The sequence below is a fragment of the Legionella stuttgartensis genome (genome assembly GCF_977063405.2).
In genome coordinates, this window is record NZ_CDRUHA020000111.1 from 115,344 (window position 1) to 230,686 (window position 115,343).

Sequence of the window (115,343 nt, forward strand, 5' to 3'; positions counted from 1 at the left end):
CGTATTTGGCGATAGCCTTTCTGACGGTAAAAACATGGGTGAAAAGTTTTCTTTTCTGGGATCCTTAGTAAATGGCCTCTGGAAAAAAACATTAACATTAGATAAGTCCCCCAAAGAGCGTTTTACCAATGGTTATACTTGGGCAGATGTGCTACGAGCGACCCTCATTAGCAAGTTTATTAATGAGGACAAAATAAAGAAAGACACTGAACATCGCTTTGGAAAATATAACCTGAATAATGCAGATATCAGTGATGATATTCTTAATCAATCACCCTATCAGAGAAAGAGATACACTTCCGATGAGGTTCAGGCTGAATTAAATGAAGTGGAACGTAAAAAACATACAGAAGATAGGGAAGAAGCTCATCTATTCGCAGCAAAACGAGATAACACTCCAGAAATCACAGAAAAACCAAGGTTTGCACTTGATAATGCTGACTTAGCTGATGCCGCAATCACCCGTCGATACAAAAAAAATGGCCAACCTCCTCTGCAAGAAAAGCGAAGCTCAAAAGCGTCTCTTCGAGAGTCTTCTGATGATATTTCAGACAAATTAATATCGGACCCTCGTTATAGACAATATGTGCAAGAATATTATTCTCTCGATAATGGTCGAACTGCACAATATAATGGCCGAAATTTCTTTGCAAACTACAGCCAAGGCGGTGCAACGTCTTATAATTACAAATGGAGCTTTGATTTTCTTTCCTTTTTTTCCCCGCTTACAGCGATAAAACTTTTTTTCACCCGCTTACTTGTATCCAATTTATCGGAGCAGGTAAAACAATTCTTAGAAGATAATGAGAAACAGGAAATTACTGATGGGCAAAAAGAAAAAACCCTTATTACCGTATTTTCAGGGGCAAATGATTTAATTACGGCTAATTCGGATCTAACGGAAGAAGCAGCTGAACGTGCTGCTCAAAGTAATATTGAGAATATTGAGAAATTAATTAAACAAGGTTATACCAATTTTGTTTTATGTAATTTACCTGATTTATCATTAACTCCGCGTTTTCAGAAAAAAACACCTACTGAGCGTGAGCATGCGAGCAAAATATCGAAGCATTTTAATACGCAACTAAAAGAAAAGTATGAGGCGCTACAAAAAGAGCATCCTGAATGTTCCATAGATCTTTTTAATATTAATGAAGTCTTTGGTACTGTTTATGAGGATGTCCGTCAAAACGGTGAAAATTCAAAATACCATGAATATTTTGATCAAACGAAACTAACAGAGCCGTATATAGATTCACCAGAATATAAATTGAACCCCAATGGAACTTCTCCTGGGGCAAAGCACATGTTCTGGGATGATGTTCATCCCACTGCGACAATGCATGCTTTATTGATGTCCGAATATTACAAGAGTAAGGAAGGTTTGGGTAAATATAAACTCTCAGCACCTCGTGAACAAACCGCAGCCCAATTATGCAAACAATTTAACCAAAAATATCATGAAAAATTGGATCATGGCTGGTTTAGCTTCTTGAATTCCAATGCGAGACTTCGCATTGATTATAAAAACCCAGAAAAAGCGCTTATCACTATATTACGCTATGCCCTTGATGAGCAAAATGAAGACGCAGATTTCGTTCGAGAAGCCATGAGCGATTTAGGGTGGTGGGTAAATGATGAGCCCAACATGTGCATCCCAGCCCTATCGGATGCTATGTGGATTGTAGATCCTAAATATGCGCGTGAATTAGAAAAACAGTTAGATCCTCATCTGGCTAAACTTGATTCATCTGGAGTGATGCTCAGTGCAATGAAGACTCAAGAAGTGGAAGAGCAGTTAAACCCTCAGCTCGCTAAACGTGATTCTTCTGGAGTAAAACCCCGCGCATTACAGGCTCCTGAAGATGATAAAAAACCTCAACCGAGAAGACTACCCCCTGAACTGACTTTTACTCCAGACGTAAAAGAACGATTGAAAAAGCTGCAAGATCGATGGGATAAGGAGAAAGAGGTTGCTCAATCAAAACAAGAGTCTTTAACAATTCCCACTCTTTAAGAAATAACAACCTAACTGGAAGTGCTCACTAGGATACGTCATGCCAGATAGTGTACGTCATCCCGATTATACGTCTGTCCCGTAACGTAGTACGGGATCTCCAACAGCGGGTACAGATATAATACTTAAGCTCAGGAGATCCTTCGTCCTAAACTCCACTGGATAACGTGAGCAAAATGTAGCCCGGGTGGAGCTAAGCGAAACACGGGTTCCGGAAAATCTGCACCCGGCTACAAACTAAGAATATTTTAACCTGTTAACTTATCCTTATTCATATTGAGCTCGGTCGGTTGATTTTTTGAAAATAATTGTTGGGTAACATAACAAAAACCCTCACGACCGTCTTTAGAAAACCCTGCAACAGCATGTGATGATGGATCATTAGCCTTCAACGTATTGATCAATTTTAAACTCAATTTGGGTAAACCTATATTCAGCATACACAGATCATTATCTAAAGGTTTTATTGAAACAAATTGTGACATTTTTACTTTATTGCCAAGCGGATCAAGCCAACCTGCTACAGCGGCACTGGTTGCATCTTTTTCCTTAAGATTTGCAGAGTAAAATCCATTATCATCATTTAAACGACAGAACGTTGTACTGATCTCATGAGTGTCTTTTTGATCGTTGTTTAATACTAATTTTCCAAACCAGGCTTTATTCCCAGTAACAAACTGCTCTTTATCATCGATCCGTAAGTGTCCATTAAGCTGACTTGTCTGCAGCACTTGAAATCTTACTCCCGGACGCAACATCAAGGATTCATTCACATTATTCACTTGCTTTAACATATCTACTTTGAAATTAAAACCTTTTTTATCTCCTGCTTTAACCCCAAAGATCCAGCTGTCATTAATGGGATTGTAACTAATAAAGGAATAACCAACATGCCAATCAAGTGGCGTTGATTGTTCTATTTTTTCTTTATCTTCATAAAAAAATACCAGTTGATTTGTTTGTCCATCGATTAAAGCTGCTTTGGTATGAAACTCTGAACCCTGTCGCTGCATTTCAAAAAAATAGCCGTATTTATCCCCACTTTCATTTTTTACCATACCAGAAAAAGTCCAACTACCTGTTGTTGGATCGAGAGATTGTACAAGTTGCGGCACAGGTTCAATTTCAGTCGCAAATAATCCTGTACTTACATGGAACATGATTAAAAATAAAAAACAGCGAATCCAAGCAAACATAATCAGTAATAACCTTTTAACTGTTGATGTAACCACAATGCGTCCCAAAATGCATCATCCAATACAGCCTCTACGGGTAAATAATGCATGTTATCCGAGCTGAATGCTCGACACTTCACTGCATCTTTTTCCGTCATAATAATAAGTGCTTTCGAATAATTCAAATCATCTGGCTTAAACTGATAATGATCAGGATAAGAACAGGTATCGAATTCTATCCCTAATTGCAACAAAGTGGAATAAAAACGTTGGGGATTACCAATTGCAGCAATCGCTTCCCATTTTTCATTTAATTTCTGTGGTTCGATTTCTTCATCTGTACTCAATTTTTTAATTTTTCCAGGCCTTAATACCATTGGATATGCATTAGACCGCTTTTGAAATACTACCGTGGATTGTTTCGTCGATGAGGTATCCGAATCCTTATGCCACTTACCTTCATTCACCACAATAAAATCAACCTGTTCTAAGCGTGCAGCAGATTCTCTTAATGGGCCTGCTGGCAAACAAAGACCATTACCTAATCCTCGCGTACCATCAATAACAGCAATTTCAATAGCTCGTCCCATACGGTAATGTTGTAATCCATCATCACTAATAATGATTTGGCTTTGATGTTTTTCTAAAAGATAGCGAACAGCTTCTGTTCGTTTAGGTGCAATCACCACTGGGCATTGGGTTTTTTGTGCCAACAATAAAGGCTCATCACCAACTTTTAGAGCCGAATCATTAACATGCACTTCATAGGGAAAATGTTTCGTTGCTGCGCCATAACCACGACTAACGATCCCCACCCGCAATCCTTTCTGTTGTATTCTCTTGGTCAACTCAATAACTAAAGGAGTCTTACCCACTCCTCCAACCGATATATTACCAACAACAATCAGAGGAACGGGACAGCTTACTTGACTAAAACGCTCCAAAAAATAGCGCCTAGCTGAAACTACAGCGGAATACCCCCACGACAATGGACGTAACAGCCATTGGAGTGGGTGATTCTCTCCATACCATAATTTATCAAGGAAAGCATACATCAGGCTACAACATCCTCACGAATCACATCGATGTGCTGCATCCCTTGAAGTTGTGCATAATATCCTTGCAAATCAAGTAGCTCCTGATGATTACCTTGTTCTACAATACGTCCATGTTGCATTACTATAATTTTATCTGCATGTTTAATCGTCGATAATCGATGCGCAATGACGAGAGTAGTACGATTTTTCATCACTTCATCCAAAGCGATTTGAATGTAGCGCTCTGACTCACTATCCAAAGCAGATGTTGCTTCATCAAGAATCAAAATCGGTGCATCTTTTAAAATAGCACGCGCGATCGCTATCCTTTGTCGCTGACCACCAGAGAGTAAGACACCATTCTCGCCGATACGCGTATCATAACCTTCTGGAAAACGACTAATAAATTCGTCAGCGAAAGCCATTTTGGCAGCTTGAATAATTTCTTGACGGCTTACATCTGAACGACCATAAGCTATGTTATTTGCTAAAGTGTCATTAAATAATGTCACATTTTGACTCACTAAAGCCATTTGCTCACGCAAACTAGGCAAGCTTATTTGATTAATCGGTGTATTATCCAGAGTAATAACACCTTGAGTCACTTCGTAAAAACGAGGTAATAAACTGGCGATTGTTGTTTTACCGCTTCCAGAATGACCTACCAATGCAACCGTTTTACCTGCTTCAACAGTAAAACTTACATCATGTAATATTTGTTCTCCTTGTCTATAAGCATAAGATACATGCTTAAATTCAAGAGCCCCCTGTGCTCTTCGCGACAAAACTATACCTTGTTCTTGTTCAATAGGAAGATCCAGCATAGTGAATACACTTTCTGCACCTGCTAAACCTTTTTGTATTACAGCATTCAATGTGGTTAGAGTTTTCATCGGTTTAATTAACTGTATCATTGCAGCAATAATTGCTAAAAAAGAACCTGCGGAAATAATAACTACGGTAGAGAGTTGAATTGCAGCTGCAATGATTGCTGCGATACCTATCGCAATGACAATTTGCACCCCAGACACATTAAGTGCTTTACTTGCAGCGACTTTCATATCGTTTTGGCGTGAATGCTCTATGGCTTTACAAAATTTTCCAGACTCATAAGTAGCCCCTCCGAAGATACGCACTACTTTATAGCCCTCAATTGCTTCACTGGCAATTTCAGTAACCTCTCCCATGGTTTTTTGTACTTTATGACTTATTCGTCGCACACGTTTATTCGTGTAATTCACAATAATGCCTACAAAGGGAATAGTTAACAAAAACATGAGGGATAATTGCCAGCAAATGACCATCATGACAGTGAGAAAACCTATAATTAAACAAATATTTTGAACTATATCTGTTAAAGCATCTGCGCTAACCTGCGCTACTTGTTCCACGTCATAGAGAATTTTGGAAAGCATTTGTCCTGAAGTTGCTTCGTCATAGAAATCGGCAGGTAAATGAAGAATATGATTAAAAACTTTTTCTCTTAATACTTTAACTACTGAACGGGCAACCCAAGTCATACAGTAACTACCCAATGAACTAACAAGCCCTCTCAAAGTAATCCCTATTAAAACGATGTAAGGAATTTTCTTAATAAAATCCATATCGACATTAATAAAGCTTTTATCGAAAAAAGGCCGCATCATGTATGTAAAACCAGCGTCAATCAGGGAATACAAAATGTTGGCAAATATACCTAATGCCAGTATGGGCCAAAACGGTTTCACATAAGCTAGTAAACGTTTATATAAAATACTGGTTTTAACAGTAAGTTTCTTTTTCATAACTCAAGTAACTCAATCGAAACATGGGTTATTGTAACTGTTATTACAGGGAAGTGCTAATATTCCTTAAAATACAAAAATGTTACCTAAGTTAAGCGGTACCGAATCCCGATTATAAATGAGTTATTTCTATCCGAAATTCTACGAAGTTGGACTCGTGCTTCACAATTGAATGCAATGTAAATGTCATTCCAAGGTCATTTTGATACGTGTATAAGCACAATGGAAACCTATCTTTTGCACGTTACAATCAGAAACACTCCCCGGCTCGGTAGTAACCGTTGCCCAAGACACCCCTTGTTGTCTTGCACGATTCAATCGAGCGATAAGTAATTTCTTTTGTAAGCCTTTCTCTCGATAATCTGGCAAAGTGCTCGTCACCCCTAAATCACAAAAATCCCCATGAATAGCTATAGTAGCGCCAGCTACAATTACCTCTTTATCATAAACAGCATAAGCACTGACCCCTTTGGATTGAGCATAACGAGAAAATTGATCTGCAGCTTCAGGAGCATCAAAACCCAAAGCAACCTTTTGGGCCCATTCATTCAGTTCATGAGGTTCTATTTCTTTAATACTTAAAGGATCGGCAACACAGTCTAGAGGCTGATATATTTTTAAATCCAATATTGAGACATTGTTCAATTCACTGATGCAATAACCACGCTGGCTTAAAAATACAGTTAGTTCATTTCCCACAAAAGGACATAATTCAATATCTACACGAGTATGGTTTAATGCTTTATAAAAATGTTCTATACGCTCTATTTCAGCTCGAAAATGCATACGCTTTGTAGCAAATCCCCACCCTACTACTTGTGACAAATAAGAGTCTGTCCCTGAAAAACAAGCAGCACCCCCGTTAAGTTCCAATATTGTTCCTTCCGGGTACTGTTTGGTTACTTCTATATGGGTTTGCTTGATACAAGACTCCATTTGCCTTGCTAGATCTTTAGTAATAAATTTCATCTAAAAATTATCCTCAGCGCATCGTGGTAAAGACGAAGGAGTTCATATTTCACGTTATTACTGCTTCATTTTAAATCTTTCGCTAACTCATATACCAAACCAGGCCCTTGGTAAATCAGTCCTGTATACACCTGGATTAATGAAGCACCAGCATCCAATTTAGCCTGGGCACTGGCACAATTGTCGATGCCTCCTACTCCGATCAAACTAACATCATTACCCACATATTGTTTGAGCAAACGCAAACACTGAGTAGACAGCTCCCATAAAGGTTTACCACTTAGCCCCCCAGTTTCCTCTGCATCAGATAAATGGGTTACTCCTGTACGAGAACACGTAGTATTCGTGGCAATAATTCCTTCAATACCGTACTGTAAAATGACATCAGTCATCTGTTTTAATGTTTCTGAGTCCTCATCTGGGGATACTTTAACTACTAAAGGCACATGACGTTGAAATTTATCGGACAATTTAATTTGTTCAGCCTGAATTTGAGACAATAAATTGGCAAAATATTCTTTTTGCTGCAACTGCCGCAAATCGGGAGTATTCGGTGATGAAATATTGATAGTCACATAGGAGGCATACTCGTATACCTTACCCAAACAATGAATGTAGTCACTTGCAGCATCATCCAGCGAGGTATCTTTATTTTTGCCAATATTGATACCCAAGACTCCTTTATAACGTGCTTTTTTTACATGCCTCACCAGTGCATCAACACCCTGATTATTAAATCCCATACGATTAATAATCGCATGGGCCTCTGGCAAACGAAATAATCGTGGCTGAGGATTACCGATTTGTGGTCTTGGGGTTATCGTACCTACTTCAATAAAGGAAAAACCTAATTTAGCCAATGCGTCTAAATGCTCGCCGTTTTTATCCAATCCGGCCGCCAGACCAACCACATGTGGAAATTGTAGCCCCAGGACTTCAACAGGTTTATGCTTTATCTTTTTAAAACAAAACTTGGGTATATAATGTAAAGCAGACAAACTAAAAGTATGTGCACTTTCAGGATCCATACTAAAAAGTACAGGACGTAACATCGAATACATAAAAAAACCTTGTGGCCAGGGTGAAGCGAAGCGAAACCCGGGTTGGGTTAATTCTGAACTCCTGGGTTTCGCTTCGCTTCACCCAGGCTGCATTTCATCAAATATCACATTTTTGTGCCCAAACTCGCAGCATGGCGCTTTCAGACTTATGCAAATGATAATCAACTTCTCTAATTTCTACACCATAACCCTCTTTTTGCAGTTCCAATAATACAGGACCTAAAAACTCAGAAGTTTTTCCTTCCATATCGTTTAAGGGAAATATTCGTACTTCTTTAGCTACTCTCGCTAACTCACGAATTACATTTAAATGGAACTCAACAGTCTGATCTTCTAAATCTGCAAATAGGTAATTCGTACTTAATGCAAAATCAAAAGAGAAATCGGGGTATGGCAAATGATAATCTGCCGCACCATAATATCGTCCCTCAACCTTACCTTGCTCGTAATCAGCAAAAAATTTTTTCATTCCATTTCGTCGATGCTCGAGCAGCTGTTCTAAACTTCCGAAACGACTGAAGTCGAATTGGTCTTGGTGATTACGTACTTCATCTGCCATTTGTGCAAAAATCATAACCGCCTTGGAGGATAAGGTATCTTTATCCAAAACAAATAAGGGATCACAACTCACAGCTTGATGCGCTTCTTGAAATTGTTGAGCGTTTACTGCACTGGGACCACATCCATATTCCAATATCTTTGAATTCATATCCTCTTGAGACAAATCAAACATCTCACGATACTCATCAACAGTATGTCCCCAGAGTACTAATTTACGCATGAATGACTCTCCTAAATAGATAAAACTAAACGCTTAAACTTGGTTGTAACTACCTTAGAAAGCTCAGTAGTTTTTCCATTGGCCTAAGATTAGGCGATTTTTCAAATCAGGTAAAGGAGCATTTAAAAAACACTTCTTACTCTATAAACTGGATAATAAAATAAATAATTACTTAATCCCTACCCTTTAACTTAAATAAAGCCGTTCAATCATTTAAAAGCTCATTTCATCAAGGGTCAGTTGAATTGGTTTATCAAATCATATCTTTAACTTGTTTAATAGGAAAAAAGATCTGAGAAATTCTATTTGCATCTTCAACTTGATTGGGTATAGTCTAACACATTTATAAAAATCAACAGACTACTTACTCTGCATTAAGATACGCCAAATTTTTTGCGTTCGTTAAATCTTGTATAGTTAAGCAGTTACAACAACAGGAAGTCAGCTATGTACACAGGACCGAACTATCAACTCGGTGAAACTTATGACATGTTGCGCGACAGTGTCTACCAATTTGCTCGTGCTGAAATTGCTCCACTTGCTGCTCAAATTGACGAAAACAATACTTTTCCCAATCATTTATGGCGAAAATTAGGTGACATGGGATTATTAGGAATTACTGCCAGTGAAGAATATGGTGGTGCCAATATGGGATATCTTGCACATGTCATCGCAATGGAAGAAATTTCTAGGGCATCTGCCTCCATAGGCCTGAGTTACGGTGCCCACTCTAATTTATGCGTTAACCAAATCAATTTAAATGGTAATCATTCGCAAAAACAAAAATATCTGCCTAAACTTATTAGTGGAGAATATGTTGGTGCTCTGGCTATGAGTGAATCCAACTCAGGTTCCGATGTAGTCAGTATGCAATTACATGCTCGTCCAGCAGGCGATAGATATATTCTCAACGGCACCAAAATGTGGATCACCAATGGGCCTGACGCCGATGTTCTGGTTGTTTATGCCAAAACAGACAAGCAGGCTGCGAGCAAAGGAATCACTGCCTTTCTGATTGAAAAAGGAATGCCTGGATTTAAAACAGCTCAAAAACTCGACAAGCTAGGAATGCGCGGCTCAAATACCTGTGAATTGGTATTTGAACAATGTGAAGTCCCTGCGGAACAAGTTTTGGGTGAAGTGAATCAAGGTGTTAAAGTATTAATGAGTGGACTTGATTATGAGCGCACTATTTTGGCCGCAGGCCCAGTAGGGATCATGCAGGCCTGCATGGATGTTGTTTTACCTTATGTACATGAACGCAAACAATTTGAACAACCAATAGGTGAATTTCAATTCATCCAAGGAAAATTAGCAGATATGTACACCGACCTAGGCGCCTCAAGAGCATATTTATATGCAATTGCTCGTGCTTGTGATCAAGGTAATGTTAGTCGCAAAGATGCTGCAAGCGTGATTTTATATACGGCTGAAAAAGCAACGCAAATGGCATTACAAGCAATTCAAATCCTTGGTGGTAATGGATATATCAATGAGTATCCTACAGGACGTCTACTGCGTGATGCAAAATTGTATGAAATAGGGGCTGGTACTTCTGAAATCAGAAGAATGCTTATTGGACGAGAACTTTTTAAAGAAACAGCATAAGGAAGAATGAAAATGGAACAGAATGACATAGTAATCGTTGCAGCAAGAAGAACGCCTATGGGGGCCATGTTAGGCAATTTATCAGGTCTTTCAGCTCCAGAGTTGGGAGCAATTGCACATGTGGCAGCCCTATCTCAAGCAGGAATTAGCCCAGCTGAAATAGATGAAGTAATTAGTGGTTGTGTTTTACAAGCTGGAATTGGTCAAGCTCCCGCACGGCAAGCTGCAATTAAAGCTGGATTACCAAATTCCTCAGGAGCAACCACAATTAACAAAATGTGTGGCTCAGGAATGAAAGCAGTAATGCTCGCTCATGACTTAATCCGCGCAGGCACTGCAAATATTATTCTTGCAAGTGGTATGGAAAGTATGAGTAATGCGCCTTATCTCTTGAGTAAAGCACGTTCAGGATACAGATTAGGACATGGTGAATTAAAAGATCACATGTTCCTCGATGGATTAGAAGATGCCTATGATAGAGGAAAATTAATGGGTGTTTTTGCAGAAGCAACTGCCAGTCATTTTAATTTTAGCAGAGAGCAACAAGATGAATTTGCTACTCGCTCTATGAGTAAAGCGTTGCAGGCAATAGAAAGTGGTGCCTTTAAGGAAGAGATCGTTCCCGTAACTATTAATACTCGTAAGGGTGACATTACAGTATCTGTAGATGAAGGTCCTGATGCGACAAAAATGTCTAAGATACCTCAATTAAAACCTGCTTTTAAATCAGATGGAACCGTTACTGCAGCCAATTCAAGCTCCATTTCTGATGGTGCAGCAAGTCTAATTTTAATGAGTGCTGGACAAGCAGAAAAGCGCGGGATCAAACCCATTGCCCGCATCGTTGCGCATGCCAGCCATTCACAAGCACCTGAGTGGTTTACCACAGCTCCTGTAGATGCGATCCGCAAAGTGATGAATAAAGCGTCCTGGAAACAAAATGATGTAGATCTTTATGAAATAAATGAAGCATTTGCAGTGGTAACAATGGCAGCTATGACACAACTTGAATTAAACCCAGAACAAGTTAATATTCATGGCGGAGCTTGTGCCCTGGGCCACCCTATCGGTGCATCCGGCGCACGTATTTTAGTAACGCTAATCCACGCATTAAAGCATCAAGGAAAAAAACGTGGTGTCGCTTCATTATGTATTGGTGGTGGTGAAGCAACTGCAATGGCAATTGAATTAATTTAAAACGAAACATCCCCTATCTCTCTATGGGATGGGGGATCTTTAATAAAAAGGATGTTCATGCTACGACACAGTCTTATCTATCTGTTAATGAGTATTTTAGTAGTGCTATTCGCTAAATATGCTCACCTCATTATTGTCTATATTGATGTATTCTTTACTTATATTAATTTGAAATTAACCCCTATATTCAGCCAAACGGGCTGGGGACTGGTGATTCGCAAAATTCTCGTTCTTGTTCTATTGCCTCTAATAATTACCGCCATTCCTGCGCTTGCTTATAGGCTTATAAAAGGTGGGGATATGCCTCACTTTATTGCGATTACCTGGATTATTTGGACAATTATCGTTTTAAGCGATATTTTGGTACGATGAGGATAGGCATGGCAAAGTTAATCAGTCAAATCAATACAAGCAGTCAAGAATTCAAAGCAAATCAAGCGGCCATGCAAGCCTTAGTAGATGAGTTACACAATCGAATTCAACACATCGCTTTAGGCGGTGACGAAAAAGCACGAGCTCGCCATTTAAAACATGGTAAATTATTACCAAGAGAACGGTTACAACAACTACTTGATCCGGGAAGTCCTTTTCTTGAGCTTTCCCAGCTTGCAGCGTATCAAGTTTATGATGATGTGGTTCCCGCTGCAGGAATTATCACAGGAGTTGGCTGGGTTTCAGGCATTGAATGTGTCATTGTGGTCAATGATGCCACGGTAAAGGGCGGCACTTATTATCCATTAACAGTAAAAAAACACTTAAGAGCCCAAGAGATTGCTCTCGCAAATCATCTACCCTGCATTTACCTGGTTGATTCAGGAGGAGCTTACCTTCCCCATCAGGATGAAGTATTTCCTGATCGTGATCATTTTGGACGGATATTTTTCAATCAGGCACAAATGTCTGCGCAAAATATTCCCCAAATTGCAGTAGTAATGGGTTCTTGTACTGCGGGAGGTGCGTATGTCCCTGCTATGGCTGATGAATCGATTATGGTGAAAAATCAAGCTACGATTTTTCTGGGCGGACCACCTCTTGTCAAAGCAGCGACAGGCGAAGTTATCAGTGCTGAAGAGTTAGGTGGTGCAGAAGTCCATTGCAGGCACTCAGGCGTAGCAGATCACTATGCGGAACATGATGCTCATGCGCTTCATCTGGCACGCGTTGCTATTAGTCATTTAAACCGTAAAAAACCACAACAATTGAAGCGTATTGAAACGGTAGAACCACTTTATGACAGTAAGGAGCTTAACGGCATCATACCTACTGATCCTAGAAAACCTTTTGATATTCGTGAAATTATTGCTCGAATTATTGATGGTTCCGAGTTTGATGAATTTAAAGCGCTTTTTGGTACAACCTTAGTTTGCGGCTTCGCACATTTATATGGTTATCCTATAGGAATAATTGCGAATAACGGTATTTTATTTAGTGAAAGTGCATTGAAAGGAACTCACTTTATAGAGCTTTGTTGCCAACGTAACATTCCTTTACTCTTTCTACAAAACATTACTGGTTTTATGGTTGGCTCTAAATATGAAGCCTCGGGTATTGCAAAACATGGTGCCAAAATGGTGACTGCAGTGGCCAATGCCAATGTTCCAAAATTTACTGTAATCGTTGGCGGTAGCTTTGGAGCGGGCAATTATGCCATGTGTGGACGCGCTTATAATCCTAATTTTATGTGGTCTTGGCCTAACTCACGTATTTCAGTAATGGGTGGAGAACAAGCTGCTAATGTTTTAGCTCAAGTGAATCGCGACAAATTGGCAAAACTAGGGAGCGATTGGCCTCTAGCAGAGGAAGAGCGTTTTAAAGAAAAATTGCGTTCTCAATATGAGATGCAAGGAAATCCTTATTATGCCAGTGCCCGATTGTGGGATGATGGAGTCATTGCGCCACAAGATACACGCAAAGTATTAGGTTTAGGTTTATCAGCAGCATTAAATAATCCTATCGAGCCAACACGCTTTGGCGTATTTCGCATGTAAGGAGCATACTCGTGAGCGACTTGTTGTACGAAATTCATGAACGCTTATGTTTACTCACTCTAAATCGTGTGAGTAAACATAATGCTTTTGATAATCAACTTTTAAGTGAAATGCAACATCAACTTGATGCAGCAATTGTCAATTCTAACGTCCGAGTCATAGTCCTTAAAGCAAATGGAAAACATTTTTCTGCAGGCGCTGATTTAGGCTGGATGCAAAACATGGCACATTATAATGAAGAAGAAAATCTAAAAGACGCCATGGTACTTGGTAATCTAATGTACACTTTAAATCAAAGCCCTAAACCCACTTTAGCCATGGTCCATGGCTCAGCTTTTGGTGGTGGTGCGGGACTTGCTGCAGCATGTGACATTACTATTGCATCTCAATCAGCACGTTTTTGTTTTTCAGAAGTGAAATTGGGCCTTATACCCGCAGTGATTAGTCCTTATGTAGTTCAAGCCATTGGTGAGCGCAGCGCTAAAGCCTTGTTCATGAGCGCTGAAATTTTTGATGCAACTAAAGCCTTGTCCTTACAGTTAGTACAACATTGTGTTCCTGAGGAAAATTTGTTGGAATTCACGCTTAATTATGCAAAACAAATCAGCAATAATGCGCCTGAAGCAGTTAAAGCATCCAAACAGCTAGCAAGTTACGTATCAAATAAAAAAATAAATGAAGAACTTGTTTATTACACAGCTTCTTTAATTGCTCAAAAAAGAGTATCTACTGAGGGACAACAAGGGCTTAATGCTTTTTTAAAGAAAGAAACACCCAATTGGAGCTAGACATCTTGAGTCCTTGGTAGTTTAGTAGTGTAGCCTAGATGCAGCACCCAGGCTACAAAGCGTTCAAACTACGTTAGATAATGAATGAAAGCTTATGAAAGTTAAATTAATGAGGCACTAATGTTTAATAAAATTCTTATTGCCAACCGCGGTGAAATTGCGTGCAGAATCATCAAAACTGCACGTTCTATGGGCATCCACTCAGTGGCTATTTATTCCTCGGTTGATAAAGACAGTTTGCATGTACGCACTGCCGACAGTGCATATTTTGTGGGTGACGCGCCTGCTAAAGACAGCTATCTCAATATCGCAAATATTATTCATGTTGCCAAGGAATCTGGTGCACAAGCCATTCATCCTGGTTATGGATTTTTATCTGAAAATCCTGAGTTTGCTAAAGCATGTAAGGAAGCGGGTATTATTTTTATTGGCCCTTCTGTTGAGGCAATGGAAGCAATGGCATCCAAACAATTAGCCAAACAATTACTTGAACGAACTCAAGTCCCTTTAACCCCGGGCTATCATGGCAGCGAACAGGCTGAAGACAAATTGCTGGTTGAAGCAAAAAAAATAGGGTTTCCTGTCTTAATTAAAGCAGCAAATGGGGGTGGCGGTAAAGGAATGCGGGCTGTTCACCACGAATCAGAGTTCAGTGCTGCTTTAGCTGGAGCAAAACGAGAGTCCATGGCAAGTTTTGCCGATGACACCATGATTTTAGAAAAACTGGTACTTAATCCTCGACATGTTGAATTACAAATCATGGCCGACAATCATGGCAATGTAGTTCATATATTCGAGCGTGATTGCTCCATTCAACGTCGACACCAAAAAATTATTGAAGAAGCCCCTGCACCCAATTTGTCTGCATCATTACGTAAAAAACTTGCTGAGGCGGCTTGTGAAGTAGCGCGTTCTATTAAATACAGTGGCGCAGGTACGGTTGAATTTTTAGTAGATAGTTCAGAACAATTCTATTTTATGGAAATGAATACCCGCTTACAGGTAGAACATCCAGTAACTGAAATGATTACTGGGCTTGATTTGGTCGCCTGGCAATTAAAAATTGCTGCGAATGAACCCTTGCCTTTGTCACAAGATAAAATTCAAGCACAGGGTCATGCAATAGAATGCCGCATCTATGCCGAAGACCCTCATCACGATTTCATTCCCTCAATAGGACAAATCCACTTTTTACAAGAATCATCAGGCGATGGCATACGCATTGATACTGGAGTACAAATCTCCTCACAAATTACCATGTATTATGACCCAATGATCGCCAAGCTTATTGTGTGGGGAGCTGATCGTGATGAAGCATTATCCAGATTAGTACAGGCTCTATCTCAGTATTTTATTGGTGGAGTAAAAACGAACATTCCGTTTTTACAAGCTATTTGCCAACACCCCAAATTCAAACAGGCAGAACTTAGTACTGATTTTTTAACTAAAGAAGAAATAAAACTCCCAATACCCGACATAGAAACTGCCCTACTCATGGCTGTTAGCTTTGATTATTTGCACAATGTGAATTCGTTACAAGATCCCTTACTGCAAGAAGTCTTTTCTTGGCAATCTCAACTATCAAGTCATTGGATATGGCGCTATAAAGATAAGGGTGAGTTGATTGAAACTTTTATCACTCCAATCAATAAAAATCAGTTTAAAGTGCACTTCAAAACACAAGAGCATCTAATCCAGGCGCATTTAGTGGGCAATAAACTTCGTATTGAAACTGGAATTCAAAATATTCACGCTACAATTGAAAATAAAAAACAATCTCTAACCTTGTATACGAGTCAAGGGCAAATTACTATTGAACGGTTTAATTGGGAAACACTAGGGGCGCAAACTACTGCTCATAAAGGGCAGCTTACTGCACCCATGCCAGCTACTGTAGTCGCCATTTTAAAAAATATTGGTGAAAAAGTGAAAGCTGGTGAACGCTTGATTGTATTAGAAGCAATGAAAATGGAACATACTATTCATGCCCCCACTGATGGCATTTTACTGGATATATTCTATGCTGTAGGAGCTCAAGTGAATGAAGGAGAGGAATTACTGTCATTAAGTGAAGCAGATTCTTAAATTCGGTTTGATCATTAGTATCAAGCTGGCAGAAGCCAAAGTAACCCGGGTTCGCGTGTCATTACAGTTCCTCCGCCAGCACGTATGACCACCTTGGGAATATTAAAAGAGATAATTATGGACTATCCGCAAAATGTAACCATTATAGAAGTAGGCCCTCGAGATGGGTTGCAAAATGAATCTTCTTTTGTGTCGAGCAAACACAAAATTGAATTAATCAATTTGTTAAGTGAATCCGGCCTACAATATATCGAAGTGACCAGTTTTGTCTCTGCAAAGGCAATTCCACAGTTGGCGGACCACAATGAAGTATTCCGTGCTGTAAACAAAATTCCATCTCTGCACTATTCGGCGCTGGTTCCTAATGAACAGGGAATGCTCAAAGCACTAGAAGCAGGGGTTAAAGAAATTGCAGTATTTACCGCAGCAAGCGAACAATTTAATCAACGAAACATTAATTGTTCGATCGAAGAGAGTATTGCTCGTTTTAAACCCGTCCTCGCTTTAGCCAAGGAAAATCACATCAGAGTCCGAGGCTATATTTCCTGTGTTCTTGGTTGTCCTTATGAAGGAAGTGTAGCTCCCGAAAAAGTAGTTGAGGTAACTCAACGATTGTTAGACTTGGATGTGGATGAAATCTCATTCGGAGATACAATTGGTGTCGGAACGCCACATCAAACCCATCTCTTGCTCGAACAAGTGCTAAAACTAATACCACAGCACCAATTAGCAATGCATTTTCATGACACTTATGGGCAAGCTATAGCTAATATTTATACTTCTTTACAACATGGGGTCCACCGCTTTGATAGCTCCGTTGCTGGGCTAGGCGGTTGTCCTTATGCTCGCGGAGCAAGCGGCAATGTAGCCACGGAAGACGTTCTATACTTAATGCATGGTTTAGGAATTAACACTGGGGTGGATATATTTAAAATTGTTGCTGCTGGCGACATGATCTGTAAGATTTTAGGACGTAAAAATCAATCTAAGGTCGCAAATGCAATGTTAGCAAATCCCTGTACTTAATACATTATCCAAGTTACCACTCACTTCGCTCAGGCAAGCTAAATTATGTAAAGTTTGGTTGGTATGAGGTGAAAGAATTAACATACAATCGTTTCGATAATTAAGAGAGAATGAAACATGAATGAAGCCGTATGGAAGCCCAAGCACCCTAAAGACACTAGGATGTGGCAATTTATGGAATTCGCAGCCAAAAAAAACGCCCAGATTTTTGAAAATTATCACGATATGCATACCTGGTCCACGAAACACCCAGACTCATTTTGGCCAACACTTTGCGATTTTTTTCATGTTCAGTTTGATACGGCACCCTACCAGATCTTGAATCATAATAAGAATGATCAGATGTTGAATTCGCATTGGTTCGCTGGAGCTCAATTTAATTTTGCTGAAAAACTTTTATCACGTAATGAGAAACATCCAGCTTTAATTAGTCTTAATGAAGATAACTACAAACAAGAGATTAGCTTTGAGCAACTCAATACACTGGTTGCACAATGCGCAGCAGGTTTGAAAGCGGTTGGAGTTACAGTAGGTGATAGAGTAGCTGCTTTAATGCCCAATACTTCGCAGACAATTATTGCGATGCTTGCTACTACCTCATTAGGAGCAATCTGGTCTTCTTGCTCACCTGATTTTGGTGCACAAGCTGCAATTGATCGATTGGGTCAAATTGAGCCTAAGATATTATTTATTTGTGATGGACATCAATATCAAGGTAAAAAACACAGTGGGATGGAAAAAATCAAACAACTAAACGATGCCATTCCTTCACTCAAGCAAATCGTCATTTGCCCCAATATAAATGAACCTATAGATATTTCTGCGTTGCCCAAGGCACAATATTGGAATGATTTTCTTCGTCCAGCAAGTCGTTGTGAATTTGTTTCTTTACCTTTCGAACATCCAGTTTATATTATGTTCTCATCAGGAACGACGGGGAAACCTAAATGTATTATCCATGGAGCAGGCGGAACCTTATTGCAGCACATCAAAGAATTAGGGTTGCATACTGATTTGCGCCCTAACGACAACCTATGCTTTTATACTACTTGCGGCTGGATGATGTGGAACTGGACCGTATCTGCACTGGCCTTAGGGACAACGCTCACATTATATGAAGGCTCGCCAACCTACCCAGAAAATAATCGTTTATTTAAGCTCATTGCTGAAGAGCAAGTGACTGTTTTTGGTACCAGCGCCAAATTCATCTCTTCTGTAGAAAAAGCAGGAGTAAAACCCAAAGATGAATTTAACTTAAGCCATTTGCGCTGTATCCTCTCAACAGGATCACCGCTTCTACCCAAAAACTATGATTACGTTTATGAGCAAATTAAAAATGATGTACAGCTTTGTTCTATTTCAGGTGGCACAGATATCGTTTCTTGCTTTGCCTTAGGTAATCCAATACTCCCAATCTACAGAGGTGAATTACAATGTTTGGGGCTCGGTATGGCTGTTGAAGTTTATAATGAGCAAGGTCAGACTGTTCGAGAAGAGCGAGGGGAATTAGTTTGTACCGCACCCTTTCCATCCATGCCTGTGGGTTTTTGGAATGATCCTGACAGAACAGCTTACCAACGTGCTTACTTTGAGCGTTTTCCTGGAATATGGGCTCATGGTGATTTTGCAGAAATTACAGCTCATAATGGATTGATTATTTATGGACGATCCGATGCTGTTTTAAATCCTGGCGGAGTGCGTATTGGTACTGCTGAAATTTACCGACAAGTAGAAAAAATTGATGAAGTTATAGATAGCATTGTGATTGGTCAAGATTGGCAAGATGATGTACGTGTTGTTCTATTTGTTAAATTACGGGACAATGTGGAACTCACAGAAGAATTAATGAGTAAAATTCGTTTAACGATTCGTCAGAATGCTTCACCAAGGCACGTACCAGCAAAAATATTGCAAGTAGCAGATATCCCACGCACGATTAGCGGCAAAATTGTTGAAATAGCTGTGAGACAAGTTGTTCATGGTTTACCTGTGAATAATTTACAATCTCTGGCAAATCCGCAAGCCCTAGATTATTTTAAAAATCGCGAAGAACTACAAAAATAAAAGGTATTTTGGATGCGCTATAGCCTGGGTGCAACGCAGTGGAACCCAGGCTATTTGAATCACTTAAAATAATTCCCTAAGTCACATTAAAATCAGGAGCTCTACGTTGTTTATGCTCACAATTTGTGTATAATACCGCAATGGCGTCGATTTGAAGTTCAGCTTGCGGACGCTCAAAAAAGAGTTCTTTTTTGAAAATACGGCTAAAGCGGATATGTTTGCATCCCTCTAAGTCTTCCGCCCGCAGCATAATCTCAGGTTATAATAAATGATTGAATTAAGTGGATTATCCAAATCCTTTTCGGGTAAACCTGTCCTGCGAGACATTAATCTATTTATCCAAGAAGGTGAAATTTTCGGAATCATTGGTAAAAGTGGTGCAGGAAAATCAACCCTATTAAGATGTATTAATCTTCTAGAGCGACCAGATGAAGGTCATGTCATCCTCGATGGCCAAGATTTGACAAGTCTTTCGAGAAAGAGTTTAGCTTTAGCTCGCCACAAAATGGCCATGATTTTTCAACAATTCAATTTACTTAACTCCAAAAACGTTTATGACAATATTGCGCTTCCTATGCGCATTCAGGGCATAGACGAAGAATCCATTCGTAATAAAATTGAAGAACTACTACCAGTTGTCGAGTTAACCGATAAAAAAATGGCCTATCCCGCCCAGCTGAGTGGCGGTCAAAAGCAAAGGGTTGCTATTGCCCGTGCATTAAGTTGCTCACCCAAAATTCTGCTTTGTGACGAAGCGACCTCAGCATTGGATCCAGAAACAACAGACTCCATTTTAGCATTACTTAAAAAAATTAATGCGCTTTATGGCATCACTATAGTGCTCATTACCCATGAAATGGATGTAGTGAAACGTATTTGTAACCGTTTAGCAGTGATGGTGGATGGCGAACTGGCTGAAACTACTGCCCTAGCGAATGTATTTAATAACAAAGACAGCTTAGCACGAAGTATGCTTTACGCCCAGTTGAGTCCACAATTGCCAGAGTGTCTCACCAAAAGACTCGCAGACTATGTGACCGAGAAACCCTTACTGCGCCTATTTTTCCAAGGGGAAGAAGCAACAGTACCTTTTATTAGTCGAACAAGTCGTGAGTTAAATTTAGATATTAACATCTTACTCGCCAATATAGATCGTTATGATACAGTAACCTGTGGCGTTTTAGTTGTAGAATTAACTGCACATCAATTTTTACTGGAAGCATTCATCGAACGCTGTGAACAAGCCAAATTAACTGTGGAGGTTTTAGGTTATGTCCTTCCCAATGGCATATGATTTATTCATTGCAACAACTGAAACATTATATATGGTATCAATCAGTACCTTATTTGCTGTAGTACTCGGCTTACCTTTAGGAACCTGGCTCTACTCATCCAATCATATTAAGCCAATGCCTAAGGTGCATAAAGCATTATCAGGCCTGATTAATATGGCGCGATCTATACCATTTATTATTTTGTTGGTAGCGATCATTCCATTCACTCGCCTCATAGTAGGTACATCAATCGGAATCAATGCGGCAATAGTACCTCTTACTCTCGGTGCAACACCCTTTTTTGCAAGACTTGTAGATAATGTTTATCGAAGTTTACCCTCAGGTCTTATCGAAACAGGTTATGCAATGGGTGCAAACACCAGACAGATTATTTTGCATATATTGTTGCCAGAGGCCAAACCTGCATTAATACATGCCATTACTGTGACCGCCATTACTTTAGTTAATTATTCAGCAATGGCAGGAACCGTCGGCGCTGGAGGTTTAGGTACTTTAGCCATTAACTACGGTTATCAACGTTTTGATGCTGGAGTCATGCTCTCTACAGTAATCATTTTGATTATAATGGTCCAACTGACTCAAATGGTTGGAGATTATCTAGCGAAGCGTTTTTTACATAATTGATCTAAATCACTTTTTTGGAGTTTTTAAATGCGGATTTTAGCTTATTGCGTTTTATTATTAAGTCTTGTTGCATGCAACAAACCTTCACCCAATTCATTGGTAATAGGAACCATTGCCGGGCCCGAAACTGAACTGGTTGAAACAGCACAAGAAGTGGCAAAAAATAAGTATGGCTTAAATATAAAAATTGTAACGTTCAATGATTACAATTTACCTAATGAAGCATTACAAGACGGTAGCCTAGATGCTAACGTCTACCAACATCTGCCTTATCTTAATGCAGCAGTTAAAGCTCATGGCTATACCCTCGAAGCGATAGGTAGAACTTTTGTTTATCCAATGGGAATTTATTCTAAAAAATATAAAACATTAAGCCAATTGCCAGAGAAAGCGATCATCGCCCTACCAAATGATCCAAGCAATGAAATGCGAGCCTTACAATTATTGGAAAAAGCACAGCTAATTACATTGAAAACGACTCAGAATGCTGGCTTAAAAGATATCGCAACAAATCCACACAATCTGCAGTTCAAAGAGATGGATGCAGCACAATTACCTAGAGTTTTACCTGATGTAGACGCAGCGGTTATTAATACCACTTTTGCCTTACCTGCGGGTTTGAATCCCTCTCATGATGCTTTATTTAGTGAGGACAAGGATTCACCTTATGCCAATATAATTGTTATTCGCAATGACTCGCCCAAAAAAGCACAATTGGAGCTTTTTGTTAAAGCATTAAACTCCGAGGAAGTTAAAGAAAAAGCTAAAACTTTATTTGGAGATTCAGCGATTCCTGCTTGGTAGAATTGCTTGGTTCCATGCAGCGAAGTCCGAAAGTCTAGAAAAAATAACTCAGACCCTCGGATTTCGCGGCGCTAGACGCAGCGATGAATCTGTCGGTTTTAGCTTAAGTTTAGCATTCAAAAACCTTGACAGACCTTAATTCTATCTTAATGAAAAAGTGTTATACTTTATAAGAACTAAAGCTCTTGAGGTACACTATGCCTTCACACAGACAAGCATTTTTTAACTTGCTCAACTCTCAACATAGGAAAGTTCAGTTCACACCTGAAAAACTTGAAGAAATTTTTCAAAAGTATCGAGATGACATCCACTTAACTCAAGATCTTTCTTTTGGCTCACACGCGTTCGAGGGGCATGCCAATAAGCGAGTCAAAGATCACAAAGGTTTTAAGCTACAAATCGGCCCAGAAGAAGGAGATACGCTTGAGAAGGCACTCAAAGGAAGTGACCCCGCGGAGAAAAATGAAGTTAGAGAGGGGCTGGATAAGGCCTTTGCTCCTGAAAAGTTTTATGCACCTGCTCAAGAAAAGTATCAAGAATCAATTGAAGCATTTAAAAAACGGGTCAGTCAAGTTCCAGGATATTCTATTGAAGTGCTTCGAGGAGAACTTGAACGAATCACCAAGGATGCCAAAGACGCAATAAAGGCCCAACAGAAAATGGAACTTCAAAAACTCAAAGATACTTTTGATGAAACGAAGAATCGTGGGTTTATGGATAAATTCACAACCGCTTTAGGTAAAGACGCTGACGAAGCAGAAAAATTAAAAACTGATTTAATAACAGAATTAGAACAATCTCATGCGCAACAACTTACTGAATTTGATAATGTTACTAAAGAAAACCTAACAACACTCGATAAAGCGTCTGCCCTTGAACAAAAACAGGTACTCTTTTCTGGACAACTGGAGAGCTGGGCCAACCAACTGAGCCCAAAGCAAAGAGATCAGATGTTGCAAGAAATGGAGATGGCAAGGGAAGAAAATCGCAAACGCCGAAATTTAACTGCGCCAGAACAGATTACAACGGCTGAAATCGATGTTGATAAAAAAACAATTTCTACCATAAATCCAGAGGACTTAAATTTCATCATTTCCTTATCAGGAGCTAAGATAAAGCACAATAAGGGGAAAGATAATGAACCAGGTACTTGGAGTGTACAAATGTCACCCCGAATACTTTCTCCTTTTTACTATTTAAGTCGCCAAGAAAATCCTAAGGTAGATATGTTAACTATGGCTCAGGCAGTACGAGCATCAGGATTTGACTCAATTACCCTAAAAATTAACTTTGATGATCCGAAAACTCAAAAACAAAGAGCCAGACAAGCCTATGAAGCAGCGCTTGAAAGTGGTTTTGCTCCAGGCCCATTACCTGGAGAAGAATCAAAAGGTGACAAAGCATTAAAAGGTATTGTACTTAAAGATGGATCGGGAAATGAAATTGATCCAAAAACGCTCTACACACCCAGTGAATTACAAATACTTCATGAACATGCGCAAGCACGACGTGAAAAACTTTCGAAGTTACTCGATAGTGCTCCTAAAACTCCTGTGCCCGAAGAAACTGCAAAAAATTTTCGCTCTGAAATAAGCAAGGGTAGAAACGAAATAAGGTTAGCAAAAGGGAAAGAAGCAATTAAAGAAGATGAAGAATTAGCACACGAACAGAACGTACAAAGTATTCTGAATACTCCTTAAAAATCAACCTGGTCTTTCAGATGGCCAAAAATGAAAGTCCAGGTATACATCTTTCCAATGTTCGCAAATGATGCTCAAAAAATTCCACTGTCCCTTCACTACAATTTCTGTTATTTTAGTAAGTTCACTACGGGTTAAGCTAAGGAGATGGCTATGAATACTCGTGAATTTGATGAAGAGGTAAACGATACAGAGGAATTTAGTGTCGATACGATCCTGGCTCCTGAAGCAAGTCCTTCAACAAAATTAGAACGAAGAAGACGAATAGAGGATTTGTTTGAAGAAAAACGCCTCCGAGAAGAACTTGCGGAATTCGGTTAGATTTTCTTAGCCCTTGTAACCTGCTTAGTCGAATGGCGAACCAGAGAGTCAGGGCTATTCTCCCGGGTTTCGCTGCGCTTCCCTCAGGGTACAATTAATCATTTATTTTAGAAAAATAGATATCAAACCGAACAGTTTTTCCCTCAACTGTAGCATTTGCAGGTAATAATGGTTTTATTTTTTGTGGCCATTTTACAACCACCTTCTGTTTCGTACGCGTTATTGCCAATTGAATTAACTCCAGTGCATCCTTATCTGCGCCGATTATTTGCTGTAATGCTTGCATTTCCTTTTTTACCAATGCGGATTTACTACGTTCTGGATGCATGGGATCAATATAAATAACGTCGGGGTAAGCGTCAGTTGTTAATGAACTTAAATAGGAATAAGCATTTCCAGACTGAAGCATCAAACGCAGTTGCTGTCTATCCGACTCCGTTTGGCGTAATAAAGCATCCGATAATAAGGATGCCATAACAGGATGACGTTCAAGCATTAATACTTCCGCACCAAAACTGGCTAAAATAGCAGCATCACGCCCCCACCCAGCAGTTGCATCAATAATTTTAAGTCCAGGAGATGGCTTGCAGGCACGGACTAACCCTTGCTTTTTTCCCTCTGATTTCCTTTTGCTCCAAAATTCAGCACTGAATTCAGCAAAAATAGGAGAAAATCCCGGCATTTTTAATGAAAGTTTATCTTCAGTGACAAAAAGGCAAGAACTGGCGTTTTTGTCTAAAACAAAATTCAATTCGTCTGCAAGCGCCGTTGCTTTGTCGTATAAGTTTTCATGCTCATAACCTACTACTGAAATATTCATCATATTTGCTAACCGTAAGAATTATTTCAATTGCATCTTGATACAACCTATCAACCATTCATCTCCCTCGCTACAAATGGAACCTAATGAAGTTACGTTTCAATGTGTACCTACGCGCAGGGTTTCAATTTAGAGATGGATTCCCGCCTACGCGGGAATGACACAATTCTAGACTAAGGACAATGGTCCAAAATCACATTCAAGATAACGGATTACCCCATCTGCAACAAGGAGATATCAGCAACTCCTTGCAATAAATCCTGCAAACGTGCTAAAAGTGCCAAACGATTAGCTTTTATTGCCTGATCCTCAACCATTACCATAACTTTATCAAAGAAAAGATCTACTGGTTCTTTAAGACTAGCCAGTAACTTCAACAAGGGGCCATAATCGGCAGAACGATATAAAGGCTCTACTGCTCGTGCAACCTGATTAATGTGTATAAATAAAAACTTCTCTGGCTCTTCTGTAAAAAGTTGTTCATTCACCGCCAATAAAGTTTTTCTTCCTGCTTGCGAAAGCAAGTTGTTCACACGTTTACACGCAGCAGAAAGAGAAGCTGCTTCAGGCAGTTTTACAAATAATTGCAAAGCACTTAATCGTTTGTCCAGATCATACAGCCAATCATCCTGACGCGCTCTAACAGCATGCACTAAATCAACACTTAATCCCTGACCTTGATAATGAGATTGTAAACGCTCGAGAATGAACGATTTCAATTCATCCGATAAATTAGGTTCAACAGATATTTGAGTTCCGTAATGAATTATGGCTTGCTCAATCAGTGTGGTTAAGTTGAGTTGTGCTGATGTTGCAATGAGTAATCGGACAACAGCTAAAGCATGACGGCGTAATTTGAATGGATCTTTTACTCCAGAAGGTTTTTGCCCTATGGCAAAAATACCAACTAAAGTATCGATTCTATCTGCTAGTGATAAAGTCAAACCCAAATCAGACTCAGGTAAGCTGTCCGCAGCGAAACGAGGCATATATTGTTCATTTAAAGCCTGAGCAACACCTTGATCTTCACCATCGTTTAGTGCGTAATAATATCCCATTAGTCCCTGCAATTCAGGAAACTCGCCGACCATTCCGGTCAGCAAATCACATTTGCTCAACTGTGCTGCTCGTTGTGCCTGATGTAAACTTAAATGTAAAGCAGGGCTTAAATAAGCCATGAGTGCTTCAATTCGTAATGCTTTATCCTTTAAACTGCCTAATTTTGCTTGGAACACAACGTGCTCGGTACCCGCTATATGCTGACTTAAAGGTAATTTTTTATCTTGCCTAAAAAAGAATGCTGCGTCGCTTAAACGCGCTCGCATCACTTTTTCATTTCCTAAAATAACTTGTTTGGGATTGGTACTAGCAATATTGGACACTGTAATAAAATGAGGTAATAACTTTCCTTGTTTATCCTTTAAAGCAAAACATTTTTGATGTGATTGCATTGATGCAATTAATGATTCAGCAGGCACTTCAAGAAATTCTTTTTCAAAATTAGCCATCAGTGCCTGAGGCCACTCAACAATTGAAGTAACTTCATCCAGCAAATCCTCAGGCATAATCGCTGTAGCCTGAATGGATGCAGCCAACTCCTCCACTTGCTTTTTAATTATTTGCTTTCTAGTAGCAAAATCAGCAAGAACAAAGGCTTCCTTCATTTGTAATTCATAGCTTTTTGCGGAGTTAATTACAACAGGTTGGGGATGATGAAAACGATGTCCCCTACTGTCGCGACCACTTTTAATTCCTAAAACACTATGTTCTATTACCTTATCCCCATAAAGCATTACTGCCCAATGCACAGGCCGAGCAAATTCCTCATCTCCTGCTCCCCAACGCATAGGTTTAGCGATGGGCAAAGCAGCCAGAGATTGATTTATTAAGACAGGCAACAAATCTTCGGTTTTATTACCCTGGCTAAGTGTTTCGAAAACAATCCAATCCCCTTTTTCTGTTTCAATCTGAGAAAGTTGTTCTACTTCAACACCACATGATTTGGCAAAACCCAGTAAGGCCTGGGTAGGTTTTCCTTCTTTGTCATACGCAGCGGCCACTGCAGGACCACGTCGGGTCACGCTTTGGCTTTTTTGTTCGTCTTGCAAATCAAAGATCACAATCGAGATACGTCGTGGTGTAGCAAAACGCTTTACTTGCCCATAACCCAATTGTGCCTTATTCAATGCAGCCAATAACTGATTAGCAAATTCATCAGCGAGAGGCCATACCGAACCAGAAGGTAACTCTTCGCAACCTAATTCAAAAATAAAATCATTGACCATCACACACCTTTTGGTTAAGCATAGGAAAGCCTAAAGCTTCGCGTGCTTGATAATAAGCTTGCGCTACGGCTCTTGATAAATGTCTTACGCGTAAGATATAACGCTGCCTTTCAGTAACGGATATTGCTTTGCGTGCATCGAGTAAGTTAAATGAGTGCGATGCTTTAATTACCATTTCATAAGCAGGAAGTGGTAATTGTAACTCAATCAACTTTTGTGCCTCACTTTCATAATAATCAAACTGTTTAAATAACTCTTCTACATTCGCATGTTCAAAATTATACGCCGACATCTCCACTTCATTTTGATGGAACACGTTACCATAAGTTATGATGCCATTCGCTGTATTACTCCAAGGTAGATCGAATAAGTTATCCACCCCCAATATATACATAGCCAAACGTTCCAACCCGTAAGTCAGCTCACCCGTTACCGGTTTACACGCTAAACCACCTGCTTGTTGGAAATAAGTAAATTGGGATACTTCCATGCCATTTTGCCAAACCTCCCAACCGAGACCCCACGCACCTAAAGTAGGCGATTCCCAATTGTCTTCAACAAAACGAATATCATCCGCCAAAGGATCCACTCCTAGGGCACGTAACGAATCCAAATATTTATCTTGTATATCTAAAGGAGAAGGCTTGAGTACCACCTGAAATTGATAATAATGCTGCACTCGATTTGGGTTATCTCCATAACGACCATCAGTAGGTCTTCGAGAAGGCTGTACATACGCAGCTGACCAAGGCTCAGGGCCTATTGCACGTAAGAACGTTGCTGGATGAAAAGTACCTGCGCCAACCTCCATATCAAAAGGTTGCAATATAACACAGCCTTGAGCAGCCCAATATTGCTGCAAAGTAAGAATAATATCCTGAAATGTAGATGGTTTTGTCATGAAAATCTCAATGTAGCCTAGGTGAAGCGAAGCAGACCCTGGAAATTTGTACCCTGCAAAACCCGGACTCCGCTTCGCTTCACCCGGGTTACTTTTGTACTTAACTGCGATGGCTTATGAATTACCTGCTGCTTTTTTGATTAACTCTTGCAACGACTCTTCACTTGCAGCGCCAGGAATAAATGAAGGTTCAGAACCCGCTTTAAACTGACCATTTGGAGTAGAAGCAACTATAAATGCAGGAGTTCCCATTAGGTGTAACTTTTCTGCTAATTCACGGTTTGCATCCAAAGCAGCTGTGACTTCTTTGCTTTGCATATCAGTCTTTAACTTCTTCATATCCAAACCTAAAGACTTAGCAGTAGCCATAACGATTTGGTCGTTTAAACGCTTATCAATGGAAATCAATGCATTGTGCATTTCTTTATATTTACCTTGCATGCCAGCAGCTAAAGCAGCTCTAGATGCCAATTCAGAGCTCTTGCCAAAAATTGGGAACTCTTTATAAATAACTCGCAAATCACTGTCTTTCTTAACCAAACTATTAATAATTGGTGACATTTTTTTGCAATGAATGCATTGGTAATCAAAAAACTCTACAATAGTCACATTCCCCTTTGGATTACCTACAACTGAAATTTTACCTTGGAACAATTGGTCTGTATTTTCTTTAATTGCAGATTGAGCTTGTTGTTGCATACTTTGCTGCTGTTTCTGTTGCAATGCTTGAGAAGCCTCTAAAAGTACTTCTGGATTAGTAACTAAATAGTCATGTATTACTTTTTCAATTTCTTTTTTTTGGGTATCAGACATAGGAGTTGTATTATTGGTATCTGCTGCCATAATTGCAGGTGATACTAAAGATGCGGCCAGCGCTCCTACTGTTAATAAATTTGTAAATTTCACACAGTTCCCCTTATTTAATAGTTTACATAATACCAACAACTTTCCAACCGGCACCCTAGCATCCGCTTGAAGAAAATTCAATAGGGCCTGTTTACAATTCTACTATCTCAAGGCCAAAGGACCTAATTTTATACGCGTTTCGGTGCTCTAAAATCAATGCCATTTGAGTGCAGCCAAGAGGACCCTAGGAATATTAGTATTACTCACATCTCAACAGCTAAATTAGCATAAGCTAAAACAAGCCATTTCACACCATGTTCATTAAACTTTACCTGAACACGAGTATGCGCCCCACTACCCTCAACTGCTAATACTATGCCTTGACCAAATTTTGCATGGGTTACACTTTGTCCTAAAGACAACCCTGAGGTTTCTGGCACCACGGAAGGTTTATTTCGCGTAATAACTGGTGCTTGAAATTTCGCCTTGACACGAATCTCATCAAGTAATTCCTGGGGTAACTCCCTTAAAAATCGTGAAGGCCGATGATACTCTTCTCGACCATATTGTCGTCGTATTTCAGCATACGACAAAACCAGTTTGCGCATAGCACGCGTCATCCCCACATAACATAACCGACGCTCTTCCTCCAAACGTCCAGGCTCCTCCAAAGACTGTTTTCCAGGAAACACACCTTCTTCCATTCCTACTAAAAATACCATGGGAAACTCAAGGCCTTTAGCAGCGTGTAAAGTCATCAAATGAACATAACGCTCGTGCTCTTCTGCCTGCATTTCTCCGGCCTCTAAAGAGGCATGTGCTAGGAATGCATTCACTAGAGGAATTTCTTCTTCGTCTTCTTGTTCATAACGAAATTGTTTTGCCGCATTGATTAATTCTTGTAAGTTATCAAGACGAGACTCCGATTTATCGCCTTTGATTTTGCTGAAATGAGCATATAATCCACTCTGCTGAATAACTATAGATAACTGCTCGTCTAACTCCATTGCTGCGGTATTTTGCTGCAATTGTTCGATTAGTTCGATGAATTTCGCCAGAGAAGAACCTGCCCGTTGAGCCATTTCACCTGATTGCAATAAGGTTTTGGCCGCGTGCCATAAAGAACTTTGCTCCGATTTGGCATAATGACGCAGATCATCAAGCGTTTTTTCACCAATACCTCGAGTTGGAAAATTAACGATACGCTCAAAAGCATTATCATCATCAGGATTCACTAATAAACGCAAATAAGCTAAAGCATCTTTTACTTCTGCGCGATCAAAGAAGCGTAATCCACCATAAATACGATAAGCAATTCCAGCACGTAATAATGCTTCCTCTAAAACCCTTGATTGAGCATTCGAACGATATAAAATAGCAATTTCATCAGCACTTACGCCTTGATTTATTTCCATCATAATTCGTTCACAAACAAAGCGTGCTTCTTCCAGCTCATTAAAAGCACTGTAGACTATAATTTTTTCTCCAGTTGCACCATCCGTCCACAAGTCTTTCCCCATTCGTGAGTTATTATGGGTAATTAAAGCATTGGCAGCATCAAGTATTGTAGCTGTGGAACGATAATTTTGTTCCAAACGAATAATCTGTGTGTTTTTAAAGTCTTGAGAAAACTGCTGAATATTTTCTACTTTAGCGCCACGCCAACCATAAATTGATTGATCATCATCGCCAACCGCCAAGACAGCAGCATGTTCCCCAGCAAGAAGACGTACCCATGCATATTGAATTGTATTGGTATCTTGGAACTCATCCACCAATATCGCTTGAAAACGTTGACGGTAGTGATTAAGAATTTCTGGGTTATCGCGTAACAATTCATGAGTCCGCAATAACAATTCCGCAAAATCAATTACTCCTGCAGTCTGGCAGGCTTGTTCATATGCATTATAAATATTGAGTAATGTTTTACCAGGCCCATAAGGCAAAGTATGGACGTGCTGGGGTCGTAGCCCTTCATCTTTGCGTCCATTAATGAAAGTCTGAGCCTGTTTCACTGGCCATTGTTCTGAGTCAAGATTTAATGAAGCAATCACTCGTTTGATCAAGCGTGCTTGATCTTCAGAGTCTAAAATATGGAATAGTTCAGGCAAATGTGCTTCTTGATAATGACGACGAAGCAAGCGATGACACAACCCATGAAAAGTTCCTACCCATAATCCCAATACAGGGGTACTCAACATATTATTTAAGCGCGTTCTCATTTCGCCAGCTGCTTTATTGGTAAACGTTACGGCTAAAATTCCATGTGGTGAAATATGCTTCTCCTCAATAAGCCATGCAATACGACTAACCAAAACCTTTGTCTTCCCACTCCCTGCCCCAGCAAGGACCAGCGTATTACCCAGCGGAGAAGTAACTGCTTCGCGTTGTCGCTCATTCAGTCCTTTAAGAATTGCAGCAAGAGTCATAAATAAATTCCAGGAAAAAATCGATGGTGTATTCTATTAATAGATCCCACTATCCCGCAAGGAAAAGAAAATAGAAGCTATACTAATTATAATTATAATCTTGTTTTTTTACGCCAACATGAATACGTATTGCTTTCAAACGCTTCCCGGCGCAAAATAGCGCAATATGGCAAAACAAAACTTCCCAAAGGACTAAAATGCACTCACTCTATCCGTCAATTAAACCTTATGCGCAACATGAATTAAAAGTCAGTGCACTACATACGCTTTATATTGAAGAAACAGGCAATCCTGATGGATTGCCCGTTATTGTATTACATCCAGGCCCCGGTGCTTCTTCTGGAGATGGTTATCATAGACGGTTTTTTGATCCACAACATTATCGAATCGTACTGTTTGATCAACGTGGCTGTGGGCGTTCTACTCCTCATCTGGAAGTTCGTGAAAATACGACCAATTTGTTATTAGATGACATCGATGCCATTAGAGACTTCTTAGGGTTATCCGAATTTGTATTGTCTGGAGGTGGCTGGGGCTCTTTACTTGCCTTACTCTATGCCCAAAAATTTCCACAACAAATTAAGGCACTACAACTGCATCAAGTTTTTTTGGGAAGACAGCATGATTTTGATTGGTTTTATAAGCGCGGTGCCAACCTAGTTTATCCTGATTACTGGCAAGAGTTTATTAGTACTGTCCCTGAAAACATGCTGGACAAAATCCCTCAATATTATGCCAATTGTTTACAAGGTCCTAATGAACTGGCACGAATGAGTGCGGCAAAGTCATGGGCATTATGGGAGGCTCGTTGTAGTAGCTTACATCCTCATTTATATGTCATTGATCAATTTAGCGATCCTCATTTTGCCCTCGCTCTTGCGACATTAGAATCCCATTACATCAACAATCATTTTTTCATTGAAGAAAATCAGGTAATGGACAATGTTCATAAAATTAGACATATCCCAACATACATTGTACACGGCCGCTTTGATTTAATTTCTCCTCTGGCAGGAGCCTTTGAACTGCATCAAGCAATCCCGGCATCCAATTTAAGAATAGTTCGCGATGCAGGGCATTCGGATAGAGAGTCAGGCATTATTGACGCCCTAATTTATGCGAGTAAAGAAATTTCCAAACAAGGGCTTGATGCATGCTGATAGTCATTCAAAGAGTAACACACGCTCGTGTAGATATTGATGGTGAAACCGTTGGAAGAATAGATCAAGGACTTCTGATACTCTGTGGTTTTGAACCTGATGATACAGAACACAATATCAATAAAATGTTAGATAAATGCCTTAATTATCGTATTTTTGATGACAATCAAGGCAAAATGAATTTGAGCCTTAAAGATGTTCAAGGTGGTTTATTATTAGTTCCACAATTTACATTAATGGCCGAAACCCAAAAAGGATTGCGCCCCAGTTTTTCCAATGCAGCACCACCAGAGCTTGGACGATTGCTTTTTGATAATCTCTTGACGCGCGCTGCGCAGTTATTTCCCCATACACAGAGCGGATGTTTTGGTGCCAACATGCAAGTGCACTTATGTAATGATGGACCTGTGACTTTTTTGTTAAAGTTCTAGAATCTATTGACCACTTATCTCAAGTCTTCTACGTCCCGCGCTTTATGCGCGGGATCTAAACCACCTTGTTCAATAAATTATTTATCGTTCTAATCAAGATCGAAACTAGTCCATCTATATTGTGGTCTTACTTTATATTCGCTTCCACTGTGCTAACCCAGGCCACAAAAATATATCTTAATCAAAACGTCAACGACTGCACGAGTCACTATGATTGTTTGCAAGTACATCAAACTCGTGTAACATCGTTTACTAAGTCAAATAATTAAAAAAATCATGCGATTAATTTCAATAGTCATTAGTTTTACCGGTGCTCTCGCTTTAACTGGATGTGCTTGCAAGGGAACTAACCCCGCCGATCCTTTTGAACCTTTTAACCGCAAAGTATATAAGTTTAATTCTGCCTTAGACAATGCAATTTTGAGGCCCACCGCAAAGGCATATCGGGCCGTTTTACCGGCTCCTGTTCGAAAAAGTATAAATAACTTTTACAACAACTTGGATCTTATTCCATCCGTAGGAAATGATCTTCTGCAGGCTGAGGGAAAATGGGCAATTCGAGACTCTTGGCGCTTCATTATAAACTCTTCTTTAGGTGTGGGTGGTTTATTTGACGTAGCTAAAACCTTTGGCTTACCCCCTCATTCAAATGATTTGGGTCTTACTTTAGCGAAATGGGGCGATAAAAACTCCCCATTCCTAATGCTACCCCTATTGGGTCCAAGTACTCTTCGAGACGGAGCAGGATGGTTATTCCAATTTGCGCTATACAGCCCCTATGTTTACATTAATGAAGATGCAGTAGTCTACAGTTTATTAGCGCTCCGTACTGTGGATTTACGCTCACAACTGCTCGATACTGATCAAATAATGGATGAAGCTTTGGATAAATATGCCTTTATGAGAGATGCGTATTTACAATATCGTAACCATTTAATTACAGGTACTCATCCAGATACAGGTTCTCTGTATGTTGATGATAAAAAAGCAGATCAGGAAGCAGCAGCAGAAACTGGTAGTGATTATGTAGATGAATAATGTAGTTCTGTAATACTTTGTAGCCTGGGTGAAGAATGGCGAAACCCAGGTTTCTGTATTTGAATAAATTTCTTAGCCCCGAATTTTGCTAGGCTTCATCCTGGTTACTTTTATAGAGTTTAATTATTAGGCAAGACATATCTTCTCAAGGCTTCGTAAAAAATCACCAGCGATATCAAGTTTTGTTTCTGCTTCTATTTCTCGTAAACAGGTTGGGCTTGTAACATTAATTTCTGTTAAATAATCACCAATCACATCAATACCAACAAAATACAAACCCTTGGCTTTAAGCGTAGGCCCCACTTGTTCACATATCCACCTGTCTCTAGTTGTAATAGGTACTACCTCTCCTCGTGCACCTGCAGCTAAGTTACCGCGCAAATCTCCTTGTGCAGGAATACGTGCCAATGCATAAGGAACAGGTTCGCCATTGATTAATAAAATGCGTTTATCGCCAGAGTGCTTTATTTCAGGAATATATCGTTGAGCAATAATCGTTTGTGTTTGATTTTTAGTTAGGACTTCTAAAATAACTGCTAAATTATTTCCTTGCTCCTCAACATGGAATACAGAATTACCTCCCATTCCTTCCAATGGTTTAAAAATAACTTGTTTGTGCTCCTCCCAAAATGATTTCAACCGTTTCATATTTCGTGAAACAAGTGTGGTTGGACAGCACTGAGGAAAATTTAAAGTAAAAAACTTCTCATTTGCATCACGTAAGCTTTGGGGGTTGTTGGCTACAAGAACTCCTTCGCGTTCAGCCAGTTCCAGATAATAGGTCGTATAAATATATTCTGTATTAAAAGGAGGATCTTTGCGCATCAAAATGATATCAAATTCACCTAAAGGCGTTTCATATGAATCATTAATCGTTACCCAATCTTTGCTACTCACATCCCCGATACTTAAATCATAAACGTATGCAAAAGCCCGTCCTTCCTTACAAAATAAATCTTCTTGAGTAAAAACAACACAAGACCAACCCATTTCTTGAGCTTTCTTGATCATAGCTAGAGAGGTGTCTTTATAAGGCTTTAATTGATTTAGAGGATCCAACAACACAGCAAGTTTCATCATTCACCTCCAATCGCTGCAATTTCCCTTGCTGCAGCAAGTGCTGCTAAGCGGGCAATAACCCCATACACATAAAAGCGATTCGATTCATCCACCTCAGTTAAATCATCGCAAGGCATATTACACGCTTGGGCAAAAGCTAAAGGTTCAAAATGCATTCCCGGTGCATTCAGATTTTCATCAATACCACGTTCTTGATGAACTCGGTAAAATCCACCCACCACAAATTGGCCAATCATATAGACTACAGGTTCAGCAACAGAACCGTTTGGCATGGTTTCAAAAGTATATACACCCTCTTGAATAATAACTCTATCCACTTTGCGACCACCTTTACTGGTCGACATTCGAGTACGTTGTTTTCTATTTAATTTACGTACCTCTTCTGCCTCATGCACCATCATAACACTCATGCCATAAGTACCATTATCTGCTTTAATTACAACAAATGGTTTCTCTTTTATTCCGTAAGTTGCATATTTATCATTCATTAAAGTGAGAATTTTATCTACTTCGATGGCTAACCTGTCTACCCCTTCCTGAGCCATGAAATCCAGTCCTTCTAGAGCACTAAAATAAGGATTGATTAACCAGGAATCCATCCCTACCAATTCGGAAAACTCCATCGCGACCTCGTCATAAAAATTAAAATGACTAGATTTCAACCGCGAAGACCAACCTAATTGTGCTGTAGGTCTTATCTTTTGTTTTATTCCTTGTAAAATTTCAGGGATCCCCTGAGACAAATCATTATTCAACATAAGAAAACATGGATTAAAGTTAGCCAGGCCAACACGATCGCCCTCGCGCTGTATAGGCTCTAAGAGTAGCGATTCACCCCCATCAAGAATCATTTCAGTGGGTTCTTTAATCTCTGGGTCCAAACTACCAATACGAACTACAAAGCCCGCTTTGATAAAAATTGTTCTTAATACATTAAGACTTTTTAAATAAAACATATTGCGTGTATGACTTTCTGGAACCAATAAGATGCGTGTGCAATCTGGGATATAATCAACTAAAACAGACTGTGTTGCCTGAATACACAGGGGTAAGAATTCGGGATTCAAATTGTTAAACCCCGCTGGAAATAGATTAGTATCTACCGGCGCCAGTTTGAATCCTGCATGGCGTAGGTCAACCGATGAAGTTAAAGGAGGAGGAGTTTCTTTCCATTGATGTCTAAACCACGCTTCAATTGCTGCTATCTGATTTAAAACAATTTTTTCAACATGAAACAATGGTCCAGAATGAGCGGTGGTTAAATGAGGGACGGGGATTTCATGTGCATTCATGCTTTCTCTCTTTCTATTTTTTTCGATGATGTTACCGGGGTTATCACAGAAATAAAAGATCTTATTGATTTTCTGTTATTATATTGCAAGTTCGATTTTTATGCCTGACATAATCCGTTAATTTCATGATATTACTAAAAAATGATTTTGTTTGGTTTAAAAGTCCAACTAACATTGATTCACAACTAAAGGAACCTTATTCATGATCAATGAGCTAATACAACAATTTTCCACTCAAATACAAACCTTTTTATATATTATGATGATCATTAATGGTATTTTACATTTAATTTTTGCTGGTGCTGTAGCCCACGATGCGGGCAATATGAATCAAACCGGACAAAAACCAGTCTTGGTTTCTGCTGCTACCTGGGCATTTGCTACATTAATAGGCGGTGTGTTCACAGCAACGATTTATTGGTTACTCCACCACTCCACCTTTACAAGACCGACAATAAGAGAGATTCGTTATGACCAACCCTAATATTAAAACAATTGATGTACATCAACTAAAAACAAGGATGGATCATGATCCCAATCTTTGTTTAATTGATGTTAGGGAATTGGCAGAATGGCAAGAATTCCATATTGCCAGAGCGATCCATATCCCTAAAGATCGCATTACATCCTCTTTTGCAGTTCAATTCCCCAATAAAAATCAACCCATCTATTTACACTGCAAAGGTGGAGTCCGATCTTTATTTGCTGCTCAATCCTTAATGGATTTAGGATATCAAGAAGTTTATTCAGTTGATGGTGGTATTATCGATTGGGCTATGTCAGGTTACCCCATAGAACAACAGAAGGAACTATCAGAGCCGCTGTAATTTCTAAATCCTATTCACAACATGATGCAGCAAAGGAGTTCCTACGATTTTTGACCGGGTCCTACTTCGCTGCACTGATTACTGTTTATAAACAATGCCTATTAAAGGCTGTTATTGGTAAAAAGAGTATAGACAATCGGCTCCATAGTATCTTGGTTGTTAGGAGACTCTGGTGCAGGAGGAATCGCTTTGTCTGAAAAGAGTCTTGCACGATTTTTTATATCAGATTCTTTTAGCAACTGTTGTTCCCTAGTCAGATCAATCTCTTTTGTTCTGAAATTCGCTACTTTTTTAAGTAAATCTTGCAGCACATCTTCTACCTTATAATCCCTGATTTTTGTTTTTGAAAAAGCCTGTTGACTCGGGCTTAGATAACCTTTTCTGGGATCAGAGTCTACATATACATGTGAATGCATAAAATTACTCAAAGCATCATACATATCAAGCAAATCTTTAGAATCCGGAAAATTGTCCAAAGTAAGATTGAGTGAAGTAGTTAATGCATTAAATAAAGTACTGTTTTCGGGAGATAAAAAATATGGAGTTACAGTTCCTTGATAACTTTTAAAAATTTGATCACGAATATAGTATGCCGCGGCATTAAGTACAATTTTTTTGTCTTCATCGTCATTGTCGGATTGTTCAAGACAGTTTAGGATTGCATTTAAATATTTACACTGAATCGCTCGTTCAGGATGACTAATGGAAAGAATCTTTAATGACTTTGGAATGTTTTTTTCATCCAACTTATGGCTTTTTAATTCAGTTGCAATACTCTCCGTAATGTATTTTGCTAATTTATCATATTTGACATACTGAAAACCCATTTCTGTTCTCCTTAAACTCCATGAATCGGGATTAGTAAAATTTACTCCAAGGCGAAGTTTAAACTAATTCAGAAAGCCAGTCATGCATTTTCCTTTTACTCCTTAATTAATTTTTAATCTTTAAAAGTCAATAACATAGAGCAAACGATTTCGAGCATATACTCATGAAAAAAACTCTTTTCACCGCCTTATCCTCTAAGGCAAACAGGAGCTTAAAAAAGTGAAATGTACCTTTTTGATTGCTTTTTTCCGCCCTGTTGATTAATTTACCTCTTTTAGTCCGCATCAGGAGAAGTTATGAAAAAATACCTCTGCGCCATTTTTCTTTTTCTAAATTGTCTCAACACCTATGCACAAATCAATCAACCCAAATTGGTTGTTCAACTGGTAATCGATCAATTACGTGGTGATTTAATTGTTCAACATCAGCAACAATTTGGTAATGGAGGATTTAATTATTTGCTAAGTCATGCCATAGATTATCATAATACGCATCACCCACATGCTAATACTACTACTTGTGCAGGACATGCTACTGTTTCAACAGGAAGTTTTCCATCCTTACACGGCATTGTTAATAATGAATGGTATGACCGAAAATCACAGCAGATGATCTATTGCATGGAGGATTTAAAAACTAATATACTGAGCACACCTCATACGCGTATTGTTATTCCAGGGCGCTCTCCGAAAAACTTGTATGCCTCAACGTCAAGCGATGAAGTCATACTCTCCCATAAAGGACGTGCCTTTGGTGTCTCTTTAAAAGATCGTTCAGCGATAGCCCTCGCTGGTCATGCGGGCAAGGCGTTTTGGTTTGATACAACTAATGGTGGTTTTATTACCAGTACTTACTACTATTCCCAATACCCTCACTGGGTTAAAAATTGGAATAAAAATTATCTTCCTAAAGATTACGATTGGCATCTGAGTCGTGCTAAAACTGAATATCAAAATGCTAATTCTCCTATTTTCCATCATGAGGATGAACTTTTTGGTCAAACCTTTCCACATCATATAACTCAATCCCCAAGTCCTGAATACTTTAAATCTCTGTCCCGATCCCCTAAGGCAGACCAATTAACCGCAGATTTTGCAGAGCAACTTTTAACTGAAGAACGATTAGGACAATCATCTGGAAAAACGGATTATTTAGGAATTAGCTTCTCTGCTGTCGATGCAATCGGTCACCAATTTGGCCCCAATAGCCTTGAATCAGAAGATAATTTATTAGAATTAGATAAAACTTTGGCGCATCTTTTTGCTGTTATTGACAAACAAGTAGGCCTCAACAATACACTCATAGTGCTTACTGCAGATCATGGTGTAAATGATGGTCCAACTTATCTAAAAGCACATCATATGCATGAAATTCATCCCATTGATATACCAAAAATGGAGCACTACATTCATAACGTATTAAAAAAACAATATGCGCTTCCAGAAGAAACACTCATGTCGATTACCCCGCCTTATATCTATCTTAATCATAAGGTAATAAATCAGCATAAAATTAAACTAAATGAAGTGAAACGTTATCTTGCACGCGCTTTAACGCTGCAACCTGGAGTTTTCAAAGCCTATGCATTACCAATTACAGATATTGAAAACGATTGGCTTAGCGCTAAAGTTAATAAAATGTATTTCCCAGATCGGTCCGGAGATCTTTACCTCATTCAACCTCCAAATCAATCCTATGGTACTAAAGGTAACGATCGTGTTGCTCATGGTAGTCCTTGGCAATATGACAGTTATGTTCCATTACTGTTTGTTCATCCTGATTTTAAAGCGCAACGCATATTTCGTCCGACTTACACCACGGACATTGCAGCTACTTTATCCGCAATACTTATGATAAAAAATCCATCTGGAACTGTCGGAAATCCCTTGCTGGAAGTGGTGTCTGCTTTTAATTAAACAGATAGCCCTGGGTTCTGCAGCGCACCCAGGGTTATCTTTTATCAGCTAAACTTATATTATAGAATTTGTGTGTTTTATCGCTCTAAAAAAAAGCATTATAACAAGCAAACCCTAATTAAAGATTGAATTTAACACAAAAAACCTTTAGTATTTGCACGAAATTTCTAACGATATCATCATGAACAAACAAGCGATAATTATTGGGATTTCAGGCCCTTCTGCATCAGGTAAAAGTCTTTTAGCGAATACAATCGTTAATGAGCTTGGCTCGGAACAAGTAGTAGTTATTTCTGAAGACGCCTACTATAAAGATAATGGTCATTTGCCTTTCCCTGAAAGAGAAAAAATAAACTATGATCACCCTGATTCTTTTGATCATGCGTTGCTTTGCGAACATTTACGACAATTAAGAGATGGTCGACCAGTTGAAATTCCAATCTATTCCCACTCCAAGCACATGCGCTTGCCTGAAACCAGAACGGTGGGACAACATGCCATTATTATCCTTGAAGGTATTTTACTCTTTAGCGATAAAGAATTACGCGAAATAATGGATATTCGAATTTTTATGTCCACTCCGCTCGATGTGTGTTTAACCCGACGCTTAAAAAGAGATGTGGTTGAACGGCATAGAACCTTTGAATCGGTAGTACATCAATATGAAACAACAGTACGTCCCATGTACTTGCAGTTTATAGAACCATCTAGTCGCTATGCAGACATTATTATTCCTCGCGGAGGAGAAAACAGGATTGCTATTGAAATGATTCAGGCTAAGATGCGTGAATTATTAGCTTTGCATACTAATTAATGTGAGTTCGATATGAAAAAATAAGTTTATTTTTCATATCGAACTTAATTATTTAAAACTAGAACCCTTATAAATGCTAGCATTTTACGGGATAACATTCGTTTAGCGATAAAAGACATAAAATGGCCTTTTATATCGAACTCATGTTAATTAATTGAGGAGAGAATGGTGGGATTTTTAGCGGGTAAAAAAGCACTTATTATTGGTCTAGCGAGCAATAGATCTATAGCTTATGGTATTGCTAAAGCATTTCATGAGCAGGGAGCTGAATTAGCTTTTACTTATCAAAATGATCGTTTACAAGATCGTGTCGAAAAAATGGCGGCTGAATTCAATTCATCTCTTACCTTTCCTTGTGATGTTGCTCATGATGAGGAAATCCAAGCTCTTTTTTCAAATCTTCGCAAACATTGGGACCACTTAGATATCCTTATTCATTCAGTAGCTTATGCTCCAGCCGATCAAATTAGTGGAGATTTTGTAGAGTCTTGTACACGTGAAGGCTTTAGAATTGCTCATGATATCAGTGCCTATAGTCTGATAGGACTCGCTCAAGCTGCTTTACCTATGATGGAAGGTACGGAAGGCTCTCTGTTGACCTTAAGTTACTATGGCGCTGAAAAAGCGGTACCTAACTATAATGTTATGGGTGTTGCTAAGGCAAGTCTTGAAGCTTCCGTCCGTTATTTAGCCTCAAGTTTAGGTTCTAAAGGGATCCGAATTAATGCTATATCAGCAGGACCAATCAAAACACTTGCTGCGGCTGGAATTAAAGATTTCCGTAAAATTCAAAATGCCTATGCTAATATTACCCCGCTCCATAGAAACGTTACGATTGAAGAAGTTGGGAATACTGCTGCATTTTTGTGCTCTAATTTAGCCTCAGGGATTACTGGCGAAGTAGTTCACGTTGATGCAGGTTATCATGCAGTATCTAGCATGAGTGATCTCAGCTAAGTTTTTTGACCCTCTCCTATAATCAGGAGAGGTTTCTACGAAATAAGTTTTATTCTTAAAAAACTCCAACTTTGGCTCGAACAACGAGTCAAAGTTTAAACTTACCCAATTGTCTGCACTTACATCCGCTCCACAACAGTTGCAGTATTTATGATGCATTCACAACCACGTCATCCGGAGGAGTTTAAGATGAGGGATTCTCCTGATTTTACTCATACTCATCACGTTATTGGATGCCCTCTCCTCTGCTATTGTAACTGGGTGAACGCGAATTAAAGGAACCCCGGATACCGCTTCACTTCATCCAGGTTACAACTAATTAACATCATTGTACGTTGATAACTATGAGTAACTTATAATTTTTAACTAGTTCATATTTATAAGCTATTCTTTATACACGTACCCTAAAAAAATTCATCATGCATCATCAAATCGTCAGACCGATTCTATTTATTTGGACTTTCACTATGATGAGCTCTATAGCCGTAGGAGCTTCTTTTTCTTTAGACAATATGGTTAAGGTCACTCCGGAAAATGATACCCAGTGCGTACAGTACTACCTGTATAACGGCGTACTTTATTGTAATTCGTCAACTGATTCTGATCCCATAGATCCTCAAATAAAGAACTATGAAAGATTAAAGATTGCATTCGATGAACGTCCATGGCAAATGGCTTGGGGTAATAAAAATTCAATTGGCACAACAATCGAATACGTTCCTGCAGGAGACGATATTAATCATTGGCATGAATTAGTTACAAGCCAGTATTTTCCTGTATCGGAGAAAAATATATCATTAAAACAATTCGCCAATACTCTCATAGACAATCTAAAAGCTTTAGGTTATCAACCCATCATCAAATTCCATGAAGATACAGAAAACCGGGTGATATTTGAAACAAGAATAGAAGCACCTGAAAATCAAATTCAAGATGAGTTGGAAATGTTGATTAAAGACAGTACCGGCATATATCTTTTGCACTATGTCATTAAGAAAGGAGATATGGGAGAAGAAAATAGACAAAAATGGCTAAACAATTTAAAAAATAGTGTGAAATTAGAGGCGACAGGTCTTAAGAACAATGTGCATGATTAGCGAGGTTTGGGAGCATTCTCAAGCTCTTCGGTTTCTGTAGGCGTATCAACTGGATCTAAAGGATTTCGCTGATTCATCAGTTGTGCAGGGAGATGTGTAGCACCCACTCGAGTATTAGTTAGAACATCCATTTCACGTCGCGTGTCGTTTGGATCAAAATTAATTTTCTCAATCTCATCTAATTCTTTTTTAGTATCGATTGGATCATAATTCATTTTATCGTTATTCAATTCTTTATCGTGCTTCATTTTAAGCTCATGCCATTTAGAATTTTTCATAATATGCTCAAATAAACTATTTAAATATATTATAGCATGATGCCAATCCCAAGGGATTTAGAAGGGAGAAATTGATTACTCAATTTCCCCTGTATTTTTATATACTGCATCTAAGGCCTTTAATGACTCCAGTAATGGTTTCATTTTATCCAAGGGCCAACTGTTAGGACCATCACTCAATGCTTTATCTGGATTTGGGTGCGTTTCCATAAATAATCCAGAAATACCTGCAGCTACTGCAGCGCGAGCCAGAACAGGAACAAACTCACGTTGTCCTCCAGAAACCCCATTATTTCCGCCAGGCAATTGCACCGAATGTGTTGCATCATAAACAACAGGACAACCCGTTTCACGCATAATGGCTAAAGAACGCATGTCAGAAACCAAATTATTATATCCGAAACTTACACCACGCTCACATGCCATAATCTGCTCATTACCACATGCCTTTGCTTTATCAATCACATGCTTCATTTCCCAGGGAGCTAAAAATTGTCCTTTTTTGATATTAACAGGCTTATTCATCGACGCTACTTTCTGGATAAAATTAGTCTGTCTGCATAAAAACGCTGGGGTTTGTAATACATCCACCACGCTCGATACTTCTAACAAAGGAGTATCCTCATGGACATCAGTTAAAACAGGAACACCCACCTGAGTTTTTACTTTTTCTAAAATGGATAATCCCTTTTCAAAACCAGGGCCTCTGTAGCTGGATATAGAAGAACGGTTTGCTTTATCAAACGAAGATTTATAGATAAAAGGAATCTGCAATTGCTTGCATATTTCCTTTAAATAACCTGCAGTTTCCAAAGCCAGTTCTTCACTTTCAATGACGCACGGTCCAGCAATTAAAAATAAAGGCTTATCTAAACCTACTTCAAATCCACATAATTTCATTCTTAATTTTTTCCTTGATGTTTTTTACGAGCAGCAAGTACGAATTGTTTAAACAGTGGATGACTTGCTCTTGGAGTCGATGTAAATTCTGGATGAAATTGGCATGCCAAAAACCAGGGATGATCGGATAATTCTATCATTTCTACTAAAGAATTATCTGCAGAACGTCCGGAGATAATCAACCCATGTTCAACCAGGCTTTCTACATATTTATTATTTACTTCATAACGATGGCGATGACGTTCTATTATTTGTGGCTTTTCATAGACTTTACGTGCCAATGTACCCTCTGCTAATTGACACATTTGTGCCCCTAAACGCATGGTACCACCTAAATTACCATCTTCATCACGAAGTTGTTTTGAACCATCCGCATCCATCCACTCATTAATTAATCCCAGCACAGGATACGGTGTACTTTTATTAAATTCAGTAGAATTTGCTTCTTTTAAACCAACAACATTTCTGGCAAATTCAATAACTGCTGTTTGCATTCCCAAACAAATTCCTAAGAAAGGAACTTTATGCTCACGAGCATATTGGATTGCTTTAATTTTACCTTCAACACCACGCTCTCCAAAACCGCCTGGAACAAGAATGGCATCAATACCTTCTAAAAGCGACGCCCCATGAGTTTCAATTAACTCAGCATCCAAATAAACAATTTCGACTTTCGTTTGGGTATGAAGTCCCGCATGCAATAAAGCCTCATTAATGGATTTATAGGCATCATTCAATTCAATATATTTACCGACCATAGCAATTTTTACAGTCGCGGTTTGAACCGCTCTCATTGCCACAACACGATCCCACTCACTTAAGTCAGCAGGCTTTACATCAAGACCCAATTTTTTCACAACAATGTCATCGAGTCCGTGCTCATGCAAAACTCTTGGAATTTGATAAATACTTGGCGCATCTTCAAGAGGAATAACGCCTTCTTTCTCCACATTAGTAAATAATGCAATTTTTGCTCTATCAGACATAGGTAACGCTTTTTCTGAGCGACAAATCAAGATATCCGGCTGAATACCTATGGAGCGCAATTCCTTTACTGAGTGCTGAGTTGGTTTTGTTTTGGTCTCACCTGAAGTAGCAATATAAGGCACTAAAGTCAGATGGATGAATAAAGTTCTTTGTGAGCCTAATTCTATTCGCATTTGACGAATGGCCTCAAGAAAAGGTAAGGATTCGATGTCACCTACAGTTCCACCAATTTCAACCATTGCCACATCAAAACCATCAGCACCTAATTTAATGCATCGTTTGATCTCATTAGTAATATGGGGAATTACCTGAACCGTTCCACCTAAATAATCCCCTTTTCTTTCTTTTTTAATGACATTTTCATAAATTTTCCCTGAGGTAAAATTATTACGTTTTGTCATCGTTGTATTTACGAAACGCTCATAATGTCCCAAATCCAGATCTGTTTCTGCACCATCATTGGTCACAAACACTTCGCCGTGCTGGAAGGGACTCATGGTTCCAGGATCAACATTAATATAGGGATCAAGCTTAATAAGGGTTACTTTAAGACCACGCGCCTCGAGCACGGCAGCGAGCGACGCAGCTGCAATACCCTTTCCTAAGGAAGATACCACTCCACCTGTAATAAAAATAAAATTTGTCATAATTGACCTTGTATCCTGCTAATTAAGTACTGTTCAGTAGAGAAATAGAAAATTAGGTCTATTGAAGTCTGGACACACGTAACGGAAACCCAGGCTACAATATCAGCAAATCAACCTAATTTATGGCCAATAAATGTCCCATTTTCTCTTTCTTAGTTTTTAAATATCTGTGACTTTCCTTAGTAGGTTCTATTTCTAAAGGCACTCTCTCCATAACCTTTACACCATAACGATCAACCGCAGCAATTTTGGATGGATTATTGGTTAATAATCTTATTGCATCAATACCAAAATATTTAAGTATTTGATAGGCAATCGCATAATTTCTGCTGTCCGCAGGAAGTCCTAGTTGATGATTCGCATCAACGGTATCCCAACCTTGCTCCTGCAAGGCATAAGCTTTTAATTTATTTGCTAAACCAATTCCACGCCCTTCCTGGCGTAAATAGATTAAAACACCACCTTCAGCCGCAATTAGAGACAATGATTGTTCCAATTGTTTGCCACAATCGCACTTACAAGAGCCCAAAATATCACCTGTAATACACTCTGAATGAATACGCACTAGCGGCACACGATTAGCAAATATTGGTGGCTTTACCAAAGCAAAATGCTCTGCACCATCAAGTTCATTTGCAAAAACAGTCATATTAAAATCGCCTTTATCTTGCAAAGGAATACGTGTTGTGGCTGCCGCTTCGACTAATATTTCATGACGAATTCGATATTCTATCAAATCTTTAACCGTTACCAGAGGAATATTATGTTTTTCAGAAAATGCAACCAATTCATCCCGTCGACTCATGGTGCCATCTTCGTTAATAATTTCACAAATTACAGCGGCAGGAGTTAAACCAGCAAGCTTTGCCAAGTCAACACTACCCTCTGTTTGCCCAGGCCGTTCCAAAACGCCTTTTTTCTTGGCACGCAAAGGAAAAACATGTCCTGGAGAAATAACATCCGCAGGGCCACTCTCAGAAGCTATCGCGACTTTAATCGTCTGAGCTCTATCTTTAGCGGAAATACCTGTTGATACACCTTCTGCTGCCTCTATGGATACCGTAAATGCGGTCCCATAAGGAGATTTATTATTTTGTGCCATCATCGGTAATTGCAATTTATCAATTAGTTCATCAGCCATAGACAAGCAGATCAAACCACAACCATGACGAGACATAAAATTAATTGCTTCTGGCGTTGCATACTCCGCAGCCACAACCAGATCTCCTTCATTTTCCCTATCTTCATCATCCATTAAAATAACCATTTTACCGGCTTTGAGTGTTTCCACTGCGTGTTCTATTGTAGCTAATGAATACTTCATAACGCGACCTCATTTGATCCAGTGTTCATTTAATCTTCCAGCCAATCCAGACATGCTATCATATTGTCGCCCATAGCATGCCAAGAAATAGTATGCGCTCGGTCAAATATCCCATTCTGCTGGTATGCTGAAATTGCATCGGGTTCCAAAATACTTGGGACAATATATAAATATGTTCGATGAACCAATCCTTGTTGGTGCAGTGCACTAAAAAGGGCTCCACCCGCTTCTACCCAAACATCATGATACCCCAGTTCACCAAGATGGCTTATCACAACTTCTAAATCCATTACGCCATTTTTCATGGGCATTAAATGGAAAGTACTGTTAGGGTAGTAAACTTTTCGCTCATTGCAATGATATACATGACAATGAGCGGCGGTTGAAAAAATTATAGATTGTTGATTCAGACTCAACTGCCTATCGATAATTGCAACAGGCTTTGCCTGTTCTTCCTGGCCTAAACGCACGTTCATTTTGGGGTTATCCCTATGCACTGTTTTGGCAGTAGTGAGAATTACATCAGCAGCAGCGCGCATTTTATGCGTAAATTCCCCACATAAAGCATTAGATAAAATAACACGCTCACCTACTGAGCGGCCAATTTTACCATTTAGCGTTTGCGCCATTTTCACGGTTACCCTTGGCTTTTTGGTCAGAGTCCAATAGGAATAACTTTTATAAAATTCGGTAATTTCATCTACAGGATAATGCGTCACCTTAATTCCATGAGCTCGTAGTTTTTCTGAAGAATTATTCTTAGCTACCACTGGATTAGGATCCAAATAAGCAAAAACAACTTCCTCCACCCCATGATTAATAATCGCATCAACACAAGGTGGCGTTCTTCCCCAATGATTACATGGCTCAAGAGAAATATATAGACAAACCCCTGGCATTTTAGGAGGAATCTGTGTTAACAATAATTGTTCTGCATGCGGAGTCCCTGCCCCTCCATGACTTGCTTGTGCTATAATAGTTCCATTTTGCACAGCAACCGCGCCAACACAGGGATTAGGGGCGCAGTGGCCTTGTCCAATACGGGCCTGTTCAAGTGCTGCGAGCAAAAACTTTTTGTGCATTGTTTAAGTACCTTTCTATGATGCATGGTAACTGCTCAACACTAAAATAGGCGTGATCCTAAGGACAAACCGCAGGATGACGAGAAGGGATGAGTAGTTACGATGCGTGAATGATAACAAATTATTCAATTTTTGAGTAGCCTAATGATTAAATTGAAAATTAAGAAAAACATCTTTTGGATACTGTTAGCGAGTCTTATTGCTCAAACTTCTGTTGCCGAGGGTTTGTCTCCGTACTCAACCAGTGAGCTGGAGCAGTTGGAAAAAGAATTCGTACAGCAAATCAATCAATCAGAAAGCGTGGAGCGAAATCCATTAGCAAGCCAATATATTAATCGTATTGGAAAAAACCTGGCACATGCGGGTCATATTAAAACACCTGATTTCTTTATAGTAAAATCAAATGAAATCAATGCTTTTGCAGGACCCGGCGGGCATATAGGTATTAATTCGCAACTTATTTTAACCACCAGTACTGAAAGCGAGCTTGCTGGAGTAATGGCCCATGAAATCGCACACGTACGCTTGCATCATCTCTACAGGATGATCGAACATCAAAAACAAATGCGTGTTCCAATGCTTGCATCCATCCTGGCATCTGCTGCTTTGGGAGTAATTAATCCTACTGTAGGAATGGCTGGAATGATGGGCGCTTTAACAGGATTCTCACAAGACAATATCAATTTTACCCGCTCCAAAGAAAAAGAGGCGGATAGGATAGGGATTGATATGTTGACTAAAGCAGGATATAACCCTCAAGGTATGGCTGCCTTTTTTAAAAAAATGCAGGAAAACTCACGTTATTACTACACAGCAAACGTACCAGCCATTCTACGTACCCACCCGCTGGATGGAGATAGGATCGCCGAAGCAGAAAACCGTATCGCGCAATTTTCGCACAAACAGCATGTAGATTCTCCTGAATATCCTTTAGTTAAAGAATTAATCCGCACTTCAGTCATTCGAGAGCCTAAAACGTTATTTGATTATTATGAGCATCAATGCAACAAAAAAACTCCTGCTCATGCCTGCCAATATGGTCATGCTCTTACTTTAATCAATAATAATAGTTATGCCAAAGCAGCTACTATTTTGACCCCTTTATTGGCAGAAAATAATAATCTCTATTTTCAAATTGCTATGGCGCAAGCTGAAACAGGAATGTCTCAACATAAAGCAGCCCTCTCGCGATTAGAAGAAATACAAAAAAACTATCCTGACAATTACGCCGCTCTTATGGCGTACGCTCAAGGTTTGTTGGCTGCGAATCAAAATGAGAAAGCAACCAGTATCTTACTTAAAGGAAGTAGAAAATATAAACACGATCTTCCTTTGTGTCGTGAGTTAGCCCGAGCGCAAGCGCAGTCGCATCAAAAAGATTATGCTTATTTTACCCAAGCCCAATGTTTACTTCTTGAAGGACAAAAAAGAGCTGCAGTAGCTCAACTCAAAGTAGCCCGTGGCCTTGCAAAAAAAGATCCTTATTTATCAGCAAGGATCTCTGCCAAAATTGATGAAATTATGAATTAAATTTATTCACCTTACTCTTAGTCTCGGCCTGTCTCAAATGTAGCGGCAGGTCTAATTAACTTTTGCTCAAAAATCATGTAGAGTGCTGTTATAAGTAAAATTTCTCGTCCCAAAAATTAATTTCGCTTCTAAATCTGCTCAATAAATAATTCACAATCAAATAGATATCCACGCACCATCATGGTTAATTATTTAACTGTTTGAATAATTATTCACCGGTACTATACTAAAAAGTATGTCGTTAAAACTCCAGGTTTTATACGACACACAGCGAGGTTCTTATGAGTTTCTCTAGAATCAATAAATTACAAAATATAGTTAATTTACTTCAAAGTAATGCAACTTTATATCCTGATAATTTAATGTATAGCTTTGTTGGTGAAAACGAAACCAACGCCTTAACTAATAAGCAACTGTTACAAAAAGTGACAACAATTGCATCGCATTTGTCAGTTAGGGTTCCATTGGACTCAAGAGCACTCCTGTTATTACCCCCAGGCTTGGATTATATTGCAAGTTTTCTTGGATGTTTAATGTCAGGGATTATTGCTGTTCCTGCCTATCCTCCTCACAATAATCGCCATGCGAATCGAGTTAAATCCATTATAAGCAATGCAAACGCTGAAACATTAATTACCACCAAAACAATTGCGGATCATTATCCCTTCGATAATGTACAAATCATTGATATAGATGAGATCCAAAATCTGAAAAGCCCTATGGTCCAATTTGCAGAAATAGCAGAGGGAAACTTGGCTTTCTTACAGTATACATCAGGTTCTACAGGCTCTCCGAAAGGAGTAATGGTGAGTCATGGAAATATAATTGCAAATCTCAATTTAATTCATAACCTTTGTGATGGACAAATAAAAACCGTTTGTTCCTGGCTTCCTCCATTTCATGATATGGGATTAATCGGCGGTATTTTATATCCCTTGGCGTACAACGTACCTTGTATCTTAATGGCCCCCGCCACATTTTTAAAAACCCCATTTCTCTGGTTGAAAACCATTAGTGAATATAAAGCCAATATTTCTCCTGCCCCCAATTTTGCTTACGATTTATGTGTGAACAGGATTACTGAGGAAGAAAAGAAACAATTGGACTTAAGTAATTGGAATATTGCACTGAATGGTGCAGAACCTGTAAATGCTGAAAGTTTAGAACGTTTTAGTGAAGCTTTTAAAGAGTGTGGTTTCCATGCACAAAGTTTTTATCCCGCATACGGCATGGCAGAAACTACTTTAATGATTTCAGGTAAAAAACCTGGACAGCAGACCAAAGTATTGCATGTTGACAAAATTGTATTGCAGGAAATGTCTGAAATTAAATTAGTTGAATCACAACAAGATGGAACTCCTATTGTTAGTTGTGGACGCCCACCATTAGATCATGAAATAAAAATCATTAACCCACAATCTGGTATGGAATTAGAACCCTATCAAGTAGGTGAAATTATCGTTTCAGGCCCATGTGTTACACAAGGATATTGGCAAAGGCCTGAACTGACTCAACACACTTTTGGTTTAAAATTATCTTCATCTGATAAAAGCTTTTTACGCACTGGTGATTTGGGATTTATCGATCTAGAGGGTGAACTATTCGTCACTGGACGTTTAAAAGATCTTATTATTATACGGGGACACAATATTTATCCTCAAGATATTGAATCGTTGGTCTCGGTCTGTCATGACGGCTTGGTGGTCCATGGTTGTGCCGCCTTTATGCTCGAGATAGACCATGCGCCTGAATTGGTCATAGTACAAGAAATTCATCGCCATACAAAAGATTTTGATTCTGTATTTAAGACTATTCTGGAATGTTGCAGTTCCGAATTACCTGTATTACCTGCGCGCATTATACTGATTCAACAGGCTACTCTCCCTAAAACTTCGAGTGGAAAAGTACAACGTGCTGCGTGTCGCCAAGAACTAACAACAGACAATTTAAAAATAATTGCACAATGGAATAAAGTAAGCAGTAAGAGTTCTCCTTCGACTAAATTAAATACGCGAGGTTTACAACTCTGGATGCAGAAATGGCTTGCTAACCAACTGCATCTTGATGCAGAGCAAATCGATCCACTGCTTAATTTTGCTTATTACGGGGTTGATTCCAGCCTTGGGGTACAATTTTGTGGGGCACTCGAAAAAGAAATCCATACTGAAGTAAATCCCAGCTTGCTATGGTCTTATTCAACCATTACCCAATTGGCTAATTATCTGGAGAATACTAGTACCAATGAACATTGTTTGAAAAAATCAGAGCCGCTTCAGAGTGAATCTCCGGACCCAATTGCCATAATTGGCATGAGCTGTCGTTTTCCTGGAGGAGCCAATACTCCGGAACAGTTTTGGAAAATATTATCCAGTGGTAAAGACGGTCTTCAACCTATCCCCAAACATCGCTGGGATAATCAACTTTACTATGACCCTCAGCCTTTTACCGCAGGTAAAATAGTAAGCTCCAAAGGCGGATTTATCGACAACATTGATTGTTTTGATCCCGCATTATTTTCTATTAGTCGACGTGAAGCGGAAGCCATGGATCCGCAACATCGTTTGTTACTCGAGTTGACTTGGGAAGCATTGGAACATGCAGGGATCCCCCCCTTATCACTGGAGCAGAGCAATACCGGTATATTCGTCGGTATCTCATCTAAGGATTACAGCCAATTAGTACGGGATTCACAACAGCACTTTACCGATGCTTATTTTGGAATAGGTAATGCGAGTAGTGCTGCCGCTGGACGTCTTGCTTATTTTCTAGGGACACATGGTGAAACATTAGCTGTCGATACAGCATGTTCTTCTTCTTTGGTTGCGGTATTCGAAGCATGTCGTAATTTAAATGATAAAACAGAAGACTTAGCAATCGTTGGTGGAGTAAATTGCATCCTCGACCCATCCCTCAGCATTAGCTTTTCACAGGCAGGGATGCTTTCTCCAAGTAATAAATGCCAAGTTTTCGACGCCAAAGCAGATGGCTATGTTCGTAGCGAAGGATGCGGAGTAGTGATTCTGAAACGTTTATCTGATGCCCAACGTGATAAAAATCGTATTTTAGCAGTGATTCAAAGTGCGACGGTGAATAATGATGGTCATAGTAATGGGATTACTGCACCTAACCCTCAAGCGCAGAGTGATTTAATTCGTCATGCGTTAAAGTTATCCGATTTGTCCGCAGATCAAATCAGCTATATTGAAGCCCATGGTACTGGAACACGTCTTGGGGATCCTATCGAGTTTAACTCTTTAAAAGAGGTTTTTGCGACCGGTACTCGCGAAAGCCCTTTAGTTATTGGCTCAGTAAAAAGTAATATTGGTCATTTAGAAGCAGCAGCAGGGATGGCTGGTCTGATAAAAACTATATTAATGGTTCAACATAAAGAGATTCCGGCAAACCTGCATTTTGAAACAGTAAATCCATTGATTGATTTAGAAGCGATTCCCGCTCAAGTCCCCAACTCCCTACAATCATGGAACACCGAGACATTCCAACCTGTTCGTTATGCAGGCATTAGTTCTTTTGGTTTCACCGGTACTAATGCTCATTTAATTCTTAGTGAACCTCCATCTGCAGAGCCCAATAACGAACTCCCTATGAAATGGCAAAGACCTATACATTTATTTACCTTGTCTGCCCATTCACCCGAAGCTCTTTCTGAACAACGAGCCAAACTTTTGGAGTTTATTCATCAGGAAAAACAGATAGATATAGCCAGATTGTGTCATAGCCTGGCTCTTGGACGTAGCCCATTGGCTTATCGTTTGGCATTTCCGGTGAGCTCACAACAAGATTTAAATGAGAAATTGCAGTCCAATGAGAGCTCCATACCCTCCATACGCCCAGGGATCAACAACAAAATTGTTTTTTTGTTTACAGGTCAAGGAGCTCAATACATTCAAATGGGGCTAGAGCTTTATCGAAGCCATCCGTTATTTAAGGCTGAGGTGGATCGATGCGATCGTATATTGGCTGAATATTTGCCAGAATCCTTAATTAGCATCATGTTTGATGAAGAAAAGGCATCGATTCTGGATCAAACAAAATATACTCAGCCTGCGCTATTTGTAGTTCAATATGCCATGGCCAAACTATGGATCAGCTGGGGCATTCAGCCTGATGCATTGATAGGTCATAGTCTCGGTGAATGTATTGCTGCCACTCTTGCAGGTGTAATGAGTCTGGAGGATGGTTTAAAATTAATTGCTCATCGAGGGCGACTCATGCAGGAGCAACAAGCTGGAAGTATGTTGGCAGTATATGTCAGCAGTTTACAAGCAGATGCGTTGCTCGCTAATTTTAAGCGCTCCTCCCCAAATGTTATTTTAAATTTAGCTGCGATTAACAGTACGAATCAGGTCGTTTTTTCTGGCGAGTTGGATGCAATTTTGGATTTTGACGCGTATTGCCAATCCTTAAAATTCAGCACCACTAAATTACGCGTCTCGCATGCCTTTCATTCCGAACTGATGCGCCCCATGTTAGCAGAGTTTGCCCGAATTGCAGCTTCAATTGAGTATCAAGAACCTCAAATTACTCTTATCTCTAATGTATATGGTAAACCCATCCATTCCATTACATCGTATTATTGGGTAGAACATATTTGCGCTACTGTACAATTTAGTTTAGGCATAGAAAATTTAATTAAATCCGAGTATCAGGTGTTTATTGAAATAGGACCTCAGCCTGTATTGCTCAATTTTGTCAAAGAATTGCATCCCGATCCTAAGCAAGCACTATTATTAGCATCTTCGCATAAGAACCAAGCTAACTGGCAAACGATTACCGAGTCTTTATCTGCGTTGTATTTGCAAGGTAATATTATAGATTGGCGCTCTTATGATCAGCCTTTTCATATTCAAGCTTACGAACAAACTTTACCAACATACGCATTTCAGCATCAGTCTTATTGGTTATCTGGTGATTCAGAATTTAAAGTTCGCGAGATTCAGGATGATTTTATTCGTCAATCATTATACAAAATGGCATGGGAAAAAATCGCATTGCCGAGCTCATCCCCACAAGAATTAAAAGAAAAGGGTAAATGGTTATTATTTATAAACCAAGATCGCGAAAGTGAACTATTGGTAAAATATATAAGCCAATTTTTGTCTGACCATATAGTCATTACTCCATCCTTAACCTACCAGTCCACACCAAAATCGGCCAGCATTAATCCTCTCAAGATGAAACATTTCCAGAAGTTACTTAACGAACATACTGAATTTCGAGGAGTGATTTATTTATGGGGAATAGCCCCACTCGACATATTAAAGAACTCTTCTTTATCTAATAGGGAAGCAAATGATTTAAAAATACAAAGTACTGCTTCTTGTGCCGGACTATTGCATTTAGTTAAGACCTTAAAAATAAAAAGAAAAGAGGTGGTCTTTTGGACTGTTACCCGAGACAGTACTCCAGTTCAACAAAAGATAATTCCTTTTTTTGCCCCTCTATTGGGTATGGGTAAAACCTTACAGCTTGAATATCCTGAATTAAATTATCATCATTTAGATGTAAATGGAGATGTCACACCCGAACAAATGGTGGCCAAATTACAGCAATTAGTTATTAAAAAACAAGATGAATTTTTGCTTGCACTTTATCAGGATGAGTTTTTGGTACCACGTCTGCACCAGTTACCTTTTGATACAAAAATTGAAAATAAAGAGATTTTATGTGAAGACGGGGCGTATCTTATTACTGGAGGACTCGGTGGTTTAGGACTTGCTTTAAGTAAATGGCTCGTTAGCCAGCAAGTAAAAACAATTATCCTTCTCGGACGACGCCCCTATTCCAAAGATATTGAGAATACAATAAATGAGTTAAACGCTGGCGATGTAATGATTGAATACGTCCAGGCAGATGTCAGTGATGATCCAAACTTGCGTCACGCATTATCGGATATACACATATCATTATCTGCTATAAAAGGTATTTTTCATTTGGCTGGAATAGTACAAGATGGTTTGTGGGAAAATTTAACCTGGCCTGATTTTGAGGCTGTTTTCCAGGCAAAAGTTGAAGGCGCATGGAATTTGCACCGATTGAGTATAGAGCTGATGCCCGATTTGGAACATTTTGTTTTCTTTTCTTCAATCAGCTCGGTGTTGGGAACTCTTGGGCAAGCAAATTATGCTGCTGCAAATGCGTTTATGGATAATCTTGCCCATTATCGAAAAAATATGGGATTACCCGCTTTAAGCATTAATTTTGGTCCTTGGCAACAAGTAGGTATGACCCACAATTTGAAACAATCCTGGTCTATTTATGGAATTAACACGATTAATGAAAAGATTGGTATTGATGCTTTAAACCACATGCTGAAATTAGCTCCTACGCAGCTATGCTTAATGCCTAATAATATTGCCTCTCAATTGTCTCATCTTCCTGTTTATTACAAAAAACTTTTGGCTGACATAATGCCAATACCCTCTCTCATAGACAGCAAGTTGGCTGAACAAAATAAAGGAGAAGATATAAGGGAGTCGTTTGTCCTCATAATTCGCAAAATTTTACGATTGAGTGAATCCGATGAATTACCAATGCATGCCAGTTTGATGTCGCTAGGTATGGATTCCGTATTGGCGGTAGAATTATTACATCAATTAAACAACGAATATTCTATTAAAAATCTTAGTATCCAAACCCTCTTATTCGAAAATCGCTCCATCAGCGATCTCATTTATTTAGTGAAAGAACAGGTAGAACTTCCCCATTCAGAAGAGAGCCCCCATAACAATTTGCCTCAAAATATCAATTTATCGAGTCCACATCTATTACAACTTTCAGTACAACAAATACGGATTTGGCGGCATATTCAAGCCCAACCTTCTAGCCCAGCCTATTTAGTCACTAATTTTATCCATCTTGAAGGAGAGATAAACGTCGAACACTTAGAGAAAAGTATTCAACAAGTTATTGCAAGACATCCGATGCTGCGTTGCACCTTTCACGCTTCCTTGAATATTCCTTTTCAATTTTGTCATGATTCAGTTGATTTCAAATTACAATTTTTGGATTTGAGTCACTTAGAGCACAAGGAACAGACAAGACAACTTAAAACGCTTATATATGAGATAAACCATCAGCAATTTGATTTAAGCCAAGCACCACTTTTGGCGAGTTATTTAATTAAACGTGGAGAACAACATTATGTTTGGGCGTTACATGTGAGCCACCTACTGACAGATGGCGGTAGCAGTTTAATTTTAGTGCAGGATATTCTTCATTTTTATAGTTTAAATCAAGAAGAAAATAACGAGGAACTTGCACCTGCTGTACCTTACCAAGATTTTATTGATTGGCAATTGTCTCAGATCGTAGACGGTTCATTTGAGAACTATGCTGTATTTTGGCAAAATTTATTGCAAAATTATACCCCCCCAATTCTACCTACGGATAAACCCAATCCCCAACTGGCTTTAACTTACGGCGCGAAGGAACCTATCTTAATTCCTATTGAAACAGTAAATGCTCTGCAGGAGTTGGTCAAAAAGAATGAGATTACCCTAGCCAATATGTTACTGGCAATTTATGGCATATTACTGGCCCATCTTGCTCAGGCACATGAGGCCTATGTCACCTTACTGTGCTCTGGAAGGGAATCAGAACAATATCATACAACAATTGGAAATATTGCTAATGAGCTCCCTCTAATTCTTAATTATGAATCAGATAAGAGTTTTATTACTGTAGCAAAACAGGTACAAAACGAGGTAGTTAAATCACTGCCCTATCAATATTTACAACCCGAACAAATGGTTGAGCTCGATTTGCCCGTTCCTGATGTTTCCTTTGACTTTCAAAATATTGAATTAAATCCCCCAAATTTAAATTTTAAATTAAAACCATTAGGTTCAGGACAATCCCAAATACCACTTTGGGGCACAAATCCTCGTAAATTGTCCTTAAAGTTTAATTACAGCAATGGTTCACTAAGCGGGTATCTTAAATATCGGATTGACTTATACGATCGCTCCACTATTTCCTCTCTTACTGAACAATTTGTAAAAATTATCCAGATAATTAGTAAAAAACCAGAAATAAGTTGTGGCTCTTTGTTCCATAAATTGTGAGTTAAATTATGCCTAAGTCCTATTTAATTTGTCCGCCAGTATCGATATTTAAAGAATATGATATACGTAACCTGATTGGTGAATCTTTGAATGAAAATACCTATTACACCTTAGGGGTTGCTATTGGTAATGAGTTACAGGAGATTTATAAATTACATACCCTGTTGCTTTGCCGTGACGGCAGAGGCAGCAGTGCTGCTTTTAGTGCGGCTCTTGCGAAAGGTTTATTGATAAGTGGTATCAATATTATTGATCTTAGCTCATTACCTACGCCATTAATGCATTATGCAATGTTCTATTTACAATGTGCATCTGGGTTAATAGTTACTGCGAGCCACAATCCCATTGAATATAATGGACTCAAAATAATTTTAGGCGGTCAAAACTATCATGGAGAGCGCCTTCAGGGTTTGTACAACCGCATTCTTGATAAGAAGCTTGAACCGTTCGCGCACAGCAGTGGTAAATTAATAAAATATCCGGAAAGACAGATAATTAACCATTATATTGACGCCATTAAAGCCAATGTAGGTCCTATAAAGAAATTACGTGTTGTAGTTGACTGCGGCAATGCAGTTGCGGGATACGTTGCTCCACAATTATTAGCCAGTTTAGGATGTGATGTTATTCCATTATCTTGCGATGTATTACCAACTTTTGTTAATCACAATCCAGATCCGTCAATCGAAGAAAATCTGGTTGATTTGCAACAGATGGTTTTGGAACAACATGCTGATTGTGGTGTTGCATTTGATGGCGACGGGGATCGTTTGGGCGTAGTAGACAGCCATGGCAACATCATACCTTCAGACTATCTTCTTTTAGCCTTTGCAGACGCTTCTCTTAAGAAAAACGCAAATCAAGCATTTGTATTTGACGTAAAATGCACCCAATGTTTGTCCGAATGCATCACCCAAAACAATGGAATGGCGATAATGACTAAAACAGGAATGGCCCATATTATGGAAGGTATGCAGAAACATCAAGCTGTTATAGGTGGAGAATTCTGTGGTCATTTCTATTTTAGTGATCGTTGGTTAGCCTACGATGACGGTATTTATGCTGCCGTTCGTACTTTAGAACTGTTGAGCACACAATCTCTTGATAGTCACGATTTCTTTGAACAATATCCTAAGTTATTAAGTACAAATGAAATAAAAATTGATATTGCGGATGAGTTGAAAGAGGAGTTTATGCACCAATTACTAGCCCAAGCGCCTCAATATTTACACGGAGAACTTTTACATATAGACGGTTTAAGGGCTAATCTTGATGACGCCTGGGGTTTAATTCGCCCATCAAATACCAGCCCTTATCTAACGCTCCGCTTCGAAGCAAAAACTTCTGAGGGAATGGAGGACGTAAAACAGCGCTTTGCAAAGTTAATTACCCAAGTTAATCCTTTATTAAAATTACCTTTTTAGTGGATATATATGGAGAAGCAGATTATTGCCGCTTTTGATTTTGATGGAACCTTGACACAAGGGTTTTCAAGTCGGCTATTATTTTTAAAACACCTGGTCGGCATGCCAAAAATGTTACAAGGCATCGTCTATTCTGTGCTTCAGGCACAGGTTAAGCAAAACAGCGTGACTTGGCACAAAGAGTTAGACCGGTTTGTTCTTAATGAAAAGGATATGGATTTCCTAAATGAAGAGGCTTTAATTTTCTTCAATCAGGTTTTGATTAAGAAATTACGTACAGAGGCATTACATCGCTTAGACTTTCATCAACGACAAGGACATACTTGTATCCTTGTGAGCGGGGCTTGGGACATTTATCTTAAACATTTTGCAAATCAATTTCAGTTCGATCAGTTGATTTGCACAGAGTTGGAATTTAATCCTCAGAATAAATGCACTGGTCGCATGAAAAAAGAGTACTGTCTTGGAAAATATAAGCTGGAAGAATTCAAGGAAAGATACAGTACCCGGGATAATTATATTTTGTATGCATATGGAGACAGCCCCAGCGACTTAGCATTGCTTAATTATGCAGACTATGCTTTTTATAAATGTTTCCAATAAAGAAACAATGATGAAGCAACAAGATATTACCAGAATGTTAAGGATGGTCCATCAAACAGATCCTCGTCATTATGATACTGCCTTTTTGGAAATTCTACGAATATATTGATCTCCATACTATTATTCTTACTTTTGGGGGGTGCTCAGTAGCCCCTTCAGCATTCTTTTGCAGACTTATTTTCATATGACTCAAAACGGTTTAAGGTCTGCGTTTTTCAGGGTTATCACCTTACTTCTGTGTGGCATGGGTATATTTTTGACAAAAAAAATAAAATCGGAAGAAGTTTAAGAAGCTCCAGCAACAATTGGGATGGTGGAGCTTTTATGGGCATTTCTCTAACATCATTCAATGAAACTAATCTCGAAAATTCTCATACTGTAAGGGCAATTTGATATCTGATTTCTTCAAAAGCGCGATTGTTTCTTGCAACTCATCTCGCTTTTTCCCTGTAACCCGAATCTTGTCTCCCTGAATAGATGCTTGAACCTTAATTTTGGAATCTTTTATACATTTCACAATCTCCTTAGCTGTTGGCTGGTCAATTCCTTGCTTAAAGGTCATATTTAAAGAATAAAATTTTCCACTGTGTACGGGCTCATCTTCTATATCTACTCCCGAAGCATCAAGATTTCGTTTACTGCAATGATTACGGAATAAATCCTCTAATTGTCTGACTTGAAAGTCTGATTCGGTTCGTAATGTTACCGTCATTTCTTTAAGTTCTATACTTGACTCTACTCCCCGAAAATCAAAGCGAGTACCCATCTCACGCAAAGCATTATCAACAGCGTTACGTAATTCAACCATGTTTGTTTCAGAGACAATATCAAAAGAAGGCATAAGTTACTCGTTCAAATTAAAAAATATAATTTAACAAAAAACCGAATGCTGCACCACATTTTCTAATTGTCAATTCTTATTGTTGCATATTCACTTAAAGAGTGTTATCAAATTAATTGGCTCAAAAATATTCTATTTAGTTACCAACCGTACAATAACCATCTGGTTATTCTAATCTCAAGGAGTGAGAAGTATGGCAAAGGAAAAAAAGGAGTATTACACGTCATATCAACCCCAACCACATCATTCTCGTTTTTGGGTCCATTCGGAGTCTTGTTATACTGAGGAAGAATTGGCGCAAAGAGAATGGATTCTAAAAGCACGTGCCAACTCAGGGATTCACCCAGATTATTTAGCCAACCCTAGTTCCTGGTTTGCTGATGATTCCCAAGCTTTAATCAACGTTTACGAGCGCTCTTGGTTTTACTCTAATGCATTTAAGACGCGCCATGCATTAACTCGAGATGATTTTCATGTCCAACCCATTGATAGTCAACGTCTGCAATGGTCTTCCTTATATCAATTAATGCAAAAAACTGGTGATTATTTATTGTTAAGAAACCAGGACTTACGCCTAGATCATTTAAATCAACCAATGAATTTCTTCTTATTGGATCTGAATCATATACTGAAAGGAATAAGTCAAAATCCAAATATCAAGCAAACAAGCGAACAATTAGAATTAGTGACTCGTTACGTACGTACTATTGAGAAAAATATCTCTCCTTTTGTGGGTTCAGATCGCTTATTTTTAGCTAATTTCCGCAGCACGATTGATGATGAAATTCATCCGCAGTTAGCCCACAGGATTGAATCGCAACTATTGAGAGATCGCCTTGGCGACTTATCAAAAACGATTGAACAATTATCCACCGAGCGCAACAGGATATTGCACTTTGCTCTGAATGCAAATCAGGTTAATCCCCATCCTTATACATTCGCAATCGATAAACCTGCTGATTTAAAATCGTACCCTACTCAAGCGGTAAAAGAATGCGGGAAAAGTTCAACTGAGATCGTAGATGGTCCTATTTCTACATTACAGTTAACAGCGGACCAACTTAAAAACTGTCCGGATTTTCAATTAGTCAATATGCAAGATAATGTGTTAGATAATTATGCTCAAGCCATAACTGATTTAAATGAACTCGATCAGTTTCAAAAAGTTATTACTCATACGATGGATCTATTAGGGCAAGCAGGCGAGGTATATACCGTTCTTCAATTTAAAGAACAACTATCTTTATTATTGAAACAAATTGACTACTTCATTGATGAATCTTCAATTCATATTAATGAAATTATACACGCCAATACAAATGCGTATCATAAAGCGATTCAAGAGGAACAAAATTTATCTTTAATTAAAAAATGGTTAACCTCTGAGCAATCAAAATTAAATACTTTCATTGCAAATCAGGATACATTGGCACAATTTCCGTCCACAACAGTCGATCTTTCAAAAACGAATCAAGTACTCAAACAACAAGTCAATTACGTTATTGCTCATTTAAATGGACCTAAATTGAAGGATACTGATTTCGCAACCCTAGCTGGACAGGCTCAAGAATTAAATGCCTTAATGGATTCGATGCATCGCTGGGTCTCATTTCAATACTCCATCAAAGGTCTGGAGCCCCCCAAAGAACCAGAAAAATTACAGTTATTACCACAGTCTAGCTCGCAGCAAAAAAACCATCACCAACCGAAACTAAGCCCCTCATTTTTTGACTCGAACAAAAAACAAGCTATAGACTATTGCTCTCCTAACTTGAGTTACGAACCCCCAATATGCCGAATCACCCCAGAACAACCACCGGCTATAGCAGCCTGTACCGATCAGGATATGTCTGTATGTAGAGTACAAAATGACTCGTCACGAACAGATCTTTCAGGGATGTATATTGGGCTCATTATTTTTGTTCCCCTTGGAATGATTGCACTCTATTTACTGTATCTATCTCTTAATAAATCAGAACCTAAGGTGAAAATTCTAGGAAGCCAAGAAGAGTATGAAAAAATGAAAACTGAATTGGATGATTTTATTATCGAAATCAAAAAAAACGTCGACTTAAACGACTCCCAAATACAGTTCAAACTAGAAGATTTCATTGAAACATACAATAAGTTAAACAACCAAGCACAAAAAGGAATGTATGATGTAGAAGAATTAACAGAACTTTTTGAAGAAATGAGGGACTTTTATATTGAGTACACCTCTGAATCGGAATCACTCACATCATGTATGTATTAATCTAATACTTAATTGAGTCGTTCCAATGAGCAACATACAAATAAACCCGGGGGATGCGTTACTCCCCCAGGCTTATATCATTTCATCAACCGAAATAAACTTTGAACAATAAGAATAGACCGATGAGTAATGAAATTACATCAATCGTAATAAATAGTTCCGACTTATTTATCAATTTATTCCAAATTTTATATACAGTATCTGGACAATAGAGCCTAAATAAGCCGCTAATTAGTATTAGCCAAGCAAAAACTGTCACAATGACAGGCCACCCCATTACCCATACGTTATGACTAAGTACCATTAATAATCCAATAATTAATGTTATTACGCCAACAAATAACATGACAGCTCGTTGCCCCATCAGCTCCTTCATTGCAGCAACTACAATTTCACGTCGTACAAGCAAAAGCAGGCTCACAATTACCAGATACCAACCTAGTAATGCTGCTAAAAAATTGGTACCCATAACAATCTCCTAATATATAACCCCTCTACTTAAATTATAGTTCAATATGCACCTTTATAATGTGGTGAATTAGGTAAAAATAGCTAAACTTATATATATAAGTTTGGATCTAGGATTCTTAAAATGAGCAAGCTATTTACTGCACATGTTTACTGTAAAGAAGCAAGGATTGCGACCCAAACAGGAGAAAATCTCGATAAGCTTTATACTTGGATGTTAATTCAAGTTAATGGACACTTTGATGATATTCGCGGTGAAATTATTGATAATGACACTAACAAAACCGTCAGGACATTTCGCAAAGCACCCATAGAATAAGAGCAAGCTGAGCCTACTTTGGGTTATCTCATTATCCATCCATGATGAATCATACATACACCCAAAGAATATGTTGAAGATAAAGAAGCACTTACAATGAACCACTTTATTTTTAAAGTCACATTAAGGACAATTATGTAGTGGGTATTGTTTGGCTCTTTGTTGTTGAACTATTGCTGATAAAATCTTTAAAGGTAAAATAATACAGTGCTGTATCAGGGGGTTCAGATTAACTAGAGAGCTCGATAGCTCGATTTAGGGAGACAGCGATGGGACATGGTCATTTACCACAATCACTTCAAAATTTCTTAGATTTGACCAATACAAAACCAGCAGTCTTCATTCCTGAGGAAGTACGTGCTCTTGCTGAAAAGACAGCTGAAGCTTTTGCCCTACCCAAGGTATTTGTTCCTCTAATCAGCAATTCATTGCTGCAACTTACGGATCATGAGATACCGATACGAATTTATCATCCCGCTCCACAAAAAAAATTACCCTTAATTATTTATTTTCATGGAGGTGGGCATTTATCTGGAAGCCTCGATACCCATGATGCACTTTGTCGGCGAATTACTGTGACAAGCCAAGTCGTCATCGTTTCTGTTGGCTATCGTTTAGCGCCAGAATTCCCCTATCCAGCGGGGCTGATGGATTGTATCGCTGTTTTTGAGCACAGAGATGAATTACTCAAAGAGTTTCAGGTAGATACTCAACATGTTTTTTTAGCAGGTGACAGTGCAGGAGGAAATTTAGCACTTTCTGTCTGCCATCAAATGAAAGAACAGGGTGATCAAGCGATTAAAGGATTAGTATTAATTTATCCGTCTATAGATTTCTCCATGAACTATGAATCGTATCAACGCAATGGGGAAGGTTTTTTACTCACCCGCGACAAAATTAAATGGTATTTTGACAATTACTTCAAAAATGGCGGAGATAGAATTCAAGCATCCCCCATGTATTTTAAACATTTGGAATTACTACCGCCCTGCTATATTGCAGCTGCTGAATACGATCCTCTATTTGATGAAGCAATCACTTTTGCAAAAAAATTAAATGCCCTGGGAGTTTCGGTTGAATTAGAAGAATTTAAGGGAATGATCCATGTTTTTGCGCAACTTGAAATATTTGTACCTGATCAGGTCTTTCGATTAATTGAATCCATAGAACATTTTATCAAGTTATACCCAAGGTAACCTGGGGAACGCTCTGCGCCACCCCAGTTATCGCTATGTGTTAATTAAAAAGTATCAAAGCCTTGATATTCCTGCCAAATAACTTCTTCATAAGTACATTCATCTACAACAGCAAGTTGGGGGCCCTTTTTTAACCATGAATAAAATAGTTTTAACTTGTCAGCCTTACCGCAAGCAAAAACTTCTACGCGTCCGTCATCCAGATTTCGCGCCCATCCTGTAATTTCCAATTTCATCGCTTCTCTTTGTGCTGAGGCGCGATACCATACTCCTTGTACTTTTCCCGATATATAACATCTCATACATGCTTGATTTGCCATAATAGTTCTTACTTGGTTTTTGGAGAAATAAAGTTTATCTTATTTTAATGTCTTTTTACATTTCACTAACTTGATAGCAGAAATGCAAAAAACTCTAATAAAAAGGAGATAACTATGGCTATATGGTTTAGAGAAATTACTCTAGAAGATCTCAATCGATTTGGAAAAAATACGATGTCTGAATTTCTTGGTATCCAATTTATTGAAATAGGTGATGATTTTTTAAAAGCAACCATGCCAGTGAATGCGCGCACCAGACAGCCTATAGGTATTCTTCATGGAGGGGCTAATGTCGCCTTATCAGAAACCATAGCAAGTACTGCGGCAAACGGAGTTATTGATGTGAATCAATTTTTTTGTGTTGGCTTGGAAATTAATGCCAATCATATTCGCTCTGTTAAAGAAGGGATTGTCACAGCACTTACCGCTCCGCTTCATCTAGGACGCTCTACTCAAGTTTGGGAAGTTAAAATTTTTAATGAAGAAGGAAAGCTAACCTGCATTTCGAGAATGACTGCCTCAGTAATAAATCGGCCTAATCAATAAAACAGTCTCCAATTCTTTTCCTCTGTTTCTTTGGGCATTAATGATACAATAAACAGCAATTTAGCTAACTCCTTGTTGTTATGAAACCCAATCAAACTCTTAAAAATAGAGGTGCTCTAAGCAATTCAGATGGCCGATTTGAACCACAAACCCGTGAACATTTTGCTGATGGCTGGGATATAGAGGAAGATATCCTTCCTCCTTTACAAACATTTTTATTGCCCGAACACTCCAAATCACTCATTAGTCATAATGACTCCCCAGATATTGGTTTTGAACAATCAATTAATCCTTATCGAGGCTGCGAGCATGGATGTATTTATTGTTATGCCAGGCCCAGTCATTCTTATGTTAACTTGTCTTCAGGAATCGATTTTGAAACCAAAATCTTCTATAAAGTAGATGCTGCAAAACTTTTGGAAAAAGAAATTAATAAAAAAAGTTACAGATGCAAACCCATTGTCTTAGGGGCAAATACAGATCCCTATCAACCTGCAGAAGCAAAGCTTGCCATTACACGTAGTCTTTTAAACGTATTAGCTCATCATCGTCATCCTGTTATCATTATAACGAAAAATGCGCTTATAGAACGCGATTTGGATATATTGTCCGCTATGGCCGAACAAAATTTAGTTCGCGTTGCTGTAAGTATAACCTCGCTTTCAAAAGATCTGAAACGGATTATGGAGCCAAGAACGACAGCTCCTTCAGGCAGAATCAGAATAATAAAACACTTAACTGAAAACGGTATACCATCTCGTGTCATGATTGCCCCTATCATTCCTATGATCAATGACATGGAACTGGAAAAAATCATGCACGCTGCGGCAGAGGCTGGTGCTAGGCATGCCAGTTATGTGTTAATTAGACTGCCTCACGAAGTAAAAGAATTATTTAAAGAATGGCTTAGCAAACACTTTCCGCAAAGAGCCGAGCATGTGATGAGCCTCATTCGCCAAATGCGCGGCGGGAAAGAATACGATTCACGATTTGGGGTTCGAATGCGTGGTGAGGGAGAATATGCCAATCTCTTAAAAACTCGATTCCATCTTGCTTGTAAAAAATTTAGGTTAAATATTGAACCTGCTCCTGATTTAGAAATAAGTACGTTTCGTAAAAAAGAAGATTTATCATGCCAACAATTAAGCTTATGGGATGGCGAATGGTAGCATTTGAACGCTTTATAACTATGTAGAAAACCAACAAATATATTTGATTAAAATTTATGCAAATCACAAAATAAATTCTATACTTAAGCTGAGTGAAAAAAAGTAAAACCCAAGGAGGATGTAATGAATACCAGTTCCTGTGTTTCAAAAATATTACGTACAAGTATTATAGTAGGTTCATTATTCTTCGCCGTAGGTTATACGTCTATTGCCAGCGCAGCTCAAGGTTGCGGACATGGATATCATCGAAATATGTATGGTATGTGCGTATACAATAGCCCCGGCCCTAATGCAAGACCAGCCCCATATCATCCAGGATGTTGGCGAAATGTTTGGGGACAATTACGTTGCTACTAAAATGGCTAAACAAGGCCTTACCTTGACCCCAAGGTAAGGCCTGAATTTATAATTTATTTTATTTCTTTTTATTAGAATGAGATTCTAATTTGGTTTTTTCATGGGTAGGTTTCATCTTATCAGGATGAGCAGAGTGCTGTTGATCATGGCGACGTGCATCTTGTGACTCATTTTTAAATTTATTATGTTTTGACATTTATACTCTCCTTGAGATTAAAATTCCTTCCAAATTTAAACTTAGTTCGACATCCTTGAAAAAGCAAATGAGCCTTTTTAAAGAAGTTGTATCCCTTATACTCGCTGTTAAGAATTCACATATTTATAAATTCAGTAGTTGTAAATCAAAAAGTACGCTAAAGTAATTTCAATTAAACTTATTGAAAAATGGATTTTTTCATGACACCGGAAGTAAATGAAGCCTTAAGGAAAATAAGACAACAAAAACCTTTTATATTAAACATTACCAATTATTTCCCTATGGGTTATGTAGCAAGTGGGATACGTAGTATTGGTGGCTTCCCATTAATGTGTAGTGCAGAAGAAGAAGTTGAAGAATTACTGGGAATTTCTAAAGCCGTAGTTATTAATCTAGGAAAATTAGATAACCCATTTGTTAAATTAAGTAATCATATATGTAAGATAGCAAACCAAAAGAATATTCCTATTATTTTGGATCCTGTAGGAGCCGGTGCAACTCGATACCGAACAGATGTTGCAACCAATATGATAAAAAAACATCAAATTTCAATTGTCCGCGGCTATCCTAATGAAATTGCAAGTTTAGTAACTAATGAACTCGTAATCCAAGACAACAACTCTCTACTCAAAGAGAAAACAATACTAGATAACGCAAAGTCATTATCAAAAAAATATAAACTATCTGTGGTTGTCAGTGGGAAAAGACATCTCGTTGTCAACGCGGATCAAATCGATCAATTTAATTTTGATTCAGAGCTGGTACAAAAAGTGGCTGGGATAAGTAATTTACTTTCAGCAATTATCAGTGTTTTCAATTCGGTAATAGAAGATCCATTTTTAGCCGCTAAAAATGCAGTACATTTCTATGCTGAATGCGTTGGGCCTACTTCAAGCAGTGCCCCAGGCCCGGCTTCATTGATTATCGGAATCATTGATAAAATCTATATGAATACAATAAAAGCACAATTATTTACTTAGTGGCGTATCAGGATTTGGAGCGACAACCCTAACCCGGAGATTTGCTCGCTTAAAAAGTTATTTAGTAAATGCCATAAAAGCAAATATTCCTTTATCGACAAGAACTTGAAAATTACTCCAAGATTGCTCACGAGCAATTTGGGCAAAAGTATCAATGTACTCGGGGTAATCATCAGCGCGTGGATGCTCCATCCGTGCCATAATCTCATCACTGGTGATTTCAGGGTTGCTTTCACCGATACGTGATTTCAATGCCTCCAACCATTCATCCCTTGTCTGATCCTGTTTGAGAACCCCATCAACCATTAACAAAAAACCATTAGGATTTAGTTTTTGTTTGCATGTAGCAATGAAATGGTTTTTATCGTGGAGGGACAAATGATGGACGGCATAACTTGTAAAAATCACATCCACTGGGTCTGATAAACGAGGAAGCGCGACCGTCATATTATCCGCAATAAACTCTTTTTTACACTTAAGTAAGGCAAGAGTTTTCTCTGCCATTTTTAAAACATCTGGTGCTGCGTCGATACCTATGTATTTTTCTATTGAAGTAGCTGCAAGTACAGAAACAACCGTACTGCTGTCACCACACCCAACATCCACAAAAGAAAAAGGGCGATTTCCTATATGAATCGAGAGAAATTTTTGTAATGCCTGCACCATTTCACGATGATATAAGGTATTATTTTTAATGGTGCTTTGATAACGTTGCCAATTCTCATTAAAGTATTCACTCGCAGTAGTCATAGCATATACCTATAAATTATGGGATAGAGAAATAATAGCAACGCTTATCATTTCGGTACACTAGAAATTTAAGGATAAATATGATTCAGATTGAACAAAAACAAACTAAGTGGTAAAATTCGACTCATTTGGTAGATATATGGCCCACATATGAATTATTTTTTTTCACTATTTCTCACTTTATTTTTCTCTGCGAGTTGTCTCGCTGGTATTAAAACCGAAGTAAGTTTACGAGATAAGATTGGTCAAATGCTTCTTGTAGGTTTTGATGGTAAACAAATTAACAATCAATCTCCAATAGTAAAAACAATTGAAGAACATAATATTGGCGGCGTCATTTTATTTGACTACAACTTCCGTACACAAACGTTTGACAAAAACATTGAAACCCCAGAACAAGTAAAAAAACTGAATCATGAACTCCAATATTTTGCGGAACAAGGTAATTTAAAACATCATCGACAGCAATTACCTCTATTAATTTCTGTAGATTATGAAGGTGGACAAGTCAATCGTTTAGGAAAGCAATATGGATTTCCATCGACTTTATCTGCAGCCGAAGTCGGTAAAAGAAGTGTTAAAGAAGCAGAAACTACTGCTGCACCCATGGCTCATACTCTAAAAATGGCGGAGTTTAACTTAGACTTTGCCCCAGAATTGGATGTAAATGTTAACCCTGATAATCCAGTTATTGGAAAAAAAGATCGAAGTTTTTCTAGTGATCCCAAACAAGTCACACGCTATGCAAATATTTACAGCCATCATTTCTTAAATCAAAAAATTCAATGTGCTTATAAACACTTTCCTGGACATGGCAGCTCTGTTAATGACTCACATCAAGGTTTTGTGGATGTTACCGATACTTGGCGAACTTATGAATTAGAACCCTTTAAACGCTTACTGAGTTCATCTGAGGCGTGTGGTGTCGTTATGACCGCACATATCGTGAACCGTCAATTAGATCCATCGGGATTGCCAGCAACGCTATCCCATAAAATATTAACAGATATTCTCCGTAATCAGCTCCATTTCCGCGGGGTTATTATCACTGATGACATGCAAATGAAGGCAATTAGCGATAATTATGGGCTGGAGCAAGCTTTAGTATTAGCTATCAATGCGGGTGCGGATATGCTGATGTTTGGTAATAATTTAACAGTTCCCTCACAAGATCCAGTTCAAGTCATTAATATCATTGAAGCCAAAGTTCAATCTGGAGAAATCAGCCAAGAACGAATAAATGAAGCCTATCAGCATATAGTAACGTTAAAAAAATCATTAAACTAAAAGGTCTATTGCAATGTAAATCAAGGCGCAGTGAAGTGAAATTTAGACCAGGGACTGCTAAATTTCACCCCCGCGCAATTTAACTCTCTAACCAGCTCGTTTAAATTGAATAGCAACATCGACATCCATACCAGGGGAAACAGTAAGTTTTCCTTTCGCGCTTCCTGAATTTTTTGAAAAAACACCGCTCAAGTTACCGTATTCTGTTTTAATGGTCACCGTTCCATTAACACAAATTCCACGCAGTTTCGTTGAATGATGTTGCGGACATATAAGACTTCCTGAACGCTTGTCTGCATTAACTTCAATAACAAAATGACCTGTACTATCTAAAGCTCCTACTGTTCCTGCTCCGTTATAGTTGCACTCCCCTATCAACCAATTAGAAGCCTTACCTGATCCAGCCCAATTTCCAGGAATATCTTCACAGTTACTTGAACCAGAATAAAAAGTAAAATCAGCATAGGATATGCTTGCGAAGGTCAGGGCAACAGCTGTAAATCCAATGAGCAGTTTTTGTTTCATTTATCATCCTTAAAGAAATAAAGCCATACAAACACAACTTGTTTGCGACTGGTTGAATTCGAAATGTATTATTACTTTATAAGATTATGAGTGCAATCAAAAAATCAGAACCAGGAAATAAACTCCAGGAGCAACTTGAGCTATTCACGCTCAAGCAATAATGCTCCTGTTTCCCCGACGCATTTTATGTCTTTGCGTTAGAAAATTGGATACGTGGCGATGAACATTCGTACACATACAAATATCGCGGCTTAGTCAATTTGTGAATTACGGGAATGATCTTATTATGAGATATTGTTGCCACAGATCGACATTGATTAAAAAATTGTTCTGGGCATTGTTTTGTATCTTTAAAATCAAAATAGTATATTTTAGCAATTTCTCCTTTGGAAATTGCCTCTAAAAATGCTTTATCCCAGTATTGATATTGATTGATGTCATTGCAAGGAATTGCATGAACAGACTCATTGGGCATAAAAAAATTCAACGCTGAAGCATTCGTATAATATCCGGCTACTATAGGCTGTCCTTTCTTTATGAGCTCGGGCTCATTAATTGCTTTTTGTAGTACCGTATAAAATTTCCCTTTTTTCATATAGGTTGCGATTGGCCATGAATTAACAACGATCACCACGAGGCTAAAGACTAAAAAAACTGGGTAGCAGATTTTAAAAAGACGGTGGTAATTATATTGTGTAATCAAATACCCTGTTGCTAAGGCAATGTTCATTCCTAGAGGTGTTAAGTAAATCGCACGGGCACTTCCACCCAACAGTGTTGATATAAACCAAAATAATAACCCTACAAATAATACTGCATAAGTCAGTTCCAAAACTGGGTTATTGGACGTAGTTTGATTTTTCCGATACTTATACCATCCAAATACAGTCAACAAGAGAAAGACTGAAAAATTGATGACTAATGTACTTATAAGCCTTAAGAGACTATGGGATATCGTAGTATGATTTTGAGTTTGACTGTGGAAATTTAATAAATAAGTAATTGAGATCCAATCATGCTGGATATTCCAATAGATAACAGGAGCGATCATTAAAATAATTATTAGGCAGGCTAAATAAAAATGTACATTTTTAAAAAGTTCCCGCTGCTTGGAAAAAATAACATACAAAAAAAGTCCCATCACACTGACAACAGCAGTATACTTAGATAAAACCATGGCTCCAATAAACAAAGCACATAGATACACATCAAGAATACGTTTGTATGAAATGTAACGCGCAAAAGAATAAAATGACAGAATAGTAAATAAATTCAATGGCGCATCGTATAGCACACGAACAAAAACACTTTCTGTGGTAGTAGGCAAAACAACCCATATTAGCGCACTAATTAATCCTGTCTGCTGATTGTGTAAGAGCGAACCGGTTTTGTATATATAATAAGCTCCTACAACCAAGCATAAAAAACCAATAATATTAATTGAAAAAAAGGTATCACCAAAAATTGCCCTAGAAATATGGAAGAAATAAGCGATCATGGGTGGCCCATCAAAATACGACCAAGCTAATTGTTTTCCCCAGGCGTAATAATAGAAACTGGTTACTGTTGGAATAATGAAAAACGTTGCAAGAAACAACAAACCAATATAAATAACTAGAAAAGGTTTTGTTACTTTTTCATTCCACATAAATCACCACGTTCCTTTATTTTAAATGATTGAGGTCCCATCAGGACATTATGAAAAATTGAATTTTATAATAACATAATAAACATTTAATGTGCATTATTCAGTGGATTCTCGGAGAGGAGTAGAGTAATTATCTTCTTATCATCTCCCCTCATCCGCCCTATGGGCACCTTCTCCCCAAGGGGAGAAGGGAAAGCTTTGTTTTCTTCACCTCGAATCCCTTCTCACATGATTGGGAGAGAGTTAGGGTGAAGGGAATTATCCACATCACCTACCCTTCTCCGCAGAGTTAGGTAAAATCTCTACAACATGCGCCAACCATTTTTTATTATCAGCTCTAATAATGGTATTGGTGCGTCCATAAATAAAATCATTTAAATTGCAATGAATCATTGATGCTAATGCACTGTCACATCTGACCTTATAATAAGCTCTATCTTGTGTAAGTATTTGCAGATGATACTTGACTAGCAATTTACCAAAAGGAGTATTCGTATGTAGTATTTCTTCTATCATACCTTTTGGCAGCTCATTAAAGTTCATCGTGATAAACGCTAATTCAACGACAATCACTTCTTTTTTTGTTTGTGCTAAATCAGGCTGATTTCTCTCTTTATTGCTATCAATAAACATTACAATGGCACGTTGATAAGTATTTTTAGCTGGCTCCTGAGCTGCAAAAATTGTTTTTATAATGGCACTGCGTGCATAATATTTTTCTATGCTTTTAGTCATTAAGGGTTGAGTCAATAACTCATTGTAGGGACTTGGCAATTGCGAAGAATCCACTTTTGTACCTATTTTATTGATTTCTGCAAGTTGATTTACCTTCAGTTGAATTTCTTTCGATTCAGGAGCTCCATTGACCGCAATGGCTTTAAAGAAAAGAACCATGCCCAGGAAAGGAAAGAATAGAAAAAGTTTCATTATTATCTTTATTAAAAATCTCATTTATACTCAGCCTGATATGTTGTAGTCTCAAATTGACTTAGTCACTGCACATTGCCTAATTTAAATCCAACTTCGTCCCTACTCTCAAGATTGGAGAAAACAGATAAACTTGGAGTACTATAGACAATTTCTGTATAAGAAAAACCAGTTACTTCCTGCTGATTATAACTTCCTGATACCTCGCAATATCCTTCCCAATAACCATGTTTTTCCTGCTCGGGAAAAGCGGCAACATTAGTAAATGACAGTCCAATACTGGGTATATTAATCCTGTATGTAGTGGGATAAAGAATTGATAATGCGGGATCAAGCCAATAATTTTCACGCACCACCTCCATATCTTGATAAGAAATAAATCGCTTTTCGCCAGAAGGAAGAATTACATTTGCTAACCCGCCAATAACATTGTTACCGTCAAAATTAAAAATAAGGAAGATATTGGCATCAATTCCATTATTCAGGCGCACTCCAAACCACTCCCAACCATTTGAATCAAGGTTGAAGTCCCCCCATTGATGATCCATCCAAGCATCACCAGGAGTTAGGTTTACTTGGTACGTCTTATCATTGAGTTTAAGCGTTCCTGTGGTTTTAAAATGGGGTATGGAATAATAATATGAATTGGTGTTATCAGCCATTGGCATCAGTCCGTTTTCATTGATTAAGAAAAACGATGCTTTTGGCTCCAGAATTAAATTGAATTTTAATTCCGTGTTATTTTGGCGTCCTTCGGCTTTTAACAAGTAAACCTCTTTCCCTTGTTGACCCTTTTTCTGTAAGCTGTAGTCATTTTTTACAAGAATGTTTAATTTTTCAGTATTAAATTTACCGTCATTAAGAAAATAGTCTTTAGCGACTCCATAGCCTATTTTATTGTCCAAATCAGCAAGTTGCATATGAAGCATGGGTTGGGTATAGACATGTCCTTTTACATTGATGGCGGCATTAAACAAAGCCACATCAAAGCTTAAATGTCTCCCCTCGTCAGTAACCAGTTTGCCATTGAAGTACCACCATTCAATCATCTTTGCAAATGAGTAAGGTATGTTTTGATGGTGTGCGGCCTCGTCCCTGGGAAAATCTAAAGGGAAATAAGGTAAATTGGCGTGAGCCATTGAAGTAAAGAGTCCTATTAACATCCATTTCATACGCATTATTAGTTCCTTTTAAATTGCAGAGGCGCATTTTAGGTGCGATGATATAAGATGTTGAAGTAAATTATCAATCCTGGATATTCATTTTATGTTAAATCATATTAGATGAGTAACTCCGCAGCCTTTAGCTGCGGAATCCGAGCTTACATTGAAAAGTAACTGTAACCGAACTCGTCGCTCTTTTCTTCCTCTTCGCTCTTTTCTTCTTCTTTCTTACTTGTATCTACGTTAACTTTTATTGGTCCTTCTTCCGGCTTTTGCTCGGTTTGTGGGCCAACATTTTCTTTCAGATCATTTTTTTCATTTAAACCTAGAGCCTCCAATATTGTTGCGAGTGCCATCATACGCATTAATTCAGGACTTGCATGGAGTGTCATAAACACTAAAGTGTTATCACTGAAATCTATAAGATGTAAATGTCCGTGGGGACAGACAAAAACTTCAGGACCACGTGGAGTAAAACCAAAGAGTGTATTTGTATTTCTTCGTTGCGCGTTATTTTTTGAGGCTTGTTCTTCTTCAGTAGGCTCCGTAGTTGGTTGCGAACTCTCTTCAGAAGTGTATTCATACCCTTCATCTTCGCTTGATTCGTAATTTTCCTCATCGCTCTCTTCAAAACTACTAGTCTCCTCAAAACTGCTTGCTTCTAGACTGTTTTCTTCAAAACTGCTTGCATCAAAGCTACTGTCCTGTGAGCTGTTTAAACTTTTTGCTTCTTCAGTTCTTTTTTCAACTTTGGGTGAGGCTGATGGTGTGTGAGGCATGTGACTGCTCCTTTAAAATTAATAATGAAATCCGATAATAAAAATACCTCTGAAAAGACCACGCATGGTAACGGTCATATCTTTTCATGGAAAAGTTTACAGTTAATTTACAAATTTTGGTAGAGCAAATGTACAAATTTAATTTATGCTTTGTATTAATTATTTTAGAAAAAAAACCTTAAAAACAAGACCAAGCAATTGATTTTAAATTAAATTTTTAATAATAAAATGCAGTTAAATTTTGACTAAACTAGCAATACTAGCTTACATTGATATGGAATTACGAACATCTAAGCCAAATATAAAAAAATGCCAGCTGGCATTAGTTTTACAATACCTATACTCACGCATTTTACACCTTAGAACATAAATTTATTTGAATCATCTCAATATGGATATATATTTAAAAAATGCCTAAATAGAAATAATGTAATGAGACCCTTCATGAATGCATACCAACAGTTAGAACAGCATTTTAAAAAGTATTATGATTTTGAAAATCTAGCAGCAATTGTTTCCTGGGATGAAGCATCAATGATGCCGCCTGGTGGAGGTAAAGCCCGAGCAGAGGCTTTAGCTACGTTAAGTGCTGTTCAACATGATTGGTTAACTAATAAAAAAGTTGGTGACTTGATTAAGCACGCAAAGGAGATTGACGGTTTATCATTATGGCAGCAAAAAAATCTTTATTGGATGGAAAAAGAGTATCTTCAGGCAACCTGTATTCCTGTAAATTTAGTCGAAGAATTTACTAATGAATCTTTAATTTGCGGCCAAGCGTGGCGGGAATTACGAGCAAAAAATGATTGGAAATCATTTAAACCGTACCTGGAAAAACTATTTCAAAAAGTAAAAACCATTGCTGAGATTAAATCACAAACGTTCAGTAAACCTATGCTGGATGTTTTAATTGACGAGTACTCCCCAGATTTAGATTGCAACACAATTACCTCAATTTTTAATTCATTAAAACAAGAATTGCCCAGGATTATTCCCAGTATCATTGAAAAACAAAAGACCAGACAAATCCAAAATTTTACAGGCAATTTCCCAATAGAAAAACAAAAGCAACTTGGTATGGAAATAATGACTCGTCTAGGATTTGATTTTAATCACGGACGACTTGATGTAAGCCATCATCCGTTCTGTGGGGGTATTTCCAGTGATGTTCGCATTACGACACGTTATAACGACCATGAGTTTTTATCATCCTTAATGGCAATTACCCATGAAACTGGCCATGCGCTTTATGAACAAGGTCTATCAAAAGAATGGAGCACACAACCGGTCGGCCATTCCTTAGGAATGGCTGTGCACGAAAGCCAATCCTTGTTTATAGAAATGCAAATTTGCAGAAGTCTCGAATACCTCCGTTTTCTTGAGCCCATAGCACAGAACTATTTTAAAGACGTAGAACATATCACTGCAGAAAATCTTTTTTATCATTACACTAAAGTACAACCAGGGTTAATCCGTGTTGATGCAGATGAAGTCACCTATCCTTTACATGTGATACTTCGTTATGAAATAGAACAACAATTGTTTTCTTCCGAGATTACTATTGCTGATTTGCCCGAGGTATGGGATTCCTCCATGCAAAAATATCTAGGTTTATCTACAAAAGGCGATGATAAAAATGGTGTGATGCAAGATGTTCATTGGCCATCTGGAATTTTTGGATACTTCCCCGCTTATACCTTTGGGGCATTAATTGCAGCTCAATTGTTTTCAGCCGTAAATAAATCCATTCCTGATCTTAAAGAGCAATTACAAGGCGGTAATTTCAAATCATTGGTGTCTTGGCTGAGGGAAAATATACATCAGAAAGGAAGGTTATTAACCTATCCAGAACTAATGCGTCAAGCAACAGGTGAAACATTAAATCCTGATTATTATTTTACACATATTAAAGAACGATATTTATAATATCCTAACTGGATTAAGAATTATGAATAAACGCAAAATGCAAAATAGTGCCGTCATTGCTGCAGCTTTAAGTGCTTCCCTTGTAGCGTTATATACAAATACTGATTGGCTGTCTGAAAAAAACCAAAAGGAAGAATTTGAGCGATGTTATGGCGTGGTACGTGTTAATAAAAATGATTGTGCCACTTCGAAACACTCTTGTGCCGCTCAAGCAACAAAAGACGGGGATCCCGAGGAATTCATCATGCTACCTAAAGGATTATGTGATCGCATCTTAGGAGAAAAGAGTGCTTAGCTATACTCAATTACCGCAACGTATCAGGGATGATATGAAAGCCCAGCAATATCGAAGCGAATTGCTGGTTGGAGGCGTCCAATTAGGGGTTATATTTTTATTCATGGTCATAGACTATTTAACACCTGTAGGTTATACCCCTAATGCATCAGTACATTCTACCACCTTGGGTTTATCATTATTTACTATTTTGATATTAACGCGATTATGGTTTGCTTATACAGATCAATTAACCCCTAAGGTACTTGGATTATTTGTAATCACTGAAATGTTCTTACTGCTGTTTGTTATTTGGACTTACTATCTACAATATGAAACCTCAGCAACAATTAATTTAAAAAATACCCACATCAATTATGTTTATATTTTGATTGCTCTTCGTGCGCTGCGTTTTGAACCAGAATGGGTATTACTTTCAGGCTTTACTGCAGTTATAGGTTGGACTGTTATTGTTTGGCAAACATTATCCAGCACAGGCATGAGCGTTATTACCTGGGACTATGTAACTTATGCCTCCACCCGAAGTGTGTATTTAGGTGCAATATTTGATGTACTTTTGTCTATTTCGTTAGTCACAGTGATTTTGGCATTAGTTTTGCGACGCGCCCAAAAGACACTTTTCCAGGCAGTAGCACAAACCAGTGCGGCTAAGGATCTTGCTCGCTTTTTTGACTTAAGTGTAGCTGAAAAAATCATTAACTCTGACTCAATATTACAAGCAGGTTATGGAGAAACACGCCATGCTGCAATTTTATTTACCGACATGCGCGGCTTTACCAAAGCATCGAAAACCCTTTCGCCAAGTGATTTGATCCAATTACTGGGAGAGTATCAACGTTTACTCGTGCCCATTATTCAAAAACATAATGGCACGATTGATAAGTTTATGGGAGATGGCATCATGGCAAGTTTTGGTGCTGTCACTCCTTCAAATACTTATGCAGCAGATGCTTTAAGAGCGGTAGATGAAATTCTTGCCATGCTGGCAGTATGGAATGAAACACGTAGAGCAAATGGAAATTTTGTCCTTGATGTAGGCATGGGATTGGCAGTAGGTGAGCTCGTTTTTGGGGTTATTGGTAATGCAGACCGGCTTGAATATACGGTGATCGGTGAAACTGCAAATTTAGCCGCTAAATTAGAAAAACACAATAAAGCAGAACACTCAAAAGCATTAACTACTGCGTCTACACTAGCTGAAGCGCTAAAACAAAACTATAAAAGTAAAACACAAAAAATAGAACGTAAATCCAGAAATGTTGCAGGAGTTGATGACCCTATGGATTTAGTCGTTTTAGCTAAGTAACCATCCCTACTTAGCCAAGATACTACCAAGCTCTCTAAGAGAGAGATATTTCAACTCAAGCATTTCCACAATAAATGATTTTTTAACATAAATTGTAAGCCAGCAACCAAATCAAAATCAGGGTTTATTTTGCATATATATTCATAGGATTGCATTAAATGGGTCCGATTTTGGAGGCATACGAGCCAATGAAACAGATCTTTGGAAATCCAATGAGTCACCACCTGACAGTTTTGGCGAGCAATTACTGCATAGGAAGGTATGTGTTGTAAATCTATAACCTTGTTATCATCTGAATGCTCAATGAACTCAATAATTTCTTTTAATGAATAAAGTGATGAAAATAAGTACACTGATGGATTAAAAACCAAACGCACCTCTCCCGAGTGCTCCAACTTTTTTTGTAATTTCACTGGATTAAGAATTTTGAACTCTAAGGCACGATAACTTTTATGTTTCAACCATTCTAATTGGGCTATATCTTTCAAATAAACAAGATGTTGAATTGAATTGATTTCTTGTAAAAATCCAGGGAAATTTGTCCCCCAATCATCAAGACAATTGGTAGTAGGCAAATTCATTTCTTTTTGACAAAACATAGAAGCGATTTGATTGGCACATTCCTTCCCTATCAGCTTCCAAATTGAGGGATAAGTGATTTCTAGTGCACGGCATAAATTCTGCATAATATTGTTTCGATAGATGCTGAACCTAAATTCCGGGTTTATTTGATTTTGGCAGATGTGTTTCATCAGTTCATTATTGTTTTGATGAAACACTGCATGAGTAAAATCATTCTGTATTTGCTTTATTGTTAATATATTTGACTGATTTTCTTGCTTCATTCAGTAAAACCTCCAAATCAGGTAGATCTGCATCCCACTCCATCAACGTTGGAACAGGGCCAATGCGATCTACAGCATATCGATATAATTCCCATACTTCCTCACATACAGGTCCATCATGGGTATCTAAAAGCAAACTATTTTTTTCATCAAACATATGAGATGAATGTCCAGCCAAGTGAATTTCTTGTACTTTTTCATAAGGAATTGATTGGATGTATTGATAAGGATCCCAACCATGATTAAAACAAGAAACATAAATATTATTTACATCCAGTAAAATTTGAGCTCCAGTGCGTTTAACTAACTCCGCTAAAAACTCCCCCTCTGAGTAGCTTGATGTTCGATACTCCAAATAAGAAGATGGGTTTTCAATAAGCAATACTCTTTGTAAATAATTTTGAGCTTCATCAATATGATTCGCAATCATCACTAAACTTTCTTCATTATAGGGAATAGGTAACAAATCAGGTAAATAGGCACGTTCGGTATTGCTCCAAGATAAATGATCTGAAAGTAGAACTGGCTCAAAACGCTTAACCAATGTTTTAATTCGTTTTAAATGATTTTTGCATAGTCCCTGAACAGAGCCTAAAGATAATCCTACACCATGAAAACTTATAGGATAAATCTCACCTATAGCAGATAAAATATCTAATAATGGGCCTCCATCGCTCATAAAGTGCTCCGTATGCACTTCCAGCCAATCAATTTTAGGCTTTTGCAAAACAATTTGTGCATAATGAGGAGGTCTTAAACCAATACCTATCCTATCACCACTGATCAACATAGTTATTTAAAATCGCGTTTTTAATTAATTGAAACGTAATATTCATCCTCCCTCGCTTTCGCGAGAGAGAAAAAGAATCTTAAATCGAATAATTCTTGGAACCATTCACCAGTTTTATAAATTGCTGCAACTCACATGTGCTTCCACCACAGGCTGGAATTGAAACAGGAGTACCATTATAGGTGATTTTTACCAAATAATAATTGGCATCATGTTCATAGAGTGAGAAATTTAGATTGGAAGCATACGGCGGTGCGATTTGCAAAGGAGATCCTAAAAAGCTCAATGCACTCGCAATAGTCGTATCATGTGCTGATAATAAAACGTATTTAAGCTTGGATTTTTTCAGGCTACCGCTATTGAGATAATTGGCGATATTGGTCATTAGTTTGGAACTGTAGACAGCTGCCACTTCTTGAGGTTTTTCTTGTGCCATAAAAGCCCAGTTACTGACATTAATGATTGTTTCGATATCTTGATTACTCAATCCAATGGGCATCGGTGCGTTATGTATTTGATGAATGTATAAAGCATCGCCTAATAACTCAAGATTAGCCAAGTTTTTAATTTGAATCCCTGTCAAAGCACTCCAAAGAGGGTATTTATCCTTGAGCTCATTATTTTTTTGTTGCCATTCTGTCGTAGAGTACACATATTGTTCCATTAATTTGGCTCGTTCTGCGGAACTTATCTGCTGAATAATCACCTCATCATATTTAGATGGGGCACTAAAAACAGGAATGGGCTGGAAAGCGTAAGGCAACGCTGGAAGAGAAGATTCTGTCGTATTGGGACCTGTCCCAGGCGGATACAATCCCATTAATAACGATTGAGCGCTCATTAGGGTGCGTTCATAATCAGTGGAGCGCACATACATTGTTCCATGCTCGTAGTACTCAGGCAATAAATGGGTTTGCTCAATATATTTTTTACGGAACTGCATGCCCATTTTATATTCTTGTTGCATGCCTTCTGCAGTTAGCTGACCTGGGCCTTCTTGCCATTGGTAATTTACAGCTGCAAGCGGAACAATAGGTGTCCTATCACCATGCCGAATAATATCAACAGCAAAAATCAGGGTATCATCTGCAAATAATAGAGTTGGCAGACTCAGTAATAATGCAACGCTTAAACGAAATTTGTAGCCCATTTCTCATACTCCTTATTAAGAATATACTCATAGTCAAATGGAGGTTGTATAACGCTTCTTCATCGGTTTTAGATTTGCACTATGATGAGTATGCACGCAAAAATCAAGATTTTATTTTCGAGACTCTATTTATAAATCAGCTGTTTCAGTTCTTTAAATGCTTTTTTTGAATTTTTAAAAAACTACAATAAAAACAATAGCTAGTAGTTCTATTTACCCTGGCAAAATTCTTACATCGATGTAAAATGATTTGGCGATTAGATAAAACAGCTGAAATGCCAGGAGTTAAAGTGAACGGATTCAAATATATTTTTTTATTGATTAGTCTCTGGCTAATAGGGGAAACTACTTCTACAGCGGGTGAATCATCATATAGCACACTTCATATTGTTACTCCAAATAAATCGTTCACCTTAACTCGAGATGAATTGCTATCCCATCGAGACCTAACCCAAGTAACGATCAATAATGACCGCGCTTATCCAAACAAAGTCATGCACCACAAAGCCATCCCTTTATGCAAGTTACTGGCTTCCTTGCATATAGGAAAACAAGATATCATCGAACTCATAGCCAAAGATAATTTTCATGTCTATGTTCCCGCACATAAAATTATGGATTGTAGTAAGAATGCATCCATAGCAATGCTGGCTATAGAACCTAAATCAAGATGGCCAATAATTGACAATCACACCGGTCTTACAGCTGGACCTTATGAGATTATTTGGCTTTATCCTGAGCGCTCCTATATATCACCAGAATATTGGGCATGGAGTGTTACTTCCATAAAAGTTACCCCCGAACTCAATTACCTACATGTCCTTAGCCCTCCCAAAACAACAAACGCATCGATTGCTAATGGGTACAAAATTTATATTAGCCATTGTGAGGGTTGCCACAGGATAAATAAGGTGGGAAAAAGCGATATCGGACCAGACTTGAATTGCCCCAAAAATCCGTTGGATTATTATCCTGATATCACTCAATTGAAAAAATTTATTCGCGATCCAAAATCAGTTCGCTCTCTCCCACAAGGCCGGATGACAGGCTCAGATAAACAGTCTTTATCTGATAAAGACATGGATGATTTAATTAAATTTTTCTCATATATGAATACAAAAAAACAATGTTAACGGCTAAAAGGATTCAGACTCATTCACTGATTGCATTGACAAGCCTTTTTTAACATTCTAGAGTTTAACTATATAAAATACGGATATACAACATGAAGCTTTTAAAGCACATTGTTTTTATAATCCTATTAGCAAGTCATTTCGTTGCTTATGGTAGTTCCCTTGCTGTAGGCGTTTTGAAATTTGCTCCCCCTTTTTCATCAACCGACAGCGACAATCATTATTTTGGTTTTAGTGTCGACCTTATGGATGAAATATGCAAACGCATTGCTACAACGTGTATCTATAAACCAACTGATTTAGATTCACAATTTAAAGATCTTAATGCGGGTTTTATTGACATTACTTTTTTACCGAGTCCACTTCCTTCAACTGAACCAACCGATTACGTATTCAGTCTGCCTTATATAACAAGTAATGGACAGTTTATGTCATTAAAAAATTCAAATATCAATTCAATCAACGATATTAAAAACAAAAAAATTGGTGCACTTCAGGCAACTTTTATCCAATACAATGTGTTACCTAATTATACTTCGAAACAAAATATCAAAGCCTATTCCACAATCACATCATTAATAGATGCCCTTAACAGTCGTGATATTGATGCAGCATTGGTCAATGAGAATGTTGCTAAATATCTGCTGAATAATACGCTACAAGGATTTCAACTGGTAGGAAAACCGATTGTGATAGGTAACGGATATGGAATAATTGCGCTTAGAAAGAATGCCCCTATAATTGATAGAATTAATAAAGCCTTATTAGAAATAGAAACCGATGGAACCTATTTAACTATTTATAATAAATATTTTGGCGATTAAACAGCCCTCAAAATCAATTGTAATCCAATGCTAAGGTACTCGTAAATAAGCTCTATCCTTCTGTCAAATAATCTTTAACCCATTGAAAAAAATATCAACTTTTATTGATCTAAGATAAGTAATCAACTTAAGATAAACACTAAAATGAATATCTGAAAATGGATTTGAAGATGCGAATATTTAAAACTACTTTGCCCCAGCTTTGTATGGTTGTGGTTGTTTTTCTATTCCTTACAGTATGCCATGCAAGTAGACCAGTATGGACTTTTGCACCGGATCCCAACTATCCACCCCAAATTTATATAACACCGATAGGAACAGCGACAATCAAATATACGGTAACCAATCAATCGCACAAAACACACACTTTATCTATGAAACACATTAAGGGGGTTACCCAAGTCACTTCAGCCGGGAATTGCCCTAACCCATTTAAATTGAATTATCATCAATCCTGTACACTTAATTTGCTTGTGAATGGAAGCAAATTACCTGGCCATATCAAAGATGGTCCTATTGTATGTGAACAAAGAAATGGACTGGAGTGTTATCGCCCAGGCTTAGCTAACATTTTAAATATTACTTTAATTCCTGTGACAAAATATTTGATTTCACCAACTGCTGGCGCACATGGAACAATTAAACCCAATACGCCCCAAACGGTGATCGCAGGAAGTAATTTGACTTTTATAGCAAAGCCAGATGCGGGTTACCAAGTTGATGAATGGTTGATGGACGGAGGCACCGCACAAAAGGGTGGAACAACATTCACACTATTTAATATTGATAGCAATCATACAGTAGAAGTTACATTTACACGTGCAGGGATAGTATATGCAGGGACTGCTAGCGGTTCTGTTTATTTTTCTATTAAGAATGGTTTAACTTGGACTGCTACACCAACCGTACCATCGCCGGGTAATACCGTGAATGGGATATTCGTAACACCAACTACTTTATACGTAGGAAGTGCCGATGGTAAAGTTTACTATTCAACGAATAATGGTACTTTTTGGAGCGCTACCACCGCACCAGGTACTTCAGCAGTAAATAGTGTCTCTGTTACAACTACAGCAAAAATTTATGTTGGAACTCAAGAGGGAAAAGTTTACTATTCGAACGACAAGGGAACTACTTGGGTATCTACCGCAACAAATCCAGGTACTGGAGCCATCAACAGTATATTTTTAACCCCCTCTACTATTTATATAGGAAGTGACGATGGCAATGTCTATTATTCAATAAATAATGGCGCTACCTGGAATAGAATCAGTGGTCCAGAATCAAGTATTCCAGTTCCCATCCAAAATGTTTTTGCTACAAGTAGCCAACTTTATGTTAATACTCGGCAAACCTCAACGAATAGTACCTTACCACCTGGTACCATCAATTTTGAATATGCCTATTTCGCTAACACCTTAACCCATTCAAATCCCATGTGGACTCTTTTATCCCAAATAACGTACACCTTGTTCGTTAATGCAGATGCCACCGTGATCCATGCAGGAACTCAGAATGGTCATGTATTTTCTTTAACCACTGGGGATGATTTGGGATTTATCACATATAGTCCGATTACTAGTCTATTTTTTTTCGGATAACATAGGGAGATAATTCATGTTGAAACTTGAAAAAGTAGTATTTCTTTTATTGTCATTTGGTTTTGTGACAACAACTCCCTATGCAAAGCAAGCAACTGACTTATCGAGCTTGCCTAGCCCCGGAATAAACTTACTCAATCAGGCCACCCTGATTCGACCTATGGATTCTAATATAAAAATTTCATTTATAGCGAGATTAAAAATACGCAATCAAGCAGAGTTAGATAAGCTTGTTCAAGATGTTTATGACCCAAATAGTTCTCGCTATCAACAATTTTTAACTTCCGCTCTTTATGAAGAGGAGTTTGCACCTAATAAAGAAGCAGAAGAGGCAGTACAACGATTTTTCTCTTCTCAAGGAATGCAAACCCGTATTGTTAATCATAGTATTCAAATCACTGGTACAGTAGCACAAATTGAACAAGCGCTTCACGTGCAAATAAACTATTATCAGTATCAAAATAAACTCGTTTATGCCAATACAAACAAACCCAAAATAAATTCGGAGATTGCTCAATATATTGCCGAAATTACGGGGCTTAGCACCATTCCTGAATTTCATGCAAACATAGAAAGTATTAAAAATAAAAAGGATGAAGTTCATGATTTAAATTTTATGTGGAATGCTTTTACTCCTTTTGCAATTCCTACAGATATTTCATTACAAGGGTTCACCGGTGAGCATTTGCAAAAGAGTTATAATCTGAAAAACCTTCCTCTTATTAATGGCAAACATCTCGATGGGACAGGACAAACCCTTGTGATTGTTGATTCGTGCGGTACGAATAGACCAGAGGAAATTTTAAGGGATGCAAATAAATATTTTAAAGAAAACAAGATAAAACCCTTTGTAATTTCAGGACCATCCAGGAATTTTGCAATCATTAATCCTGATGGAACTCCATTTACACACTGCCCTAATGCCTCATCTTCGAGTCATGAAATCTTCCTGGATATTGAGGCTTCTCATACACTAGCGCCTGGAGATAATACAGTTCTGGTATTAGGTAAAAATCAAAAGACGATATTAACCGAGGTGATCAATAATCTGATTAAGAATAAACATACCATTGCAGGTTTTTCTAATGCCTACGTTATTTCTAATAGCTGGGGTGGCGAAGAAACTTTAGATACTTCACTCGAACAAACTTTAAAATTAGCTGCTGCAGCAGGAATCAGTGTTAATTTTTCTTCCGGTGATTGTGGAGACTTTACCTACAGCACCCAAAAAAAATGTACTGGGACTTGGCCCTCTCCCCCAAAAGTTAATTATCCCGCCAGTTCTGCTTATGCTACTGCTGTCGGAGCGACTGCTTTGTTCGTAGATAAAAAATACCGCTATGCATTTGAAACCGTCTGGGGATCAGTTAAAGCATCTAAAGGTAGCTATGTTTATGATGGTGGAACTGGTGGAGGCATTAGCAAGTTTTATGGTCCAGTTAGGTGGCAGAAGTCCATTAGCAATTTCACTGCGGGTGGTTATGGAGTTATTAGTAACTTCGGAAGTCGCCGTGCATTACCTGATATTGCGATGCTAGGTGACCCACAAACGGGACTACTGATTATTGCGGATGGAGCACAAATTCAGGATGGAGGCACAAGCTTGGCATGTCCTTTATTCTCAGCCACTTTAATCTTAGTAAATCAAGCACGTAGTTTACTAAATAAAGGAACACCTATAGGCCAAGCAGCGCCTTATTTGTATCAAATGAATCATGTTTTACTCGACAACGGAGCAATTAATCTTATTATTCCGCCAGCCCTTATAATCAGTGGTGCAACACCCCCACCCTCTACAATAATTCAAGGCAGTCCTCCCCCGGCCTCTGCATTTACTATTAAGAACAAAACTTTTGGATGGGATTCATCACTTACTCTGGAACCTGAAGATCAATATTGGAATGATGGGGTTGGTATAGGTTCACCAAATATTCCAAATTTTGTTTTAACTATGGCGAATATGTAGCAGCCATGCACTACGGGCAGACTTAAGAATTGGAGTTTAGTATTTAGTATAATGAGGGGACCCGGTTTAAATGAGTTCAGACCGCCGGGATTCCTCTTGACCAGGATCAATTTCTGACATACTTAATAGGAAGAGTGATTTTAAATTCACTCCCTTTTCCTAAAGCACTTTTTATTGTAATCGTTCCGTGGTGTTCCTGAATAATACTATAAGAAATGGATAAACCTAAGCCTGTCCCTTTTCCGACAGGTTTCGTAGTAAAAAAAGGCTCAAACATCTTAGCCATTGTCTCTTTAGTCATTCCCACACCTGTGTCCCGAATACGAATTAAAATGTGATTCTTTTTCTTAGCAGTTGTAATAGTAATTTCCCCATGCTCAGGAATTGCATGTGCTGCATTGGTGAGAATATTCATAAAGACTTGATTGAGTTTTCCGGAGAAACATTCTATTTCAGGAATATCACCATAATTTTTATTAATGATAATTCGGTCGCGAAATTGATTGTGTAATAAGGTTAAGGTTGAATCGATATTCTCGTGAATGTTAACTTGTTTTAGCTCCCCTTCATCAAGACGCGAAAAAGTACGCAAATCCTTTACAATACTTGCAGTACGTCTTGCACCTTCTTCAATACCATCAAGTAAATTATGCGTTTCTTGCAGCGTAAACGACAAATCGATTGCTTCTCTGTATTTTGAAATTTCGAGTAGTTTCTCTTTTATTGATGTTTCAGGGGTAATTTCCTCGTATTTATTTAATAGATTCATTATATCGTCAATATCGTTTTTTAATGGACCGATATTGGCGGAGATAAAATTAACTGGGTTGTTAATCTCATGCGCGATTCCAGCAGTTAATACTCCTAAAGAAGACATTTTTTCTGCTTGAATTAATTGTGTTTTCGCCTTTTTTAAAGTTTCTAATGTCTTATTAAGTTGAATGTTCTTTTTGTTAAGATCCCGTGTACGTTGTTCCACTCGTGATTCCAGTTTGATATTGGCGTGGAGTAATTCTTCTTGTGCTTTTTTTCGTTCGTTTATTACTGCAGACAAGATTAATGTCGTAAAAAATATGACTGCAACAAATGCTTGTAAAAATATTAAGCTACTTGAAATATCCATATAACTGAACTCTTGATAACCATGGATCTCTAACCAGAGTACAGAAATCGAAATGATAAATGCTGTAATTATTGCCAATCGAATACTAAAACGTACAGCAGACCATACACAAAATGGGAGCAAAATATAAGCTAGGGGATAATGCAGTATATAGATCATCACAATCGTGCAGCTTAATAAACCGATTAAGAGCACATACTCAAGAAATAGCTTCAAATTGAATGTAGGTTTACTATCATACCAAGCCATAATAAGGGGAGTTATAACCATAATCCCTACAATGTCACCTATCCACCAAACAAACCAATTATTAATAATTTGTCCGGGTTTAATTAAGTCAAACAACACCAGCGAAGCAATACCTACAGTACAACTGGTAAGAGATATAAGAAAATCACCTCCGAAGATAAAAATTAAAACATCTCTAACTGTATAGAATGGTGTTTTGGTATGAGTATAATGCTGAATCAATTGAGCAGCCCAGATTGCTTGGAGCCCAGCCCCCACTCCTACGAATGCAGATGCAATCCAAGTTTGCCAAGACAACACGTTACCCAGTGTTGCAGTAACGAGTACTTCTGAAATAGCGATCCCTAAAAAAACCTTATTGCCATACCAAAGCACCATAGCCAATGCTGCGCCCGATGGAAGCCAAAGAGGAGTTACTAATGTATGAGGAATCATCCAAATATTACTTGCCACACCCCCTATCGTGTAAATTAAAACGGTGATTATATTGGGGTACCAAAATTGCCACGTTTTTATCGTATTAGCGCTCATGTTTTCTTCCAAGCACTCGATAAAGCTTGATTTTTTCTTCCTTGCCACGAATTACTTGGGGTTCTATTTCTTCAACAAGAATTTCATTTGCAATAGGTTTGTAGGTAGTTTCGCTAATCAATAAAGTATTGGGCTTATTTTTGGTCAGCTCTTCTATGCGTGAAGCAGTATTCACCGTGTCGCCGATGACCGTATATTCCATATGTTCACTAGTACCTACGTTACCAGCGATTACCTCTCCGGTATTTATGCCTATTCCAATAGAGATTTCGCGACCAATTATCTCATGGTATTTCTCATTAAATTCTTGCAATGCATCAATCATTGCTAATCCTGCAAATACAGCATTTAATTGATTATCGATATGTGAAACAGGCGCACCGAATAAAGCTAAAATTCCATCACCAATTAATTTATTAACACTACCATGATGATTACGAATTTTTTGAGTCATTAATTCAAAATAAGCATTCAGTACTTCCACAGATTTTACAGGGCCTAATTTATCTGCTATAGAAGTAAATTGGCGTATGTCCGCAAACATGGCTGAAATAATACGATATTCACCGCGTATCAGAGATTCTTCTCCCTGAGAATTTAAAATTTCATCGACTATATTTTTAGGCACGTATTTTTGAAACAACTCCATAATTCGTTTTTGATATAATACCTCTTGGTTCAGTTTTTCAATCAAAAACAAACGCTCTTTTTCAAGATTCAACATCTTTATACCTGTATCAATATTAATCTTTAAATCAACAGGATCCCATGGCTTCGTTATATAGCGAAAAACTCGCCCCGTATTAATGGCTTTAATAATTGCTTCAACATCAGTAAAACCCGTCAAAATCATTCGAATTGTATGGGGATATTCAGGAATAATGGACTCTAAAAATTGTACACCTGTCATTTCGGGCATTCGTTGGTCCGTAATAACAATTTGAATATTATTATGGCGCATAATATCCATACCTTCGCGTCCTGAAGTAGCAGTATACACATTGAAATGACGACGAAATGTCGCGACAAAGGCAGTAAGATTATGCGCCTCGTCATCAACATAAAGGATATTACATTTTTCTTTATCCATAAAAACTCTTTAGCAGCGAATTAAAAACCCTATAGATATTTATAGTTCATTAGCTATCACTTTGGCCAGTCTTAATGCTTGGAATAAAATGAAATTTTCCACTATCTTTTAACCGCAATTCGCAGCCATTATTGAATTAATTGAGTTTTTTAAGATAAAAATCCATCCAATCTTTAAATCGTTGCAAGCGATCAATTTGAAAATCGGGTCTATCAAGAGAATGGTATTGTTCAGGATAAATGATCAATTCTGTAGGTATATTTTGTGATCTTAAGGCTTGATATAATTGTTCAGAACCGATGCACGGCATATTAAAATCCAAACTGGCGCACATAAACAAAGTAGGGGTTTTAATTTTATTAGCCTTCATTAACGGGTAACTCAGTTTCATATAAATTTGAGGGTTTAACCAAGGTTTTCCTAACTCTGACTCATAATCCAAAGTATATTGATCGACACCATAGTTGCCCAAAACATTGCCGGTCCCTGCTCCGCTGACAGCAGCCTTAAAACGTTGCGTGCTGGCAATAACATAATCCGTAAGCATGCCGCCATAACTCCAACCGCCCACAGCCAATTGATTGGGATCGACAATACCCTTACTAATGGCATAATCCACAGAAGCAAGAACATCTTTAACATCCAGATTGCCCCAATCTGCGTTAATCGCATTAGAAAAATCAAACCCCTTTCCGGAACTTCCTCGTGGATTGGGAGCTATGATGGTATAACCTTGGGCAGCAAGCCACTGCCACTCAAAGTTAAACTCATGACTAAATTGATAAACAGGTCCCCCATGCAAATTTAAAAGCGCCGGATATTGTTTTCCAGGTTTGTAATTTGCCGGTTTGAGCAATAGACCTTCGATCAACGTTCCATCAGCGCTTTTAAACTCAATATTTTCTACAGGACGAAAAATAACCTCATCCAAAAGCTTTTGATTATGGTGGGTTAAGGGTCTCAACGTATTTTCTACTGCAAAGAGTTCGGGTGGATGTTGATCATCCGAAGAGACAACCACAATATGCTGCTTCGCAGTTGCAAATTCACTATCAACCTGTTCTCCTTTAGTTAATGCTTTGACCTCACCTGTAAGTACATCAATCTCGTTCAGATGGGTATTCCTGCTTGTTTCAATTAAGGCATATATTTTTTTACCGTCCTCAGACCATTCAGGTTTTGTAAACCAACGATCTATAGGAGCGACAATTCGTTCTTGATGACTGGCCAATTTAACAATCGCTAGTTGCGTAGGTGCATAGATAGGTGACTTATTATTAAAGCTTAAATAAGTTATTTGAGAATTGTCCGGGCTCCATGAGGGAATCGATTCCCAATCTGGATCCATCCCGGCTCCAGGGAAACGAGTCAATTGTATTGCCTTACCTCCAGTTTTGCTACTTATGACATATACATCTGAATTATAATTCCTATCCGGTTCGGCTCCTCGTTTAGAGACAAATGCGATGTATTCTCCATTGGGTGACCATACTGGAGACCATTCATCATAAGACCCCGGCGTTAGTAACTCAACTTGTTTGCTTTGAAGTGCTATACGATAAAGATGCGTTCTTTTGTCGCAAAGATAACCCTCGGTGTCTTTTTTAAAAAGAAATCGTGTAATGATTATGGGTTTGTTTTTAGAGGCTTTTTCAGTAGGCTCACTGGCAATAAAAGCAAGGTTTTGGGAATCCGGTGACCACGTAAAATCACTTACCTCGTACTGATTATTCGTCAATCTGATAATTTGACCACTTTGTCTATTCAATAACCTGAGACTATCATCGCTATCCGATAAAAAAGCAATCCATTGACCATTAGGGCTCCATTTTGGTAAGTAATTACTGGCTTTCTTATTATTGGTGAGCTGCTTGGAGACCTTGCCATCGTAGGATACTAACCAGATATTTCGTATTGCACTTGTTTTATTAACATTTTCTTCTAAGGTATAAACTATCCATTTTCCATCTGGCGACAAATCAGGCTCACCGACCGTTTTTATCCGCATATAATCACTTAAAAGTGGCAATCTTTGTGCAGACCACCCTCTTTCACCACAAATAAAAGTCAACAGCAATAGAACAAGCTGAAAGCAGACATGTACTTTTTTCAAAATAATTTCCTTTTAGATATACATCTCTGGTAGTCAAAAAACAGCAGAACTAAAATTAAACATACTGGAGATGCGCGAAAGTATCATATCGTCATTGTTTTATATATTAGTTCAAAATTTCATATGTATAGATAAATTGCACAAAAAAAATTCAATAATTTGAATGCTAATTGAATGATTTTTATACGATGTTCTGTCATTACTAATAACAAAAAATATACACTAACCTGCTCACTTTAATTGTTTTTTTGACAAAATAGCCAACATTTCTACCGTATGACAACCAATTCAACAAAAGATTTTTATTGACCAAGTAGGATAATATGTGAGATAACAACGACGATATAAAAAGAACAATAATGCAAATTAAGGATCATTATTGATGAATTTATATCAATGAATAACAGGATCTGTCTCCGCAAGACCAGAAAGAGACAAAATACCAAGGGAGTTATTTTATGAGAGCATATAGAGAATTACGTCATCTTTCGAATCCCATTTATTTATCGCATATAAAGGAAGTTCATTCCTATAACCAACCCAGTTATCTATTGGGAATTTTTTCTGGAAATGGTTGGCGTCATAAAAGTATGGGCAAAACAATAGACCATGTAACAGACCCTAAGCTATATAACGAGTTAAAATCACATGCATCTGAAAATTTAAAATCATGGAAAGAAGAAAAAGTAGAACCACCCAATAAAGTTGAAGTAGTGTGCAAAGATTTTGGGGATGCTGCTTTAGAAGTAACTAAAAAACATGGAAAAATATATCCTATTTTGAATATGGCCAATTCACTGTTTCCGGGAGGAGCTGCTCTAGAAGGAGGAAGTGCTCAGGAAGAAAATATGTGGCATCGTTCATCTTGTGTCCGTTCGTTACTCTCCAAAGGCATTTATTACGATGGAACTCGGAAATGTTTTCTTTATGATGAACAAAGCAGGAGACTCTTAAGCGCGCAAGAAAAAATGAGCCCTGAAGAACTGGAGTCATTAAGCATACGACGCGGAATAAAAGTACCCGAAGCTTATAAAGTATATATGGATGATGAGCCGCAGATTTGCTTTCGTGGACCTGAAATTTTGGTTCCAACAAGTTCTGAAGAACTTGTATCTAGAAAACAGTTTACAGCGGACAGTGCATTGAGTTATTCCTTCCTTCCAAAAAACAAAATATTTCCTTTTTATGAATTGAGAGCAGCAGCTCCTGAGCTTATTGATAGAAAAATTGACTTCAAGGATGAACATTCAGTAAAAGAATATACTCAAGACCTAAGTCGTCGTATCGGTGCACAGCTCGATACTTTAATTCTCAAAGGAAAAACTGATGCAATTATGGGAGCCTGGGGATGCGGAAGCTTTAAAAATGATCCAGAGATTGTTGCCAAGATATATTGTGAAGAAATTGGAAAACGGGCGCAACACTTCCAACATATTGTGTTCCCAATAATAGATATTGAAAATGGGCCTAACTTCCAGGTATTCAAAAAACATTTAGATGGTGTAAAGCTTGGAAATTTAGCAACACAATCAAGTTCCAAAACTCCACTAGAGCCTAATCCCTATGGTATGTATGCTCAAGCACATAAAAAAGGAGCAGTAAAAGAGGAGTCTTCGAATTCATGGAATTGCACTATCTTATAATCAACTAAAATCCATATTCAAAAAACGTTAACAATAGTTCTTGCTCGATAGCACAGCATTTTAACAATCTTGTGCTATCACATGAAAAGAACATCTTCATAAGATTTCTCTATACCCTATCTCATAACTTCTTAAGTAAGAGCAGGTCACTAATTACATAGAATAAACATTCAAAAACTTCTTTTTCTATTCAACAAAACAAAATTTATTTGGTATGATCCTTTTTGAATCACAGGGTCCATTTAATGATTTTAGTGACAATTAGTTGACCCAATAGTTGGAGTATGGATGTGCGATCAAAATTAACACTAATAAATAAAACAATTTTTAATCAACGAGTATTAAAATCCTTGACTCAAACAAGTCATTCTTTTTTTTCAGATAAGCTTGATATAACTTATGCTTCCCTATCATCAAAAGAAATAAAGATAGGTGCCGAGCAACTACATCATAGCCTTCCATCTGGAAGCGACTTCCTTTTCAGAGGAACAGAAGGAACTAAAGAAGTTTTTGAAGCAATGACGAGTAATTATCTTGGGATGTCTTCAGTTCAAAGAAAAAAATCATCAAATCATGATATCGTGAGCTACCTTGTCGATAATGACAGTAAGTACTTTTTTTCTACATCACCCTGCAAATATACAGCAAAACCTTACGCAGCTGGTATATCAATCATTCCATGTCGCGGTTTCATTTGGGTCACTGGACTACCCAAAGTGTATACGATCCCGCAAAAACATTTATTCTTAAACGAGGAATTGTTTGATAATTATACAATAAAGAAAATTAAAGAATTGGAAAAAGAAGAAAAACATTATCCTATAAAGGAAACAGCCGCTGGCAATAATGAAGTAACCATTATTATTGGTGCTACCAAAGATGATAATTGGGCATTAAAAGTTTCTGAAGACGTAATGAAAGTAATTCAAGTACGTGGCCCTGGCCGCTTCCTTGGAAAATTTATGCCTTCAACTGAGATAGTACACGTCCAAGATATAGAAAATCCAGATTTCAAAAAAAGAGTGTGGTCTCTTGAAGTAGTATTCTCAGATGGCAGAACTAGTGAAGACTTTGAACGAATGAATAAAAGAGCCCGGGAATTAGGTTTAATAGGAATTCACGAGCGCTTGTTAACCATTCATGATGCAGCAAGCGTAGTGGATTCTGAGGAATTAGAAGAATTAAATACTCGCTACAGAATACCAACCACCCTTAGAGTGGCGAAGGTCCATAAAGATATTCCTTTAGGACTTAAAGACCCATTAATTCAATGCATAGCGGCTGAAATTAGAGGCAACAAAACCTTAGAGGAAATTGTACGAAGAGGTAGTGCGCATACTCTATGAACGAATCATCGCGCATCAAGCAGCTCCTTTTCTAAATCACAAGAAAAAGACAAAGTAAATAATCGCAATTTTCATTTCCAAATAGCTAGAATAACACCTTGCTCAAATGACTATTCTAGCTAACAAAATAACATTATTTAATGAAACTCATAGGCCAAATTCAATCAAAGTGAACAACTTAAGCTACTTTCCTGCGTTATAAAAATATATGCTATATTTTAAATCATATAGATCTTAAATTATTCACCCGGGGATCAATTGGCCCATAATTACTTCCATAAAAGCTTATTTATAGAACTCTCAGTAATTATTTGGTACCAAATAATATAGGAGTACCCTAACATGCGAAGATTACTACAGACCCCAGTAGCTAGATCTGGTTTTAATCAAAGTGTATTATCTTCATTGTCTCTACGACGTGGTGGACTTTTTACTCCCGATAAGTTGGATCCAGCATACCCTTTGTTAACGCCACAAGAAATAGATGAAGGAATAGCTCAGTTACATGAAAGTTTACCCTCAGATAAAGACTTTCTTTATAGAGGAACTGAAGGGAGTAAAGAAGTTTATGAAGCGATGTCTAGCAACTATCTTGGGATGTCTTCAATGCAAAAAAGAAAAACACCAAGTATCGATCTTGTTCGCTACCTTATAGACAATGACAGTAAATTTTTCTTTTCTACCAGTCCCTGTAAATATACTGTACAACCTTATGCAGCAGGCATATCAATCATTCCATGTCGGGGTTTCATTTGGGTCACAGGAATGCCTAAAGTGTTTACCCGCCCACAAAAGCATTTATATTTGAATGAAGAACTGTTTGATAGCTATAGTCAAAAAACAATCGAAGCCTCAAAAAGTGGAGAAAAATACCATTCTATAAAAAACACAGCAGCTGCTAATAATGAAGTAACTGTGGTCATTGGATCAGGAAAAGATGACAATTGGGCATTCAAAGTTTCAGAAGATGTAGCAAAAATAGTGCAAGTAAGGGGCCCTGGTCGTTTTTTAAAAAATTTTATGCCTTCAAGTGAGATTTTACATGTACAAGACTGGACCAATCCTGGCTTCAAAAAAAGAGTTTGGTCTCTTGAAATAGTATTCTCTAACGGAGTTACTATGAAAGATTTCGAAAAAATGAATGAAAAAGCTCGAGAATTAGGTTTAATAGGGCGGGACGAACGTTTATTAACTCTTTTTGATGCAAGCAGCGTAGCAGACTCAGACGAGTTAGAGGAGTTAAATTCTAATTATAGGGTCTCCGAGACTCATACCGTGGCAAAAGTCCATAAATCCATAGCTATTGGCGACAAAGCCCCTCTTCTCGATTGCATAACCCATGAAATTAGGAGTTCACAAACGTTAGAAGAAATTGCACGAACAAGCAGCTCACAAACTTTATAAGTGAACACTAAGAGGAATGGTCTCTCCTCTATTTCATGCTGTTAAATTTATTTGATAGTTCAATTAGCTATTCACGCGGACTATGATTTTCAATGTCCAAGTAAACCGTATAAAAATCATTTGAAAATAAGATTTATAGGCTCTTCTTAATGAAGAGCCTTTTAAAGGTTAGTGTACCAGAACATAACGACCATTTTGTAACATATAACGATGACCATTATGATTAACATATTGTGGTTTTGCTTTGTAAACTGTATGTCCAGTTACTACTCCAACTCCAGTATCAACTACCTTACCAACTCCATGACCTACTGCAGCACCAGTATCAGCTATAAACCCCACCCCGGTACCCACCACATTAGCACCATATTTTACACCGGCGCCTACCGTTGAGTTACTGTACTGACTGGCTTGGTTCATTGTATTGCAACCAACTAGACTTAAAGACATGAGCAATGCTGAGGATGTAAGTATTAATTTCATTATTCTCTCCTTAAACAACAAAAATGACCTCTATATGTATATATAGTTTATAAATTGGACATTTGATAGTGATTTTTTGAGAAAAAAATTTATTAACTCATGAAAAAATCAAGAAAATTAATCAAAAATTTCAAATTTTTTAAAATTAAGTTGCAGTATTTGGATTGAAATTTCGCGTTTTATTTAAGGTAATCAGTGGGAAAAACAACATCTTTAGTAGGTAATACATTCAATCAAAATCGATCAATTCAATGTATTACCTAAAATTCTTTTTATTAGAAGTCATCTTGATAAGAATCAGGGAGATTTTCTTGGAAGTTCCTAAAATTTTCTTCCGCTTCATCTTTTTTTGCAATGTTATAACAATCCTTTCGCTCCGCAGGATCTTGTATGCTTTCACAATCATTATTATTTGGATTTACAGCATTAACAGCAAATGCATTCAATGAACATAATGCCAAAATAAGAACTAATTTTTTCATAATTGACTCATAAATTTATTATTTTTGTTAGAACAATCATACCGAATTCAGACAATAAAATATATGTAAAATATCTTAATAAGCTCATCTAACACTCTGCTTGTCATAGAAACATCACTGTAAATGATTTCCTCTAAACACCCAAACATATTTCCACCCCACATGTCATTAGACGTAAAGGGGTTAGTAACTTGTCCTAGGTCGCGCCAAAGCGACACCCGGGCTCCTGTCATTGGACCTGCACCCAGGCTACATGCTTCACTTAATGCCTACATTTATCCCTCTTAGTAGTATTCTACAAATCAAATAGGAAGAAACAGATTATTAGAAGCATCAACTGGCGATGTCTTAAGTATTGATTTATAAACCCATCCAGTAAAAGGCCGAATCCAACCCATCTCGGCCGGTTTTTAATTGCTTCTGTTGCGATTCATCAAATACTAATTGCTCTGCAGCGGTAACTGCTGCATAGGGTATGGGCTTAACCGCTGCGGTGAAAAATGTATTGTGATTAGCATCTCCAAATAAACTGGTATCTTGCGGTAACTTTTTCATTTTTTCAGTAATCTGAGTTAGGTGCGCTTCTAACGATTCAGCTTTTGAAATTACCTCAGTTGCAAAATGATAGGTGCCATACAATCCAGCGAATACAAGAGGTAAACTAATAATTATCGGTATCGCAGTAAATAGCAATACTAACCCTGTAGTTACTCCTAATAAAGATAATACGGTATTACAACTATTATCAGTAATAGATAATACCTGCTGGTTGAAAGCTGAAATTTCTTTAATGAACGAAGCTAGGCCTTCTTTTTTTTTGTCAAAGTTAATATCGACATAAATACTATTATTATGACTTTGTTTTCCATGCATTGCACTGAGATGATCAAGCATTTGATCAATAATATAAATTAGATCTGAAACATTTCCTTTACGTATATAGGCCATAACAATATTATAAAGTGCTTTCGACCAGTTAGGTTGGGAATTAATAAATTCTCGAGAGTAAATATTTAATTGTCTTGTAAAGTCAGTGGATATTTCCCCAATTTTTATAGGTTTATCATTTTTCCAAGGAAGCAAACTCGAGTATTGCGGCAATCCCTCAGCAAACGATTTATTTCTTGCTGTCAGGGTATTTAGCAAACTGACATACATATAAAATTTACCAAAATGGTCGGTATCTTGATTTTCAATCTGTTGACATAAGAACGCTAATTGACTTGATGGCATTTTTGACTCTCTGTAAAAAAAAAATGATAATATAATAATGTAAATTAATAGTCACTTTTTTTGCGATGTAAGATATTTCTTGGTCTATTTACAGTCTTCCCTCGAGCAGCACAAGAATGTTTTGCTATTTTTTGAAATTTTTTATTGAAGCGGCAGTTGAAAACACGAAGCAATGATTGGTATTCATTATCTTATTAAGGTAATCCTAGGTACTGATTATCTTTCATCGGCTATTGGGTATACTCCACATTCTAAGATAGAATAAAATTTTAAACGATACTCATGGAATGAATAAAATTTTAAAGCGAGTAATAGGTTTATACTGCTGCTCCTTAACTCTTTATGCAGCTACTTTTCCTCAAAAATCAATCAGTTACTCTACTGGAATCGGCTCACCAATAACTACTGCCACCGCCGATACCATGGATAAAGGGCAAGTAGGGATAAGTTACCGAGTAGAATATTATCCCAGTATCCCCCTTTCTAATACTGTACTCTTGCAACATCCTTTAGCTGAAAATCAGAAGTATAACTTGACGAATTATATTTTGGCTTTTTATGGGCTAGAAGAGAATATAACCATTGGAGCTAGCCTTCCCTATGTTATCAATTCATCCATTTCTGCGGTTGCTATTAATGAGGAAACAAATATTAAAAGCATTATTCAATTAGGAAATTCTTCTGGCATAGGCGATACCAATGTCTTTTCTCTGTGGCGATTGCTGGATGAGGAAAAGCATCCTGCTTCCCTGGCTTTACTCTCAGGAATTAATACTCCAACAGGTAAAACCACAGTAAGAGATAACTATGGTGTACTCTTTTCTGCTGCTGATCAACCGGGAAGCGGTGCCTGGACTCCATTTGCTGGGATTATTATTTCTAAACAATTTAAAAAGCTCTCACTAAGTTCCAATTTAATATATACGCAAAGTACGGAGGGTACACAGCAGACGACCCTAGGCTCCTTGTGGGATTATAATTTTGGGACTGTTATAGAGCTTTATAAAAGTGAACAGAAAAAATTACACATTGATGGAATTATAGAAATTAATGGGGAATATGCCGCAAAGGACAATATCGAGGGATTAATCGATCCGAACAGCGGTGGAAATAGTATTTTTTTATTACCGGGTTTAAGGATAAATTTAGGTGCTAACATTTCCTGTTATTTAGGTGTGAATATCCCTGTAATACAATACTTTTATGGAACCCAAGTGAAAAGTGCGTATGGGCTGACTGGAGGCATCGATTTCAGTAGTAATACTTGATATAACCTTACTATCTCAAAATATAATCATGGGTGTTTTACAATTGATTTCTAATAATTGGCAATTGTAATGCGGTTGTAATTAGCTCACTGCGGCTATGACAGTTGAGCTTATTTTTAGCTGAATTAAGATGATCTTCAACTGTTCTTGGCGATAAATTTAATTGTTGACCAATTTGTTTTATTGTCATGCCTTTAACCAAATAAGATAAGCATGTAATTTGTTTCGTGGTGAGTTGATTATTTGTATTTTGATCATGAACGTTGATATCCACAGTGCGTGGCATAATAACCGGTATTGTCTCTTGTATCGTCGTAAATAATGAAACATCACCATCTATCAAAAAGGATATTCCCACGACCCCAATGATTTTACCTTGTCGCGTATACAATGGTGCTTTACGGCTAAGATAATGCTGAAAGGAACCATTAAGCTGGACTGTCTCTATAAACGTTTTTGCTTTATTCTGTTGCATTATCTCCGCGTCATTTTTCATGAGTATAGGAGCTTGGTCTTTCCATAATAAGTCAGAATCCATTTTCCCCTTCATATCGGGCATCTTGTTAAGACATAACATATTCTGATTGCAGTCTAAATAACGTCCTTTTTTATCTTTCACATAGATATTCGCCAGAGTAGTATCTAGGATATTGTCTATACCTACAGTTGTTGAAGTTCCTGAATGCAGATAGTGGGATAGTGTATGCATTACATTAATACATCGATAATAATTTATTAACATTATTATATGATAATGAGCAACTTGTGTACAGAGCCCCCCCCCTTATACGCAAATGCTAACACCCTAACCCTCTCCCGCATGCGAGAGGGTTAGGGTGAGGGGCTACCAAGGCCAACCTTACTAAGAGCCAACCCCAACCGAATCAGAAACATTAACAATCACTGATAAAGTACGCCCCAACCCCCACATACATCCAAGACAGATAAACGGAAAGAACATATGCGTCATTGAAATATTACTGAAATAAAAGACTTGAAAAAAAATAGAAAAACACATTAAGACTAATCCAAACAAAATAGTACACAATGATCCTAAAGGTTCAACTGGCTTTCCTACAAAAAAGGCTAATAAAAAAATATAAATTGAGATAGCAAATAAGATACGCTCAAATTTCTCTTGAATATTACACCAGTAGATAGGCTCAAAAAATAAGGTAACCATACCTAATAGTCCAGCTAAAAAGACAAACACTACTAGAGCCTTACCCTGTTCTTTTTTAGAAAATAATTGAATCAATCCATTCATTTGGTACGTTTTAATCTTTTTTAAGTATCTTCTTATTTTGTTATTAATTTAAAATTTTGAATACCGTATTGATCACGGTGTTTATTGGAGTGTCATGCCTTATAAATAATATTCTGGATGCACCACTAAAAGCCACGCCTTGCTTTTTTATTTAACAAATTTGTAATCGCAAGAGAGCTTATTGAGCAAAATGGAATTCCTTTAATAGGTACTATAATTATTTATAATAATTATTTTAAGTTATAAAATTTATAATTTATTATTTCAATAGATTGATTTTTTGACTCGTTGGTGGTGAGCTTATTTAAGTATGGAAGCTCGAATATTTTAGTGAAAATAAACTAACTATTAGGGATAGATAAATGCACTTTGAGTCTTTTAGTCGGGAAGAATTACAAGATTTTATTTTCCAATTTGAACAAGCACTCTACAATCATCACCAATGGTATAACTCAATTATACGTTCTCTTATTTGTAGATTACCCCCTGATCGGCATGACATGGGTTCCAGTGCACATAAAGAATGTCGATTCGGACAATGGTATTATGAAACTGCTTTCAAGAGGTTAAATCAACATCCAGGATTTATTGCACTGGGAGAAGTGCATCTGCAAATGCATAAAGCAGCAGCCACTCTATTAATCGCCATAAGTAAAGGCAATCCGGTACTACCTCATGATTATGATCTTTTTTCAAATAACATGGAAAAATTGCATCTTGAAATTTCGACAATGCAACGAGAATTAAGTGAATTACTTTACAACCGTGACCCATTAACGGGCTCGATCAATCGAAATAATATGTTACCCATGTTACGAGAGCAACAAGAATTAGTTAATCGACAAATCCAATTATGCAGCATAGTAATGGTCGATTTAGATCGCTTTAAAGAAATTAATGATAAATATGGACATGCTGCGGGTGATAGCGTATTAGCTTCCGTATGTCGATTCATTATGCAGAATATGCGCCCATACGACAAAATTTTTCGGGTTGGCGGCGATGAATTTTTACTTTGCTATCAAAATACTAATAACGAACTGGCCCTTGAGATTACTGAACGTATTCGGATAGGAATTTCTTCACTTAAAATTAATATTAACCACAATAAAACTGTACATTTAACTGCTTCATTTGGTATATCGCATCTTAAAACAGGCATTACAATTGAAGAATCAATTGAAAACGCGGACAAGGCTCTTTATAAAGCAAAAGAAGAGGGACGAAATTGCGTTCGAGTTTTTGGCTCATGAGCATTTGCAACTTTTGCTCAGAGGTATCGCTTAGGTAAAGCAATGAAAAAAAAATCATGGTTTAATATCTTCTATTCGATTAGGCACCCCATTGCTATTCTTTGTACCCTACTCGGTTTCTTTATCATTCAGTACGTAACATTGCTGTTGTATATAAAGCCTTATCAACCACTAGATATCTTAAAACTATGTCAGATGTTATGGCATTCAAACAGTTTGTTTTTACAAATGATTTTGATATTTAATGTATTTATTAAACCACTGTTCATTTATTTCCTGGTGATTTTTTTATTTTATTGTTTTAAAAATAAAAACCTATAAATTTCTCACTCCTTTGTTCCTCAAAAATAAATTCTTTGGAATAGCTTCGAATCATAGCAAGTAGCAACTGCTCAAGACAGTTGCCATCTTCTGCGACAATTTTAGCTTGGTAATTTTCGGAAGCTTACGGCGATGCGGTTCCAGCTATTAATGGTAATAATCGCCATAGTCAGATCAATGAGCTCTTTTTCACTGAAACAAGTCAATACTTCATTGTAAAGCTCATCAGGAACGTGGGTCTCTGATAATAAAGTAACTGATTCAGTCCAAGCTAAAGCAGCGCGTTCACGGGTAGTAAAAAAAGGAGACTCTCTCCATACAACCAGTGCATGGAGACGGCGCTCAGACTCCCCTGCTTTTTTGGCATCAGCACTGTGCATATCAACACAATAAGCACAGCCGTTAATTTGTGACGCACGTAGTCTAACCAGCTCCAGAAGAGATCGTTCTATTCCACTATTCACAACATACTGTTCAAGACCTAAAATCGCCTTAACCGCGTTAGGAGCAAACTTAGTATAATCAATCCGTGTATGCATTATCATTCTCCCTAAATTTTAATCGGATAAATTCTTCCTATAATTTATAGCATGGCCATTGACCATAAGGCGAAAATAAATGGAATCATGGCTGCAAAATAATAAATACAGCATTAGGGTAATGGCGCATCATATCATAAAACTCAGATTAGCCTTCTCACTACTACTCTTGCTATAAGCCATATAAAAAAATAAAGTAGTGGTATATTCTTGTTTAGGAAAATTACATGGATTCACTTCATTGGTACTCAAGCAAAAACCCTGAACGCTTATTCCTATTTTTTATTCTATTCTTTTCTAGAAGCCTATTTGCTAACGATACTGCTTTAGGCGGAAATGGATCCTTACCTATCCCTGTTTCTCAACCTGATATAAAAATGGTTAAAGAAGTAATTACAATAACAGGAAAGCAATTAAATAATTCCGAGTGGAATGGTTCCTGGATTTACAGTTGTGATTTCCAATTTAAAAATACATTAAACCAAAAAATCAAAGTATCTATGGGCTTTCCTTTTCCAATAAATAATGGAATGAGTGCGGTAGCACTCCCCAAGGGTCAAAAAACCAGTGAAGGAAAAGCGCTGGTTTATAACTTCCAAGTTCGAGTTGATAATACTCCTGTTTTTTCCCATAAAGAAAAAATCGCTCCTAATGAGGATAAAGGGTTACATTATGATGAGGCATATGTATGGGACGCTATGTTCCCAGCTTTGGCAACCGTTAACATTCACCATAATTATGAAACGGGCGCAACTTATGATGTGATGGGTTATCACTGGGTGTCCTATGTGCTCAAAACCGGAGTACTATGGCGTGATAATACCATTGGCCATACCCAACTAGAGGTCATTCCCAACACCCCCACACGATTATGTTCTGAGATAGATCCTAAATCAGAATATCTTATACCTAAGCCTGCCGGTATAAAGATTATGGGTAATGGCAAAGATAGGAAATATGTATGGAACTTGGCTCATTTCCAACCCAAAGCCGATTTACTACTGTGCTTATACACCCCCAAAAGCTATGTGCGTCATACAATGATTTATCCCATATTAAACGCAGAGAATCCCGTGAATTCTTTATCAAAATTAAGTAGTAAAGAATTACAGATTCTTCGTAATACCATTTATGCCCAATATGGGCGGCAATTCAATTCGCCGAACTTACAAAACTACTTTAAAAAGCAATGGTGGTATGAAATTAATCCCGATTATGCAGATGCTATGTTGACTAAAGAAGATAAAAAATTATTATCAATAATTAATCAGCTGAATGAACAATGAACTGAACCCCTGAATATACAATCCGATACCATCTAATGTTCATTGCTTTCTTTTCGCGCGTCGTTCTTCGTCTTCATCCGACTCAGAACGTTCGTGTTTTTTGGTCTGATTTGCAAGAGGCTCTTTAACACCGCTTTTATGCTGGAAAAACTCCATCCAACCGGTATAAACTCCTGGATTCTGTGGCGCGGATATTTTCATCCGTACACTGGGTCCCCACATCGATGATATATAGCGCTCATCAGAGAGCATTGATAATTCATCAATTGTAAAAGGAGTATTACCGCCGACCTCTCCATAACTTTCAGCCATTATGGAGAAATACTCCATACAACGCTCATAAATTCTTTCATCCGAAATATCAATCTCAGAATAATCAGGCAATTTATCTGCCTTGGCCATTTTTTCTTTGGAACGTAAAACCATTTCATAAGCAGCTTTGTAATGACTGTCCAGCATATACGTTTGAAGATTTGGCAATCCAAGCTCTTTACCAAAACATAATAATAGAGAATTAAAAACAAAAGGAGAGCGACAACTAAAACTAAATTGCTTTGAATCCAAAGGGGCATTAGAAGAACGTTCAGAATCCTCTACAGAATCTAATCCCATTTCCCAAAGACTTAGACCATTTTTTGATTTTACCGAAACTAAAATATGTAACAAGTGAACAAAATCAAGTTTCTTTTCTGACTTAATATTTAAATCAATATCACCCTTTTCTACCGCCTTGGCAAACGCCTCAAGCAAGAGTCGATGAGTATAAGAACCATGTAAAAGAACACGATTAACTTGTTTATTTTCATTAAAAAGCTGGCCACTTGAAACGATGCGATCAGCTATCATGCTGCTGACATAGCCAATAAACTTAACTATAAATCCATGTTTATTTACATCACGTAAACCCTCACGTTCTAATAATATTGCATCCAGCATTCTTCCCTTTTTCAAAGGTTGGTAGTTAGGTGGAGGAGCACCTGGAATGAAGTTTCCTCTCCCCGCAATTAAATAAGTAGGAAGTGAATTTTGCTGTGAAGGCAAATTTGGACTTGCTTGCATTTGTTTTCCCAATACTTCATCCAAATCTTTGAGATGATGGGTAACTTTCAACGGATCATAAGCAAAACGTATGAGTTGATTAGCAATGTTAACTATTTCATCGGAAGTTAAATCTTTTAATAAAAATTCAGGGATATTTAAATCATCCGCTTTGACAGTTGGCGGCGGTGCCTTAGGTGCTTGAATCGTGATCTGCTCTTTATCCACCTTGAAATTTGGCTCTATCGCACATTTATCAAAAAAATCCACACTCTTATAAGTAGGATCTTGAGCTAATTTCTTTACCTGCCTGGTCACAGCAACGCCAGTGGAATCAGTCATCGGCAAATCATTCTCATCGCGACTAATCATTTATTACCCCAATAATTAATTGCTCGTTACACCATTAATTATAGGAGATGATTCAAATAAATGACTTAAAGTTGGACAAGCGAGCGCTAATAAAAACCGACGAGCTCTAAAGAGCATTTGGATTCTATCCGCTACAAATTATGCAGCTCAAACTTTGTTACTAAATCCTGGACTCTCATCTAAAGCTTTAACCGCAGAGAACCCCTGATTTCTCATAAAACCAGTACTACTGAGCTGATTGGTTTCTTTAGAACAAACCTCTCCTGGATGGTGCCCATGACTATATCTATTAGGTAGGGATTCTGGAGCGTTCATTTTTTGATCTATTTTTTTGTCACCCTTTGATTTTTTAGGTTTTTGGGGGCTCTCAAGTAAACCCTCAATGTTGTTAAGAACCTTATCCGAGCCATGAATCAGATCTTGTTGTTCTTTATAAACATTGTACTCCAACTTATGAATAGAGGCTCGTTGCTCTCCAAAAATCATATAGCCTTGTTTTCTGGTTTCATAATGATAAAGAGCAAGAGCCCCGGCCAGTATTAATCCCACACCTAAGGCAATACCAATACCAACGGGACCTGTAGAAACAATAAGAGCAGCCAAGCTGGTACCGAGAATTTCAGCGCCAACAGCCAAGCCCAGCCCCATAATACCCAAGGTACCGGAATACGTACATAAAAAGCTGCCCACCGAACTTAAGGCAACAAGTATTTTATCATTTCTCGTTACATAATCAGCCGCATTTTTTTCATGGCCTTGCACTAGTCTGGGTTTTTGAATGATCTTGGTTAATTCTATCTTCATCAAGGCCAGTTCTCGTTTTTCCTCAGAAGTTAACAACTGTTGCGATGCAAGTTGCGCGACTCTTTTTCTAATCCCCTGCAGAAAAGCCAGTTCCGCTTGTAGCTCTTCCAATTCGCGAATGGCATTTTTTTCAGATTGATTTTTTTTATAATTAGCATACATGATCATGCTAAAACCCAAAATGGAGATAATGGCAAATGCAATATTCAAACCCAATGCAACTGCCGCACTGGCTCCAGCCAATAGCCCGGTATAAGCAAACGATTCGGATAACTCTGCTATAGATGCAGAAGGACAAAACGTTTCCAGCAATGCAGCCCAAAAACTTTTACTTTGCAAACTTCCTATGTGTTTTTGCCGCAGGCTCAAAGCCTCATCAATATGTTTTCTTGCATATCCAGGTGCAGGTTCAAGCAGTAAAAGTTTTTTATAAATCAGGTCATCTTTTAAATTGGCCGCAATAATAAGCGGTATTTGGCCTTTATTATTTGGTACAGTAAGAAGGGTTAGGGCCATGCTCTGAGAGTTTTTAAGTGTGTCTAACTTTATGCTACGATCTTTATCAGTCCATTTTGCTTTATTTTTTCTGTCTTTTGCTTCTGGTGAAATTCCCAGCATTTCATTGACTATATTAAAATAGCCCTCTTGCACTGCAAGGTGTAATGCACTGTTACCTTCCTTATTTTGCAGAGTAATATCTGCACCGAGAGCAAGTAAGTGCTTTACAAAATATAAAGAACCTTTCTTCACCGCTAGATGAAGTAGCGTATTACCTTGCTCGTCAGCTTCGTTGAGGTTTTCCTTGCTACATAATCGAATTTTTTGCTTAAAAACTTCCTTGTTGTTGTTCAAAAGAGCTTTTCTCACTGACTCAATCATGTTGATTTTCCAGATTAAAAAAATGAATGAGTCATTATAGCAAGAAAAAGTTAAGTAAAGATTAGAGCCATCTGTGATGACCTTAAATAAGTGCCCAATAAGGAATAATTTACCCATTAGGTATACATGGATAGGCTTGAGAGATAAAATTTCCTGCTTTTGTGATATAAATGCGCTTACAAGAAAAATACCAAAAATTCTGAAATGCCCTTGCGAGGTATCACGCAGATTAGACAAAGGAATAAATATGAATTTAGTTGAAGTAGATTCATTAACGGTACAGGTGATCGTAGACAATATAACGGATAGCCTTTCAAGTGTACCCGCTAATGTAACTCATGAAATGGATTATCTTGAAGAGCACGGGATGGAAGAGTTGGCCGGTGAGTGTCTTTGTTGTGGGGCTCATGGGTTATCACTTTTACTCACTGCCACATTAGGGGGCATGTCGCACTCAGTTCTGTTTGATGCAGGCCCAGAAGGTGAAGTTTTTCGAAGAAATATTAATAGACTATATATTGATCCAACCGTTATTGAAGAAATAGTTTTATCTCATGGACATTGGGATCATGCGGGCGGTTTTTTAACGGCTTTAGAATTAATAAAATCTAAAAACGCGCAACAAAAAGTAATTTTTCACCTAAATTCAGAGATGTTTTACCAAAGAGCTTTAAAATTTGATGGAGCAATTCATCCTTTTAAGAAAATACCTTCTGTTGAAGAGCTAAAAAATCAAGGAGCTGAGCTTGTCATTTCAAATGAGGCACGATTATTATTAGATAACATGTTTTATCTGAGTGGAGAAATTCCACGAATTACTTCTTATGAAAAAGGCTTCCCAGAACATGTGAAACAGTTATCCAATCAAGAGTGGGTTCCTGATCCTTTAATTATGGATGAACGATTTCTGCTAGTGAATGTTCGTAATAAAGGTTTAATTGTTTTTTCTGCCTGTTCTCATGCTGGGATTATTAATGTCCTAAAGCAAACCCAAAACCTATTTCCTAAAATACCATTATATGCCGTAATGGGGGGCTTTCACTTATCAGGCCATTCTGTAGAAAAGATTATTCCTAACACAGTAGAAGATATGAAACAATTTGATCTTAAAATGATAATTCCTGCGCATTGTACTGGGTGGCGAGCAGTGAGTGCTTTAGGCAATGCCTTTGGTGATCAGGTTGTTGTACCCTCTGCTGTTGGACGCTTGTACCAGTTTTCATCGGTTTAAAGGATAAAAAAGTAAGGGCAAGGAAACTTCATGATTATTCAAACACTTGCACTAATCGTAGCAGCAATATTCAGCGGTGCTGCTACTTACATCAATCTAGTAGAACAACCTGCACGACTCGATCTTGAAAATCGCGCCCTACTTATGGAATGGAAACCGGCTTACAAAAAAGGGTTTATAATGCAGTCCTCCCTTGCATTAATTGCCGGGATACTAGGGACAATAGCCTTTTTAAATACGCATAACTATTATTGGCTTATCGGTGCAATTCTTATATTAAGCAATTGGCCTTATACATTGATCGTCATACTTCCAACAAATAATATTTTACTCGCTACAGATGTAAACTTGGCGGATGAATCAACGCGTAATTTAATTATTAAATGGGGAAAACTGCATGCAGTTCGAAGCCTTTTAGGTCTAATGGCTACGTTCATTTTTTTATTAGCCCTCACTTAATAGACACGCAAAAATTGCTCAATGGTCAAGACACCCTAGGACGTGTTGCCCATTCATCCCAACGCCTACGTGCCGCGACTTGTTCGGGGCATCCGGGAAATTGTCAACACTCCCTAAAATACTCTAAAGAAATTTTTTCTAAAATTTCCTCAATAGGTAAGCCCATAACATTGTAATAGGACCCTTTTATTTCCTTAATAAAAGTATCACGTACTGTCTGAATACCATAGCCTCCCGCTTTATCAAAAGGGTCTCCTGAATCAATATAATTTTGAATTTGTTGCTCTGTTAATTTGTGAAACGTAATGTGCGTTGTCACATAGTCAATGCACCATTTTTGTTCTGGTAAAAAAATAAGAGCATAACCAGTATATACTTCATGGGAATTACCACTAAGCATACGTAACATTCTATAGGCGTCTTCGGGATCTCGAGGTTTTTCTAAAATATGATTCTTATAAGCTACTGTGGTGTCTGCTGCCAAAATGAGATTTGCACTATCTACTGCTGTTTGTAACAAAATAGTTCGAGCTTTTTCTTCGGCTAACCGAGTCACATAAGCTTTAGCGCCTTCATCTTTTTGCAAAATTTCTTCAATAGCGGCAGGCATGACGACCGCATTCAATCCATGCTCTTGCAATATGTGTAACCGTCTGGGAGATGCGCTCGCTAGAATGACTTTTAATGGATGGTTCAATTTCATAAATTTAATCGCTATAAATTCAACAGCTTTTTAAAAACTCGCACGATAGAAAATCATCGGAAATGACTTTAATTTGCGCCATAATACCAATTATTTAAGTATTTGTTTTATATATCCCCAAAACCAGTAAAAGCCAGCCAATTATAAAGCATGTGCCGCCTATTGGAGTGACCATTCCAAGCGCTTTTACTTGCATAAAACTCATTAAATACAAGCTTCCGGAAAAAAACAAAATTCCTATAACAAACAACCATCCGGAAATTCGGATGAATCGGCTATTAAGATTCCAAAGAATAACTCCAATGAATAATAAAGCCAAACTATGAATAAATTGATAAAAAACACCGGTTTGAAAAATATGCATTTGATATTCACTAAATTGTGCCTTTAGACCATGAGCAGCAAAAGCACCTAAAATTGTGGCAAACATTGCTGACAAAGCCCCAATTGCAATAAAACGCTTGAACATTCTTTCAGAAGCAGAAGAAATCATTTTACTATCCTAGAACCCTCAAAATGAATTAAAAATGACTATTTTGAATATTATTTTGGACATCTTATGCCTCCTTTCCTAGAATTACAATGATATGGATCGTTTTAAGCCGCCTCGATAAGGACAATAATTATGTGTCGATTCGTAGCTTATATAGGAAAAGAGGATCTTTTATTTGCTGATCTATTAGTAAAGCCTAACAATTCGCTTATAAAACAAAGCCTCTTGGCACGTGAATCACGTACTCTGACTAATGGGGATGGATTTGGCTTGGGGTGGTATACGCATTTTGATAAGAAGCCCGCTTTATTTACCTCTCTTTTTCCCGCATGGAATGATCTTAATTTTTCCTATTTGGCAAATAAAACCATGGCGCCACTTTTTTTTGCTCATATCCGTGCGGCAAGTACGGGCGGAATTTCCCATTTTAATTGCCATCCATTTATATATAAAAACTGGCTATTTATGCATAATGGATTTATTCCTTACTTCAAAAAAATTAAACGCCAAATCCATGATTTACTGGATGATGACGTTTATAATTGGGTTAAAGGAAGCACCGACTCAGAATTAATTTTCGCCTTATTTTTACAATTTGCAAAAAATTCAAAAATAACAAACTCTTATGATATTTATATAATTTTACAAAAAACATTAAATATAATTAATGAATTAGTTAAAAAGCATCATAAAAAAGCGGTGTGCTATTTTAATATTTGCGTTACAGATGGGAAACGGATTGTCGCTTTTCGTTATTGTACTTCTTCTCGAACTAAACCTGAAACCATGTATTTCTCTTTAGGAGAGCGTGTTATACAAAGCTCAGCTAAAGAAAGCCATTACAAGCATGTAATTATTGCTTCAGAAAAATTATCAATTAATGGAGCTAAATCCACCGATGAATTTAAATGGCAAATTATTCCAGCGAACCATTGCTTCATGATTGAGTCGAATTTAAGTGTTTCATTACAAAAACTTTAGTCTAACTAAGGACGAAGCAATGCATATAAAAAAAATGGAAAATTATATAGTTGATTGTGAATTATTTGAAAAAAAGTTAATTGCTGAAACACTACTTTTAGAAGAATGGTTCGCGAAAGACTATTTTAAATATGAAGCCATGAAGGCAGGCGCTGAAATTGAATTTCTTGTTTTAAATAAAGAGTATCAGTTAACACCCGATAATCTTTTTTTTACTAAAAAACTAAACAATCAAGAATTGGTAAGAGAGGCAGGAACCACTCAATTAGAAATTAATACCCCAGTTCTTTTTTTGAAAGATAATTTTTTATCTTCTTTACATCAAAGTATTTTAACTACATGGAATAAATGTTGTGAAACAGCTTTTAATTCCCAACATCATTTAGTACTCATGGGTTCAATACCCTACGCAGATTCAGCTTTTTTTAGTCATTTATATATTACACCTGAAAATATTTTTGTTTTAATGGATGAGTTTGTAGCTAAATATCGGAACGGTGAATCTTTGTCCGTACATATCAAGGGAAAAAAGGAAAATCTTAGTTTATATCCTGAGTCTTTAGCTATAGAGGGTTTAATATGTTCGTTACAACTGCATTTAGAAGTCCCTAAACATCAATTAACTCATTATTTTAATATTATTCAAATATTGTCCGCTCCCTTATTAGCTCTTAGTAGTAACTCACCTTACTTTTGTGGAAAACGTTTATGGAGCGAAACCAGAATTAGTATTTTTGAACAACTTTATACATTTCCATTTCCATTGCAAAAAACCGTTTTTTTTGAACCCAATTATTTACAAGAAACCCTTTTTCCCATTTTTAAAAATAATTTCAAAAACTTTCCTTATCTGTTGCCTCTTGTTGCGTATAAGGAACCTATTCATCATATGTTTCATGTGAGATGTCAAAATAGTTGCCTCTTCCGCTGGAACAGACCCATTTTAGATTTTAACCCACAGCATGAACCCTATCTAAGAATAGAGCACCGAGTATTATCTTCTGGCCCAACTATAGTAGATATGGTAGCCAATGCCGCCTTTTTTTATGGTATAACTTATTATTATGTGAATAACCCGCCCTCTCTTACCTCTTTAATTCCTCAAGAGTCCATCTTAAAAAATTTTTATGAATCAGCTCGTTATGGACTAGAGGCGAGATTAAACTGGAGTCATGGAAAAATTAAGGCCAGTACTCTTTTAAAAAACTTATTACCCCTAGCTTTTAAAGGACTTGAAGAGATGGGAATTGCCCCCCTGGAGGCGCGTTTTTATTTAGATATAATTAAAACCAGGCTTGATAGAAATCAAAATGGAAGTATATGGCAAGAAAAATTTCTGAGGAAACACCATAATGATTTTAATAGCCTCCTTGAGCAGTATGTTAAAAATCAGTATTCAGAAACCCCGGTTGCTGAATGGAGCTTAACCTAATACGGCTAAAGAGAACTGGGGCAATGTGTGCATACGGGCAACAATCAGAACATTGGTTGCTTATTTACTTTCATAATCAATAACTACAACGGATTCAAAACCATTTTCTAACATAGGAACCAATACCTCGGTAGCAATTCGTTTATGTTCTGCATGCTCTAAATAAAGATCTCGTCCATTTGAATCATCGAATTTCATGACAAATACATGAGTAAATCCTTTATTTAATTGCTCAGGACTACAGTTTTTTCCAAATGAAAAGTCTTTAATTGAGGGAATTATTCCCTGTAAGCTTCCTAACTGATTTAAAGCAGAAATAATATCCGACTCTGCTAAATTTGCTTTAAATTTTAATACAACCACATGATTAATCATTAGATTCTCCCTTTATCAATCATCTACACCTAGATTTTGTAAATAGTACCTGAATAACAGCCCAATTACAGCCTTTATTCTCTCATGTTGCTTTAGCAAAAGACTTGGCGCGAAACACTATTTTCCGCACACAACTACATATAACTACAAAACGTAGCAATTATAAGCGAAACACTATAAAATACGTTTTTTTAGGAGAACTATATGGGTATTGTAAAAATTTCCAATGAACTACATGAAGCGACCAAGCTTATGGCTAGAGCGATGAGTCGCTCGATAAACTCCCAAGCTGAATACTGGATTAGGATCGGAAAACTGGCAGAAGAAAATCCTTCGATTACTTATTCTGAAATTCTAAAAATTTTAATAAATCAAGCATCATTAGGTGAAATCAACGATGTTAGTGAAGACGCATGAAGAAATAAAAAAAATGCGCGTTGCAGGAAATCTGGCCGCATCCGTACTGCAAATGATAGAACCTTATGTTATGGCGGGTGTAAGTACCAGTACCCTTGAACAAATATGCCGCAAATATATTGTTGAAGATTTGCAAGCCATACCTTCAACATTAAATCATCATGGATTTCCAGCAAGCATTTGCACCTCTATTAACCATGTGGTTTGTCACGGAATTCCCTCGAATAAAATAATTAAGAATGGTGACATCCTTAATATTGACGTTACAGTGCAAAAAGACGGTTATATCGGTGACACCAGTAAAATGTTTCTCATTGGCGATGTAAAACCTTTTGCTAAAAAATTAGTAGACGTGACACAACAGTGTCTTTATAAAGCGATTGCCCTAGTGCGTCCAGGTATTCGACTCGGAGATATTGGAAATATAATCCAGGAACATGCTGAAAAAAATCGATTTTCTGTAGTTCGTGAGTTTGGAGGACATGGCATTGGTAGAACAATGTGGGAAGAACCTAGCGTCATGCATTTTGGTAAACCCAATACAGGCTTGCAATTACAAGCAGGAATGACGTTTACTATTGAACCTATGCTCAATTTGGGTAGTAGAGCGATCAAAATATTAGGAGACGGATGGACGGTAGTCACCAAAGATCATAAATTATCCGCCCAATGGGAACATACAATCTTAGTCACTGAGAATGGTTATGAAATTCTTACCTTAAGAGCAGATGAGCATTTCTCTCAATAAAATTACCTCTCATTTCTGCAAAAATTTCCGATCTGCCTTATTAATACTTCTTAGCAAGGCAGTTTCACCCGATTAGTTTCAAGCATTTTAAAATTTTTGATAAGATACTTCATCTTTACTCGCATTGATAAACTCTTAATGACTAAGACGACCTTAATAAAAAAACAATCATTTTTTGGGATGAAATTTGAAGATGTTTTCACCGAAGAAAATATATTTACAGATGATTTGAAGAAAAGTGCATTAACAACAAATCCTACTCCAATTCCTGAAATTGATTTGGTTTATGTGCTCGCAGCAAGAACAACCGCTTTA

At 37.8% G+C, this 115,343-nt stretch carries 101 protein-coding genes (2 of these 101 cut by a window edge); 55 read left to right on the plus strand and 46 right to left on the minus strand.

Annotated elements, in window-relative coordinates; genetic code table 11:
- Positions 1-2,017, plus strand: partial view of an SGNH/GDSL hydrolase family protein gene (locus ACWTEW_RS38015; RefSeq protein ID WP_454783165.1) — the 3' portion only. It extends 68 nt beyond the left edge of the window; 2,017 of the gene's 2,085 nt are visible here — the last part of the coding sequence; its start codon lies off the left edge, out of view; its stop codon occupies positions 2,015-2,017.
- A 248-nt stretch (positions 2,018-2,265) separates the two neighbouring features.
- Here ACWTEW_RS38015 and ACWTEW_RS38020 read toward each other — a convergent pair whose 3' ends face one another.
- From ACWTEW_RS38020 to ACWTEW_RS38045, 6 genes are all read right to left on the minus strand, one after another.
- Complete coding sequence (locus tag ACWTEW_RS38020; protein ID WP_454783166.1) at positions 2,266-3,213, minus strand: hypothetical protein; 948 nt, start codon at positions 3,211-3,213, stop codon at positions 2,266-2,268.
- Positions 3,214-3,215: 2 nt separating this feature from the next.
- Complete coding sequence (gene lpxK, locus ACWTEW_RS38025) at positions 3,216-4,247, minus strand: tetraacyldisaccharide 4'-kinase (protein WP_454783167.1); 1,032 nt, start codon at positions 4,245-4,247, stop codon at positions 3,216-3,218.
- Positions 4,247-6,013 carry a lipid A export permease/ATP-binding protein MsbA gene (gene msbA, locus ACWTEW_RS38030; protein WP_454783168.1) on the minus strand — a complete coding sequence of 589 codons (1,767 nt, stop codon included), beginning with the start codon at positions 6,011-6,013 and terminating at the stop codon, positions 4,247-4,249. The genes lpxK and msbA overlap by 1 nt, the downstream gene beginning before the upstream one ends.
- Before the next feature lie 186 nt (positions 6,014-6,199).
- The gene (locus ACWTEW_RS38035; RefSeq protein ID WP_454783169.1) at positions 6,200-6,982 is read right to left on the minus strand and encodes a GNAT family N-acetyltransferase; all 783 of its coding nucleotides are present in this window, start codon (positions 6,980-6,982) and stop codon (positions 6,200-6,202) included.
- A 65-nt stretch (positions 6,983-7,047) separates the two neighbouring features.
- The gene (locus tag ACWTEW_RS38040; protein ID WP_454783170.1) at positions 7,048-8,043 is read right to left on the minus strand and encodes a quinone-dependent dihydroorotate dehydrogenase; all 996 of its coding nucleotides are present in this window, start codon (positions 8,041-8,043) and stop codon (positions 7,048-7,050) included.
- Positions 8,044-8,140: 97 nt separating this feature from the next.
- A complete protein-coding gene (locus tag ACWTEW_RS38045; protein ID WP_454783171.1) occupies positions 8,141-8,824 on the minus strand; it encodes a hypothetical protein in 684 nt (227 codons plus the stop codon).
- Between the two features lie 447 nt (positions 8,825-9,271).
- On the opposite strand from ACWTEW_RS38045, the gene ACWTEW_RS38050 reads away from it, so the two are divergent.
- The 13 genes from ACWTEW_RS38050 (at position 9,272) to ACWTEW_RS38110 (ending at position 24,324) form a co-directional block, all read left to right on the plus strand.
- Positions 9,272-10,432: an isovaleryl-CoA dehydrogenase gene (locus ACWTEW_RS38050; protein ID WP_454783172.1), complete on the plus strand. Its 1,161-nt coding sequence runs from the start codon at positions 9,272-9,274 to the stop codon at positions 10,430-10,432.
- 12 nt (positions 10,433-10,444) lie between these two features.
- Positions 10,445-11,629 (plus strand): acetyl-CoA C-acyltransferase, encoded by a 1,185-nt coding sequence (locus tag ACWTEW_RS38055; RefSeq protein WP_454783173.1) that lies wholly within the window; start codon positions 10,445-10,447, stop codon positions 11,627-11,629.
- A gap of 57 nt (positions 11,630-11,686) precedes the next feature.
- Positions 11,687-12,001: a hypothetical protein gene (locus ACWTEW_RS38060; protein WP_454783174.1), complete on the plus strand. Its 315-nt coding sequence runs from the start codon at positions 11,687-11,689 to the stop codon at positions 11,999-12,001.
- Positions 12,002-12,009: 8 nt separating this feature from the next.
- Positions 12,010-13,617 (plus strand): carboxyl transferase domain-containing protein, encoded by a 1,608-nt coding sequence (locus ACWTEW_RS38065; protein ID WP_454783175.1) that lies wholly within the window; start codon positions 12,010-12,012, stop codon positions 13,615-13,617.
- An 11-nt stretch (positions 13,618-13,628) separates the two neighbouring features.
- Complete coding sequence (locus ACWTEW_RS38070) at positions 13,629-14,405, plus strand: enoyl-CoA hydratase-related protein (protein ID WP_454783176.1); 777 nt, start codon at positions 13,629-13,631, stop codon at positions 14,403-14,405.
- 120 nt (positions 14,406-14,525) lie between these two features.
- Complete coding sequence (locus tag ACWTEW_RS38075; RefSeq protein ID WP_454783177.1) at positions 14,526-16,490, plus strand: acetyl/propionyl/methylcrotonyl-CoA carboxylase subunit alpha; 1,965 nt, start codon at positions 14,526-14,528, stop codon at positions 16,488-16,490.
- 117 nt (positions 16,491-16,607) lie between these two features.
- Entirely contained in the window at positions 16,608-17,516 is a 909-nt protein-coding gene (locus ACWTEW_RS38080; RefSeq protein WP_454783178.1) for a hydroxymethylglutaryl-CoA lyase, read from the plus strand.
- A 117-nt stretch (positions 17,517-17,633) separates the two neighbouring features.
- Positions 17,634-19,580 (plus strand): acetoacetate--CoA ligase, encoded by a 1,947-nt coding sequence (locus tag ACWTEW_RS38085; protein ID WP_454783179.1) that lies wholly within the window; start codon positions 17,634-17,636, stop codon positions 19,578-19,580.
- 268 nt (positions 19,581-19,848) lie between these two features.
- Positions 19,849-20,874, plus strand: coding sequence for a methionine ABC transporter ATP-binding protein (locus tag ACWTEW_RS38090; protein WP_454783180.1), 1,026 nt, complete (start codon positions 19,849-19,851; stop codon positions 20,872-20,874).
- Positions 20,852-21,499 carry a methionine ABC transporter permease gene (locus tag ACWTEW_RS38095; protein ID WP_454783181.1) on the plus strand — a complete coding sequence of 216 codons (648 nt, stop codon included), beginning with the start codon at positions 20,852-20,854 and terminating at the stop codon, positions 21,497-21,499. The genes ACWTEW_RS38090 and ACWTEW_RS38095 overlap by 23 nt, the downstream gene beginning before the upstream one ends.
- 27 nt (positions 21,500-21,526) lie before the next feature.
- On the plus strand, positions 21,527-22,303 hold the full coding sequence (locus ACWTEW_RS38100; RefSeq protein WP_454783182.1) for a MetQ/NlpA family ABC transporter substrate-binding protein: 777 nt from the start codon (positions 21,527-21,529) through the stop codon (positions 22,301-22,303).
- 197 nt (positions 22,304-22,500) lie between these two features.
- Positions 22,501-24,003, plus strand: a complete 1,503-nt coding sequence (locus ACWTEW_RS38105; RefSeq protein WP_454783183.1) for a hypothetical protein — start codon at positions 22,501-22,503, stop codon at positions 24,001-24,003.
- Positions 24,004-24,156: 153 nt separating this feature from the next.
- Positions 24,157-24,324, plus strand: a complete 168-nt coding sequence (locus tag ACWTEW_RS38110) for a PA3496 family putative envelope integrity protein (protein ID WP_454783184.1) — start codon at positions 24,157-24,159, stop codon at positions 24,322-24,324.
- Between the two features lie 94 nt (positions 24,325-24,418).
- Here ACWTEW_RS38110 and ACWTEW_RS38115 read toward each other — a convergent pair whose 3' ends face one another.
- The 5 genes from ACWTEW_RS38115 to uvrD all read right to left on the minus strand — a co-directional run bounded on the left by ACWTEW_RS38115 (position 24,419) and on the right by uvrD (position 31,605).
- On the minus strand, positions 24,419-25,147 hold the full coding sequence (locus tag ACWTEW_RS38115) for a class I SAM-dependent methyltransferase (protein ID WP_454783185.1): 729 nt from the start codon (positions 25,145-25,147) through the stop codon (positions 24,419-24,421).
- Positions 25,148-25,356: 209 nt separating this feature from the next.
- Entirely contained in the window at positions 25,357-27,429 is a 2,073-nt protein-coding gene (gene glyS / locus ACWTEW_RS38120) for a glycine--tRNA ligase subunit beta (RefSeq protein ID WP_454783186.1), read from the minus strand.
- Positions 27,419-28,330 (minus strand): glycine--tRNA ligase subunit alpha, encoded by a 912-nt coding sequence (gene glyQ, locus ACWTEW_RS38125; protein WP_454783187.1) that lies wholly within the window; start codon positions 28,328-28,330, stop codon positions 27,419-27,421. The genes glyS and glyQ overlap by 11 nt, the downstream gene beginning before the upstream one ends.
- Before the next feature lie 114 nt (positions 28,331-28,444).
- On the minus strand, positions 28,445-29,236 hold the full coding sequence (locus ACWTEW_RS38130; RefSeq protein WP_454783188.1) for a DsbA family protein: 792 nt from the start codon (positions 29,234-29,236) through the stop codon (positions 28,445-28,447).
- A 203-nt stretch (positions 29,237-29,439) separates the two neighbouring features.
- The gene (uvrD, locus tag ACWTEW_RS38135; protein WP_454783189.1) at positions 29,440-31,605 is read right to left on the minus strand and encodes a DNA helicase II; all 2,166 of its coding nucleotides are present in this window, start codon (positions 31,603-31,605) and stop codon (positions 29,440-29,442) included.
- Positions 31,606-31,802: 197 nt separating this feature from the next.
- Here uvrD and pip point away from each other — a divergent pair, with 197 nt between their 5' ends.
- The 3 genes from pip to ACWTEW_RS38150 all read left to right on the plus strand — a co-directional run bounded on the left by pip (position 31,803) and on the right by ACWTEW_RS38150 (position 34,234).
- Positions 31,803-32,765, plus strand: coding sequence for a prolyl aminopeptidase (gene pip, locus ACWTEW_RS38140; protein WP_454783190.1), 963 nt, complete (start codon positions 31,803-31,805; stop codon positions 32,763-32,765).
- Positions 32,759-33,196 carry a D-aminoacyl-tRNA deacylase gene (gene dtd / locus ACWTEW_RS38145; protein WP_454783191.1) on the plus strand — a complete coding sequence of 146 codons (438 nt, stop codon included), beginning with the start codon at positions 32,759-32,761 and terminating at the stop codon, positions 33,194-33,196. The genes pip and dtd overlap by 7 nt, the downstream gene beginning before the upstream one ends.
- Before the next feature lie 276 nt (positions 33,197-33,472).
- Positions 33,473-34,234: an MlaA family lipoprotein gene (locus ACWTEW_RS38150; protein WP_454783192.1), complete on the plus strand. Its 762-nt coding sequence runs from the start codon at positions 33,473-33,475 to the stop codon at positions 34,232-34,234.
- A 126-nt stretch (positions 34,235-34,360) separates the two neighbouring features.
- Here the strand turns inward: ACWTEW_RS38150 and gshB are convergent, their stop codons facing one another.
- Together gshB and gshA are read right to left on the minus strand one after the other, a co-directional pair.
- Complete coding sequence (gshB, locus tag ACWTEW_RS38155; RefSeq protein ID WP_454783284.1) at positions 34,361-35,311, minus strand: glutathione synthase; 951 nt, start codon at positions 35,309-35,311, stop codon at positions 34,361-34,363.
- Positions 35,311-36,606, minus strand: coding sequence for a glutamate--cysteine ligase (gshA, locus tag ACWTEW_RS38160; protein ID WP_454783193.1), 1,296 nt, complete (start codon positions 36,604-36,606; stop codon positions 35,311-35,313). Before gshA ends, gshB begins: the two co-directional genes overlap by 1 nt.
- A gap of 202 nt (positions 36,607-36,808) precedes the next feature.
- Here gshA and ACWTEW_RS38165 point away from each other — a divergent pair, with 202 nt between their 5' ends.
- Together ACWTEW_RS38165 and ACWTEW_RS38170 are read left to right on the plus strand one after the other, a co-directional pair.
- Positions 36,809-37,090 carry a hypothetical protein gene (locus ACWTEW_RS38165; RefSeq protein WP_454783194.1) on the plus strand — a complete coding sequence of 94 codons (282 nt, stop codon included), beginning with the start codon at positions 36,809-36,811 and terminating at the stop codon, positions 37,088-37,090.
- Positions 37,077-37,433: a rhodanese-like domain-containing protein gene (locus ACWTEW_RS38170; RefSeq protein WP_454783195.1), complete on the plus strand. Its 357-nt coding sequence runs from the start codon at positions 37,077-37,079 to the stop codon at positions 37,431-37,433. The genes ACWTEW_RS38165 and ACWTEW_RS38170 overlap by 14 nt, the downstream gene beginning before the upstream one ends.
- A 101-nt stretch (positions 37,434-37,534) precedes the next feature.
- Here the strand turns inward: ACWTEW_RS38170 and ACWTEW_RS38175 are convergent, their stop codons facing one another.
- Entirely contained in the window at positions 37,535-38,260 is a 726-nt protein-coding gene (locus ACWTEW_RS38175) for a hypothetical protein (protein WP_454783196.1), read from the minus strand.
- A 297-nt stretch (positions 38,261-38,557) separates the two neighbouring features.
- Between ACWTEW_RS38175 and ACWTEW_RS38180 the strand changes: the two genes are divergently transcribed.
- The 4 genes from ACWTEW_RS38180 to ACWTEW_RS38195 all read left to right on the plus strand — a co-directional run bounded on the left by ACWTEW_RS38180 (position 38,558) and on the right by ACWTEW_RS38195 (position 43,045).
- Positions 38,558-40,177 (plus strand): alkaline phosphatase family protein, encoded by a 1,620-nt coding sequence (locus ACWTEW_RS38180; RefSeq protein WP_454783197.1) that lies wholly within the window; start codon positions 38,558-38,560, stop codon positions 40,175-40,177.
- A gap of 181 nt (positions 40,178-40,358) precedes the next feature.
- Positions 40,359-40,991: a uridine kinase gene (gene udk, locus ACWTEW_RS38185; protein WP_454783198.1), complete on the plus strand. Its 633-nt coding sequence runs from the start codon at positions 40,359-40,361 to the stop codon at positions 40,989-40,991.
- Positions 40,992-41,156: 165 nt separating this feature from the next.
- On the plus strand, positions 41,157-41,948 hold the full coding sequence (locus ACWTEW_RS38190) for an enoyl-ACP reductase FabI (protein WP_454783199.1): 792 nt from the start codon (positions 41,157-41,159) through the stop codon (positions 41,946-41,948).
- A gap of 467 nt (positions 41,949-42,415) precedes the next feature.
- Complete coding sequence (locus tag ACWTEW_RS38195) at positions 42,416-43,045, plus strand: hypothetical protein (protein ID WP_454783200.1); 630 nt, start codon at positions 42,416-42,418, stop codon at positions 43,043-43,045.
- Here the strand turns inward: ACWTEW_RS38195 and ACWTEW_RS38200 are convergent.
- From ACWTEW_RS38200 to ribD, 5 genes are all read right to left on the minus strand, one after another.
- Positions 43,042-43,323, minus strand: a complete 282-nt coding sequence (locus tag ACWTEW_RS38200; RefSeq protein ID WP_454783201.1) for a hypothetical protein — start codon at positions 43,321-43,323, stop codon at positions 43,042-43,044. The genes ACWTEW_RS38195 and ACWTEW_RS38200 overlap by 4 nt on opposite strands.
- 75 nt (positions 43,324-43,398) lie before the next feature.
- A complete protein-coding gene (gene kdsA, locus ACWTEW_RS38205; protein ID WP_454783202.1) occupies positions 43,399-44,223 on the minus strand; it encodes a 3-deoxy-8-phosphooctulonate synthase in 825 nt (274 codons plus the stop codon).
- A 2-nt stretch (positions 44,224-44,225) separates the two neighbouring features.
- Entirely contained in the window at positions 44,226-45,857 is a 1,632-nt protein-coding gene (locus tag ACWTEW_RS38210; RefSeq protein WP_454783203.1) for a CTP synthase, read from the minus strand.
- Between the two features lie 115 nt (positions 45,858-45,972).
- Entirely contained in the window at positions 45,973-47,181 is a 1,209-nt protein-coding gene (gene ribB / locus ACWTEW_RS38215; RefSeq protein WP_454783204.1) for a 3,4-dihydroxy-2-butanone-4-phosphate synthase, read from the minus strand.
- A 29-nt stretch (positions 47,182-47,210) separates the two neighbouring features.
- The gene (gene ribD, locus ACWTEW_RS38220) at positions 47,211-48,263 is read right to left on the minus strand and encodes a bifunctional diaminohydroxyphosphoribosylaminopyrimidine deaminase/5-amino-6-(5-phosphoribosylamino)uracil reductase RibD (protein WP_454783205.1); all 1,053 of its coding nucleotides are present in this window, start codon (positions 48,261-48,263) and stop codon (positions 47,211-47,213) included.
- A 144-nt stretch (positions 48,264-48,407) separates the two neighbouring features.
- On the opposite strand from ribD, the gene ACWTEW_RS38225 reads away from it, so the two are divergent.
- The 4 genes from ACWTEW_RS38225 (at position 48,408) to ACWTEW_RS38240 (ending at position 59,904) form a co-directional block, all read left to right on the plus strand.
- Positions 48,408-49,793 carry a M48 family metalloprotease gene (locus ACWTEW_RS38225; protein ID WP_454783206.1) on the plus strand — a complete coding sequence of 462 codons (1,386 nt, stop codon included), beginning with the start codon at positions 48,408-48,410 and terminating at the stop codon, positions 49,791-49,793.
- Between the two features lie 281 nt (positions 49,794-50,074).
- The gene (locus tag ACWTEW_RS38230) at positions 50,075-57,877 is read left to right on the plus strand and encodes an SDR family NAD(P)-dependent oxidoreductase (protein ID WP_454783207.1); all 7,803 of its coding nucleotides are present in this window, start codon (positions 50,075-50,077) and stop codon (positions 57,875-57,877) included.
- Between the two features lie 8 nt (positions 57,878-57,885).
- Positions 57,886-59,301 (plus strand): phosphomannomutase/phosphoglucomutase, encoded by a 1,416-nt coding sequence (locus ACWTEW_RS38235; RefSeq protein WP_454783208.1) that lies wholly within the window; start codon positions 57,886-57,888, stop codon positions 59,299-59,301.
- Positions 59,302-59,310: 9 nt separating this feature from the next.
- Positions 59,311-59,904 (plus strand): HAD-IB family hydrolase, encoded by a 594-nt coding sequence (locus ACWTEW_RS38240; RefSeq protein WP_454783209.1) that lies wholly within the window; start codon positions 59,311-59,313, stop codon positions 59,902-59,904.
- A 355-nt stretch (positions 59,905-60,259) separates the two neighbouring features.
- Here ACWTEW_RS38240 and ACWTEW_RS38245 read toward each other — a convergent pair whose 3' ends face one another.
- Positions 60,260-60,745, minus strand: a complete 486-nt coding sequence (locus tag ACWTEW_RS38245; RefSeq protein ID WP_454783210.1) for a YajQ family cyclic di-GMP-binding protein — start codon at positions 60,743-60,745, stop codon at positions 60,260-60,262.
- A 193-nt stretch (positions 60,746-60,938) separates the two neighbouring features.
- Here ACWTEW_RS38245 and ACWTEW_RS38250 point away from each other — a divergent pair, with 193 nt between their 5' ends.
- Positions 60,939-62,999, plus strand: coding sequence for a hypothetical protein (locus ACWTEW_RS38250; RefSeq protein WP_454783211.1), 2,061 nt, complete (start codon positions 60,939-60,941; stop codon positions 62,997-62,999).
- A gap of 85 nt (positions 63,000-63,084) precedes the next feature.
- On the opposite strand, the gene ACWTEW_RS38255 is transcribed toward ACWTEW_RS38250, so the two are convergent.
- On the minus strand, positions 63,085-63,468 hold the full coding sequence (locus ACWTEW_RS38255) for a hypothetical protein (protein WP_454783212.1): 384 nt from the start codon (positions 63,466-63,468) through the stop codon (positions 63,085-63,087).
- Positions 63,469-63,591: 123 nt separating this feature from the next.
- On the opposite strand from ACWTEW_RS38255, the gene ACWTEW_RS38260 reads away from it, so the two are divergent.
- Positions 63,592-63,786: a hypothetical protein gene (locus ACWTEW_RS38260; RefSeq protein WP_454783213.1), complete on the plus strand. Its 195-nt coding sequence runs from the start codon at positions 63,592-63,594 to the stop codon at positions 63,784-63,786.
- 269 nt (positions 63,787-64,055) lie between these two features.
- Positions 64,056-64,982, plus strand: coding sequence for an alpha/beta hydrolase (locus ACWTEW_RS38265; protein ID WP_454783214.1), 927 nt, complete (start codon positions 64,056-64,058; stop codon positions 64,980-64,982).
- A gap of 44 nt (positions 64,983-65,026) precedes the next feature.
- On the opposite strand, the gene ACWTEW_RS38270 is transcribed toward ACWTEW_RS38265, so the two are convergent.
- Positions 65,027-65,302, minus strand: coding sequence for an acylphosphatase (locus ACWTEW_RS38270; protein ID WP_454783215.1), 276 nt, complete (start codon positions 65,300-65,302; stop codon positions 65,027-65,029).
- Positions 65,303-65,416: 114 nt separating this feature from the next.
- Here ACWTEW_RS38270 and ACWTEW_RS38275 point away from each other — a divergent pair, with 114 nt between their 5' ends.
- From ACWTEW_RS38275 to ACWTEW_RS38285, 3 genes are all read left to right on the plus strand, one after another.
- Entirely contained in the window at positions 65,417-65,848 is a 432-nt protein-coding gene (locus ACWTEW_RS38275; RefSeq protein WP_454783216.1) for a hotdog fold thioesterase, read from the plus strand.
- 80 nt (positions 65,849-65,928) lie between these two features.
- A complete protein-coding gene (locus tag ACWTEW_RS38280) occupies positions 65,929-67,017 on the plus strand; it encodes a PA0069 family radical SAM protein (protein ID WP_454783217.1) in 1,089 nt (362 codons plus the stop codon).
- A gap of 123 nt (positions 67,018-67,140) precedes the next feature.
- Entirely contained in the window at positions 67,141-67,374 is a 234-nt protein-coding gene (locus ACWTEW_RS38285; protein ID WP_454783218.1) for a GCG_CRPN prefix-to-repeats domain-containing protein, read from the plus strand.
- A gap of 58 nt (positions 67,375-67,432) precedes the next feature.
- Here ACWTEW_RS38285 and ACWTEW_RS38290 read toward each other — a convergent pair whose 3' ends face one another.
- Positions 67,433-67,570: a hypothetical protein gene (locus tag ACWTEW_RS38290; RefSeq protein WP_454783219.1), complete on the minus strand. Its 138-nt coding sequence runs from the start codon at positions 67,568-67,570 to the stop codon at positions 67,433-67,435.
- A gap of 200 nt (positions 67,571-67,770) precedes the next feature.
- Between ACWTEW_RS38290 and thiM the strand changes: the two genes are divergently transcribed.
- Positions 67,771-68,550: a hydroxyethylthiazole kinase gene (gene thiM, locus ACWTEW_RS38295; RefSeq protein ID WP_454783220.1), complete on the plus strand. Its 780-nt coding sequence runs from the start codon at positions 67,771-67,773 to the stop codon at positions 68,548-68,550.
- Positions 68,551-68,607: 57 nt separating this feature from the next.
- Here the strand turns inward: thiM and ACWTEW_RS38300 are convergent, their stop codons facing one another.
- Positions 68,608-69,300 carry a class I SAM-dependent methyltransferase gene (locus ACWTEW_RS38300; RefSeq protein WP_454783221.1) on the minus strand — a complete coding sequence of 231 codons (693 nt, stop codon included), beginning with the start codon at positions 69,298-69,300 and terminating at the stop codon, positions 68,608-68,610.
- Between the two features lie 150 nt (positions 69,301-69,450).
- On the opposite strand from ACWTEW_RS38300, the gene ACWTEW_RS38305 reads away from it, so the two are divergent.
- Positions 69,451-70,587: a glycoside hydrolase family 3 protein gene (locus ACWTEW_RS38305; protein ID WP_454783222.1), complete on the plus strand. Its 1,137-nt coding sequence runs from the start codon at positions 69,451-69,453 to the stop codon at positions 70,585-70,587.
- 87 nt (positions 70,588-70,674) lie between these two features.
- Here the strand turns inward: ACWTEW_RS38305 and ACWTEW_RS38310 are convergent, their stop codons facing one another.
- The 5 genes from ACWTEW_RS38310 to ACWTEW_RS38330 form a co-directional block, all read right to left on the minus strand.
- The gene (locus ACWTEW_RS38310; RefSeq protein ID WP_454783223.1) at positions 70,675-71,112 is read right to left on the minus strand and encodes a hypothetical protein; all 438 of its coding nucleotides are present in this window, start codon (positions 71,110-71,112) and stop codon (positions 70,675-70,677) included.
- Between the two features lie 184 nt (positions 71,113-71,296).
- Positions 71,297-72,760 (minus strand): ArnT family glycosyltransferase, encoded by a 1,464-nt coding sequence (locus ACWTEW_RS38315; protein ID WP_454783224.1) that lies wholly within the window; start codon positions 72,758-72,760, stop codon positions 71,297-71,299.
- A gap of 267 nt (positions 72,761-73,027) precedes the next feature.
- Entirely contained in the window at positions 73,028-73,711 is a 684-nt protein-coding gene (locus ACWTEW_RS38320) for a hypothetical protein (RefSeq protein WP_454783225.1), read from the minus strand.
- Positions 73,712-73,752: 41 nt separating this feature from the next.
- On the minus strand, positions 73,753-74,865 hold the full coding sequence (locus ACWTEW_RS38325; RefSeq protein WP_454783226.1) for a lipocalin-like domain-containing protein: 1,113 nt from the start codon (positions 74,863-74,865) through the stop codon (positions 73,753-73,755).
- Between the two features lie 143 nt (positions 74,866-75,008).
- Positions 75,009-75,629, minus strand: a complete 621-nt coding sequence (locus tag ACWTEW_RS38330) for a hypothetical protein (RefSeq protein WP_454783227.1) — start codon at positions 75,627-75,629, stop codon at positions 75,009-75,011.
- A gap of 444 nt (positions 75,630-76,073) precedes the next feature.
- Here ACWTEW_RS38330 and ACWTEW_RS38335 point away from each other — a divergent pair, with 444 nt between their 5' ends.
- Genes ACWTEW_RS38335 through ACWTEW_RS38345 form a run of 3 tightly spaced genes read left to right on the plus strand, consistent with a single transcriptional unit; the run spans position 76,074 to position 79,156 of the window.
- Positions 76,074-77,555, plus strand: a complete 1,482-nt coding sequence (locus ACWTEW_RS38335) for a carboxypeptidase M32 (RefSeq protein WP_454783228.1) — start codon at positions 76,074-76,076, stop codon at positions 77,553-77,555.
- Positions 77,556-77,577: 22 nt separating this feature from the next.
- Positions 77,578-77,850, plus strand: coding sequence for a BufA1 family periplasmic bufferin-type metallophore (locus ACWTEW_RS38340; RefSeq protein WP_454783229.1), 273 nt, complete (start codon positions 77,578-77,580; stop codon positions 77,848-77,850).
- Positions 77,843-79,156: an adenylate/guanylate cyclase domain-containing protein gene (locus ACWTEW_RS38345; RefSeq protein WP_454783230.1), complete on the plus strand. Its 1,314-nt coding sequence runs from the start codon at positions 77,843-77,845 to the stop codon at positions 79,154-79,156. The genes ACWTEW_RS38340 and ACWTEW_RS38345 overlap by 8 nt, the downstream gene beginning before the upstream one ends.
- Before the next feature lie 50 nt (positions 79,157-79,206).
- On the opposite strand, the gene ACWTEW_RS38350 is transcribed toward ACWTEW_RS38345, so the two are convergent.
- From ACWTEW_RS38350 to ACWTEW_RS38360, 3 genes are all read right to left on the minus strand, one after another.
- Positions 79,207-80,001 carry an HvfC/BufC N-terminal domain-containing protein gene (locus tag ACWTEW_RS38350; RefSeq protein WP_454783231.1) on the minus strand — a complete coding sequence of 265 codons (795 nt, stop codon included), beginning with the start codon at positions 79,999-80,001 and terminating at the stop codon, positions 79,207-79,209.
- Positions 79,949-80,791, minus strand: a complete 843-nt coding sequence (gene bufB, locus ACWTEW_RS38355) for an MNIO family bufferin maturase (protein WP_454783232.1) — start codon at positions 80,789-80,791, stop codon at positions 79,949-79,951. The genes ACWTEW_RS38350 and bufB overlap by 53 nt, the downstream gene beginning before the upstream one ends.
- A gap of 79 nt (positions 80,792-80,870) precedes the next feature.
- Positions 80,871-81,941 (minus strand): histidine phosphatase family protein, encoded by a 1,071-nt coding sequence (locus tag ACWTEW_RS38360; protein ID WP_454783233.1) that lies wholly within the window; start codon positions 81,939-81,941, stop codon positions 80,871-80,873.
- A 245-nt stretch (positions 81,942-82,186) separates the two neighbouring features.
- On the opposite strand from ACWTEW_RS38360, the gene ACWTEW_RS38365 reads away from it, so the two are divergent.
- The 4 genes from ACWTEW_RS38365 (at position 82,187) to ACWTEW_RS38380 (ending at position 87,465) form a co-directional block, all read left to right on the plus strand.
- Positions 82,187-83,074, plus strand: a complete 888-nt coding sequence (locus ACWTEW_RS38365; protein ID WP_454783234.1) for a c-type cytochrome — start codon at positions 82,187-82,189, stop codon at positions 83,072-83,074.
- A gap of 92 nt (positions 83,075-83,166) precedes the next feature.
- Entirely contained in the window at positions 83,167-83,898 is a 732-nt protein-coding gene (locus ACWTEW_RS38370) for a transporter substrate-binding domain-containing protein (RefSeq protein WP_454783235.1), read from the plus strand.
- A 170-nt stretch (positions 83,899-84,068) separates the two neighbouring features.
- The gene (locus ACWTEW_RS38375) at positions 84,069-85,499 is read left to right on the plus strand and encodes a WD40/YVTN/BNR-like repeat-containing protein (RefSeq protein ID WP_454783236.1); all 1,431 of its coding nucleotides are present in this window, start codon (positions 84,069-84,071) and stop codon (positions 85,497-85,499) included.
- Positions 85,500-85,515: 16 nt separating this feature from the next.
- Complete coding sequence (locus tag ACWTEW_RS38380) at positions 85,516-87,465, plus strand: S53 family peptidase (protein WP_454783237.1); 1,950 nt, start codon at positions 85,516-85,518, stop codon at positions 87,463-87,465.
- A 106-nt stretch (positions 87,466-87,571) separates the two neighbouring features.
- Here ACWTEW_RS38380 and ACWTEW_RS38385 read toward each other — a convergent pair whose 3' ends face one another.
- The 3 genes from ACWTEW_RS38385 to ACWTEW_RS38395 all read right to left on the minus strand — a co-directional run bounded on the left by ACWTEW_RS38385 (position 87,572) and on the right by ACWTEW_RS38395 (position 92,466).
- On the minus strand, positions 87,572-89,368 hold the full coding sequence (locus ACWTEW_RS38385) for an MASE1 domain-containing protein (protein WP_454783238.1): 1,797 nt from the start codon (positions 89,366-89,368) through the stop codon (positions 87,572-87,574).
- Entirely contained in the window at positions 89,358-90,458 is a 1,101-nt protein-coding gene (locus ACWTEW_RS38390; protein ID WP_454783239.1) for an adenylate/guanylate cyclase domain-containing protein, read from the minus strand. The genes ACWTEW_RS38385 and ACWTEW_RS38390 overlap by 11 nt, the downstream gene beginning before the upstream one ends.
- Before the next feature lie 136 nt (positions 90,459-90,594).
- The gene (locus tag ACWTEW_RS38395) at positions 90,595-92,466 is read right to left on the minus strand and encodes a S9 family peptidase (protein ID WP_454783285.1); all 1,872 of its coding nucleotides are present in this window, start codon (positions 92,464-92,466) and stop codon (positions 90,595-90,597) included.
- 563 nt (positions 92,467-93,029) lie between these two features.
- Here ACWTEW_RS38395 and ACWTEW_RS38400 point away from each other — a divergent pair.
- From ACWTEW_RS38400 to ACWTEW_RS38410, 3 genes are all read left to right on the plus strand, one after another.
- Positions 93,030-94,214, plus strand: a complete 1,185-nt coding sequence (locus tag ACWTEW_RS38400; RefSeq protein WP_454783240.1) for a poly(ADP-ribose) glycohydrolase domain-containing protein — start codon at positions 93,030-93,032, stop codon at positions 94,212-94,214.
- 290 nt (positions 94,215-94,504) lie between these two features.
- Positions 94,505-95,560, plus strand: coding sequence for a hypothetical protein (locus ACWTEW_RS38405; RefSeq protein ID WP_454783241.1), 1,056 nt, complete (start codon positions 94,505-94,507; stop codon positions 95,558-95,560).
- Between the two features lie 342 nt (positions 95,561-95,902).
- On the plus strand, positions 95,903-96,964 hold the full coding sequence (locus tag ACWTEW_RS38410) for a hypothetical protein (protein WP_454783242.1): 1,062 nt from the start codon (positions 95,903-95,905) through the stop codon (positions 96,962-96,964).
- A 168-nt stretch (positions 96,965-97,132) separates the two neighbouring features.
- On the opposite strand, the gene ACWTEW_RS38415 is transcribed toward ACWTEW_RS38410, so the two are convergent.
- The 3 genes from ACWTEW_RS38415 to ACWTEW_RS38425 form a co-directional block, all read right to left on the minus strand.
- A complete protein-coding gene (locus ACWTEW_RS38415; protein WP_454783243.1) occupies positions 97,133-97,447 on the minus strand; it encodes a hypothetical protein in 315 nt (104 codons plus the stop codon).
- A 275-nt stretch (positions 97,448-97,722) separates the two neighbouring features.
- On the minus strand, positions 97,723-97,929 hold the full coding sequence (locus tag ACWTEW_RS38420; protein WP_454783244.1) for a hypothetical protein: 207 nt from the start codon (positions 97,927-97,929) through the stop codon (positions 97,723-97,725).
- Positions 97,930-98,289: 360 nt separating this feature from the next.
- Entirely contained in the window at positions 98,290-99,162 is an 873-nt protein-coding gene (locus ACWTEW_RS38425) for a hypothetical protein (RefSeq protein WP_454783245.1), read from the minus strand.
- A gap of 287 nt (positions 99,163-99,449) precedes the next feature.
- On the opposite strand from ACWTEW_RS38425, the gene ACWTEW_RS38430 reads away from it, so the two are divergent.
- Positions 99,450-100,430, plus strand: coding sequence for a transporter (locus tag ACWTEW_RS38430; RefSeq protein WP_454783246.1), 981 nt, complete (start codon positions 99,450-99,452; stop codon positions 100,428-100,430).
- A 37-nt stretch (positions 100,431-100,467) separates the two neighbouring features.
- Here ACWTEW_RS38430 and ACWTEW_RS38435 read toward each other — a convergent pair whose 3' ends face one another.
- Positions 100,468-101,139, minus strand: coding sequence for a helix-turn-helix transcriptional regulator (locus tag ACWTEW_RS38435; protein ID WP_454783247.1), 672 nt, complete (start codon positions 101,137-101,139; stop codon positions 100,468-100,470).
- A 153-nt stretch (positions 101,140-101,292) separates the two neighbouring features.
- Positions 101,293-101,697 (minus strand): hypothetical protein, encoded by a 405-nt coding sequence (locus ACWTEW_RS38440; protein ID WP_454783248.1) that lies wholly within the window; start codon positions 101,695-101,697, stop codon positions 101,293-101,295.
- A gap of 362 nt (positions 101,698-102,059) precedes the next feature.
- On the opposite strand from ACWTEW_RS38440, the gene ACWTEW_RS38445 reads away from it, so the two are divergent.
- Positions 102,060-102,950 (plus strand): diguanylate cyclase, encoded by an 891-nt coding sequence (locus ACWTEW_RS38445; protein ID WP_454783249.1) that lies wholly within the window; start codon positions 102,060-102,062, stop codon positions 102,948-102,950.
- A gap of 422 nt (positions 102,951-103,372) precedes the next feature.
- Here ACWTEW_RS38445 and ACWTEW_RS38450 read toward each other — a convergent pair whose 3' ends face one another.
- Positions 103,373-103,810, minus strand: a complete 438-nt coding sequence (locus ACWTEW_RS38450) for a carboxymuconolactone decarboxylase family protein (protein WP_454783250.1) — start codon at positions 103,808-103,810, stop codon at positions 103,373-103,375.
- Positions 103,811-104,037: 227 nt separating this feature from the next.
- On the opposite strand from ACWTEW_RS38450, the gene ACWTEW_RS38455 reads away from it, so the two are divergent.
- A complete protein-coding gene (locus ACWTEW_RS38455) occupies positions 104,038-105,096 on the plus strand; it encodes a YARHG domain-containing protein (protein ID WP_454783251.1) in 1,059 nt (352 codons plus the stop codon).
- A gap of 39 nt (positions 105,097-105,135) precedes the next feature.
- Here ACWTEW_RS38455 and ACWTEW_RS38460 read toward each other — a convergent pair whose 3' ends face one another.
- Entirely contained in the window at positions 105,136-106,506 is a 1,371-nt protein-coding gene (locus tag ACWTEW_RS38460) for a hypothetical protein (RefSeq protein WP_454783252.1), read from the minus strand.
- 147 nt (positions 106,507-106,653) lie between these two features.
- Positions 106,654-108,189: an ankyrin repeat domain-containing protein gene (locus ACWTEW_RS38465; RefSeq protein ID WP_454783253.1), complete on the minus strand. Its 1,536-nt coding sequence runs from the start codon at positions 108,187-108,189 to the stop codon at positions 106,654-106,656.
- A gap of 247 nt (positions 108,190-108,436) precedes the next feature.
- Between ACWTEW_RS38465 and ACWTEW_RS38470 the strand changes: the two genes are divergently transcribed.
- The gene (locus ACWTEW_RS38470; protein WP_454783254.1) at positions 108,437-109,420 is read left to right on the plus strand and encodes an MBL fold metallo-hydrolase; all 984 of its coding nucleotides are present in this window, start codon (positions 108,437-108,439) and stop codon (positions 109,418-109,420) included.
- 30 nt (positions 109,421-109,450) lie between these two features.
- Positions 109,451-109,879 carry an anthrone oxygenase family protein gene (locus tag ACWTEW_RS38475; protein WP_454783255.1) on the plus strand — a complete coding sequence of 143 codons (429 nt, stop codon included), beginning with the start codon at positions 109,451-109,453 and terminating at the stop codon, positions 109,877-109,879.
- Between the two features lie 103 nt (positions 109,880-109,982).
- Here the strand turns inward: ACWTEW_RS38475 and ACWTEW_RS38480 are convergent, their stop codons facing one another.
- Both ACWTEW_RS38480 and ACWTEW_RS38485 read right to left on the minus strand, forming a co-directional pair.
- Positions 109,983-110,582 carry a nucleoside triphosphate pyrophosphatase gene (locus ACWTEW_RS38480; RefSeq protein WP_454783256.1) on the minus strand — a complete coding sequence of 200 codons (600 nt, stop codon included), beginning with the start codon at positions 110,580-110,582 and terminating at the stop codon, positions 109,983-109,985.
- Positions 110,583-110,676: 94 nt separating this feature from the next.
- Complete coding sequence (locus tag ACWTEW_RS38485; RefSeq protein WP_454783257.1) at positions 110,677-111,075, minus strand: DUF423 domain-containing protein; 399 nt, start codon at positions 111,073-111,075, stop codon at positions 110,677-110,679.
- 132 nt (positions 111,076-111,207) lie between these two features.
- Here ACWTEW_RS38485 and ACWTEW_RS38490 point away from each other — a divergent pair, with 132 nt between their 5' ends.
- Both ACWTEW_RS38490 and ACWTEW_RS38495 read left to right on the plus strand, forming a co-directional pair.
- Positions 111,208-112,056: a class II glutamine amidotransferase gene (locus tag ACWTEW_RS38490; RefSeq protein WP_454783258.1), complete on the plus strand. Its 849-nt coding sequence runs from the start codon at positions 111,208-111,210 to the stop codon at positions 112,054-112,056.
- A gap of 19 nt (positions 112,057-112,075) precedes the next feature.
- On the plus strand, positions 112,076-113,488 hold the full coding sequence (locus tag ACWTEW_RS38495; protein WP_454783259.1) for a glutamate-cysteine ligase family protein: 1,413 nt from the start codon (positions 112,076-112,078) through the stop codon (positions 113,486-113,488).
- Positions 113,489-113,548: 60 nt separating this feature from the next.
- Here the strand turns inward: ACWTEW_RS38495 and ACWTEW_RS38500 are convergent, their stop codons facing one another.
- Positions 113,549-113,863, minus strand: coding sequence for a Dabb family protein (locus tag ACWTEW_RS38500; protein WP_454783260.1), 315 nt, complete (start codon positions 113,861-113,863; stop codon positions 113,549-113,551).
- A 204-nt stretch (positions 113,864-114,067) separates the two neighbouring features.
- Between ACWTEW_RS38500 and ACWTEW_RS38505 the strand changes: the two genes are divergently transcribed.
- From ACWTEW_RS38505 to ACWTEW_RS38515, 3 genes are all read left to right on the plus strand, one after another.
- Positions 114,068-114,280, plus strand: a complete 213-nt coding sequence (locus ACWTEW_RS38505; RefSeq protein WP_454783261.1) for a ParD-like family protein — start codon at positions 114,068-114,070, stop codon at positions 114,278-114,280.
- Entirely contained in the window at positions 114,261-115,028 is a 768-nt protein-coding gene (gene map / locus ACWTEW_RS38510) for a type I methionyl aminopeptidase (protein ID WP_454783262.1), read from the plus strand. Before ACWTEW_RS38505 ends, map begins: the two co-directional genes overlap by 20 nt.
- 138 nt (positions 115,029-115,166) lie before the next feature.
- Positions 115,167-115,343: the beginning of a hypothetical protein gene (locus tag ACWTEW_RS38515; RefSeq protein WP_454783263.1), read on the plus strand. Its footprint extends 792 nt past the window's final position; the window shows 177 of its 969 coding nt (coding positions 1-177); its start codon is at positions 115,167-115,169; its stop codon lies beyond the right edge, outside the window.

Coding starts and splice junctions, on each gene's coding strand:
- ACWTEW_RS38020 (WP_454783166.1), bottom strand. CDS start 3,213: ATGTTTGCTTGGATTCGCTGTTTTTTATTTTTAATCATGTTCCATGTA.
- lpxK (WP_454783167.1), bottom strand. CDS start 4,247: ATGTATGCTTTCCTTGATAAATTATGGTATGGAGAGAATCACCCACTC.
- msbA (WP_454783168.1), bottom strand. CDS start 6,013: ATGAAAAAGAAACTTACTGTTAAAACCAGTATTTTATATAAACGTTTA.
- ACWTEW_RS38035 (WP_454783169.1), bottom strand. CDS start 6,982: ATGAAATTTATTACTAAAGATCTAGCAAGGCAAATGGAGTCTTGTATC.
- ACWTEW_RS38040 (WP_454783170.1), bottom strand. CDS start 8,043: ATGTATTCGATGTTACGTCCTGTACTTTTTAGTATGGATCCTGAAAGT.
- ACWTEW_RS38045 (WP_454783171.1), bottom strand. CDS start 8,824: ATGCGTAAATTAGTACTCTGGGGACATACTGTTGATGAGTATCGTGAG.
- ACWTEW_RS38050 (WP_454783172.1), top strand. CDS start 9,272: ATGTACACAGGACCGAACTATCAACTCGGTGAAACTTATGACATGTTG.
- ACWTEW_RS38055 (WP_454783173.1), top strand. CDS start 10,445: ATGGAACAGAATGACATAGTAATCGTTGCAGCAAGAAGAACGCCTATG.
- ACWTEW_RS38060 (WP_454783174.1), top strand. CDS start 11,687: ATGCTACGACACAGTCTTATCTATCTGTTAATGAGTATTTTAGTAGTG.
- ACWTEW_RS38065 (WP_454783175.1), top strand. CDS start 12,010: ATGGCAAAGTTAATCAGTCAAATCAATACAAGCAGTCAAGAATTCAAA.
- ACWTEW_RS38075 (WP_454783177.1), top strand. CDS start 14,526: ATGTTTAATAAAATTCTTATTGCCAACCGCGGTGAAATTGCGTGCAGA.
- ACWTEW_RS38080 (WP_454783178.1), top strand. CDS start 16,608: ATGGACTATCCGCAAAATGTAACCATTATAGAAGTAGGCCCTCGAGAT.
- ACWTEW_RS38085 (WP_454783179.1), top strand. CDS start 17,634: ATGAATGAAGCCGTATGGAAGCCCAAGCACCCTAAAGACACTAGGATG.
- ACWTEW_RS38090 (WP_454783180.1), top strand. CDS start 19,849: ATGATTGAATTAAGTGGATTATCCAAATCCTTTTCGGGTAAACCTGTC.
- ACWTEW_RS38095 (WP_454783181.1), top strand. CDS start 20,852: ATGTCCTTCCCAATGGCATATGATTTATTCATTGCAACAACTGAAACA.
- ACWTEW_RS38100 (WP_454783182.1), top strand. CDS start 21,527: ATGCGGATTTTAGCTTATTGCGTTTTATTATTAAGTCTTGTTGCATGC.
- ACWTEW_RS38105 (WP_454783183.1), top strand. CDS start 22,501: ATGCCTTCACACAGACAAGCATTTTTTAACTTGCTCAACTCTCAACAT.
- ACWTEW_RS38110 (WP_454783184.1), top strand. CDS start 24,157: ATGAATACTCGTGAATTTGATGAAGAGGTAAACGATACAGAGGAATTT.
- ACWTEW_RS38115 (WP_454783185.1), bottom strand. CDS start 25,147: ATGATGAATATTTCAGTAGTAGGTTATGAGCATGAAAACTTATACGAC.
- glyS (WP_454783186.1), bottom strand. CDS start 27,429: ATGGTCAATGATTTTATTTTTGAATTAGGTTGCGAAGAGTTACCTTCT.
- glyQ (WP_454783187.1), bottom strand. CDS start 28,330: ATGACAAAACCATCTACATTTCAGGATATTATTCTTACTTTGCAGCAA.
- uvrD (WP_454783189.1), bottom strand. CDS start 31,605: ATGACTCTTGCTGCAATTCTTAAAGGACTGAATGAGCGACAACGCGAA.
- pip (WP_454783190.1), top strand. CDS start 31,803: ATGCACTCACTCTATCCGTCAATTAAACCTTATGCGCAACATGAATTA.
- dtd (WP_454783191.1), top strand. CDS start 32,759: ATGCTGATAGTCATTCAAAGAGTAACACACGCTCGTGTAGATATTGAT.
- ACWTEW_RS38150 (WP_454783192.1), top strand. CDS start 33,473: ATGCGATTAATTTCAATAGTCATTAGTTTTACCGGTGCTCTCGCTTTA.
- gshB (WP_454783284.1), bottom strand. CDS start 35,311: ATGAAACTTGCTGTGTTGTTGGATCCTCTAAATCAATTAAAGCCTTAT.
- gshA (WP_454783193.1), bottom strand. CDS start 36,606: ATGAATGCACATGAAATCCCCGTCCCTCATTTAACCACCGCTCATTCT.
- ACWTEW_RS38165 (WP_454783194.1), top strand. CDS start 36,809: ATGATCAATGAGCTAATACAACAATTTTCCACTCAAATACAAACCTTT.
- ACWTEW_RS38170 (WP_454783195.1), top strand. CDS start 37,077: ATGACCAACCCTAATATTAAAACAATTGATGTACATCAACTAAAAACA.
- ACWTEW_RS38175 (WP_454783196.1), bottom strand. CDS start 38,260: ATGGGTTTTCAGTATGTCAAATATGATAAATTAGCAAAATACATTACG.
- ACWTEW_RS38180 (WP_454783197.1), top strand. CDS start 38,558: ATGAAAAAATACCTCTGCGCCATTTTTCTTTTTCTAAATTGTCTCAAC.
- udk (WP_454783198.1), top strand. CDS start 40,359: ATGAACAAACAAGCGATAATTATTGGGATTTCAGGCCCTTCTGCATCA.
- ACWTEW_RS38190 (WP_454783199.1), top strand. CDS start 41,157: ATGGTGGGATTTTTAGCGGGTAAAAAAGCACTTATTATTGGTCTAGCG.
- ACWTEW_RS38195 (WP_454783200.1), top strand. CDS start 42,416: ATGATGAGCTCTATAGCCGTAGGAGCTTCTTTTTCTTTAGACAATATG.
- ACWTEW_RS38200 (WP_454783201.1), bottom strand. CDS start 43,323: ATGAAAAATTCTAAATGGCATGAGCTTAAAATGAAGCACGATAAAGAA.
- kdsA (WP_454783202.1), bottom strand. CDS start 44,223: ATGAAATTATGTGGATTTGAAGTAGGTTTAGATAAGCCTTTATTTTTA.
- ACWTEW_RS38210 (WP_454783203.1), bottom strand. CDS start 45,857: ATGACAAATTTTATTTTTATTACAGGTGGAGTGGTATCTTCCTTAGGA.
- ribB (WP_454783204.1), bottom strand. CDS start 47,181: ATGAAGTATTCATTAGCTACAATAGAACACGCAGTGGAAACACTCAAA.
- ribD (WP_454783205.1), bottom strand. CDS start 48,263: ATGCACAAAAAGTTTTTGCTCGCAGCACTTGAACAGGCCCGTATTGGA.
- ACWTEW_RS38225 (WP_454783206.1), top strand. CDS start 48,408: ATGATTAAATTGAAAATTAAGAAAAACATCTTTTGGATACTGTTAGCG.
- ACWTEW_RS38230 (WP_454783207.1), top strand. CDS start 50,075: ATGAGTTTCTCTAGAATCAATAAATTACAAAATATAGTTAATTTACTT.
- ACWTEW_RS38235 (WP_454783208.1), top strand. CDS start 57,886: ATGCCTAAGTCCTATTTAATTTGTCCGCCAGTATCGATATTTAAAGAA.
- ACWTEW_RS38240 (WP_454783209.1), top strand. CDS start 59,311: ATGGAGAAGCAGATTATTGCCGCTTTTGATTTTGATGGAACCTTGACA.
- ACWTEW_RS38245 (WP_454783210.1), bottom strand. CDS start 60,745: ATGCCTTCTTTTGATATTGTCTCTGAAACAAACATGGTTGAATTACGT.
- ACWTEW_RS38250 (WP_454783211.1), top strand. CDS start 60,939: ATGGCAAAGGAAAAAAAGGAGTATTACACGTCATATCAACCCCAACCA.
- ACWTEW_RS38255 (WP_454783212.1), bottom strand. CDS start 63,468: ATGGGTACCAATTTTTTAGCAGCATTACTAGGTTGGTATCTGGTAATT.
- ACWTEW_RS38260 (WP_454783213.1), top strand. CDS start 63,592: ATGAGCAAGCTATTTACTGCACATGTTTACTGTAAAGAAGCAAGGATT.
- ACWTEW_RS38265 (WP_454783214.1), top strand. CDS start 64,056: ATGGGACATGGTCATTTACCACAATCACTTCAAAATTTCTTAGATTTG.
- ACWTEW_RS38270 (WP_454783215.1), bottom strand. CDS start 65,302: ATGGCAAATCAAGCATGTATGAGATGTTATATATCGGGAAAAGTACAA.
- ACWTEW_RS38275 (WP_454783216.1), top strand. CDS start 65,417: ATGGCTATATGGTTTAGAGAAATTACTCTAGAAGATCTCAATCGATTT.
- ACWTEW_RS38280 (WP_454783217.1), top strand. CDS start 65,929: ATGAAACCCAATCAAACTCTTAAAAATAGAGGTGCTCTAAGCAATTCA.
- ACWTEW_RS38285 (WP_454783218.1), top strand. CDS start 67,141: ATGAATACCAGTTCCTGTGTTTCAAAAATATTACGTACAAGTATTATA.
- ACWTEW_RS38290 (WP_454783219.1), bottom strand. CDS start 67,570: ATGTCAAAACATAATAAATTTAAAAATGAGTCACAAGATGCACGTCGC.
- thiM (WP_454783220.1), top strand. CDS start 67,771: ATGACACCGGAAGTAAATGAAGCCTTAAGGAAAATAAGACAACAAAAA.
- ACWTEW_RS38300 (WP_454783221.1), bottom strand. CDS start 69,300: ATGACTACTGCGAGTGAATACTTTAATGAGAATTGGCAACGTTATCAA.
- ACWTEW_RS38305 (WP_454783222.1), top strand. CDS start 69,451: ATGAATTATTTTTTTTCACTATTTCTCACTTTATTTTTCTCTGCGAGT.
- ACWTEW_RS38310 (WP_454783223.1), bottom strand. CDS start 71,112: ATGAAACAAAAACTGCTCATTGGATTTACAGCTGTTGCCCTGACCTTC.
- ACWTEW_RS38315 (WP_454783224.1), bottom strand. CDS start 72,760: ATGTGGAATGAAAAAGTAACAAAACCTTTTCTAGTTATTTATATTGGT.
- ACWTEW_RS38320 (WP_454783225.1), bottom strand. CDS start 73,711: ATGAGATTTTTAATAAAGATAATAATGAAACTTTTTCTATTCTTTCCT.
- ACWTEW_RS38325 (WP_454783226.1), bottom strand. CDS start 74,865: ATGCGTATGAAATGGATGTTAATAGGACTCTTTACTTCAATGGCTCAC.
- ACWTEW_RS38330 (WP_454783227.1), bottom strand. CDS start 75,629: ATGCCTCACACACCATCAGCCTCACCCAAAGTTGAAAAAAGAACTGAA.
- ACWTEW_RS38335 (WP_454783228.1), top strand. CDS start 76,074: ATGAATGCATACCAACAGTTAGAACAGCATTTTAAAAAGTATTATGAT.
- ACWTEW_RS38340 (WP_454783229.1), top strand. CDS start 77,578: ATGAATAAACGCAAAATGCAAAATAGTGCCGTCATTGCTGCAGCTTTA.
- ACWTEW_RS38350 (WP_454783231.1), bottom strand. CDS start 80,001: ATGAAGCAAGAAAATCAGTCAAATATATTAACAATAAAGCAAATACAG.
- bufB (WP_454783232.1), bottom strand. CDS start 80,791: ATGTTGATCAGTGGTGATAGGATAGGTATTGGTTTAAGACCTCCTCAT.
- ACWTEW_RS38360 (WP_454783233.1), bottom strand. CDS start 81,941: ATGGGCTACAAATTTCGTTTAAGCGTTGCATTATTACTGAGTCTGCCA.
- ACWTEW_RS38365 (WP_454783234.1), top strand. CDS start 82,187: ATGATTTGGCGATTAGATAAAACAGCTGAAATGCCAGGAGTTAAAGTG.
- ACWTEW_RS38370 (WP_454783235.1), top strand. CDS start 83,167: ATGAAGCTTTTAAAGCACATTGTTTTTATAATCCTATTAGCAAGTCAT.
- ACWTEW_RS38375 (WP_454783236.1), top strand. CDS start 84,069: ATGCGAATATTTAAAACTACTTTGCCCCAGCTTTGTATGGTTGTGGTT.
- ACWTEW_RS38380 (WP_454783237.1), top strand. CDS start 85,516: ATGTTGAAACTTGAAAAAGTAGTATTTCTTTTATTGTCATTTGGTTTT.
- ACWTEW_RS38385 (WP_454783238.1), bottom strand. CDS start 89,368: ATGAGCGCTAATACGATAAAAACGTGGCAATTTTGGTACCCCAATATA.
- ACWTEW_RS38390 (WP_454783239.1), bottom strand. CDS start 90,458: ATGGATAAAGAAAAATGTAATATCCTTTATGTTGATGACGAGGCGCAT.
- ACWTEW_RS38395 (WP_454783285.1), bottom strand. CDS start 92,466: ATGCGGATAAAAACGGTCGGTGAGCCTGATTTGTCGCCAGATGGAAAA.
- ACWTEW_RS38400 (WP_454783240.1), top strand. CDS start 93,030: ATGAGAGCATATAGAGAATTACGTCATCTTTCGAATCCCATTTATTTA.
- ACWTEW_RS38410 (WP_454783242.1), top strand. CDS start 95,903: ATGCGAAGATTACTACAGACCCCAGTAGCTAGATCTGGTTTTAATCAA.
- ACWTEW_RS38415 (WP_454783243.1), bottom strand. CDS start 97,447: ATGAAATTAATACTTACATCCTCAGCATTGCTCATGTCTTTAAGTCTA.
- ACWTEW_RS38420 (WP_454783244.1), bottom strand. CDS start 97,929: ATGAAAAAATTAGTTCTTATTTTGGCATTATGTTCATTGAATGCATTT.
- ACWTEW_RS38425 (WP_454783245.1), bottom strand. CDS start 99,162: ATGCCATCAAGTCAATTAGCGTTCTTATGTCAACAGATTGAAAATCAA.
- ACWTEW_RS38430 (WP_454783246.1), top strand. CDS start 99,450: ATGAATAAAATTTTAAAGCGAGTAATAGGTTTATACTGCTGCTCCTTA.
- ACWTEW_RS38435 (WP_454783247.1), bottom strand. CDS start 101,139: ATGCATACACTATCCCACTATCTGCATTCAGGAACTTCAACAACTGTA.
- ACWTEW_RS38440 (WP_454783248.1), bottom strand. CDS start 101,697: ATGAATGGATTGATTCAATTATTTTCTAAAAAAGAACAGGGTAAGGCT.
- ACWTEW_RS38445 (WP_454783249.1), top strand. CDS start 102,060: ATGCACTTTGAGTCTTTTAGTCGGGAAGAATTACAAGATTTTATTTTC.
- ACWTEW_RS38450 (WP_454783250.1), bottom strand. CDS start 103,810: ATGCATACACGGATTGATTATACTAAGTTTGCTCCTAACGCGGTTAAG.
- ACWTEW_RS38455 (WP_454783251.1), top strand. CDS start 104,038: ATGGATTCACTTCATTGGTACTCAAGCAAAAACCCTGAACGCTTATTC.
- ACWTEW_RS38460 (WP_454783252.1), bottom strand. CDS start 106,506: ATGATTAGTCGCGATGAGAATGATTTGCCGATGACTGATTCCACTGGC.
- ACWTEW_RS38465 (WP_454783253.1), bottom strand. CDS start 108,189: ATGATTGAGTCAGTGAGAAAAGCTCTTTTGAACAACAACAAGGAAGTT.
- ACWTEW_RS38470 (WP_454783254.1), top strand. CDS start 108,437: ATGAATTTAGTTGAAGTAGATTCATTAACGGTACAGGTGATCGTAGAC.
- ACWTEW_RS38475 (WP_454783255.1), top strand. CDS start 109,451: ATGATTATTCAAACACTTGCACTAATCGTAGCAGCAATATTCAGCGGT.
- ACWTEW_RS38480 (WP_454783256.1), bottom strand. CDS start 110,582: ATGAAATTGAACCATCCATTAAAAGTCATTCTAGCGAGCGCATCTCCC.
- ACWTEW_RS38485 (WP_454783257.1), bottom strand. CDS start 111,075: ATGATTTCTTCTGCTTCTGAAAGAATGTTCAAGCGTTTTATTGCAATT.
- ACWTEW_RS38490 (WP_454783258.1), top strand. CDS start 111,208: ATGTGTCGATTCGTAGCTTATATAGGAAAAGAGGATCTTTTATTTGCT.
- ACWTEW_RS38495 (WP_454783259.1), top strand. CDS start 112,076: ATGCATATAAAAAAAATGGAAAATTATATAGTTGATTGTGAATTATTT.
- ACWTEW_RS38500 (WP_454783260.1), bottom strand. CDS start 113,863: ATGATTAATCATGTGGTTGTATTAAAATTTAAAGCAAATTTAGCAGAG.
- ACWTEW_RS38505 (WP_454783261.1), top strand. CDS start 114,068: ATGGGTATTGTAAAAATTTCCAATGAACTACATGAAGCGACCAAGCTT.
- map (WP_454783262.1), top strand. CDS start 114,261: ATGTTAGTGAAGACGCATGAAGAAATAAAAAAAATGCGCGTTGCAGGA.